The sequence below is a fragment of the Oceanobacillus rekensis genome, from assembly GCF_002153375.1.
Taxonomy (GTDB): domain Bacteria; phylum Bacillota; class Bacilli; order Bacillales; family Amphibacillaceae; genus Oceanobacillus; species Oceanobacillus rekensis.
Window position 1 is genome coordinate 115,344 of the sequence record NZ_MTBQ01000005.1, and the last position, 115,343, is coordinate 230,686.

General features: G+C 38.5%; 101 protein-coding genes, 1 pseudogene and 1 riboswitch (2 of these 103 cut by a window edge). Of the genes and pseudogenes, 58 read left to right on the forward strand and 44 right to left on the reverse strand.

Annotated elements, in window-relative coordinates:
- Both BV906_RS13620 and BV906_RS13625 read left to right on the forward strand, forming a co-directional pair.
- Positions 1–1,115, forward strand: the 3' portion of a protein-coding gene (locus tag BV906_RS13620; RefSeq protein ID WP_087974187.1) for a hypothetical protein. Its footprint begins 967 nt before the window's first position; 1,115 of the gene's 2,082 nt are visible here — the last part of the coding sequence; its start codon lies off the left edge, out of view; its stop codon occupies positions 1,113–1,115.
- Between the two features lie 14 nt (positions 1,116–1,129).
- The gene (locus tag BV906_RS13625) at positions 1,130–1,459 is read left to right on the forward strand and encodes a hypothetical protein (RefSeq protein ID WP_087974188.1); all 330 of its coding nucleotides are present in this window, start codon (positions 1,130–1,132) and stop codon (positions 1,457–1,459) included.
- A 433-nt stretch (positions 1,460–1,892) separates the two neighbouring features.
- On the opposite strand, the gene BV906_RS13630 is transcribed toward BV906_RS13625, so the two are convergent.
- The gene (locus tag BV906_RS13630; protein ID WP_140321998.1) at positions 1,893–2,189 is read right to left on the reverse strand and encodes a lyase family protein; all 297 of its coding nucleotides are present in this window, start codon (positions 2,187–2,189) and stop codon (positions 1,893–1,895) included.
- A gap of 489 nt (positions 2,190–2,678) precedes the next feature.
- On the opposite strand from BV906_RS13630, the gene BV906_RS13640 reads away from it, so the two are divergent.
- Positions 2,679–3,458 carry a TIM barrel protein gene (locus tag BV906_RS13640; protein WP_087974191.1) on the forward strand — a complete coding sequence of 260 codons (780 nt, stop codon included), beginning with the start codon at positions 2,679–2,681 and terminating at the stop codon, positions 3,456–3,458.
- An 87-nt stretch (positions 3,459–3,545) separates the two neighbouring features.
- On the opposite strand, the gene BV906_RS13645 is transcribed toward BV906_RS13640, so the two are convergent.
- Positions 3,546–4,859 carry a DPP IV N-terminal domain-containing protein gene (locus BV906_RS13645; protein ID WP_176330358.1) on the reverse strand — a complete coding sequence of 438 codons (1,314 nt, stop codon included), beginning with the start codon at positions 4,857–4,859 and terminating at the stop codon, positions 3,546–3,548.
- A gap of 117 nt (positions 4,860–4,976) precedes the next feature.
- Here BV906_RS13645 and BV906_RS19535 point away from each other — a divergent pair, with 117 nt between their 5' ends.
- Complete coding sequence (locus BV906_RS19535; protein WP_176330359.1) at positions 4,977–5,153, forward strand: hypothetical protein; 177 nt, start codon at positions 4,977–4,979, stop codon at positions 5,151–5,153.
- A 165-nt stretch (positions 5,154–5,318) separates the two neighbouring features.
- Here BV906_RS19535 and lspA read toward each other — a convergent pair whose 3' ends face one another.
- Together lspA and argH are read right to left on the reverse strand one after the other, a co-directional pair.
- A complete protein-coding gene (gene lspA, locus BV906_RS13650) occupies positions 5,319–5,786 on the reverse strand; it encodes a signal peptidase II (RefSeq protein ID WP_087974193.1) in 468 nt (155 codons plus the stop codon).
- 512 nt (positions 5,787–6,298) lie between these two features.
- Positions 6,299–7,711 (reverse strand): argininosuccinate lyase, encoded by a 1,413-nt coding sequence (argH, locus tag BV906_RS13655; protein ID WP_087974194.1) that lies wholly within the window; start codon positions 7,709–7,711, stop codon positions 6,299–6,301.
- Positions 7,712–7,974: 263 nt separating this feature from the next.
- Between argH and BV906_RS13660 the strand changes: the two genes are divergently transcribed.
- The 4 genes from BV906_RS13660 (at position 7,975) to BV906_RS13675 (ending at position 12,385) form a co-directional block, all read left to right on the forward strand.
- Entirely contained in the window at positions 7,975–9,147 is a 1,173-nt protein-coding gene (locus tag BV906_RS13660; RefSeq protein ID WP_087974195.1) for an ROK family transcriptional regulator, read from the forward strand.
- Positions 9,148–9,207: 60 nt separating this feature from the next.
- Positions 9,208–10,524 (forward strand): sugar ABC transporter substrate-binding protein, encoded by a 1,317-nt coding sequence (locus BV906_RS13665; RefSeq protein WP_087974196.1) that lies wholly within the window; start codon positions 9,208–9,210, stop codon positions 10,522–10,524.
- A 62-nt stretch (positions 10,525–10,586) separates the two neighbouring features.
- Positions 10,587–11,558: a carbohydrate ABC transporter permease gene (locus tag BV906_RS13670; RefSeq protein WP_087974197.1), complete on the forward strand. Its 972-nt coding sequence runs from the start codon at positions 10,587–10,589 to the stop codon at positions 11,556–11,558.
- Positions 11,559–11,575: 17 nt separating this feature from the next.
- Positions 11,576–12,385: a carbohydrate ABC transporter permease gene (locus BV906_RS13675; RefSeq protein WP_087974198.1), complete on the forward strand. Its 810-nt coding sequence runs from the start codon at positions 11,576–11,578 to the stop codon at positions 12,383–12,385.
- A 479-nt stretch (positions 12,386–12,864) separates the two neighbouring features.
- On the opposite strand, the gene BV906_RS13680 is transcribed toward BV906_RS13675, so the two are convergent.
- Entirely contained in the window at positions 12,865–15,372 is a 2,508-nt protein-coding gene (locus tag BV906_RS13680) for a PIG-L family deacetylase (RefSeq protein ID WP_087974199.1), read from the reverse strand.
- A 561-nt stretch (positions 15,373–15,933) separates the two neighbouring features.
- Here BV906_RS13680 and BV906_RS13685 point away from each other — a divergent pair.
- Both BV906_RS13685 and BV906_RS13690 read left to right on the forward strand, forming a co-directional pair.
- Entirely contained in the window at positions 15,934–17,445 is a 1,512-nt protein-coding gene (locus tag BV906_RS13685; protein WP_087974200.1) for a bifunctional metallophosphatase/5'-nucleotidase, read from the forward strand.
- A 606-nt stretch (positions 17,446–18,051) separates the two neighbouring features.
- A complete protein-coding gene (locus BV906_RS13690; RefSeq protein ID WP_087974201.1) occupies positions 18,052–19,011 on the forward strand; it encodes a Gfo/Idh/MocA family protein in 960 nt (319 codons plus the stop codon).
- A gap of 930 nt (positions 19,012–19,941) precedes the next feature.
- Here BV906_RS13690 and cspD (BV906_RS13695) read toward each other — a convergent pair.
- The 7 genes from cspD (BV906_RS13695) to BV906_RS20275 all read right to left on the reverse strand — a co-directional run bounded on the left by cspD (BV906_RS13695) (position 19,942) and on the right by BV906_RS20275 (position 27,513).
- Positions 19,942–20,142: a cold-shock protein CspD gene (gene cspD, locus BV906_RS13695; RefSeq protein WP_087974202.1), complete on the reverse strand. Its 201-nt coding sequence runs from the start codon at positions 20,140–20,142 to the stop codon at positions 19,942–19,944.
- A gap of 223 nt (positions 20,143–20,365) precedes the next feature.
- Positions 20,366–21,658, reverse strand: coding sequence for a TRAP transporter large permease (locus BV906_RS13700; protein ID WP_087974203.1), 1,293 nt, complete (start codon positions 21,656–21,658; stop codon positions 20,366–20,368).
- Positions 21,655–22,110, reverse strand: coding sequence for a TRAP transporter small permease (locus BV906_RS13705; protein ID WP_087974204.1), 456 nt, complete (start codon positions 22,108–22,110; stop codon positions 21,655–21,657). The genes BV906_RS13700 and BV906_RS13705 overlap by 4 nt, the downstream gene beginning before the upstream one ends.
- Before the next feature lie 111 nt (positions 22,111–22,221).
- A complete protein-coding gene (locus BV906_RS13710; RefSeq protein ID WP_087974205.1) occupies positions 22,222–23,259 on the reverse strand; it encodes a TRAP transporter substrate-binding protein in 1,038 nt (345 codons plus the stop codon).
- A gap of 543 nt (positions 23,260–23,802) precedes the next feature.
- Positions 23,803–26,094 (reverse strand): helix-turn-helix domain-containing protein, encoded by a 2,292-nt coding sequence (locus BV906_RS13715; protein ID WP_087974206.1) that lies wholly within the window; start codon positions 26,092–26,094, stop codon positions 23,803–23,805.
- 666 nt (positions 26,095–26,760) lie between these two features.
- The gene (locus BV906_RS13725) at positions 26,761–27,228 is read right to left on the reverse strand and encodes a hypothetical protein (RefSeq protein ID WP_087974208.1); all 468 of its coding nucleotides are present in this window, start codon (positions 27,226–27,228) and stop codon (positions 26,761–26,763) included.
- A 78-nt stretch (positions 27,229–27,306) separates the two neighbouring features.
- Positions 27,307–27,513 carry a MurR/RpiR family transcriptional regulator gene (locus tag BV906_RS20275; RefSeq protein WP_087974209.1) on the reverse strand — a complete coding sequence of 69 codons (207 nt, stop codon included), beginning with the start codon at positions 27,511–27,513 and terminating at the stop codon, positions 27,307–27,309.
- Between the two features lie 223 nt (positions 27,514–27,736).
- Between BV906_RS20275 and gnd the strand changes: the two are divergent.
- Positions 27,737–28,629, forward strand: a pseudogene (gnd, locus tag BV906_RS13735) (phosphogluconate dehydrogenase (NAD(+)-dependent, decarboxylating)); the annotation flags it as partial.
- Between the two features lie 22 nt (positions 28,630–28,651).
- Positions 28,652–29,995 carry a GntP family permease gene (locus BV906_RS13740; RefSeq protein ID WP_087974210.1) on the forward strand — a complete coding sequence of 448 codons (1,344 nt, stop codon included), beginning with the start codon at positions 28,652–28,654 and terminating at the stop codon, positions 29,993–29,995.
- 353 nt (positions 29,996–30,348) lie between these two features.
- On the opposite strand, the gene BV906_RS13745 is transcribed toward BV906_RS13740, so the two are convergent.
- The 5 genes from BV906_RS13745 to BV906_RS13765 all read right to left on the reverse strand — a co-directional run bounded on the left by BV906_RS13745 (position 30,349) and on the right by BV906_RS13765 (position 33,574).
- Positions 30,349–30,954 (reverse strand): class D sortase, encoded by a 606-nt coding sequence (locus tag BV906_RS13745; RefSeq protein ID WP_087974211.1) that lies wholly within the window; start codon positions 30,952–30,954, stop codon positions 30,349–30,351.
- Positions 30,955–31,010: 56 nt separating this feature from the next.
- Positions 31,011–31,484 (reverse strand): excalibur calcium-binding domain-containing protein, encoded by a 474-nt coding sequence (locus tag BV906_RS13750; RefSeq protein WP_087974212.1) that lies wholly within the window; start codon positions 31,482–31,484, stop codon positions 31,011–31,013.
- Between the two features lie 832 nt (positions 31,485–32,316).
- Positions 32,317–32,517: a cold-shock protein CspD gene (cspD, locus tag BV906_RS13755; RefSeq protein ID WP_087974202.1), complete on the reverse strand. Its 201-nt coding sequence runs from the start codon at positions 32,515–32,517 to the stop codon at positions 32,317–32,319.
- A 365-nt stretch (positions 32,518–32,882) separates the two neighbouring features.
- Complete coding sequence (locus BV906_RS13760) at positions 32,883–33,071, reverse strand: hypothetical protein (RefSeq protein WP_087974213.1); 189 nt, start codon at positions 33,069–33,071, stop codon at positions 32,883–32,885.
- Between the two features lie 302 nt (positions 33,072–33,373).
- Positions 33,374–33,574 carry a cold-shock protein gene (locus BV906_RS13765; RefSeq protein ID WP_087974214.1) on the reverse strand — a complete coding sequence of 67 codons (201 nt, stop codon included), beginning with the start codon at positions 33,572–33,574 and terminating at the stop codon, positions 33,374–33,376.
- Between the two features lie 461 nt (positions 33,575–34,035).
- On the opposite strand from BV906_RS13765, the gene BV906_RS13770 reads away from it, so the two are divergent.
- On the forward strand, positions 34,036–34,635 hold the full coding sequence (locus BV906_RS13770) for a dihydrofolate reductase family protein (protein ID WP_087974215.1): 600 nt from the start codon (positions 34,036–34,038) through the stop codon (positions 34,633–34,635).
- 314 nt (positions 34,636–34,949) lie between these two features.
- Here the strand turns inward: BV906_RS13770 and BV906_RS13775 are convergent, their stop codons facing one another.
- Positions 34,950–36,353, reverse strand: coding sequence for a glycerophosphodiester phosphodiesterase family protein (locus tag BV906_RS13775; protein ID WP_087974216.1), 1,404 nt, complete (start codon positions 36,351–36,353; stop codon positions 34,950–34,952).
- 674 nt (positions 36,354–37,027) lie between these two features.
- Here BV906_RS13775 and BV906_RS13780 point away from each other — a divergent pair.
- From BV906_RS13780 to BV906_RS19540, 6 genes are all read left to right on the forward strand, one after another.
- Positions 37,028–38,131 carry an extracellular solute-binding protein gene (locus BV906_RS13780; protein ID WP_087974217.1) on the forward strand — a complete coding sequence of 368 codons (1,104 nt, stop codon included), beginning with the start codon at positions 37,028–37,030 and terminating at the stop codon, positions 38,129–38,131.
- Between the two features lie 138 nt (positions 38,132–38,269).
- Positions 38,270–39,322 carry an ABC transporter ATP-binding protein gene (locus BV906_RS13785; protein ID WP_087974218.1) on the forward strand — a complete coding sequence of 351 codons (1,053 nt, stop codon included), beginning with the start codon at positions 38,270–38,272 and terminating at the stop codon, positions 39,320–39,322.
- The gene (locus tag BV906_RS13790; protein WP_087974219.1) at positions 39,294–41,033 is read left to right on the forward strand and encodes an ABC transporter permease; all 1,740 of its coding nucleotides are present in this window, start codon (positions 39,294–39,296) and stop codon (positions 41,031–41,033) included. Before BV906_RS13785 ends, BV906_RS13790 begins: the two co-directional genes overlap by 29 nt.
- Before the next feature lie 111 nt (positions 41,034–41,144).
- The gene (locus tag BV906_RS13795) at positions 41,145–41,957 is read left to right on the forward strand and encodes a glycerophosphodiester phosphodiesterase family protein (RefSeq protein ID WP_176330360.1); all 813 of its coding nucleotides are present in this window, start codon (positions 41,145–41,147) and stop codon (positions 41,955–41,957) included.
- A gap of 73 nt (positions 41,958–42,030) precedes the next feature.
- The gene (locus BV906_RS13800) at positions 42,031–44,244 is read left to right on the forward strand and encodes an extracellular solute-binding protein (protein ID WP_087974221.1); all 2,214 of its coding nucleotides are present in this window, start codon (positions 42,031–42,033) and stop codon (positions 44,242–44,244) included.
- A 68-nt stretch (positions 44,245–44,312) separates the two neighbouring features.
- Positions 44,313–44,465, forward strand: a complete 153-nt coding sequence (locus tag BV906_RS19540; protein WP_176330361.1) for a hypothetical protein — start codon at positions 44,313–44,315, stop codon at positions 44,463–44,465.
- A 63-nt stretch (positions 44,466–44,528) separates the two neighbouring features.
- Here BV906_RS19540 and BV906_RS13805 read toward each other — a convergent pair whose 3' ends face one another.
- On the reverse strand, positions 44,529–45,653 hold the full coding sequence (locus BV906_RS13805) for a CapA family protein (RefSeq protein ID WP_087974222.1): 1,125 nt from the start codon (positions 45,651–45,653) through the stop codon (positions 44,529–44,531).
- Between the two features lie 1,106 nt (positions 45,654–46,759).
- On the opposite strand from BV906_RS13805, the gene BV906_RS13810 reads away from it, so the two are divergent.
- The gene (locus BV906_RS13810; RefSeq protein WP_087974223.1) at positions 46,760–47,173 is read left to right on the forward strand and encodes a helix-turn-helix domain-containing protein; all 414 of its coding nucleotides are present in this window, start codon (positions 46,760–46,762) and stop codon (positions 47,171–47,173) included.
- 285 nt (positions 47,174–47,458) lie between these two features.
- Positions 47,459–47,542: a putative holin-like toxin gene (locus tag BV906_RS20280; RefSeq protein WP_425435198.1), complete on the forward strand. Its 84-nt coding sequence runs from the start codon at positions 47,459–47,461 to the stop codon at positions 47,540–47,542.
- Positions 47,543–47,917: 375 nt separating this feature from the next.
- On the opposite strand, the gene BV906_RS13815 is transcribed toward BV906_RS20280, so the two are convergent.
- The 5 genes from BV906_RS13815 to BV906_RS13835 all read right to left on the reverse strand — a co-directional run bounded on the left by BV906_RS13815 (position 47,918) and on the right by BV906_RS13835 (position 53,493).
- The gene (locus BV906_RS13815; RefSeq protein ID WP_087974224.1) at positions 47,918–49,093 is read right to left on the reverse strand and encodes an amidohydrolase; all 1,176 of its coding nucleotides are present in this window, start codon (positions 49,091–49,093) and stop codon (positions 47,918–47,920) included.
- Positions 49,090–50,328: a Zn-dependent hydrolase gene (locus BV906_RS13820; RefSeq protein ID WP_087974225.1), complete on the reverse strand. Its 1,239-nt coding sequence runs from the start codon at positions 50,326–50,328 to the stop codon at positions 49,090–49,092. The genes BV906_RS13815 and BV906_RS13820 overlap by 4 nt, the downstream gene beginning before the upstream one ends.
- Positions 50,329–50,447: 119 nt before the next feature.
- Positions 50,448–51,638 (reverse strand): hypothetical protein, encoded by a 1,191-nt coding sequence (locus tag BV906_RS13825; RefSeq protein WP_087974226.1) that lies wholly within the window; start codon positions 51,636–51,638, stop codon positions 50,448–50,450.
- Between the two features lie 454 nt (positions 51,639–52,092).
- Positions 52,093–52,482 carry a YidH family protein gene (locus BV906_RS13830; protein ID WP_087974227.1) on the reverse strand — a complete coding sequence of 130 codons (390 nt, stop codon included), beginning with the start codon at positions 52,480–52,482 and terminating at the stop codon, positions 52,093–52,095.
- Positions 52,483–52,530: 48 nt separating this feature from the next.
- Positions 52,531–53,493, reverse strand: a complete 963-nt coding sequence (locus BV906_RS13835; RefSeq protein ID WP_087974228.1) for a formylglycine-generating enzyme family protein — start codon at positions 53,491–53,493, stop codon at positions 52,531–52,533.
- 179 nt (positions 53,494–53,672) lie between these two features.
- On the opposite strand from BV906_RS13835, the gene BV906_RS13840 reads away from it, so the two are divergent.
- The 3 genes from BV906_RS13840 to BV906_RS13850 all read left to right on the forward strand — a co-directional run bounded on the left by BV906_RS13840 (position 53,673) and on the right by BV906_RS13850 (position 56,444).
- On the forward strand, positions 53,673–55,289 hold the full coding sequence (locus BV906_RS13840) for a sulfatase family protein (RefSeq protein ID WP_087974229.1): 1,617 nt from the start codon (positions 53,673–53,675) through the stop codon (positions 55,287–55,289).
- Between the two features lie 59 nt (positions 55,290–55,348).
- The gene (locus BV906_RS13845; protein ID WP_140322001.1) at positions 55,349–55,816 is read left to right on the forward strand and encodes a hypothetical protein; all 468 of its coding nucleotides are present in this window, start codon (positions 55,349–55,351) and stop codon (positions 55,814–55,816) included.
- A gap of 115 nt (positions 55,817–55,931) precedes the next feature.
- Positions 55,932–56,444, forward strand: a complete 513-nt coding sequence (locus BV906_RS13850) for a GNAT family N-acetyltransferase (protein ID WP_087974231.1) — start codon at positions 55,932–55,934, stop codon at positions 56,442–56,444.
- A gap of 140 nt (positions 56,445–56,584) precedes the next feature.
- Here the strand turns inward: BV906_RS13850 and BV906_RS13855 are convergent, their stop codons facing one another.
- From BV906_RS13855 to BV906_RS13870, 4 genes are all read right to left on the reverse strand, one after another.
- Positions 56,585–56,974, reverse strand: a complete 390-nt coding sequence (locus tag BV906_RS13855) for a thiol-disulfide oxidoreductase DCC family protein (RefSeq protein WP_087974232.1) — start codon at positions 56,972–56,974, stop codon at positions 56,585–56,587.
- Positions 56,975–57,157: 183 nt separating this feature from the next.
- A complete protein-coding gene (locus BV906_RS13860) occupies positions 57,158–58,459 on the reverse strand; it encodes an FtsW/RodA/SpoVE family cell cycle protein (RefSeq protein ID WP_087974233.1) in 1,302 nt (433 codons plus the stop codon).
- The gene (locus BV906_RS13865) at positions 58,456–58,887 is read right to left on the reverse strand and encodes a PadR family transcriptional regulator (protein WP_087974234.1); all 432 of its coding nucleotides are present in this window, start codon (positions 58,885–58,887) and stop codon (positions 58,456–58,458) included. The genes BV906_RS13860 and BV906_RS13865 overlap by 4 nt, the downstream gene beginning before the upstream one ends.
- A gap of 2 nt (positions 58,888–58,889) precedes the next feature.
- Positions 58,890–59,438 carry a sigma-70 family RNA polymerase sigma factor gene (locus BV906_RS13870; protein ID WP_087974235.1) on the reverse strand — a complete coding sequence of 183 codons (549 nt, stop codon included), beginning with the start codon at positions 59,436–59,438 and terminating at the stop codon, positions 58,890–58,892.
- Between the two features lie 243 nt (positions 59,439–59,681).
- Here BV906_RS13870 and BV906_RS20055 point away from each other — a divergent pair, with 243 nt between their 5' ends.
- The 12 genes from BV906_RS20055 to BV906_RS13920 all read left to right on the forward strand — a co-directional run bounded on the left by BV906_RS20055 (position 59,682) and on the right by BV906_RS13920 (position 69,859).
- On the forward strand, positions 59,682–59,804 hold the full coding sequence (locus BV906_RS20055; RefSeq protein WP_281254144.1) for a hypothetical protein: 123 nt from the start codon (positions 59,682–59,684) through the stop codon (positions 59,802–59,804).
- Between the two features lie 509 nt (positions 59,805–60,313).
- Positions 60,314–60,649 (forward strand): ArsR/SmtB family transcription factor, encoded by a 336-nt coding sequence (locus tag BV906_RS13875; protein ID WP_087974236.1) that lies wholly within the window; start codon positions 60,314–60,316, stop codon positions 60,647–60,649.
- A gap of 17 nt (positions 60,650–60,666) precedes the next feature.
- Positions 60,667–61,617, forward strand: coding sequence for a cation diffusion facilitator family transporter (locus BV906_RS13880; RefSeq protein WP_087974237.1), 951 nt, complete (start codon positions 60,667–60,669; stop codon positions 61,615–61,617).
- Positions 61,618–61,846: 229 nt separating this feature from the next.
- Positions 61,847–62,020: a hypothetical protein gene (locus tag BV906_RS19545; RefSeq protein ID WP_176330362.1), complete on the forward strand. Its 174-nt coding sequence runs from the start codon at positions 61,847–61,849 to the stop codon at positions 62,018–62,020.
- A gap of 350 nt (positions 62,021–62,370) precedes the next feature.
- A riboswitch (SAM riboswitch) is annotated at positions 62,371–62,483 on the forward strand.
- Positions 62,484–62,571: 88 nt separating this feature from the next.
- Complete coding sequence (locus BV906_RS13885) at positions 62,572–63,387, forward strand: MetQ/NlpA family ABC transporter substrate-binding protein (protein WP_087974238.1); 816 nt, start codon at positions 62,572–62,574, stop codon at positions 63,385–63,387.
- A gap of 62 nt (positions 63,388–63,449) precedes the next feature.
- Positions 63,450–64,466 (forward strand): methionine ABC transporter ATP-binding protein, encoded by a 1,017-nt coding sequence (locus BV906_RS13890; protein WP_087974239.1) that lies wholly within the window; start codon positions 63,450–63,452, stop codon positions 64,464–64,466.
- A 1-nt stretch (position 64,467) separates the two neighbouring features.
- On the forward strand, positions 64,468–65,130 hold the full coding sequence (locus BV906_RS13895) for a methionine ABC transporter permease (protein ID WP_140322002.1): 663 nt from the start codon (positions 64,468–64,470) through the stop codon (positions 65,128–65,130).
- 92 nt (positions 65,131–65,222) lie between these two features.
- A complete protein-coding gene (locus BV906_RS13900) occupies positions 65,223–65,999 on the forward strand; it encodes an enoyl-CoA hydratase/isomerase family protein (protein WP_087974241.1) in 777 nt (258 codons plus the stop codon).
- A gap of 14 nt (positions 66,000–66,013) precedes the next feature.
- Positions 66,014–67,156 (forward strand): alpha-hydroxy acid oxidase, encoded by a 1,143-nt coding sequence (locus tag BV906_RS13905; protein WP_087974242.1) that lies wholly within the window; start codon positions 66,014–66,016, stop codon positions 67,154–67,156.
- 47 nt (positions 67,157–67,203) lie between these two features.
- Positions 67,204–68,394, forward strand: coding sequence for a CaiB/BaiF CoA transferase family protein (locus BV906_RS13910; RefSeq protein WP_087974243.1), 1,191 nt, complete (start codon positions 67,204–67,206; stop codon positions 68,392–68,394).
- Positions 68,395–68,465: 71 nt separating this feature from the next.
- On the forward strand, positions 68,466–69,032 hold the full coding sequence (locus BV906_RS13915; RefSeq protein ID WP_087974244.1) for a helix-turn-helix domain-containing protein: 567 nt from the start codon (positions 68,466–68,468) through the stop codon (positions 69,030–69,032).
- Positions 68,933–69,859 (forward strand): IS3 family transposase, encoded by a 927-nt coding sequence (locus BV906_RS13920; protein WP_245844151.1) that lies wholly within the window; start codon positions 68,933–68,935, stop codon positions 69,857–69,859. The genes BV906_RS13915 and BV906_RS13920 overlap by 100 nt, the downstream gene beginning before the upstream one ends.
- Positions 69,860–69,993: 134 nt before the next feature.
- Here BV906_RS13920 and BV906_RS13925 read toward each other — a convergent pair whose 3' ends face one another.
- Positions 69,994–70,254: a DUF4282 domain-containing protein gene (locus BV906_RS13925; RefSeq protein ID WP_087974246.1), complete on the reverse strand. Its 261-nt coding sequence runs from the start codon at positions 70,252–70,254 to the stop codon at positions 69,994–69,996.
- 328 nt (positions 70,255–70,582) lie between these two features.
- Here BV906_RS13925 and BV906_RS13930 point away from each other — a divergent pair, with 328 nt between their 5' ends.
- Both BV906_RS13930 and BV906_RS13935 read left to right on the forward strand, forming a co-directional pair.
- Positions 70,583–70,966: a PH domain-containing protein gene (locus BV906_RS13930; RefSeq protein ID WP_087974247.1), complete on the forward strand. Its 384-nt coding sequence runs from the start codon at positions 70,583–70,585 to the stop codon at positions 70,964–70,966.
- 396 nt (positions 70,967–71,362) lie between these two features.
- Positions 71,363–72,535, forward strand: coding sequence for an ROK family transcriptional regulator (locus tag BV906_RS13935; RefSeq protein ID WP_087974248.1), 1,173 nt, complete (start codon positions 71,363–71,365; stop codon positions 72,533–72,535).
- A 72-nt stretch (positions 72,536–72,607) separates the two neighbouring features.
- Here the strand turns inward: BV906_RS13935 and BV906_RS13940 are convergent, their stop codons facing one another.
- The 4 genes from BV906_RS13940 to BV906_RS13955 are packed head-to-tail and all read right to left on the reverse strand — an operon-like array spanning position 72,608 to position 77,312.
- On the reverse strand, positions 72,608–73,645 hold the full coding sequence (locus BV906_RS13940) for an aldose epimerase family protein (RefSeq protein ID WP_087974249.1): 1,038 nt from the start codon (positions 73,643–73,645) through the stop codon (positions 72,608–72,610).
- A gap of 9 nt (positions 73,646–73,654) precedes the next feature.
- The gene (gene galT, locus BV906_RS13945; protein ID WP_087974250.1) at positions 73,655–75,133 is read right to left on the reverse strand and encodes a UDP-glucose--hexose-1-phosphate uridylyltransferase; all 1,479 of its coding nucleotides are present in this window, start codon (positions 75,131–75,133) and stop codon (positions 73,655–73,657) included.
- On the reverse strand, positions 75,130–76,131 hold the full coding sequence (gene galE / locus BV906_RS13950; RefSeq protein WP_087974251.1) for a UDP-glucose 4-epimerase GalE: 1,002 nt from the start codon (positions 76,129–76,131) through the stop codon (positions 75,130–75,132). Before galE ends, galT begins: the two co-directional genes overlap by 4 nt.
- Positions 76,128–77,312: a galactokinase gene (locus BV906_RS13955; protein ID WP_087974252.1), complete on the reverse strand. Its 1,185-nt coding sequence runs from the start codon at positions 77,310–77,312 to the stop codon at positions 76,128–76,130. The genes galE and BV906_RS13955 overlap by 4 nt, the downstream gene beginning before the upstream one ends.
- A 218-nt stretch (positions 77,313–77,530) precedes the next feature.
- Between BV906_RS13955 and lacZ the strand changes: the two genes are divergently transcribed.
- The 7 genes from lacZ (at position 77,531) to BV906_RS13990 (ending at position 89,173) form a co-directional block, all read left to right on the forward strand.
- Complete coding sequence (gene lacZ / locus BV906_RS13960; protein WP_342744393.1) at positions 77,531–80,692, forward strand: beta-galactosidase, LacZ type; 3,162 nt, start codon at positions 77,531–77,533, stop codon at positions 80,690–80,692.
- A gap of 464 nt (positions 80,693–81,156) precedes the next feature.
- Entirely contained in the window at positions 81,157–82,437 is a 1,281-nt protein-coding gene (locus BV906_RS13965; RefSeq protein WP_087974254.1) for an ABC transporter substrate-binding protein, read from the forward strand.
- A gap of 81 nt (positions 82,438–82,518) precedes the next feature.
- The gene (locus tag BV906_RS13970; protein WP_087974255.1) at positions 82,519–83,439 is read left to right on the forward strand and encodes a carbohydrate ABC transporter permease; all 921 of its coding nucleotides are present in this window, start codon (positions 82,519–82,521) and stop codon (positions 83,437–83,439) included.
- Positions 83,436–84,260 carry a carbohydrate ABC transporter permease gene (locus BV906_RS13975; protein WP_087974256.1) on the forward strand — a complete coding sequence of 275 codons (825 nt, stop codon included), beginning with the start codon at positions 83,436–83,438 and terminating at the stop codon, positions 84,258–84,260. Before BV906_RS13970 ends, BV906_RS13975 begins: the two co-directional genes overlap by 4 nt.
- Before the next feature lie 108 nt (positions 84,261–84,368).
- Positions 84,369–86,576 carry an alpha-galactosidase gene (locus BV906_RS13980; RefSeq protein WP_087974257.1) on the forward strand — a complete coding sequence of 736 codons (2,208 nt, stop codon included), beginning with the start codon at positions 84,369–84,371 and terminating at the stop codon, positions 86,574–86,576.
- A 300-nt stretch (positions 86,577–86,876) separates the two neighbouring features.
- Complete coding sequence (locus tag BV906_RS13985) at positions 86,877–88,805, forward strand: fructose-1,6-bisphosphatase (protein WP_087974258.1); 1,929 nt, start codon at positions 86,877–86,879, stop codon at positions 88,803–88,805.
- A gap of 134 nt (positions 88,806–88,939) precedes the next feature.
- Positions 88,940–89,173: a hypothetical protein gene (locus tag BV906_RS13990; RefSeq protein ID WP_087974259.1), complete on the forward strand. Its 234-nt coding sequence runs from the start codon at positions 88,940–88,942 to the stop codon at positions 89,171–89,173.
- A 116-nt stretch (positions 89,174–89,289) separates the two neighbouring features.
- Here the strand turns inward: BV906_RS13990 and qoxD are convergent, their stop codons facing one another.
- Genes qoxD through qoxA form a run of 4 tightly spaced genes read right to left on the reverse strand, consistent with a single transcriptional unit; the run spans position 89,290 to position 93,117 of the window.
- Positions 89,290–89,574, reverse strand: a complete 285-nt coding sequence (qoxD, locus tag BV906_RS13995) for a cytochrome aa3 quinol oxidase subunit IV (protein WP_087974260.1) — start codon at positions 89,572–89,574, stop codon at positions 89,290–89,292.
- A 1-nt stretch (position 89,575) separates the two neighbouring features.
- On the reverse strand, positions 89,576–90,172 hold the full coding sequence (gene qoxC, locus BV906_RS14000; RefSeq protein ID WP_087974261.1) for a cytochrome aa3 quinol oxidase subunit III: 597 nt from the start codon (positions 90,170–90,172) through the stop codon (positions 89,576–89,578).
- Positions 90,169–92,121, reverse strand: coding sequence for a cytochrome aa3 quinol oxidase subunit I (gene qoxB, locus BV906_RS14005; protein WP_087974262.1), 1,953 nt, complete (start codon positions 92,119–92,121; stop codon positions 90,169–90,171). Before qoxB ends, qoxC begins: the two co-directional genes overlap by 4 nt.
- Positions 92,122–92,178: 57 nt before the next feature.
- Complete coding sequence (gene qoxA, locus BV906_RS14010; RefSeq protein WP_087974263.1) at positions 92,179–93,117, reverse strand: cytochrome aa3 quinol oxidase subunit II; 939 nt, start codon at positions 93,115–93,117, stop codon at positions 92,179–92,181.
- A gap of 563 nt (positions 93,118–93,680) precedes the next feature.
- On the opposite strand from qoxA, the gene BV906_RS14015 reads away from it, so the two are divergent.
- The gene (locus tag BV906_RS14015; protein ID WP_087974264.1) at positions 93,681–94,442 is read left to right on the forward strand and encodes a transposase; all 762 of its coding nucleotides are present in this window, start codon (positions 93,681–93,683) and stop codon (positions 94,440–94,442) included.
- 526 nt (positions 94,443–94,968) lie between these two features.
- Positions 94,969–96,156 (forward strand): M24 family metallopeptidase, encoded by a 1,188-nt coding sequence (locus tag BV906_RS14020; RefSeq protein ID WP_087974265.1) that lies wholly within the window; start codon positions 94,969–94,971, stop codon positions 96,154–96,156.
- A gap of 166 nt (positions 96,157–96,322) precedes the next feature.
- Here BV906_RS14020 and BV906_RS14025 read toward each other — a convergent pair whose 3' ends face one another.
- Positions 96,323–97,294 carry a 2-hydroxyacid dehydrogenase gene (locus BV906_RS14025; RefSeq protein ID WP_087974266.1) on the reverse strand — a complete coding sequence of 324 codons (972 nt, stop codon included), beginning with the start codon at positions 97,292–97,294 and terminating at the stop codon, positions 96,323–96,325.
- A 350-nt stretch (positions 97,295–97,644) separates the two neighbouring features.
- Here BV906_RS14025 and BV906_RS14030 point away from each other — a divergent pair, with 350 nt between their 5' ends.
- The 8 genes from BV906_RS14030 to BV906_RS14065 all read left to right on the forward strand — a co-directional run bounded on the left by BV906_RS14030 (position 97,645) and on the right by BV906_RS14065 (position 107,038).
- The gene (locus BV906_RS14030) at positions 97,645–98,295 is read left to right on the forward strand and encodes a GntR family transcriptional regulator (RefSeq protein WP_087974267.1); all 651 of its coding nucleotides are present in this window, start codon (positions 97,645–97,647) and stop codon (positions 98,293–98,295) included.
- A 125-nt stretch (positions 98,296–98,420) separates the two neighbouring features.
- Positions 98,421–99,764 (forward strand): 4-aminobutyrate--2-oxoglutarate transaminase, encoded by a 1,344-nt coding sequence (gene gabT / locus BV906_RS14035; RefSeq protein ID WP_087974268.1) that lies wholly within the window; start codon positions 98,421–98,423, stop codon positions 99,762–99,764.
- Between the two features lie 107 nt (positions 99,765–99,871).
- Positions 99,872–101,302 carry an NAD-dependent succinate-semialdehyde dehydrogenase gene (locus BV906_RS14040; protein WP_176330363.1) on the forward strand — a complete coding sequence of 477 codons (1,431 nt, stop codon included), beginning with the start codon at positions 99,872–99,874 and terminating at the stop codon, positions 101,300–101,302.
- Positions 101,303–101,389: 87 nt separating this feature from the next.
- Positions 101,390–102,598, forward strand: a complete 1,209-nt coding sequence (locus tag BV906_RS14045; RefSeq protein WP_342744394.1) for a M20 metallopeptidase family protein — start codon at positions 101,390–101,392, stop codon at positions 102,596–102,598.
- A 24-nt stretch (positions 102,599–102,622) separates the two neighbouring features.
- Positions 102,623–103,606, forward strand: coding sequence for a pyridoxal-phosphate dependent enzyme (locus BV906_RS14050; protein WP_087974269.1), 984 nt, complete (start codon positions 102,623–102,625; stop codon positions 103,604–103,606).
- A gap of 39 nt (positions 103,607–103,645) precedes the next feature.
- Positions 103,646–104,479, forward strand: a complete 834-nt coding sequence (dat, locus tag BV906_RS14055; RefSeq protein ID WP_342744395.1) for a D-amino-acid transaminase — start codon at positions 103,646–103,648, stop codon at positions 104,477–104,479.
- A 217-nt stretch (positions 104,480–104,696) separates the two neighbouring features.
- Complete coding sequence (gene alr, locus BV906_RS14060; protein WP_087974270.1) at positions 104,697–105,830, forward strand: alanine racemase; 1,134 nt, start codon at positions 104,697–104,699, stop codon at positions 105,828–105,830.
- A gap of 116 nt (positions 105,831–105,946) precedes the next feature.
- Complete coding sequence (locus BV906_RS14065) at positions 105,947–107,038, forward strand: tartrate dehydrogenase (protein WP_087974271.1); 1,092 nt, start codon at positions 105,947–105,949, stop codon at positions 107,036–107,038.
- An 87-nt stretch (positions 107,039–107,125) separates the two neighbouring features.
- Here the strand turns inward: BV906_RS14065 and BV906_RS14070 are convergent, their stop codons facing one another.
- On the reverse strand, positions 107,126–108,181 hold the full coding sequence (locus BV906_RS14070) for an LLM class flavin-dependent oxidoreductase (protein ID WP_087974272.1): 1,056 nt from the start codon (positions 108,179–108,181) through the stop codon (positions 107,126–107,128).
- A gap of 306 nt (positions 108,182–108,487) precedes the next feature.
- On the opposite strand from BV906_RS14070, the gene BV906_RS14075 reads away from it, so the two are divergent.
- The gene (locus tag BV906_RS14075) at positions 108,488–109,120 is read left to right on the forward strand and encodes a LysE family transporter (protein WP_087974273.1); all 633 of its coding nucleotides are present in this window, start codon (positions 108,488–108,490) and stop codon (positions 109,118–109,120) included.
- On the opposite strand, the gene BV906_RS14080 is transcribed toward BV906_RS14075, so the two are convergent.
- Positions 109,117–110,445 carry an amino acid permease gene (locus BV906_RS14080; RefSeq protein WP_087974274.1) on the reverse strand — a complete coding sequence of 443 codons (1,329 nt, stop codon included), beginning with the start codon at positions 110,443–110,445 and terminating at the stop codon, positions 109,117–109,119. The genes BV906_RS14075 and BV906_RS14080 overlap by 4 nt on opposite strands.
- A gap of 372 nt (positions 110,446–110,817) precedes the next feature.
- Here BV906_RS14080 and BV906_RS14085 point away from each other — a divergent pair, with 372 nt between their 5' ends.
- Both BV906_RS14085 and BV906_RS14090 read left to right on the forward strand, forming a co-directional pair.
- Complete coding sequence (locus BV906_RS14085; RefSeq protein WP_245844136.1) at positions 110,818–110,997, forward strand: DUF2187 family protein; 180 nt, start codon at positions 110,818–110,820, stop codon at positions 110,995–110,997.
- Between the two features lie 357 nt (positions 110,998–111,354).
- Complete coding sequence (locus BV906_RS14090) at positions 111,355–111,792, forward strand: CBS domain-containing protein (protein ID WP_087974276.1); 438 nt, start codon at positions 111,355–111,357, stop codon at positions 111,790–111,792.
- A gap of 114 nt (positions 111,793–111,906) precedes the next feature.
- On the opposite strand, the gene BV906_RS14095 is transcribed toward BV906_RS14090, so the two are convergent.
- The 4 genes from BV906_RS14095 to BV906_RS14110 all read right to left on the reverse strand — a co-directional run.
- Entirely contained in the window at positions 111,907–112,194 is a 288-nt protein-coding gene (locus BV906_RS14095; RefSeq protein ID WP_087974277.1) for a PTS sugar transporter subunit IIB, read from the reverse strand.
- The gene (locus BV906_RS14100) at positions 112,191–113,522 is read right to left on the reverse strand and encodes a PTS galactitol transporter subunit IIC (protein ID WP_217896387.1); all 1,332 of its coding nucleotides are present in this window, start codon (positions 113,520–113,522) and stop codon (positions 112,191–112,193) included. Before BV906_RS14100 ends, BV906_RS14095 begins: the two co-directional genes overlap by 4 nt.
- Before the next feature lie 69 nt (positions 113,523–113,591).
- Entirely contained in the window at positions 113,592–114,608 is a 1,017-nt protein-coding gene (locus BV906_RS14105) for a thiazole biosynthesis adenylyltransferase ThiF (RefSeq protein ID WP_087974279.1), read from the reverse strand.
- Positions 114,608–115,343 carry the 3' portion of a thiazole synthase gene (locus tag BV906_RS14110; RefSeq protein ID WP_087974280.1) on the reverse strand. It continues 29 nt past the right edge of the window, so only the last 736 of its 765 coding nucleotides appear in the window; its start codon lies off the right edge, out of view; it ends in the stop codon at positions 114,608–114,610. The genes BV906_RS14105 and BV906_RS14110 overlap by 1 nt, the downstream gene beginning before the upstream one ends.

Below are 115,343 nucleotides of genomic sequence, written 5' to 3' on the forward strand. Positions count from 1 at the left end.
ACAAGGACTCAGACTATGTGACGGTTCAGTTGGAATTAAGGGAGAATTCGATACCGATATCGCATACGAAGACAATGGCAGGGGCAGATACTGAGGAAATGCTCGATGGAATTTCGATTTTAAATCAATTTGTTTCCAAGGAAAATATTAATATAAAGCCCCCTCAGTTACAAAAAATGTTAAAGAATGTTTATATAAAGAAAAAGTACCCACTCGTGCAAGAGGCATCAGTAACAGAACTGTATTCTAGTTGGAGTAGACAGATAAATGATTTTCTTTTATATAACTTATTTGGCCAACTCGTTTTATTGAAAAATGGAATTCGTAAAATTCAAGAAAATACACAGACATCTGATGATACTAAAAACAGACAAATCTTGAATTATATGTATTATACAATCCGAGGTCAGAAAAGACAGTTAGATAGAGTATCCATCCAATTCCCGCAAATGCTATGGAATGAGGAACAAAGATTAATAGATAAATCTGACGAAGAAACTTATGAACAGTTACAAAGGCAATTATTATCGATATCTGGTCAAATGCAACGACATTTTGTAGAAATAGAGATTGCGCTAAATGCATTATCTTTTGCAATTATACCGAAGGAAAAGTTTGATAATACAAAGGCTAAAAAGAAAATGGGTTATATTGGTGCAGGTGCATTAGGTGTTCTAGGCGTAGCAACGGGTGGTATAGCATTAGTAGCAGCCGGAGCATTTACAGCTTTTAATACATACAGTTCTAATGAAAGTCATAAAGATCAAGAACAATATAATGAAGAGAATGAAAGAATAAGAATTGATTTTTATATTAACAAAGCGCTAGATTCCTTTAATCATATAATGGAAACGATGCTTCCTTACTATGTAAATCAAATTAGTAAAGTATACTTTTTGGCTGCAAGACATCAAAGTAAAGGACTAAAAGACCTTACTGAGGTCGATAAGGCAAAAAATAAGATGGCTATATTTAATAGACTCGCTGATTTTTATGTAATGAAGCAACTACCGATGGAGCAAGGGGATTTAACCAATACAGAATCAATTATTCAGTTGTTATTCGAAATACCTGATACAAATGAACGAAAGTTATTGGAACCAATAACTGACTAGGAGGAAAACTATATATGGCTTTTGACAATCCGTTTAGACCAGGGGGATGGGAGCAGACAGATCCATTTTTGGATATGAATGAAAATAACATCCCAGATAAGCAAGATCTATTTACAGATATTGATAGAAATGAAATTGACGACTCAAGTCAAGTATGGATAGATTTAGATAAAAATAATAGGAATGACCGAAACGACGATCCTTTCTTCGATTTGAATCAAAATGACATCCCAGACTCGAATGAATTGTCTTTAGATGTCGATGGAGATGGCATTCCAGATGAACATGATTTACATGTAGATTTAGATGGGAATGGAATTAATGATGGAGGGGTTTCGTTTTAGTGAAGGAAGTAGTTTTACAAAGTTGCTCTGGTTTTGAAAATTCTTATTAAACGAAAGCTTTTCTTTGAATGCTGATGGCTCTCTTGCTATCGAGAAGTGGGACGAGAGTGAGGGACACCGGGCCAGGAACCTTGGTCCATGAGGTTTTAATAGGTTAGACGAATTGCTCGAACCACTCGCTCTATTTAGCCCCCAGTACTTTCAGCTGTAATTGTGGCAAATCGATTGTCTGATGATTAATACAAGTGCCCCGCCGCTTTAGGAGCCTGTGATAGCTTGGCGGCTTGTTTTATTTTTGTTGAGAGTATAAACGTATAGATTAAGGGCGCATGCATATAAAGACTAGCGCCCTCCCATTAAAGAAGCACTCAACTTACATATTCATTCTCTTTAAAACAAATCAAATACGTAAAGCATCTTCATAATCACCTATTCAAACCAACTTTAATTTCCTTCTTTTAATCATTTCCCGTACGACATCTGGATTCGTCCCACCTGTAACACTCCTACTTTCCACAAAATGCTTCGGATCCACAATCGCCTCCCAATCCTTCTCCTCTAACTGAACATACTCCAGCCATTCATTTACAAGGGCTAACGGAACATCATACAATTCCTTACCCGTTTCACTCACCTTTGTTGCAATAATACTCGCTTTCTTGTGCGCTTCTCTAAATGGCACATCATAATTGCGTGCTAGTATATCTGCTAGGTCAGTGATGGTTATCATAAGGGACAAGGGGACAGACACCTTGTCCCGGAATCTTCCCCATCCCTAAGAAAGATGCTAATAGAAATACAGGTGCCTGACCCCCAACGCTTTCAGATAGAGTTAATCTCAGGGAAGAGAAGTATGAGGAAGAATCTCATTTCACGCTTCCTTACGTTGTTTTGTAGGCGGAAGAACGGTCTCTATGAGTGAAATGGGAAATATGAAGCTAGTGTATACAAAGCATAATGTGACGGTGCTCGAAAAGATAATACCAACCCTTTTTAAAAGAGTATTGAATAGGAATGGTGAACAAATTAATGCAGTATGTAATATTGAAAGGGAGAACCTGTTGCAGCTCGGTGTAAGAAATGATCGTATACGTTGTGAGTACCGGCAAAAAAGAAAAATCGAACATTAAATTTTCTTAAAGATTTATTAATTTATAAATTTTCTAGGCATTGCCTTGATATAATGGTAAGGAGATAAACCATATAAGGGAGTCATACTATGGAAAATGTACGGTTGAAGGCTTCGTTAGACCCTTTGCAAATTGAAAATCGTTTACATTATAAGCCGGAAATTATGGAATTACATTTAGTAGAAGAAGATTTGTATCATCCGGAAAAACTCGTGGAAGTCGTACATGCGTTGAGAGCTCAAGGAATTCAAGTTTATTTGCATCACCCGATGAAATATAAGGGGAAGTTTATAGATATTATTAGTTCTAATCAAGAGATTCGGGATTTTTATGATTGGTCTAGTCGGGAGTTGGCAGCTATTTGCGAGCAAGAAGGGATGCAATGTGTCATACACTGTCATTATGCCAATTCGGAAAGTAGTGATTATACGGATTCCCATTCAAGAAAGGAAATGCGACAACGAGTGGAGCAGATACTGAGCATTTCGGAAGACTGTTTCCTCTGGGAGGATACCATTAAAGGGATTTTTTCTGCTGAAAACCCCTACCTATTCTCAGAAATCGTTCAGCCCTTGCAGCTCCAATTAAATATTGATGTCAGTCATGCATTTATTGCACTCCAGGGGGATAATATTCGTTTGCATCAGCATTTGGAAATATTTCATCCCTATACAAGCTACTTCCATCTTGTCGATTCTTTTGGAGAAAGTCATGATTCCTTGCCACTAGGACAAGGAAACATTGATTGGAATATGGTAAAACCCTATGTAGGTAAGAAGGATTTCATCTTTGAAATTGATCTGAAGCATTCAGATTATCTGGACTGTACGCCAATGATGAGAAGTGTGGAGTATTTTAATAAGATTTAGGGGGATATTTCTTATAGAATTTCCCTTCAAGCTTTTTTATTCCCTTGAAAATTCTACTCTATCCCATTCAAACAAATACAAGCTCCACTAATCTACCTTTACGAAAAACTTCAAAACAAATGCATAACCAAAAGAAATTACCGTGCAGCCCAATAAAGCAGTAGCCAGCATGCCAAGTCCAATTCCGTACCATGGATTAACGACAAACGCAACGAAAAAACTAACACTGAATACAATAATGCTCAGAAAGAAACTTACGAGCACTGGAACATAACGTTTCTTTTTCGAATGAAAGATAAATAGATACGTGCTTAATAAGCCTATTAAGACCACATATAGAATAGCCACTGTCCAACCATGTGCCAATGTATCGATTGTTTTCGGCAACCACTGGCTTGATTTTGGAGGGGACATAGCGAGTTCAATCGGATGGATTTCTTCCGTTTCCAGGTCCATGACGTTAAGAGCATGTTCTGCAGGTTCTCCCGGCCAATTCGTATTTTCCAAAAAGGCAATTTGGTTTTGTTCGTGAAAAAACCTCGGTGATACGATGGATGAATCAAGATTTGTCAGTCTTTGATCCTCTCCCTTTTTAAGATCAAGCAAAAATAATTCATATCCAAACAGCGAACTATCCCGTGACTCTTCCGAAACGTACGTGTAAGCAATCTTACTTTCATCAGGTGAATAGCGGAAATGGTAGGATTCATAAGGGAGCCTGTTTGCTTCGGGTGCTGTTTTTTCTAAACCATCATCAAGTGAAAATGCGGTCACTTTTTCTCTGCCCTCATCGAATAAGCTGTAATAAATTTCTTTCCCATCTTGTGAAATAGCCAGGGAATCCATCGTAAAGTAGTCTTGATCGGTTAGTTGGTCCATCTCTCCTGATTGGATATCCACGGAAAATAAATCATAGCCGTCCGTTGCTTCTCCTTCAACCTTATTAAAACTCTCAGCCGGTATTCCTGTGAAAAACACTTCTTTACCTGTGACAGAAAAAACAGCATCCTCCACATGGATGTTTCCTGTTGTTAGGCTTTTCTGCTCCTTGCCATTCTGATCTGCGACGTACAGCGTGTTAACTCTGTCGGGATTTTCACCTAGAAAAAGAATTTGCGAAGCCTCGCTGGAATACTTCGGATGATGTAGCCTTTCCGATGAAGAATCTGTTATTTGCTCTATATCTGTTCCATCTGCATTGGAGCGGTAGATGTTTTCCTTTCCATTCAAATAATAGGAAAAGATATAATGTTCGTCGTCAGGTGAGAGATCAAAGGAGCTCCCCATCCCTGTGAAATACCGGTAAGGATCATCTGCCCGCATCAGGCTAAAAACGATCGATGCTATAAGTAAAAGAAATGTAATCAAAATTAAGGTTATCCATTGCTTTCTCTTTTTCACTTTCTCCATTCCCCCTATGTAAATACCTTTTATAAATATATTCATAGTGTAATCACATTATTGTGAATTGTACATTCTTTTTGGGGTAATTTAACTTATTATTAGGAGGATAAAGTAATGGAGAAAACCAAGAATAACAAAAATTTAATTGATTCTTACTACGTAACTATGGAAGCAAGGATGTTTTTTAAAAGTGAAGAGGATTCAAAGCCGCAATTAGCTTTCAGAGAAGCTAGATATCCTTATACTTATAGACAAGGAAGTGAGAAGAATGGAACCAGAAGTACTTTTTAAAAGGAATACTACATGCATGCATTCAAACCTCATTCACAGTATGTTGATCGAAGAATGGAGAGTTGAAAACCGACTTAGAGTTCATGATGGGCGATGGGTTTAGCTGGTTTAGATTAAAAATTCCCAATCACGAATTTCCTTCTTGCTCAGGTAAAAATTTTCAACTTATTTTAAAACCCACTTTTTACTTTTCAACCAGTCAACTATTACAGACAGGATAAGCAGTAAGATTCCAATCTCAATCGCATGATCAGCTAGATTGAGCACGCCTCCAGAGCGGACAATAAAGTCTGTCACTTGTCCAAACAATAGTCGATCAATGGCATTTCCAATCGCTCCCCCGACTAGAAATCCGAAACTGCTATCAATAAGCAGACCCTTCCAATCCTCTGTTTTGCGAATGTAAAGAACAAAAATCACGAACAGAACAGCTATCACACCGAAAAGCCGTGCATTTCCTGGAAATAATCCTCCTGCCATCCCACTATTCTCAATATGTGTAAATTCCATTCCCAACCACGTAAATCTTTCATTCATATCAATAAAGATTCTAACTAGATTTTTAGAAATTTGATCTATTAGAATAACAATGATAGCAATCGTATAAAATAGCATATAATCCTTCTTTCTCATTTGGGAATCGGACCTTTTATTCTAATTCTCATCCTAACATTAGAGGGATTTTAATTGATAATCAAATTTGAGCTATATGGCAAAACTAATTGCAGTACTGACTGCAAATCAATCTGTGAGTATTGAAGTGATGTCCATATCGATTGGCTAGGTCCTCTAGGCAACAGGTTGTTTGATTACAGGATGTCTATTAGAATGATTCCACTTAGCCGACTTTAAAGGTTACTTTCGATTTGATTGAAATCAATATCATATGTAATGGGAACTGGATCGATTGTTTGATGATATACGTGAAGTATAGGATAGAGGCAAATACTGGGGAGTTGTTTAGTGACGTTTAATAAATTATACCCGTCGACCTGATGGCTTGGCGTGTGGTATTTTTGTGGGAAGTTAAACGAATTAAGGGCGCAATGCTCACATAGAATAGCGCCCTCCCATCATAGGAACACTTATCTTACATTTTCAATCTCTCTAAAACAAAAGAAAAACTTGCGCATCTTCATAATCATCTATTCATCCAGCTTCAATTTCCTCCTCCCAATCATTTCCCGTACCACACCCGGATTCGTCCCACCTGTAATACTTCTACTTTCCACAAAATGCTTCGGATCCACAATCGCCTCCCAATCCTTCTCCTCTAACTGAACATCCTCTAGCCATTCATTTACCAGTATTAATGGGATATCATACAATTCTTTACCCGTTTCACCCACCTTTGTTGCAATAATACTCGCTTTCTTATGCGCTGCCCTAAATGGCACATCATAATTGCGTGCTAGTATATCTGCTAGGTCAGTAATTGTAATCATATTTTCCCGTGCTTGTTGATATGCCCTTGGTTTGTCAAAATCCAATGTAAGAACAACTGCTCTCATTAATCGCAATACCCGTATCGCCTTTTGATAACCTCCATAAATATGTGGTTGCAAGTCATCTTCAGTGTCATTAATATCGCCAAATGGTGTGTTGTGGATCATGTGAACGACGGCCATACCTTCTGCTGCCGCACTGCTAGCTATGGCACGGGAATGTTCAATGGAGACTGGGTTTCTTTTTTGTGGCATGATACTGCTGATCTGAATGTACGCGTTTGAAACTTTAATCAACCCGACTTCTTTGGAAGCCATTCGCAGAAATTCTTGTAGCCATCTTCCCATATTCGTCATGAGGCTTATTAGCGCTTGCGCTGCTTCAATTAAATAATCACCCGCTCCAATTGCATCATATGAATTCTCTATTAAACCATCAAACTCAAGTAGTTCCACCATTCGTTCTCGATTGATAGGAAAACCTGTCGTCGTTATTGCAGCGGCCCCCATTGGAGACTGGTTTACGGTAACATATGCTCGTTTCAACCTTTCAATATCACGACTTAAATTATCGAAAATAGCTACGAGATAATGCCCAAAAGTTGTTGGTTGTGCAGGCTGTGTATGCGTATGTGCTGGCATAATTGATTCGGTATGTTGTTCTGCTTGTAAAAGGATAGCTTTGCTTAACTGTTCTGCGTCTTCAATCGCTTGCTTAATATATTCTCTTATAACGATGCGATACATCGCTTCACCCATATCATTTCTGCTTTTTGCGATATGCATTTTCCCAGCTAACTCTTCACCGATACGTTCCCCAATCCTAGACTCTACCAGAAAAAATAAATCTTCATATTGAGGGGAATATCGTATTTCGTTTTGATCAAGCATTTTCACCTCATGAAGGCCGTCCAAAATCGTTTGGCATTCCACTTGCGTAAGGATTCCTTGCTCTGCTAGCATCGTTGTGTGTGCTTCATGAATTTTGAACATCGCATCGAATAGATACATTTTTTGATCCTCGAATACTGGTTTCAATAGTTCATCAACGTATGTTTTACCAGGAAAATGGACCCCGTCATTTACTTCAAACTCATCTCTAATCAGCTTCATATAAACACCCCTGCATTCGTATTTACTGTAATTAAGTTAGTAAAATTTACTTACTAAACATTGTATAGGAATACTTTTGCTATTGTAAAGTATTATTTATAATAGTGACTCTAATTAAAATAATAAAAATATTAAGTTTGTAACCGTTGACAACGTATAATTTTCATACTATTATAAATTTAATTGATAAGTAAACTTTACTAACTTATTGGCTAAGTTCATAAGGAAAGGAGTGAGGAACAATTACTATCCGTAACGTCCAAATGGATTCAGGTTCAACAAAGCATGTAAATAAACGGAAGGTTTTGCAATACATTCAAAATAAACAAGGCCATTCACGATCCGATATTGCAAAAGCCTTAAAAATTAGTAAACCTACTGTCTCAACTATTGTTGATGAACTATTAGAAGAAGGATGGATCAGGGAAAAGGAAAGTGAAAAAGCAAGTTCATCTGGCGGTAGAAAGCCCTTTCGAATTTCCTTTAATGAGAATGCATCCTATATTGTTGGAATTGACATTGGGGGAACATCTGTTGAAATTGCAGTTTTAAACTTAACAGGGAAGATGATACGTAAAATTGCTTTTGACACACAGAAACATATCGGCAAGGACTTTATCCATACGATTGCTGATCATGTTAATCATCTCTTAAGAGAAAGCGGATTCGAAATAGCACAGATATTAGGAGTCGGAGTTGGTGTTCCTGGGATTACGGATGTGGCTAATGGAATCGTGATTGATGCACCGTCATTAAACTGGAAACATACGCCCTTAAAATCACAGCTGGAAAATCTCCTTCACTGTCCGGTATATATCGATAATGATGTGAACGTTGCAGTATTAGGTGAGTGGTGGAAAGGTGCTGGTGAAACAAATAATAATATGTTAATGATCACACTCGGTACTGGTATTGGATGTGGACTTATCATCAATGGCGATCTATACCGGGGTGCCTCCTATGCGGCTGGAGAGATAGGGTATATGGTGACCGATAAAGATGCGGCACATAAGGAATATGACCAAACTTTCGCTGGGTATGGATTCTTAGACAGCCATGTTGGTGGCCCGTCCATTACAAAAAGAATGCTTCATTACTTAGGTGAAAGTGATAAAGCTTCCGAGAATTGGTCTGCACAGAAAATATTTCAACTGGCAATCGATGGGGATGAAATGGCGTTAAAAGTCATCCATGATTTCCTCTCACACCTTTCCTATGCATTAATCAATGTTATTTCTATAATAAATCCACAACAAGTTGTTCTAGGTGGGGGAATATCAAAATCTATGGGGTCCTTTTTACCATATTTGTCTGCAACAATGAACAAACACTTACCCTTACAAACGGAAGTATCCATCACGACGGTTGAAGATGTCTCTTTAATCGGTGCGGGTTACTTATTATTAAAAGAGCATGATTCTATTTTGAAAGTGTAGTTTTCATCCTGAATTAGAGTGACTTCGGTCCTTTAAAATATTTTTATAGGGGGTTTTTTAATGTATAGAAAGTGGCAATTTATGTTGTTGGGAATTTTATTATTGCTTGTACTCGCTGCATGCTCAGGTGGTGAAGAGGATTCCTCAAGTGACGCAAAAACAGATGAGTCAGAAGGTGCAGATGGTGAAATCACACTTGAGTACTGGCAATACTCTTTTGATTCAAAGGTAACATTGATGGATGAATTGATTGCGGAATTCGAGGAAGCAAATCCTGGGATTAAAGTGGAGCAAACAAATTTCCCATATGATCAATACAACGAACAAGTAGCGGCACAAGTTCCCGCAGGTAGAGGGCCAGATGTTATCAATTTATTTTATGGATGGGTACCAACCTATGTAGATGCTGGTTATTTACAGCCACTACCACAAGATGCCTTTCCACATGATGAAATTGAAAGTGAGTTTTTCCCTTTAGTGGAAGCTACAAAAATGGATGGCGAGTATTGGACCATTCCAACGGCAGTAAGAACACTTGCATTATTCTATAATAAGGATTTATTTGAGGAAGCAGGACTTGATCCAGAATCCCCTCCAACTACATGGGAGGAACTGGAGGATTATGCAGTGCAATTAACAAAAGCCGATGATAGCGGTCGTTTAGAACAATCAGGTATGGCTTGGGAACCTGCACAGCAAGGTCACCAATGGCTTAGAGATGGACTGACAATCCAAGCAGGTGGTCAAGTGTTAAGCGAGGATCGTAAAGATGTCGTTTGGGCGGATGACCCTGCAGGTTTGGAAGCATTTAAATACTGGCTAAGCTTCCCAACCGATCTTGGTACATCGGAACAAGGATTTTATACAGATGATGTAACCGCCTTTGTTACCGAAAAAGCTGCGATGAACATTGATGGGTCATTTCGAATTGGTACATTGCAAAGTGATGCACCTGATTTGAATTATGCCGTTGCACCACTTCCAGGTAAGGATGCACAATCAACTAATTCCTCTTTCTGGACGAATGGAATTACAGCAGGAGTCGAAGGGGAAAAGCTAGAAGCGGCTACGAAGTTTCTAGAGTTTTTAACAAGTGATGATGTGATGGAAAGATGGTTAGACGCGACAGGTGAACTACCAGCAAAAGAAGCAGTAGCAATGCAGGATAAATATGTAAACGATGAGATTTATGGTCCGTTCATTGAATCCTTGCCTTTTGCGAATGCACATTTCTTCGTGGATGAAACAAAAGAGCGTGATCTTGTCATTGACGCTGCAAATAAGGTGTTGATGGAAGGAATGGATCCTGAAGAAGCGTTTAATGAATTAGTGGAGTCCACCCAGGAACTTTATGATGCATATTGGAGTGATAAATAATACTTTTTTAGGGGATCAAGGGTTACTCTACCTTGGTCCTTATCAATTAGGGGAGGTGCAAGATGGAGCAATTTTCTGATTCAAATCATAATCATGACAAAAAACCAGACCGCAAAGAAAAGAAATCATTAACTTCTAAATTTAGAGGTAATCTTAAATATCAAAAATACTTATTTGTGTACACCTGTTTACTACTACCGATTATTTTTTATCTTGGAATTCGTATTTTACCTACTCTATTTACATTCAATGTAGGGTTTAGAGATTGGAATCTTCTCTCTACAGATATACAACCGTTCGTGGGATTTGAAAATTATGTAACGCTGTTCAAGGATGAAGTTTTTATTAAATCGATTTTTAATACATTGATATATATTGTGTTAGGTGTTTCTGGGCAATTATTATTCGGTATCGTTGTTGCATTATTATTGCATAAAATTAATCGATTTGTTGGTTTCTTTAGGGTTATTTATTTCATACCTTATGTAACGAGTATCGTTGCAATCAGCTGGGTCTTTCAGTGGATTTTAATGGGTAATGGAATCATTAATGACGTATTAATAAATTTAGGGCTTCCACCGCAACCCTTTTTGAATTCACCAGATCAAGCAATATACGTTATTATCGGTGCAATGATTTGGCAATCGATCGGTTTTCAAATGATTTTATTTTTGGCTGGTTTAGAAAATATACCAGAAATGCTATATGAAGCGGCCAATATTGATGGTGCTAGCTCATGGCAAAAGTTCTGGCATGTGACATTACCATTGCTGAATCCAACGATTGTATTTTCAGCAGTTATTGGAACGATTACGTTTATTCAGGTATCATTCACGCAAGTAGTCAATATGAGTATGGATGGAAGTGGTGGTCCGCTAGATTCAACTATTTCCGTTGTCGTCTATATTTATCAGCTTGCATTCAGGCAATTTGATATGGGACTAGCTTCCGCTGCTACGGTTATATTATTTCTGTTTATTCTAGCTTTAACTATATTCCAAATGAAAGTTCTAACGAAGAAATTTGATTACTAGCAAAGGAGGTTAGAACAATGAAATTCAGAAAACTGTTGCCATACCTACTCTTAATACTTGGATCTGTCATTATGCTGTTTCCTTTTGTTTGGATGGTTTCTACCTCTTTAAAAGCACCAATGGATATTTTTAACTTAAGTATCATCCCTGAAAATCCTACTTTAGGAAACTATCTTCAGATTTTAGAAGAAAGCATGTTTGTCAGATGGTTCATTAATAGTTTTATCGTTGCTGTTATTACAACAATCAGTGTGCTATTCTTTGATACTCTTGTTGGATATATTATCGCTAAATTTAAGTTTGTTGGCCGTACCGTTATTTTCGTATTAATATTAAGTACATTAATGGTTCCTACCGAAATGCTGATTATTCCATGGTTTATGATGAGTTCAGATTTAGGATGGACCGATACATATTGGGCTGTCTTGTTTCCTGGTTTAATGACTGGTTTCGGGGTGTTTTTAATGAGGCAATTTATGGAGAAAATACCAGACGACCTCTTAAATGCAGCCCGAATTGATGGCATGAATGAGTATGTCATTTTCTTTAAAATAGCTGTACCTCAAGTATGGCCAGCAATATCCGCCCTAGGTATTTTTACATTTTTAAGTAACTGGAATGCTTTCTTATGGCCACTCATTGCCATTGAATCACCTAGTCTACGAACACTGCCAGTAGGTTTATCCTTCTTTTCCTCAGGAGAGGCCGAATCACAATGGCATTTAATTATGACGGGGGCAACGATTTCTGTCATACCAATCATTCTCGTATTTATTCTGCTGCAACGACATATTATAAAGGGGATCACATTGACGGGGATGAAATAGGGACACGGGGACAGGCACCTTGTCCCGTTTATTGGAGTAGTGCAATATAGCGTTGAAGTCGCGCGGTCCCGGGTCGGAGTAGTGCAATAGAGCATTGAAGTCGCGCAGTCCGGGCCTGGAGTGGTGCAATGCAGCATTGAGGTTGCGCAGTCCCGGGCCTGGAGTTGTTCAATGCAGTATTGAAGTCGTGCAGTCCGGGCCTTGAGTTGTGCAATGCAGCATTGAGGTTGCGCAGTCCCGGTCCTGGAGTTGTGCAATGCAGCATTGAGGTTGCGCAGTCCCGGTCCTGGAGTGGTGCAAGAGGGACATGCATCGTGTCCCGAAATATCTTCTTTACGCAGGTTCCTGAGGCGGGAAACTTAGCAGAAAAATAACCCAATAAGGATATATTTACCTTATTGGGTTATTTTTTAATAATTAACTCTTACATATAAACATCCACATCCAGCTTCAGTCCGTAATAGCTTTAAGCTTTTGTTTTAATCATTACTATAACTAATTAAATTGGTGAATATGCGATAAGCGCCAGGGATCTGATTATCAATTTGGCGGTAAAATACTAGATTTGTGTACATATACGTTCCTTCACCATAGTCAGCAAGTAAGATACCACTTGTAAATGGATCTTCGTTCGGATCTTTCATGCTTACGAACGTTTCATAACGATCATCCCAATTCATTGGGAAATAGAGTCCTCTTTCTTGTACCCAATTATCCCAGTCACTGTTTGTAATTTCATTCGGATAGTTAAATAGTTTGTGTCCGGGTTGGAGCACGTTTACATCTGCGGTTTCATCTGTCACACGCCATTGGATAGATGGTCTACCAATTTCTAAGGAATATGGCGCAGTTAAACCTGTATCCCAGTTATCACCAGGCTTATGATATTGCACGACGTAATGTCCACCGTTCTCCACGTAATCAAGTAGTCTTTCATTATTATCTACAAGATCCTGACGTGATAAATATGCTCTTATTCCTGTAACAATGGTATCGTACTGTGATAGATCACCTGTAGAAAGGTCTTCTTCTGTCAGCTTTTCCACATCCATGCCAGCATTTAATAAATAATCTGCCACTTCATCAAAGCCACTTTCGATATACCCTATTTTAAGGTTATCCTCTGTTAATAGTTCAAATGCTATTGTGTTAACTGTTGATGGATACTGGAAGTACGAATCGTTAATATGGTCATAACTGATCTCCTGTACGGTTGTATCAAATAGCTTGCCATTTGATTGGACAACAGCATCAAATGAGAAATCACCTTCATTGATTTCTGCAGGTGGATTGACCTCAAATGTCACTTCTTTCTCCTCAAACTGCTCTTTAAAGGATACCTCGGTCTGTTCCGGATTACTTGTCCATCCATCAGGTAGATTTAGAGAAACAACGCCATCATTCTCACCTTCAGAATAGTTCTTAATGTGAACCGAAACTGGAATATCTGTCTGTACATCAGCGGTATTGATTGTTAGATTCTTAGGTTCTGGAGTTACACTTAATTCTGGTAATACTGCAACGGTATTATCAAAATCAATCAATTTAGTCACTGTAGTACCGTTCTCTTTAAATTCAAGATTACCTTGTAAAACCGGTTCACCATACGGCTCATAGTAATCTGCATCACTTGGTACAGTTATATCAAATGTAACCGTTTTTGACTGATTAGGTTTCAAGTGACCGATATTCTGTGATCCTACTTGATTCCAATTTTCTGGAATCGCAAGAGATGCTTCGATATGCTTTATTTTTTCATTTCCTTCATTCGTCACCTTCATTGTCACTTGGCTTTCTTGCCCTTGTGTTAAAACGTTGGAATCATTCACGGCTGCCACCTTGAGACTGGATGTTACAAAACTTACTTCCTGTAATTGCTCTTCTTTTAATTGAAGTTTATGAAGCAGGTCATTTTTTATATCTTCTTTTATTTTGGATTTTTCGACCATTCTTTCTATCTTCTGTACATTTTTTAATGCCTTTTGAGATAGAGGTAAAATAGCTTCTCTACTTGGATATAAGTCGATGATTTCATCTAATTCTTGTTGTAATTTACCCAATTGTACTTGTACATTTTTTGCAGGTATCATTTCAGCCCATTCATTAAAATCAAATGGTACTCCTGCAAATAATTCATCATTCTCTTCATTGTCATTGGTTTGTTTGATTAATTCTAGGTGGGTTTGTCTAGGTTCAGCAGGAATATCTCTCCCCATTCCCTGACTTTTATGCATATACCTGGATTCTTCCCCAAGTTGTGGATAGGTCATCCCATAGATTGGGTCAAAGTCTCCAATTTCTATCGAAGTGGTTGCTGTTTCTTCCGATTCTGCTGGTAGGTAGAATTTCTTAATTTGCCAAACAGATAATCCTTCTTCTAACTGTTCCGGGAAAACAGAAGGATCTGCTGCATCTTCAAATGCTTGTTCTGATAAAATAGATATTGCTCGATGATGGCCATGCTGACTTTCAACATCGCGAAATGACGGCATTACAATATCAGGTTGGTAGGTTCTGAGAAATCGAATAAAGCGTTCATAGGTTACATCTTCTCCCCAGTTTTCCAAGGTTTCGTCTGGTGATTTAGAAAAACCAAAGTCATAAATAGCATCTGAGGTAGTTTCACTTAAGTGATAGGCTTTTACTCCTGTGATTTTAGCCGCTTCAATCATTTCATTGGAACGGATAATCCCTAACCCATTACCTAATTCTGTCCCTATCTCATTTTGCCCACCTTCACCACGGTTCGCTATTAAACTCGATGTTTTTACACCTAGACCACGAGATAAGTAAGCTAGAAAATCACTGCGCTCATCATCCGGATGCGCCCCAGTATTTAAGAAAGTGACAGTCGTACCAAGCGGCTTAACTACATTCCAAAGTTCAACGTCAGGTTTTTCTTCTCCATTTGCTAGTGCATGAAGAGGGAAAACGGAAACGATAAGTAATAGTGACAACAGTAAATAAAGCGATTTTTTCTTTAACATGACTTAAACCCCTTCCAACGTATAGTTAACAAATACGAACCATCTACCCTCCTTGTCTATTAAGTTAGTTAGCAACATAAACTTACCAACTATTCAGAATATTATATTCATAATAAACAATAGCAGGTGTGGGGGGTGTAGTAAATATTACTAAAGTATCATTTGTGAGGATTTTGTAGGGACAAGGGGACAGGCACCTTGTCCCGTGGAAGCATATTAGAAGTAATTGGCGATAAAGTAAAAATCAATTTAACGTTTGCTGATATGAAGGAAATTGAGCATTCCGAAACACGACACAATATTGAACAAATCTAAATTAATGGGAGTGGAAAGGGAGAAGAAGGTGTTTATTATTATATTGTTCCGAGCGGGTGAAGAAGTCGGAGACACTTAAAGAACACTTGAATATTGAGTAGTTTACGATTAGGTGTTCTTTAACAAGTCAAAAGATATAGTATATTGGTATTGCTATTCTTTACACAAAGTTTGTACATCTTTCATAATCTCTCTATATTAAAAAGCTATACTTGTTTAGAAGATAGAAAAATTGGAGGATTAGAGATGAAAAAAATTGTAATTGTTTTATCATGCGCAGCACTATTTTTATTTACTTTTCTTATACAATCAAGTACTACAGATGCGAAGGCACCAAGAAAAGCAACTATATTATATTTTAATGATGCCCACGAAATTAGCCCAGTTGTAAACGAGTATGGTGACCGTGGTGGTGTCGCTAGACTGAAAACGGTAATCGACCGTGTGAAAAAAGATAATAAACATACTGCTGTTGCTTTTGGTGGTGATTTAGGTGGTGGAACACTTTTTGGTGGGGTATACAAAGGGTTTCCAATTGTAGAAGCTTTTAATAAAATAGGAATTGATATAGCTAATTTTGGTCAGCATGATTTTGATTTCGGTTCTGAGGTGACTGAGGAGTTAGTTACAGCATCGAATTTTCAATGGATTACTTCTAATTTAACAGATACAGAAGGTAATGCATTTGCTAATCTGCCAACCTATCAAATTATCAACCAACGTGGTATTAAAATTGGAATAATCGGCTTAACGGATGACATGTATACGACAACAAATGACGGGAAGGTTATTCAGCAGGATATTATTCCTTCAGCTAAAAAAGCTGTCGAGCAAATCAAGAATACACAAAAGGTTGATGTGATTATTGCATTAACACAGGAATCGCTTGAGAAGGACAAGCAATTACTGGATGCTGTACCGGAAATTGATGCCGTATTTACAGAAGAAAAAGCAGAGGACAGGTCCTTTATTATCGAGCATGGTAACGGCTATATAGTAGCATCACAAGGAAATATCGGTTCGATGATTCGCCTAGATATTACAAAGCATGCGAAGCATATTAAACTCACCCCTACTGTTATTGAAGTCGATCACACCGTTCCGGAAGACCCAGAATTAAAAGCGTTAGCAGACTATTACCAAAACAAGCTGGAAGAAGATTTAGGCCAAACGATTGCGCAATTAGATACACCTTTAGTTTATGGAGATAATCATGAATCAAGATACCTGGAAACCAATATCGGTAACTTTATAGCTGATAGTTATCGCGATCATTTTAACGCGGATATTGGGCTAATGAATGGTGGCGGAATTCGTACAAGTATTCTTGCTGGAGAATTCACTTCACGAGATGCATACGCTATTTTACCTTTTGGCAACAAAGTAGTTCTTGCTAATGTAAAAGGAGAGACAATTCAAGCAGCGTTCGAGAATAGTGTTTCACGTGTAGAAAGTTTAGGCGGAGGATTTTTACAAGTATCGGGAATCCAATATTCCTATAATCCAAGTCTTCCAGTTGGAGCAAGAGTGCAGTCAATTACAATTAACAATGAACCCATTGATTTAGAAAAAGACTATCTCGTTGCCATGCCAAATTATATTGCGGGTGGTGGAGATGGCTATACAATGTTTGCCGATAACGAGACTCTTGTAGACGACACCAATGCTCAAACAGATGCGGAAGTTCTAATCCAATATGCAAGCAAGCTAGGTACTATTAACGCAAGCCTAGAAGAAAGAATACAGGTAATTCAATAAGTCGTAGGGACACGGGGACAGGCACCGCGTCCCGGAATATTTCCATAGTATAGACTGAGTGTTAGAGACACTTGGTCTTTTTTAAATCTAAAGATAATAATGTGAATTAGCCTTCTCAGGTGAAATATTCACCTCTGTAAAATTGTATTTTGCTCACATAATTCCTTTCGTTTATTAGGTTTTAGGATTTTGACATAAGCAACGGTTGTGACTAGTATTAAGTTAAGAGAATAATAGAGGGAATCCGAATCAAGTGACTAGGGGTCAAAGGGCTATAAATTGTTGGGCTTTACGGATATTTCGGTGAAGCATTTGGAATGCAGGTGCCAGCTCCACGACATACAAGAAGGTTTAACTGTAACCCAAACCTAGCTATGCGTTCAGACAGGATACGATGGATGCGATGGACGATCTTTAAAGAACGAACAGAAAAAACCTTGGGCAGAACAGATGCGACAAAAAATTAATGATCTGTAATAATCCGCAATAGCGGGATGCCTACAAAGACATCTCTCTAAAATTAAACGAAAATTAATTATTTTTTATTAAAAAGACTATCTAACACCAGAAAAAACAAATCGTTGTAAAAGAGAGGGAAATCAAACGATGAAATTAGAAAAGGTTCGTTGGGGAATTATCGGATGTGGTGATGTGACAGAAGTGAAGAGTGGACCAGCATTTCAAAAAAGCAAAAATTCAGAGCTAGTCGCCGTGATGCGTAGAAATGGCAAACTTGCAAAGGATTATGCAGAAAGACATGGTGTGCCGAAGTGGTACGATGATGCCGATGCATTAATTAATGATTCGGCAGTAGATGCTGTCTATATTGCAACACCACCAAGTTCTCATAAAGAATATACAATTAAAGTAGCAAAAGCGGGCAAACCAATCTATGTAGAAAAACCGATGGCACTCAATATAGAGGAATGTAATGAAATGATTGCTGCGTGTAAAGAAGCGGGTGTTCCTTTATATGTTGCATACTACCGCCGAGCAATGCCTCGATTTGTGAAGATAAAAGAGTTATTGGATAATCATGCAATCGGAGACGTTCGCTTTGTATCAACGACACAGTATCAAAAACCAATGGAAGACTTAAAGGATTCTTGGAGGGTTAAACCTGAAATATCTGGTGGAGGGCTGTTCTTCGATGTGGGTAGTCATACGTTAGATATCTTAGACTTTCTACTCGGTCCTATTAAGGAAATAAAAGGTTTTACGGCCAACCAAGCAGGAAATTATGAAGTGGAAGATATTGTAACGGGTGCCTATTTATTTGAATCTGGTATCCATGGTATGGGAAATTGGTGTTTTACTGCTTATGACAATGTAGATAAAAATGAAATCATTGGAAGCAAAGGAAAAATAACTTTCTCCACCACAGGAAATGAGCCGGTTGTTTTAACTACGATGGATGGAACAAAGGAATTCGCCTTTGACATACCGCAGCATGTGCATCAACCTCTTGTAGAAACGATTGTGGCTGAATTGACAGGTCAAAGTGATAAGTGCCCAAGTACAGGAGTTTCCGGTGCTAGAACGAATATGGTTATGGAACAGTTTTAGGGGACAAGGGCTGCACCTGTCCCCTTGTTCCCCAGCGCTCAAGTTAGTCCAAATTTTTAGGAGTTTTTTTAAGAATACAGATAATATTGTTATTATAGTAACTACATGAAGCGGATGGGCGGTTGGCACTCCCTGTAAGAAAGGGGGGTGTTATTATGGTGACTTACGAAGCAATGAATATGCTATTTCAATTTGGCATTTTTTTGGTTACAAACATTAACAACAGTTGTAACAGTTATCGCTGTTGTCACCAATAGAAAAAAGAAGTAGCTACCCACCGCTCTGATTAAGTGTAGGGTAATTACTTCTTTTTAAAAAACAACGTATACACTAGTCAGCCGCTCTTCATGCGGCATGTTTGTTGCTTAGGTGGAGTGTTCGTCGCACTCTGCCTTTTTTTATTTTATGCTTTATATAAAAATATTATACCTGATATCGTTAGGATGTTCAACGGGGACAAGGGGACAGACAATGTGTCCCAAGAAATATCCTTCATGCAGGTGCTGTGAGATTATCCCTATAAGGTAGACTCCAGATCAAATGAGGATGTTATGTTTTCCTAAAGGAGTGGTGGGTTGTGTCTAATAACCGTTATACAAAAGAATTCAAGAAGAAATCGCTCAGGATTATGAGAATCAAGCTAAGCTTAGATTTTTATGTATTGCATGGATTTTTGATATCCCTTGAAGAATGCAGGAGCCTGACCCTCGCCGGCTTTTATCTATCTAAAAGAAAAGGTTTGCAGGGGATATAGCCATCAACAAGCCGCAAAAGAAGGAGTCACCTTATATATTTTTTGAAGAAATAATAAGGGAAAAGTGGGAACAGGATCTTTATAAGACCACGTTCCCACTTTTAAATTTCAATACTAAAACTAATTGCAAACTAAAAAAGCTCTTCTCATAAGAGAAGAGCTTTCATAATGTTTACTTACGCTTTTTCAACGTTTGTTGCTTGTGGTCCGCGGTTACCTTCTTCAATTTCAAAAGAAACTGCTTGGCCTTCATCTAATGATTTGAAACCGTCGCCTTGAATTGCTGAGAAATGTACGAATACGTCATCTCCACCTTCAACCTCGATAAAACCGAAACCTTTGTCTGCGTTAAACCATTTTACTGTACCGTTACTCATTAAAAAAACTCCTCTGTGCTTTATAGCACGTTTATTACTTTTTGGTTCAAGATCATAGTTCAAGATGATGATAATCACTAGTAAGTTTTACAAATATCTTGTTTTGCTAAACCGAACATCAATAAGTTAATCTTATTATAACACATAATAGTAATTATTAAAATATTTATAATGATGGATACGAGTGAAGGTTAGTGGGACACGGTGCCTGTCCCCTATGTCCCTACATCAACATCTCTGGCAAGAACATCGTTATCTTCGGAATAAAGGTAATGATAAGTATCGCGATAAGAAACAGGACGTAAAATGGAATCATGCTTTTTGATAGGCTTCCTATTTTTTCTCCTGAGATCGCACTACCGATAAATAATGTCAGACCTACTGGTGGGGTTACAATCCCAAGTCCAAGTGTTAGCATCATAATAATCCCAAAGTGAATGGGGTCAAAACCAATTGACGTGGCGATTGGTAAGAAAATCGGCGTTGCAATTAGAATAATCGCTGCCATATCCATAACCATACCAAGTAGTAAAAGAATAAGAAGAACCAACAACATAATCATAACTCGATTTTCCGTTATACCCATAATCCCCTCGGAAACGAGCTTTGGTATGCGTACATACGTTAACAACCAACCAAATGCATTTGAGGTTGCGATTAAAATCATTACCATGGAAATCGTTCTTAGTGCTTTATCTAAAATCGAACCAAATTGTTTAATCGATATATCTTTGTAAATGAAAAATGTAACGATAAACGCGTATACAGCAGCTATTGCTGCGGATTCTGTTGCGGTGAAGATACCACTGACCACACCAAAGACAATAATCAAAATAGTGATTAATCCCCAGAATGCGCTACCGATTGTTTTCCAATAATGTTTTTTACCAACATTTTCTGCTTTTGGATATTTTCGTTTAACGGAAATAATAAAGGTATAAATCATCAGTATAAGTGCTAATAAAATCCCAGGTACTAAACCTGCCAAGAATAGACCACCAATGGATACACCACCTGCAGCTAATGAATAAATAATCATATTATGACTTGGTGGAATTAAAATGGCTTGTACCGAGCTCGCCATCGTAATCGATGTAGCTGTTTTCGTGTCAAAGCCTTCCTTTTTCATCATTGGAATCAATACAGGACCAAGTGATGCTGTATCAGCCGCTGATGACCCGGAGATTCCACCGAAAAAAGTACTCGTTAAAATGTTTACTTGTCCAAGTCCACCTCTAATTCTGCCGACAAATAATTTTGCAAATCCTATCAATCGATCAGAAATCCCACCGCGACTCATCAATTCACCAGCTAAAATAAAGAAGGGAACTGCGAGCAAGGAAAAGACATTCGCGCCATTGACCATGGATTGTACAATTTGTGTAAGCGGCAATTGCAAGTACATTGCTGTCATAACAGAGGAAATTCCAAGTGCATAGGCGATTGGTATCCTCAGTAGAATCAATAATAAAAAGCTACCTATTAAAATAATCGCACCGATTGCTTCTACACTCATTTTAATTGCCTCCCTTTATAGATGAGCTGGACCATATTCAATAAACCAGAAATCGGGAATATCGCTACAAGCCATGCAGTTTGAATACCGAGTCCAGGCATACTGCTCCCCATACTCAGCATGGTCATTTTTGTTCCTTCAATCACCATAAAAAGAGAAAATAAGAAGAGAACAATGATTGCAAACCAATCGAATATTTTCCGGAATGCTGGGGAAAGAAACTCATCAATCGCATTCAAGCGAATATGTGTATCATCCCTTAAACCTAAGCTTGCACCGAGGAATGTCATCCAGACTAGAAATAACCTTACCAATTCCTCTCCCCAAACTGGGGTATCATTCATGACATAGCGCATAAACACAACATACGTTACAATCAATGTCATCAGTACCAATAAACTATTACAGATCTTTTCGATTACAAGATTAAAATTAGCAAATGTTATTTTCATCCCAACCACCTCCACGAAGTCATGTATGTAAAAATGTTTCTTCTGTAGAACCTAAATAAAAGGAGGAAACAAGGAATGATTTCATCTATCCCTTGTTCCCAAAAACTGAAATTACTCTGTTTCTATAATTCGTTCGATAAGTTCTTCATATCCCGCACCATGTTTTTCATACAATGGCTGAACGGCATCTTGCCAAGCTTGAGGATCGTCGATTTCTGTAATTTCTACACCATTTTCCTCTAGTTCAGCGAGTGCTTCATCATCTGCAATTTGTGCAATTTCTTTTACAAATGATTCGGTTTCTTTACCTGCTTCAAACAATAGCTCCTGATCTGCTTCACTTAGCTCATCCCATGTATTACTGGAAGTTAAGATAAAGTTTGGTGCGAACACATGCTGATTCAGAGTTAATTTATCTGCTACTTCATAAAAAGCATTCGCTAAATATGCTGCTGGTGGGTTCTCAGCACCTTCTACAATTCCTGTTTGCAAAGCACTATATAATTCACTATAAGAGACTGGTGTTGGAGATGCTCCAAGTGCCTCTACAAGATCCACCATGAGTTCATTTTCCTGTACTCTTACTTTAATTCCTTCCATATCTGCTGGTGTTTTCACCACTTTATCTGTAAAGAAGAAATTCCTTGCCCCTTCTTCGACAAACATGACTGTCTGGAAACCAGTATCACTTGAATTAATATCTTCCTTCAGTTCATCCCCGATATCGCTATCAAGTACGTTCCATAAATGTTCGCGACCTTCAAAAATAAATGGTAGAGATAGTACATTCATTTTCTCTATACCAAAGTTTGCAATCACACTTGGGTTTGCTCGCATAAAATCAATCGAACCCATTTGCAATCCTTCCATATTTTCTGTTTCATTTCCAAGCTGTCCTGCTGGATATACATTGATTGAAATTCTTCCATCACTTTTTTCATTTACTATTTCAGCGAACTTTTCAGCAGCATCTGTCATTGGATGCCCTTCAGGATTTACTTCTGCATACTTTAATTCAATGGTTTCCCCTGATGTTTCTCCATCCCCATTTTCTGCATCACTTGTCTCCGAATCACCAGAGCATGCTGCTAATAAGGTAATAACAGATAATAGCATCATTACGATTAATATTTTTTTGTTGTTAAACATATTGCTTCTCCCCTTTTCTTTTTGTGATATTGTTTACGCTTTCAAATGTATAATGGAAGTGCTTTCATGTAAATTAACAATTTACAATTTGAATGAACAGTGCGGTTATTGTTCATCTGGTGTGGAATTTGTTCATCACGCCTTCAACACAGGGATTGCAACGGTTTCATTAATAAAAGACAGGGACAATTAGGTGAAGGGTTCCGTTTTGAGGCTTTTCAAAAACACAACTCAAATGACATTAAATTGACCGTTAAAATGGCAAATAGCAAGGAAATGGTCACTCATAGAGCAGATGAGTGACCGAACAAGGCAAAAATACAAATGAAAGGTGATTCATTAGGCAGATGAGTGACCGAACAAGGAAAAAATACAAATGAAAGGTGACTCATAAGGCAGATGAGTGACCGAACAAGGATATTCGGTGAAAATTAGCCTAATTTAACCAGTAAGCATTGATATAACCGACCAAATGAGGTATGCCAATTCATACGTCATTTGGTCGGTCATTTATATGCTCCACAAAACGGAACCCTTTAACAATTAGTCGCGATCTCGATATTGTCCCGGTGTAATACCTTCATATTTTTTAAACACACGCATGAAACTTTGGATACTATTGAACCCAATTCGAAACCCAATTTCTTTAATTGTCAGTTTGGTACTACTTAATAATTGCTTCGCTTTTTCGATTCGCTTCATATTTAAGTATTCCAAAAAACTTTTTCCAGACGTATCTTTAATAATTTTGCTCGTGTAATTCGTACTCATCCCGATCCAATCGGCAACATCTTGTAAAGCCATATCATGATGGAAATTAGCATCAATATACTCTAGTATTTTTTTTGATGTATCCGGAGATTTAGCACTGTTACGTTTACTAATCTCTTTTTCAACCGAATCCGTAATCATGATGAAAAATTTCTTAATATCATGGAGGGTCTCTTTTTGGTTATAATCGTCATAGATCGTATAATCTGAACCAAACAATTCCTTTATATCAATGTTCTGATCAATCAGCAATTCAATAATGGAACTAATTAATTGCAAAAACAATTGATTAATTTGCTCATATGGAATCGTCCCATTGTCTGTAATATCCTGGAATAGGGCGTCTAATTCTTTCTCAATCCCGGATTTATTTGCTGTTTTCATATTATTGATCAGTTTTTTCACATGATCATTATTATAGTAGTACAACTCATTCGACGTGATTTCAACATCATCCACATTAATAATTTGGTCTTTTCCTTGATAAAATTTATATTCTAATGCACGTATTGATTCCTCATATGATTTTTTAACCTGGAAAATAGTTGGATACGCTCGTCCTAAACCAATCGTAATGGTAAATGGGAAACGATCGGCAACTTTCTTTTGCAAATCTTGCATGAGCTTCACAAGTCGCTCATTCATATCAATCGTATTAATTTCCTCTGGATAATTGATGATAACAGCTATCTTGTCTGTTTCTGTCTCCCCAGACATGGAATGAAAGAGCTGATTAATCGTTTCTTCTATTAAACTTGTAAGCCTACCCTTATGCAAGCTGCTTTCTAATTCATCCCTATTTTGATAGAAACGATTATAATCATCAATTTGTGCCGTTAATACAATATAATATCGCTCGTTAAATTGGATATTTAGTAGATGAAGCTTTTTATCCACTTCCTCGTTGCTGATTTTCTTATTTGTCAGCAAGTTATCCAGCAATTTTTCCTTGATAACCGGCTTTGTTTCGGCAATTACGGTTTCCATATTTTTATTATCACTGATGATATCATGATACACATTATCCAGATAATCGTACTCATCTCTGTATTGTTCCTTATCATACTTCTTCCTTGATCCAGGAACTATTTCGACAAGTTTTTTTATCGGGTTACTTACATACCTTGTCAATAAATACGCCAAACTAATGCTGAATAAAAGAGCAACTAAAATAATGGAAAAGACGATTGTCGTAATTTTACTCACCACACCATTTAAATCATCTATTGATATTTCATAAACGTATTTCCAATTATTCATCATCGACGTAATGTACGTGTATAGCTGCTCTCCTTTATTTGTTTTCTCAACAAAGAAATCCGTATTATTATTAAAAATGGACATCGAAATGTCTTCGTCTTCAATATTTGTGTAGAGCATCTGTCTATTTGGATGTAAAATGACTTCTCCTTCACGATTCATAATATAGAAGAGGCCGTCCGAGTCATTATTCGCTCCAACCATTCGTTTATAAAGCTGATCGGCATTTATATTTACAACGATTGCTCCATTCTTTTCGAAGGAGTTATATGGAAGGTGATGAATAAGTGTCATCGCATTAAAATCATTTCCATAACCATCGGTAATTTCCCTTGTTTCCATTATATGCGTACCAACTAGATCATCATTATAAAACTCCAGCCAATCAGTATCATAGAAATCCGCAACCGCATAGATTTGCTCATTCGAACTTATAATTTTATCTTTTTCAGTAGAATAAACATAGGCTGATATGATAATTTGATTTGAATCTGCCAAATTCCTTAGTCGACGCTGTACATTTGTAACATTTTCCATTTCTTGATTATCTTCAGTAAGCGTTGTCATAATAAAGTCATTTATATCCGAGTTAAATGCCGTTTGCTCCATAACCTCTCGTGTTTCATTAATCATGACATTCATCATATGTTTATATTGATTCAGTAAATCAACCCGAGCATCATGAACATTATTTTTTATGATCGAAGACGCTTGATTGTAAATAACAATATTTGTAGTCAAAATAACCGCACTAAACAAAATAATAAGGATAATAAAATAGCGAAAAAAAACACTCTTAAACAATTACTCTCACCCCCGGTACATAGGAACAGGTTTGTCCCATTAATGGATAGTAACTTTATAATAGCAGATTTTGAGACAAGGGGACAGGCACCGTGTCCCGGAATCCAGGGCTAGTGAGATTATCCCTATAAGGTAGACTCAGATAAAATGAGGGTGTTACGTTGTCCTTAAGGAGTGGTAGATTGTATCTAATACCAGTTATACAAAAGAATTCATGTAGAAATCGCCCAGGATTATGAGAATCATCCTGAGCTAGGATTTCTAAGTATTGCATGGATTTTTTATATTCCTTGAAGAATGCAGGAGCCTGAACCCTCACCGGATTTAATACCTAAGAGAAAGGGGACAGAGTTTGAGGGAAATATGGCCATCAACAAGCCATAAAAGAAGGAAAGTAAACATATATATATTTTCAGAAAAATAATATGGAAAAAGTGGGAACAGGGTCTATATAAGACCATGTTCCCACTTTTTAATTTCAATACTTAGACTGATTGTTAACATTTTTTTGGACTTTGGATCCATTGATGCAAGGCAATGGGGGAGACCTCCATCACGTTCGGCTTTTTTTCAGGCATTATCAGTTTTAATCTTACACTACCAATAGCTATAGAGAATAGATTTAACCATTCGTTAGGGGGGGACAAGGTGCCTGTCCCCGTGTCCCTATCCTCCATTATAGTCCCATAGGATTTTCCAAGAATCTTTTGTGTTTACAACATACACCGCCTGTGAAAAATGGAAATTCCCATATTTCCCTTGATACGATTGGATCACATTGAATATATAAACTTCCTTTAAGGATGGTGAATCCTCCGTCATTTTCCAAATGTCTGCCTTTCCAACATCCTCAATTGCAAATTCAAAGGTTTCCACGCCAAAGTGTCCCATAAAAACATGTGCTCGATCTGTTAAGTAAGCTGTTTTACTCCATCTCTCTTTCATGTAGGGATGGAGTAACCCCCAGGATTCATTAAAAGCAGCCTTCTGTTCATAGCTATAAAACTCATTAACTATATTTTTTGCTTGCTGGCTTGGAGAAAACAATGTCAATTGAAAAACGAAGATTACAAGACACACAACGATGGCAAAAGCAGCGATAAAAAAATATTTTAATTTAGACCGCTTCCTCATGTTTAACTTCCCCTTCGATAAATCGCATATTAAAGAATATGGTAAACCAAGCGACTTTATTAACGTTTCCGCTCTCCGTTATTTAGGGTTAAAAGTGTTATTCAGCGGGAAGGCACGCCAAGCCAATTTTCTTACAAAATCGAAAACAGTGGAAACTGCAATACCTATCTCATCAGCAACCTCATTAATAGTACAATTCACTATCCGCTGTGGCTGGTTTAGAATATAATTTGCAATTTTCTGCTCGGTCTCATTAAACGAATTATAGTTGGAACGAATTTGTATGAGACAATGTTACATCTCTCCTACATCCATATCGACCACCCCTATTTCAAATGGCTATACCTATCATAATATGAAACAGACTAAAGAGAAAAGAGATTTTTAATGCAGATACAAATAAAAAAAGATCCGCGGAAACGGTTGCATAGGAAACAATTTTCAAGTATGATAGTTTTGCAATACAACTTGTATATACTAGTTCTCAATGAATCAGGGGGATATGCCTATGAAACTAGCAATGATAGGGTTAGGTAAAATGGAATTATACTTAACCTATAATTTAATTGATCATGGCCATGGAAGGGTTGGATTTGATTTGTCGGAAACATCGATGTAAATAGCAAAGGAATACGGTGCTTCCACTGTGGATTCTCTTCCAGATGTAATCTATCATCTGGAATCACCAAGAAATCTTTGGATGATGGTTCCTGCCGGAGAGGAAACAGAAAAAGTTATAACTAAATTGATTAGATAGATGCAAGCCGGTGTTATTCTAATCGATGGAGGAAATTCCGACTACATAGGTGTGATTAAACGTGCGCAACAGCCTTAAGAAAAAGGTATCCATTACTTAGGTGTAGATACAAGCGGTGGTATGGAAGGTGCAAGAAATGGAGCATGTAAGATGATAGGTGGAAAAGAGAATGTATTCAAACATGTGGAAAAACTTTTTTCTGACACACGTACTGAAAGCGGTTACCTATAAGCAGGAAATCAGGAAGCGGTCAATTTTTAAAAATGGTTCTCAATGGCATTGAACATGGTATGGTGCAAGCCATTGCGGAAGGGTTCGAAATTCTCGAAAAAAGTGAGTTGGATTATGACTATGAACAGGTGGCAAAGATTTGGAATAATGGTCCGGTTATCCGTCTATGGTTAATGGAATTAATGGAGAGTGTATTTTCAAAGGATGCTCGTCTAGATGAAATAAAAGGTGTCATGCATGCTTCTAGTTAAGGGAATTGGACCGTTGAAACGGCATTGGATTTGCAAGTGGCAGCACCAATCATTGCCTTACCATTAATTATGCGAAATCGTTCTTAGGAGACAGATACATTTAGCAGGAAAGTAGTAGCTGCATTACGCAATCAATTTGGCGGACATGCTGTAGAAAAACAAGACAATCTAGGGGGAAAACATAATGTCATCAACCATGTTGATTTTAATAGCAGTAGCAGGTATTTTTGGTCTATTATATTTAGTCATTCGAACAAAGCTGCATGCATTTGTATCTTTAATGCTAGTCAGTTTACTCGTCGGTATTGCAGCAGGCATGCCGCTTGATGAAGTAATTACATCGGTAGAAAGCGGCATGGGTGGCACATTAGGTTTTGTTGCTATCGTCGTTGGTTTAGGTGCGATGTTTGGGAAAATGCTTGAAGTTTCAGGTGGTGTCGAACGATTAGCACAAACTTTGCTTCAAAAATTTGGAGAAGAGCGCTCCCAGTGGGCTCTAGGGATAGCCGGATTCTTAGTCGCGATACCAGTTTTCTTTGATGTTGGTTTTATTATTTTAGTTCCTATTGTATATGGTTTAGCGAAAAAGACTGGAAAATCTTTATTGTACTATGGTGTTCCATTGTTGGCTGGTTTAGCAGTTACACACAGTTACATTCCGCCAACCCCTGGACCTATTGCCGTAGCTGATCTTATTGGTGCAGAGCTAGGATGGGTTATTCTATTCGGTATTCTTGCCGGTATTCCATCCATGATCATTGCTGGTCCGCTTTTTGGAAAGTATATTGCTAACAAAATACATATAACCGTACCAGATTATATGAATTTTGAAGAAAAAGAATACGACAAAGATTTGCCAGGCTTTAAAATGATTGCAGGAATTATTTTAGTTCCATTAGTACTTATTTTAATCAATACGTTATCTACTGTGATATTTGCAGAAGGCCATATCGTAAGGGAAATCACAACATTTATTGGTAATCCAATTGTGGCGTTGATTATTGCTACATTATTAACGTTTAAGCTATTAGGAACAAGAAGAGGCTATACTAAACAAGAAGTTCAAGATATAGCAACGAAGGCATTGGAACCAGCTGGTATCATTATTTTAGTTACTGGTGCTGGTGGTGTGTTCAAACAGGTATTAATTGATTCTGGTGTTGGGGAGGTTCTTGGTCAAATGATGGCAGGTTCCTCACTACCACCAATCTTACTCGCCTTCCTTATCGCAGCTGTTGTTCGGGTTGCACAAGGATCGGCAACAGTATCCATGGTAACAGCGGCGGGGTTAATCTCACCAGTTATCGACATTTTAGGAATGGAAGGTCCAGTTTTAGGTCTAATCGTTATCGCAATTGCCGCTGGTGCAACCGTTCTATCCCATGTCAACGATTCTGGATTCTGGTTAGTAAACCGATACTTTGGTCTGGATGTAAAAGATACACTAAAAACATGGACAGTTATGGAAACACTTATCGGTCTTGTCGGATTGGGTGTTGCTCTTGGACTTGGATTGTTTATTTCATAGTGAGACAAGGGGACAGACACCTTGTCCCGAAATTTCTATTTGATTGGACCAAGTGTTAGAGACACTTGGTCTTTATTAAAACTAAAAATAATAGGGGAAAAATATCAACAAGCCACAAAAGAAGTAGTAAGCTTATATTTTTTGAAAAATAATATGAGAAAAGTGGGAACAGGGTCTATATAAGACCACGTTCCCACTTTTAAATTTCAATACTAAAACTGATTGTTAACATATTTTTGGACTTTGGATCCATTGATGCAAGGCAATGGGGGAGACCTCCATCTTATGCATGATAAGTTTCCACTCATACACTACCAACAGCTATAGAAAATAGAGTAGATTTAACCATCCAGTTACTCGACCAAAGTAGCCTGTACAATATAACGATCAGGTGCATACCCGATAAAGTCAAATGGATAACACGTCGTCAGTGTCAATGTTGGCTCCTCTTTTTCGACAATAACCGTCCGATCATCTGCATCGGTAATCCAAGTCTCATTGATTTCATATTTAAAGGTTTCACCGTTATAATGCAATTCTAGTGTATCACCTTGACCTAGCTCATCTAGACCGGTAAAGACGGTATCCCGATGACCGGAGAGTACTGTATGACCACCTTCGCGATTTGGAACCGTTGTCCACTCACTCACATACATCCCAATGCCTTGATCGAGGGTACGCTCATCCGCTCCCCAATACGTTGTGAAACGCTTGTCCATAGCCGGAATATCCAGGGCCGCTACCTCTGAGCCTGTTTCTATATCAAAATTGTGTGTTAGTGGATCGACTGTCACTTCACTTACTTCTGGTATATTCTTTTCTGTTACATCAACGGCTGCAGCTTCAACCTTATCCGGTATTTTCTGAACCGACTGTGTCGCCTGAAAATAATTCCAACCGTTATAAGTAACAACAATGAATCCAATTACAAACAAGAGTAGCGATAATTTACGGATCATTGGTCTTTCCTCCTTACATGAGACAAAGGCAGACGATTAGATCGCCTGCCTAAGTTTTACTGACGCTTGCGCAAACCAAGTGCACCAAGTGCCATAGTGCCTAAACCGCCCAGAATACCAAGCGGTAACGCTGTTGCAGTATCTGGCAGCTCGCCGCCCTGTTCCTCAGACGATGTTGATTCATCTGACGTTGCAGCATCATCGGATGATGTAACTTCTTCGGAGGAAGCAGATTCATCGGTTGATGCGTCCTCTGATGCTTCAGCCGATTCATCCGTATTTTCTTCGGATGCATCGTCATTGCTTGAAGCGGTAGAATCTCCATCCGGAAGATTCTCACAAGCAATTCCATCTTTATCTCTATCCAAACCATCCGGATCATTTGTATCCGCATCGAAATGTGCCTGTGCTTCTGGTTGCGTGTCAAAATCGTCGCAGTTCAGATTGTCATTGGCAAAGACCGATGGAGCTGTACCGAACATAAAAAGAACGGAAAGCAAAACTGCTAAAGTTAAACGTGTCCCTTTCATTTTGTTAATCCCTCCTAGTATGTGTTTTAAAAAACAGTAGTTACAAGATGATTCTATTATTTACAAAATCTACCATCTATGTAACTACAATTATTGTAACATACTGAATATTATTATACAAAATTATCTGACAAATGAAGTAAGAAAATGCTTTATTAGCTCATAAATGAACTCTATTTCTCCCAATTTGTCGGAAGGACACGGGGAGAGACACAGGGACAGGCACCGTGTCCCAGAATATTTCCATGGGTGAGGCGGCGAGTGTTAGAGATACTCGGTATTTTTTACCTAAAAAATGAATTATAGCGTAAGTGGCTGGCTCTAAAATACAATTTCCAATTATATAAAATTGAAAATTGCTGACCTAATTCAATTCTATTTTGAGATTTTGGCATTTTGACAAAGGCATTAGGTTTCGATTAACTTATAGCTGTTTTAAGGTAAAAGAAATGATAGGGGAGGACAATGGTGACGACTGTATCTAGTATTGGGTTAAACGGAATAGAGAGATACCCGAGTACATGAGGAGGTGCAATTACTACCGGTGTGGAGGGGTAAGTATTGTTGGGCTTCCGGATGCTGGCAGGTCAATCCCCAATACTTTAATATGCTAAAGCCCACAATTTTGAAGAGTAGAAGGTTCATTAGTTAGTGGTCTATCTTTATTCATAGATGTTGTTTAAGAATATTGCTATTATTATAATCGTAGTTACTCATGTATTGCAGTGGGCGGTTGACCAACCAACGGAAACAAAAAAGGGAACCATTTCACTTAAACAAACTAAAACTAAAAAAGCTCTTCTCATAAGAGAAGAGCTTTCATAATGTTTACTTACGCTTTTTCAACGTTTGTTGCTTGTGGTCCGCGGTTACCTTCTTCAATTTCAAAAGAAACTGCTTGGCCTTCATCTAATGATTTGAAACCGTCGCCTTGAATTGCTGAGAAATGTACGAATACGTCATCTCCACCTTCAACCTCGATAAAACCGAAACCTTTGTCTGCGTTAAACCATTTTACTGTACCGTTACTCATTAAAAAACTCCTCTGTGCTTTATAGCACGTTTATTACTTTTTGGTTCAAGATAATAATTCAAGACGATGATAATCACTAGTAAGTTTTACAAATATCTTGTTTTGCTAAACCGAACATCAATAAGTTAATCTTATTATAACACATAACAACAAAAAAGATACCACTTTTTTAAAAGTATTTATAAAGAGGGATATGATGGGGTGAGACAAAGGGACAGGCACCGTGTCCTGCAGATGCCTGATTCCACCGCTTTATGAAAAACGTTAAAGAATAGAAGTTGAAAATTGATGTTTCAGCTAGCTTTTCAATAACGATCATATAAATCACTTAAATTCTCAACTTTACAAATAAAAAAATGACCAACCTATTTAGGCGAGTCAAGTTCCCGATATGCTTCCTGGTATTTCCCACCTGAAGCAACCTCAGCATGGTACAAGGCCTTAAGCGCATAGCTTTTCTCAAGATCATGTTCTTTCATTATTTTCTTTAACTCTTTTTGTAAATCTTCGTTGGCCATAACTAGTTTTTTCATGTTAGATGTATAATATTTCATCTGCTACGTTAACTCCTTTTTTCGTATCCGATTTTTCAGTAAGTATAGCATTCATACTGTGTACTTGCATTATTTCCTTATAATTGCTTTCACAACCTCTGTGCAATGACTTCATGAGTAAATAATCCTGATAATCTTTTTTAGTGACAGCACCGTTGCATTATTTTTTGTCGCTGTTATTATTTAAATCCATTATTATACAGGGGAAATTCCGTATTAACGGAAACGAAAGGGTATCTTTTCACCTAAACAAATTTAAATAAAAAAGCTCTTCTCATAGGAGAAGAGCTTTTTATGTTTACTTACGCTTTTTCAACGTTAGCTGCTTGTGGTCCGCGGTTACCTTCTTCAATATCAAAAGAAACTGCTTGGCCTTCGTCTAATGATTTGAAACCGTCGCCTTGAATTGCTGAGAAATGTACGAATACGTCTTCTCCACCTTCAACCTCGATAAAACCGAAACCTTTGTCTGCGTTAAACCATTTTACTGTACCGTTACTCATTAAAAAAACTCCTTTGTGCTATATAGCACGTTTATTACTTTTTGGTTCAAGATCATAGTTCAAGATGATGATAATCACTAGTAAGTTTTACAAATATCTTGTTTTGCTAAACCGAACATCAATAAGTTAATCTTATTATAACACATAACAACAAAAAAGATACCACTTTTTAAAAACATTTATAAAGTTAATATGCTACTTTGATTAAAGCCAATGAAATGTAAAACCTCTAATATAATTTTTACCAGAAAATGACGGAATGTTTCCTACTTCATACTTTCTGAATGATCAAAGATAAAATCATATTTTCAGGAATTAACAATGGTATACTTGCCTGGGCAAATTTGAATGGTTTCAATCAAGATAAGTATTTCGCATACAGACCATATCCTTGAATGATAAACTGTGTAAATAAAACGTAGTGGGAAAAAATATCTTTAGGATTAAAGGGAGGAAGAATCATGTCCAATAACGTAAGGCCAAGAAGCGTCATTTTAGATTTAGCAGTTACTTTAGATGGTTTTATTGAAGGGAAAAACGGTGAGGTTGATTGGTGCATCATGGACGCTGAGATGGGTTTTACTAATTTCTTAAATCAAATCGATACTATCTTATATGGAAGAAAGAGCTATGATTTATGGGGACAATTTACTCCGGAAATGGAAGATAATGATACTGAAAAAGTAATGTGGGATTTAGTTCATAGCAAAGAAAAGTATGTGTTTTCCAGAACGCAAAAAGGGACGGACAATAATGCGATATTCATAAATGATAATATTCTTGAAAAGGTAAATGAACTAAAGAATAAGCCCGGTAAAGACATCTGGCTTTATGGTGGATCAAGCCTAATTACAGCTTTCATCCATTTAGGGCTTGTTGATGAATTTAGATTATCTGTTCACCCTGTTATTTTGGGAGAAGGGAAACCGTTGTTTATTGATATAAAAGAGAGGTTGAATTTAAAAATGGTTGATACAAGAACGTTCTCTTCTGGCGTTGTGCAAATGATTTATCATTTGCACAGGGATCAGCCCGCTTCCCAAAATATCTCCTTTGATTAGACTGAGTGTTAGAGACACTCGGTCTTTTTTTGACTTAAAAAGTAACTAAAATGAGTTTAGTGTAATTCGTGGTTGAAAAAATACGATTTTCATTGATGGATGATGTGCTATTGGAGTCAATAAATGACATCATTGATACAGAGCTATCAAGAATAACAGGAATATCTAAGAGTGTTATTCAATGGGCAATCGACGGAAGGGGGGATTTCTCTTTCTACCTGAGAGGATGCAGAGGGAAGACCTACCAAACCTATTGTTGAAGGTGATTTGGGACAAGGTGCCTGTCCCCCTGTCCCATTCAATCACAATAGGGATTATTTCTGTAAATCAAACTGGATATAGTCCAGTTGATGGAAACTAGGTGAAGTGGTATGGATAGCGAAAGTGTGAGTTCCTTTTTCCAGAGATCGATAATCCCACTCTTGGAGTTCAAAAGCGCGGGTATGCGTAGTGTTTTCCACTTCTATCTCCTCGCTAAAGTATCCATCCAATTCTAATCTGATGGTACCTGCTGGTGCGACGGAAGCAGACACGCGTCCTGAGATTTTATACAAACCTGATTTCGGAATGTTCACTTCGTATTTAGCCCATTCTCCCTCCTGGTTTGTCTTTACAACGGTTGCACCATCTCTATCATAGACATCCACCCAGTCTGCATCTGAAGGGTCATTGCGGTTTGGATCAAGATCATAATAACCGACGCCCTGTCCGCCTGGTAGATGGTCCTCAGCCTGAACACGGACGGTTCGATTTCCTTTTTGCGCATCCCAGAACTTCATATTACCTCCGTCGCGCCAGTAATCCAACGCCTCGATATTGTCGGTTTGCAGAATGCTCGCACCAAGGTCCGTTACAGCTTTCCATCCAAGATTTACATCCCGTAGTGATGCCTCATCTGTATATTTCCCGGCAAGGCCATACCACATGACGTTGATAAAAACCCTGCTGTTTTTCTGGATTTGTTGTACTTTCTCCGGTTGAATTTGTGGATCTTTTAAATCATTAAAAACGATCTCATAGGCTACTGGCTGGCGTCCCGGGAATGTGTCTACTGTATCAGCATTGTTATTATTAATAATGTGCATATACAAAATTTCCGGATCCTTTGCCATAAATCCTGCCGCTTCTTCCACATTCGGGCTTCCCTTGAACAATCCTTGATCAACCGTATCTGTTTCGACAAGCACGTCGTACATTTCCTCACGGATATTCCAGCCTTTATCAAGGTTTACGATAGCCCGATCCTTGGCTGCAAGCATAGCTTCCTCTAAAGTGGGAACCGTGTAGTCCGTTAACTTAGCCGTTTTTCCGCCAAGACCTTCTTTTAGGCGGAGTTCTTTAATTTCTTCCAGAGTGAAATCACTAACCTTTCCTGTTCCGTTGGTAGTTCGGTCCACAGTTGAATCATGCATTAAGACAGGTACCCCGTCCGCTGTTAGCATAACATCGATTTCAACGATTTCAGTTCCATCCTCGATCGCCTCATTAACTGATCCCAGCGAGTTTTCGGGGTATTCACGCCACTGTCCACGGTGTGCAGCGATCATAAGGGGAGCATTTTTTCGATGATCTAGCAGTTCGGAATGAAGCTTATCATATGTTTTGCTATCAGTGATAGACGTTTGCGTTTCTGTAGAGGCACTAGCTTGTTGTGTTCCCCCTATAATTGTAATCATAGTTGCTGCCAAACCAATTATAAGTAATTTTTTAATCTTCATTTTTCATTCTCCTTGTGATGAAATAAGTAGGGTTAAATCTTTTAGCCCCCTCTAAATATCCACACGTCTTTTTATTAGTAATTAAACCCTCCAATGCTCATTTTTTTGAACGTGTCAATTTCTGAACAATTACATTATATTTCTTTATACTAAACTATCAATATTATTTACCTAAATTTAACAGAAATTTTACAGAAGAAAGATAAATTCATACGTGTGGGACACAGGGACAGGTACCTCGTCCCAAAATATCACCTTTGATTAGACTAAGTGTTAGAGACACTTGGTCTTTTTTAAATTAAAAAGACCAAAAATGAATTAGTGGATTTGGTGATTGATACAATCTTCATGGATGATGTGCCATTGGAATCAATAAATGGTATCACTGGTACAGAGCTATCAAGAAAATAGGAATATCTATTAGTGTTATTCAGCGGGACGATTAACGGATGGGAATTTCTCTTTCTACCTAAGGGGATGCAGAGGGAAGACCTACTATACCTATTGTTGTAGGTGATTTGGGACAAGGTGCCTGTCCCTCTGTCCTATCTGAATTGTATATTTTTATTTACAATCTTTACACTATTTTAACTATAAAAGTCGAAATTTGTGTGTTAAATTTATATTGCATTAAAAAATTGACACGTTCCAAAAAAACGGGAGGTAGGAGAAATATGATTGTTAAAAAAATATTATTCACAATGCTTGCAGTATTAATGCTAGGAATTATTACTGCTTGTAGCTCAGCAGGATCTGAATCGAAGAATAACGCAGAGGAATCTCAAGAATCAAACGGTGGGGAGCAAATCGCTTCTTCTGATGAAGCTTTAATTGTTTATACCAATTCCGCATCTAACGGTAGAGGTGATTGGTTAAAGGAAAAGGCTGGAGAAGTTGGATTTAATCTTGAAATTGTCGAAATGGGTGGTTCTGATTTATTCAATCGTCTATTAGCAGAGAAGAATAATCCAATCGCAGATGTAACATTTGGAATGTCACAAATGGATTGGCAAACACTAAAACAAGAAGAGGCTTTAGTAGCTTATGAGCCGAGTTGGATAGATGAAATACCTGATGGATCCAGTGATTCAGATAATTTCTATCATCCCATCGCAGAACAACGGATTATTATGCTTTACAACCAAGATACATACGATGAAACAACAGCTCCACAGGATTGGCCGGATCTTTGGGAAAATGAAGAATTTCATGGCTTGTACCATGTTCCTAGCACTTTAAGTGGTGGAACAGATCGTGCGGTGATTTACAATATTTTAACTCGTCATTTAGATGAAAATGGTGAACTTGGTGTATCTGATGAAGGTTGGGCTGCTGTCCAAGCATATATCGAGAACGGATATACCACTCCAGATGGAGAAGACCGCATTGCTAATCTAGCAGATGGTACGATTCCAATTTCCTTTTATTATTCTTCTGGAATTCCAGGAATTGAAGAGGAATTTTCATTTGAAGCAGGCATTGTTTCTCCAGAAATCGGAGTCCCAGCAACTGTTGAACAGGTAGGAATCATGAATCATGGAGATGGTCAGGATTATACATTGGCACATGAATTTATTGATTGGTTTGGATCGGCAGAGATTCAAGGAGAATGGGCAAATAATTTTGGTTCCCTGCCTGTAAATAAATTAGCAGTGGATCAAGCGACTGACCGTATGAAGGAAATTGGACAATCGACATCGGTTCAAGAGATTGATTATGATTTGGTAGGTAAATATATAGATGAATGGGTAGAGAAAATCGAACTGGAAATATACTAATGCAATCTATCGTTCTTTGAAATTTTAAATGGAACTCCCACCAATTGGAGTGGGAGTTCTTATATTTTACTATGGGAAAGTATCCCGCCAAATAAACATCTCTTTAACTTAACTTATATATATTTAGGGGGCAAAACTATGATTGAGTTTAAAAATATTGAAATTAAGTATGATGATTTTATCGCCATTCATCATCTTAATCTTGAAGTGCGTGAAGGTGAATTTTTCACATTATTAGGACCTTCTGGTTGTGGTAAGACAACGACATTACGTACATTAGTAGGCTTTGTAGAGCCGTCTAAGGGAAATATTATTGTGGATGGTGAAGATATTACAAGCACTCCTATTGAACAGCGCCAAATCGGAATGGTATTTCAAAGTTATGCCTTATTCCCTACCATGTCCGTATATGAAAATATTGCATTTGGGCTACGTGTAAAAAAGGAAAAGAAGCAAAAGATAGAAGAAAGAGTAAGAGAGTTAGCGAATGTTGTAGATTTGTCAGATCAACAGTTACAAAAGAATGTATCGGAATTATCAGGTGGGCAGCAGCAGAGGGTTGCGATTGCAAGAGCTTTAGCACAAAAACCAAAAATTTTAGTGCTAGATGAACCGCTCTCTAATTTAGATGCAAAGCTCCGAAAACAACTAAGAAAGGAATTAAAAAAGTTACAAACCGAATTTGGTATTACTTCTATTTATGTCACACATGATCAGGAAGAAGCGCTAACCTTATCTGATCGAATTGCAGTCTTTAATAAAGGGCATGTAGAACAAATCGGAACGCCAGAAGAAATTTACAATCAATCTAAAACAGAGTTTGTATGTAATTTTATCGGGGATGCCAATCATCTATCGAAGGAAATAGTACAAAAAATTGTAGGTGCAACAAATGCTGATTTAGATCCAAACCAAAGTAGCTATATTCGTACGGAAAAGGTGAGTACGGTAAAACCGAAAGACGTAGAAAATGTTGCTAGATTAAAAGGAAAGATTGTTAACAAAGAGTTTTACGGCAACTTTTCTCACTATAAGGTAGTCGTATTAGATTCAGAAATTATATGTTTTGAAAAGGAAGACGGAAGCATGAGGCATGCAATAGGTGATGAAATAACCTTATACATGCATCCTGAACACATTCTTCAATACAAGGAGGATTATGATGAGTCGTCTAAAACCACAGAAGCTTAATCAAAGAAACAAGGCGCATAATCCCAAACGAATCTTATTACCCTTTGTTTATCTGGCAATCGCATGGTTTATTATTGCTTTCTTAATTGTACCGAATATAAATATACTGATGTCAACTTTCCTTAAGGATGGTAGCTTTTCATTCGATTCCATAGAAAAGATCCTAAGCTCAGAGCGAGCAATGGATAGTTTGAAAAATAGTTTTATCTTGGCTTTCTCTTTAGCTATTACCTCAAATATTGTTGGTATTTTTCTAGTATTATGTACCGATTACTTCGATATAAAAGGTGCAAAAATTCTACGTATTGGTTATTCAACGACACTTGTTTTTGGTGGAATTATCTTAGCAAACGGATATTTGTTTATTTATGGAAAAAACGGGTTTATTACAAATGTACTTACTTCCATTTTCCCAAACTTCAACGAGGAATGGTTTATCGGGTACCCTGCCGTCCTGTTTATGATGACATTTGCCTGCACGTCCTTACATATGATTTTTCTAAGAGGGGCACTAAGCAATGTTGATTATCAAACAGTGGAAGCAGCAAAAAATATGGGGGCAAGTCCGTTTTATATTATTCGCAAAATCGTTTTGCCATCCTTGCTTCCTGTTTTATTCACATTAACGATTCTATTATTTCAAACCGGTTTAGGTGCTATGTCCGGGCCTTTAATTGTTGGTGGAGAAAATTTCCAGACGATTAGCCCTATGATTCTGACCTTCTCCCAGCGACCAGCTTCCAGGGATTTGGCGGCTTTATTATCTATTATATTAGGAATAGTACAACTGATTCTATTATTCATGGTGATGAAGGCTGAAAAGAAGACAAATTATATATCCGGATCTAAGGTGAAAATGAAATTGAAAAAGCAAAAAATCAATCATCCAGTAGGAAATGCTATGATGCATATAGTGGCATGGGGATTATTTGTAATTTATACGGTGCCGGTAATTATCGTTTTAATCTTTTCATTTACCGATTCGTATAGTATAAGCACAGGGACACTTTCTCTTAGCAGCTTTACGTTGGAAAATTACCTTTCAATCCTCACTGATTCAGCTAGTTATAGACCATTCCTAACAAGTGTTATTTATGCAGGATTGGCATCGATAATTGTCGTGATTGCTATGCTGTTCATTGCTCGAATGATTCAAAAGTATCGTAATCGATTAACTACTATCATGGAATTATTGTTATATATTCCATGGCTTTTACCAGGATTGTTATTTGCACTAGGATTAATAATAACTTATGATCAACCAACTTGGCTGATGTTTAATAATGTGCTTACAGGAACAACAGTTATTATGTTAATAGCCTATATTATTGTCAATATTCCTTTTACATTAAGGGTAATTAAGTCTGCGTATTATTCTTTTGATGAAAGTTTGGAAGAAGCAGCACGAAATTTAGGAGCAAATGGTTTCTACACTTTTATAAGAGTTATATTGCCAATTGTACTTCCTGCAGCTCTCGCTGTATTTGCTCTTAATTTTAATGGGCATCTATCAGATTATGATTTATCGGTATTTTTATACCATCCACTTTTTCAACCATTAGGAGTGGTTATCTATAGTGCTACCGACGCAAATGCTACGGCTGATGCCAAGGCAATAAGCATGGTTTACTCCGTGATTCTAATGGCAATAAATGCGATTGTCCTTTACTTCGTATACGGAAGAGGGAATAAAATTAATACCGCATTATAAAGTGGAAAAGCGCAGATAGGGAAGTTTTATATTTTCCTATCTGTAAAAAAATGAATTGAAAGTGAGAAAATGATGATTGGAAAACAAGTGTTTCAAAATATAAATCAAGTATTGAATAAAAAATTATTGGAGAAGCCTTTTTTAATCGCTTCTCACCGTGGATCTATTAGTGGCAATATTATTGAGAATACCATTCCCTCCATGATTGCCGCATATCTTTCTGGATCAGATATTGTTGAAATAGATGTAGTAAAATCGACAGACGGCAAGTTCTATTTATTCCATGATGGTAATGAACAGAGATTATTGAGAACGAGTAAAAATATAATCCAGATGAAATCCGAGGAAATAGAATCCTTCCATTACTATAATTATATAGGGAAAAAGATTCGTTATAAAGTGGAGAAATTGGAGGATTTATTACATTCTCTAAAAAAAGACCAGCTTATAAATATTGATCGTACATGGAATGATTGGGAAACATTTTTACCATACCTAGATCAGTTTGGATTAGAGAAGCAAATTTTATTAAAATCACCGGTTAAGGAAAAATTCTTGCAACAATTAGATAATCACTCTGTGAAATATATGTATTTTCCAATTGTGAAAAGTTTAGATGATTTAAAAGTGTTAGAAGCGTATGATCAAATTAATATTGTTGGAGTTGAACTTATCGCAACAAATCGAAAGTCACCACTCTTTCAAAATGAACTTATTGTACAATTGAAGGAGAAAAATTTATTTGTTTTTGCCAATGCCATTCGCTTAGATGATGATACTGTATTGTTCGGTGAATTAGATGATGATAACTCTATTTTAAAGGGTCCTGAACATGGTTGGGGAAAAGCAATTGAAAAAGGTTGCAATGTTCTTCAAACAGATTGGACAGGTCTATTAAATGATTACCGTAATCAACTCATATAAGGTGCCATTGGAATTACTGTGGCAACTCGTTTTATAATACAATTAGAGTATAAGATTAAAGGAGAATACGTTAATGGTAACGATTCTGGATCTTGCAAAGGAAGCTGGTGTTTCTCATGGTACGGTTTCAAACGTACTAAACAGAAAAGGGAATGTCAGTATTGAAAAGATAAAAAAAGTAGAAGCGGCTGCTCAAAAATTGGGATATCAAATGAACTATAAAGCAAAATCATTACGTTCAGGTGAGAGCAAAAATATAGGAATTGTCATCCCAAACTATGAGCAAGAAGAATATATTAATCTATATATCGGTCTGGAGAGAAAATTGCGTCAAAATGGATATCATCCTCAAGTTTATGTAACAAGTGAGAAAAAGGATATTGAGAAGGACATTGTCTCCCAGTTATCCCAAGATACTTCATCGGCAGTTGTTACTGTTTCCTGCCTGGAACAAGCTGATTTCTATTATAGGACTCTAGAAATCCCTGAAGATAGAATTCTATTTGTAAATCGAAAACCAGAACATGCTTCCCATTATGTGTCCTTTCATTTTGAAAGTGCAGGTCGTGAAATTGCGGAAGTAGTGAAAAAAAATAATTATAAACAAATCGGTATTTTATTGACAGATGAAGATAATTTGAATCAAAAAGTCTTCATCCAAGCCTTTAAAAATGAACATCCTTTAGGAAATATTCGTATTTTCTCTACAAGAGTACAGGACATGAATCGAGTTGCATATGAAATTGCTCAAGAATATGATTTTGATTGTTTTATAACAAATAGTAAAGACAAGGCAAAACTCTTACAAAAATCTTACCAATATGGAACGTTTAAGGAAACTCCTCCCATTATCTCTCTTTCGCTCAATCACAATGGAAGAGATGAAGGGATATTGACATATCATCTTAACTATTATGCAATGGGACTGGATCTTGCGCAAAAAATTATAGACTCGATTGAAAATAAAAAAAAGATACAGCCTGAGATAATATATAGGAATGATGGATTTGAACTGGGAGGTTTATATAATCGTAAGGAATTACGTCTGTTACGTATTTTAACGGTGCATTCCCCATCCACCGAAGCATTAAAGAAGATTCTGCCTTATTTTCAAAAATTAACGAATATTAAGGTGCAGCTCGATATCGGTTCATATGAGGAAGTTTCCAATGTATTGATGTCAGAGGAGAAATATAAGAACTATGATTTGATTCGTACGGATATGGCATTATTTCCGTGGTATGCGGAGAGAATATTTCGGCCTATTTATGGGATAAACCCTAATTTAGATAATGTTCTCGACGAGTTATCTGAGAAATCCCGATATTATTATTCAGACGTGAATGAGACTAGCTATATGATTCCGTTTGATCCAAGTGTCCAAATGATGTTCTACCGTAAGGATCTATTTGAAAATCAGCTTATTAAAAGAATGTATTTTAAAGAAACAAAGTCACAACTCGAACCGCCTAAAGATTATGAACAACTTATTCAGATTGCTAAATTTTTTAATGAAGAGGACAAAATGACCGTCGGGGTTGAATTTGGAATTTCCTTAAATACGAAAAATCCTGCAATCATTGCCGCAGAGTTTCTCACTTGCTATTATTCCATCGGAGGTAAGCTGAAATTCAAAAATCAAATAGTTCAATTGGATGCGGATAAAGGGAAAAAGGCAATTAAGTTATACCATGAATTATATAAGCTAGCAAAAAAGGAAGAGGCGAATTGGTGGGAGCAATCCGTAAAATCATTTACGGAAGAAAATACAGCGATGGTTATAGGATTTGTCAATCACTTGACTGTTGTGTCTCAGAGTAAAATTGGTACATCCGTTGGTTATAAGAATGTACCGGGTGATCATCCATTACTTGGGGGAGGAGTAATTGGGTTAGTAAATCAATCAAAAAAAATAGATGAGGCCATTCAGTTTTTAATATGGCTAAATCAAAGGTCTGTTGCTGAAGAGATAACAAAACTAGGTGGTCTATCAGCGAACCAAAAGATAAATGATGAAAAAGATATTCATTATAATTACCCATGGCTAAGACATCTAGACAAAATTGCAGATACAGGAATTAGAGAGAGCAAAACAACTAACGGGCATCCAGTTAATGTGTTATCGGTAGAAAAAAATATTGGGCTTGTTATTAAAAATAATTTTTCAAGATTAAATGAAGCGCAGGACGTATTAAAGGAAATAAATCATGTGCTTGAAAAAAGTGTTGAACAATGGGTTAGGGACACGGGGACAGACACCGCGTCCCAAAATATTTCCTTTGATTAGACTGAGTGTTAGAGGCACTCGGTCTTTTTTTGACTTAAAAAATAACTGAAATGAGTTTAGTGTAATTGGTGGCCGATAAAATACAAGTTTCCATGGATGATGTGCTATTGGAGTCAACAGATGGCATCACTGATACAGAGCTATCAAGGGTAAAGGAAAATCTAAAAGTGTTATTCAGCGGTGCGAGGGAGGAATTATTATTTTTACCTGACAGGATGTAGAGGAAAGAACTACCAAACCTATTGTTGTAGGTGATTCGGGACAGAGTGCCTGTCCCCCTGTCCCTACCCCCCACTTGAAAATACAGCAACATTTTCCTCCAAACTATAATCCTTATAAGCAATATCATTCTCTGGTATGTCATCACTTAGCGTTAATATTTTATTCAGCACACGTTCTGCTTCTGTTCCATCCAATGGTGTTGGTTGGTAGTTATTTCGATTTGTAACGGAAGAAATACTTGTTGGGATAATCTTTATATCCTTTTTATCCGTTAGCTCATCAAAGGCAAAATGAAAGGTTTGCTGAAAAATAAATGTGTCTTTATCATCAGGATTTCGGTTTCCACCAAACATAAAGTTTCCAAGACTATAAACAATATATTTTGATTTATATTCCTCAACCCCTTGTACCACGTGCGGATGGTGACCAAGTACTAAATCTGCGCCTGCATCAATGGCGAACCTCCCCAGAGATTGCTGTGTCGCATTCGGATGATAATGTCGCTCATCACCCCAATGAAAGTTAGTAATGACGATTTGTGCACCTTGTTCTTTTAATGAGGAGATATCTTTTTCAATTTGCTTGCGTACTTCACTTGTATCATTCCATCCGTTATAGCCTAAAGCACCGATTGTTATGTCATTTATTTCTTTTAGAAAAACCTTGTCGTATCCGAACGAATCGATATTATATGTATCAAGATTGGTAACTGTGTCTTGGTACCCCTTATCCAGATAATCAAACGTATGATTGTTAGCGAGATTTACTGCTTCAACACTCGATAAATTTAAAATTTCCGTATAGGAAGGTTTTCCAGCAAAGCGAAACGTTTTCTCAGCTTTATTTTGGCTGTTCGTTAAAGTGGTTTCTAGATTCACAATCGTCAAGTCGTCCTCTTCAAAGATCGGGGCAACATTTTTTCCGAAATGATCAAGGCCTGATTGGTCTACTTCATGATGAAATGTACCATGGTATCCAAAGCTATCATCACTGCCTATCGTCACATCTCCTGCAGCACTTATCGTTAACGTGTTTTCATAATTAATTACGTCATCAACAATAGTAGCAAAATAATCTAAGTTAAGCGGGCCCGGTGTGCTAGCTGCCTGTATCTCTAGTTGTTGATCCGGTTGGTGAGATAAAAGAAAGGTAAGGTAAAGTAATAAAGGAACAGTCAGTTTTGCCATCTTTTCAACTCCATTAATTATTGTTTCATTCTCATTTCTAGGATACGTTTTACATCATGTGTTTAGAATGATTATATAATTATAGCAAAATTAGAATATTCATTTATGGGTAATCGTACGACAAATACTTACAAAAGTCGCGGGACATGGGGACACGGGACATGGGGACAGACACTGTGTCCCGAAATATTTCCGTGGACGAGACTAAGTGTTAGTGACACTTTGTATTTTCTTGCCTTAAAATACAAAAGTTAATTATTGCTTTCATATTATGTATTTGATTTATTACCTAACAATTGCTTTCAAAACCTCTGTTCAATCCTACATACGGAATACAAGTGCCTGCCCCACTGCATTGAAATGTTATAGTAGCAAAAAACTAAAAGGAGTGAAAGGTGTGTCGCTATAGACAGCTATCAGGGACGGGATAACAGAAAAATATCTAAAGAGTGTTATTCAGCGAGTTAATTGAAGGAGCGAAAATTTCTTTTCTACCTGATGGTAAGAGGAGGAGACCCACCAAGCCAATTAATGTAGATGTATTTGGGACAAGGCGCCAGACACCGCGTCCCGAAATACTTTCATGGACGAGACAAAGTATTAGTGATACTTGGTCTTTTTTTACCCCAAAAATATAAAAGTGAATTATAGCAATCATATTATGTCATTGCATTATTGCCTGATAATTGCTATCACAACCTCTGTCCGATCACCTACATATGGAATACAAGTGCCTGGCCAGCTGCATTGAAATGTTATATTAGAATAACTATAAGGAATAAAAAACAGTAGTATCTAAGGAGTGTTATTCAGCAGGTTAATTGACGGAGCGGAAATTTCTTTTCTACCTGATAGGATATAGAGGAAGGACCCACCAAGCCAAATATTGTAGATGTATTTGGGACAAGGTGTCTGTCCCCGTGTCCCTTTAGCATAGTTAAACAAAGTCCTTCATATATTAAAATGGATTTATCCTTTTCTTCCCTTGTCCAGTATGTCTTCAACATATTCCTTTAAATCATCATTATGTTTATGAAACATAGGATACAACTCCTTTAAAGCCTTTAGTTATTGAATATCATGTACGTGAAAAGAGGTTCTTATACATGAAAATAGAAATTGAAATGAAGGATGAAACGTATGAAAAGATAAAAAATGTGGTCGACTGGATTAATTTAGATAATTCGATTCGCGGAAAAAGTGATACCCCAGAAGCCAAGATAGAGGATTTTATAAAAGGCGCAACCATTTCGAAATTAATGGATGTAGAAACATTGGCCCCTTTATTAAATTCTGTGGGAATGGAAAGTTTAGAAATAAAAAATCGGTTTAAAGACATTGCTAAGGAAAAGAAAATGAAACAAGTTGATATTTGTAATAAAACGGGACTTAAAAAGGCGAATCTTAGTTTGATCTTTAATAATGAAAAAACGTTAAGAGCGGACACATTTTTTGCTATTTGGCTGATATTAGGTTGTCCACCTATTCATGAGTGTTTATATATTGAAAAAGCCGAATGAAATTATAGATATTTTTAGACAAAACGAGTGAAAAACTCGTTTTTTTTTTATTTTTTGGAATAGTACAAGTCACTACCGCCATACGTTTAACTAAACTAAATAAAATAAGGTGAAAGTTTCTAATGGTTAAACTTCAAGTCGGGCTTTTATTGTAGAAACAAATCTTTTTCAACAAATGATAATTTTATCCGTCAGCCCCAATAAAAAGGAAGGGATCCATCCAGGACTAGAAGGAAAGCAGAACCCATCACTATATTCCTTTTAGAATGAAAGGGGGTGTTGCCAATGACAGTATACGAGACAGTATATCTGATGGTTTCTTTCGGAATGCTAATCGTATCCATCCTGTCATTTCACAATAAAAAATAACCACCCTAAGCCTGGTCAGCTAATTGTAGGTGGTTATCTTATCACTTGAATAAGTGATTCGGCCCCTTAAAGGGCTATCGCGCTTTTCCCGTTAGTGTATCCGCACTAGCGGTCATTTACATAGTATGTGGTAGTTCCTTCTTTTATGAACGGGGACACAGGCACCTTGGCCGAGAAGGTTGTACACAGCTCCCACCGCTTTAATTTGGTAAAGAAAGCGAATGCGCCAACCCCCATAGCCATCGAAATACCACCCATTTGGTAATGGTTTCTTGTCAGTTCTATTAAACCAAATGGGTGGTATCCTTTTTTGAACCATTATATAATTTAAATATCAGTTTGGATTCTTAGTATCCCTTGACCTATCCCGCTATCTCACTTATTCAAATAAGCCCAAGCATATTGTGCGTATAATTCCGCACCAGTTTTAAGTGCATCCTCATCGATATTGAATCTTCCGTGATGGTGTGCCCATTCTGTATCTTTTTCTGGATTTCCACTACCGACTAATGCAAAGCTTCCGGGTGCTTGATCTAGGAAGAAACTAAAATCTTCTGCCCCCATGGTAGGCTGTTGGTCATAGACGGCGTCTTCACCAAAGGCTTCTTGTGCAATCTGCTGAACGAGGTGGGCACTGTTTGTTTCATTAATTACTGCATCGGTTCCTCTTGTATATGTTACTTTAGCTTTTGCTCCATAAAGACTCGCAACTGTATTCGCATAGTGCTCTAACTCTCTTTCTACATGATCTCTCGTTTTACTATCAAAGGTACGAACGGTACCTTCAATGAGCGCATTTTCTGCAATCACATTAAATCTTGTCCCGACAATCATTTTCCCAATCGTAAGCACTGCTGGCTCAAGCGGATCAATGGTTCTAGATACGACCGATTGCACATTCATGACGAAGGAAGAAGCAACGACTGCTGCATCAATCGTATCTTGTGGTATTGCGCCATGACCTCCTCTACCTGTAAACTCTATTTTGAAAATATCTGCTGCAGCGAATGCTGGACCTGGATTACACACGATCTTATTTGTTGGGGTTTGTGACCAAATATGAATACCGAATACATTATCAACCCCGTCCATTGCACCTTGTTTAACCATCTCTTTGGCACCTTGTGCTACTTCTTCAGCCGGTTGGAATATAAGCCTGACAGTTCCAGGAATTTCATCTTTCACTTGATGTAAGGCCTTTGCCGCAAATAGAAGCATGGAAGTGTGGGCATCATGTCCACACGCATGCATTTTCCCTTCGAATTTAGAAGTGTAGGCCAAATCTTTATTTATTTCCTGAACAAATAATGCGTCCATATCGCCGCGAAGTGCAACCGTTCCACCTGGTTTAGCCCCTTTAATTTCTGCAATTACGCCGGTAGGATTTGTTCTTCGATAGGCGATACCTAGTTGATCTAATTGTTCACAAATAAATGCAGTCGTATTTTCTTCTTCCCAAGATAGTTCTGGTTCACTGTGTAATTTTCTGCGTGTAGCGATTAATTCTTCTTCATGTTCGGTAATATATGCTTTGATTGCTTCGTTGATCATCCAATTTCCGCCTCCGTTAATTTTTTTGCTGTTTCAAATAATATGTCTACCCCTTGAGCTAAATGTTCTAGATCAGACCATTCCTCTGGACAATGGCTTAATCCGTCTTTACTTGGTATAAAGATAAGCCCGGCTTCTGTGAAATCTGAAAAGATCATTGCATCATGACCAGCACCGCTTTGCATCGGAATATAAGAAATCCCTAGTTTTTCAGTGGATTCTTTAAATGAAGAACGGACCTCTTTACTTAATTCTTTCGGTTGCATATATAAATGCTGGTGGATGGAAGTATGAATCCCATTTTTTTGATGAGATGCAATGAGTGTTTTTGCTTTTTGCATCACCCGCCTGATCGATGCTTCTTCACCAGAGCGAAGATCAATCGTAAAGACTACTTTTTGTGGAATAACATTCGCGCCATTTGGATATACGGCAAACTTACCAGTTGTAATGACTGTACCATTCGATTCATCTTGTACTAGATTTGGCAATTCGGAAACAAGGCTTGACGCTGTAATTAATGCATCTGACCGGCGATCCATTGGTGTTGTACCAGCATGTCCTGCTTTTCCTTCTACTGTCACTTCGAGCTGTGTCAATCCGACAATAGTATCGACAACACCGATTGAAATATTTTCTTCTTCTAAAATCGGACCTTGTTCAATGTGTAATTCTAAAAATGCTTTCATCGTTTTTTGTTCACGATGTTTAGGGAGTGTTGGATCGAGTCCCGCCTGTTGCATTGCTTCAGTAACAGAGATTCCATCCTTATCACGAATCGTATGGAAATCCTCCTCATCAATCAATCCATTCATCCCACGGGAACCCATTAAACCTTCACCAAAACGAGAACCTTCCTCCTCGATCATTGCGATCACTTCTAATGGATATGCCGGTTTGATTTGCTGTTCCTGGAATAAAGCTGCAACTTCAAGCCCTGCGATCACACCCGCTGGCCCGTCAAAATTGCCGCCATGTGGGACGCTGTCAAAATGAGAACCAACCAGAACGCTAGGAGCATTTTCGATCGTGCCTTCCAACTTTCCAAAAATATTACCAAGACCATCTTCTCTTACTGTTAAACCATATTGTTCCATCTTTTCTTTAATATACGTACGCGTTTTCACGTCTTCGGGACTATAGGAATATCGTGTCATTCCTTCATTTGGTGTTGCGGTAAACTTACTAAATGTTTTAAAATGATGCTTGATTCTCTCTTTATTTGCCAACTCCATCACGTCTCCTCCATATTAAAAAGCTTATAGCCGGGCTTAGAAAATGGAAAAAATCGAGTAAGTGTACTTACCCGATTCATCCCTAAATCCGCAGAGCAGATCTTAATTCTAATCTATCCTTACTGCAAGAATGTGACAAAGGTTCCTGCAAGGATAACAGATACAATGGTTACCGTAATAAATCCACCGACTAACATTGGTGGCAGCATATGACTTAGCAGTGCTGCTCTCTCTTTTTCATCACTTGTCATCGATTCTACCACTTCATTCGTAATAATATAATCGGCTGGGAATCCATATAATGCTGTTAGGGATACAGCATATGCCATTTCTTTACTAACTTTTAAGACCTTGCCCATAATCCAGGAGAAAATATACATTCCGATCATACCTATCACAATCGTACCTATTAATAAACTTAGAATTTCAAGCAACATACTTGGGGTAGCATCTTTTAATCCATCAAAAATAAATAGCAGTAAAACCAATATCGTAAAGCCAAATCCATTTGCTTTTTCAAGAACGCGCGGTTCTAAAAAGCCAATACTTGCAGCAATAACACCAAATAGTAAACAAAGCACGTATGGATGAATCGTTACGATTGGTTCCACTAACACGGAAGCGAGATAGGCCAAATAGGCAACGACGGATAATCTAAAGAACTTAAAGAAATTAGTGTTGTATTTTTCAGGTAATTTTTCAAATAGTTTTAGCTTACGTTCCTCAGCAGCTTCAGGCTCCACGGCCCCCGCTTCAACTGTTATTTCGCCATTACGAAATTTCTGCAGGTAATTTTTCCCTTCTCTTTTTAACATGATTGAAGTTAAAGGGTAACCAACGAACCCTTGCACAACATAAATGACGATAGCAAAAACAGATAAACTGGTAAGTCCTGCTACCTGAGCCCCCTCAGACATAATGAGTGCCGATACAATACCACCTACCAAAGGAGGAACGGCGACAATCATTGCTTCAAAACCAAATATCATGGTTCCAATAGTAAGTAATAATACAGCTGCCCCAGAAATACCGGCCAGTGCAATTAAAATGGTTTTCCATTGTTTTTTTAATTCTTTCAATGAAAGCATGGTACCCATATTTGTAATGAGCAAGAAAATCGCCATCGTCACCACTACAGGTGGAATACCAGCAATTTCCACAATATCTCTTGGGAAGAACGTCCAATACCCAATGATGAAAAGAACTGCACTAACAAATACGGATGGTATCCAAGCTTTCGTACGTATGGACACTGCATCTCCTATAAATAAAATAGCAGTTAATAATACTAGAGCTAACATCTGAGACATTTATCATACCTTCTTTCTACAAAATTCGACATTTTTCTAAAAACATAAGGATTATTATAAACAGTTTCCTTACAGAATTCAATGACAATTTAAGGGACATGGGTAAGGGACTAGGGGACAGGCACCGCGTCCCGAAATAATTCCGTGGATGAGACTGTGTTAGAGTACTTAATTTATACTATGTATTTGTATTATGGCTTTATAATTGCTTTCATAACCTGTCCGATTACGTGAAGGGACATGGGGACAGGCACTTTGTCCCAGATTAATTCATGATAGAGATGAAGTGTTAGTGATAAAAGGGGTGAAAGGTGCTTCTCGACAGCTATTAGGAATATATAAAGGATGTTATTCAGCGGGTTAAATGACGGAGGGGGATGCCTTTCTTCCTGATAGGAGGGAGGGAAGATTACTATTGTAGACGCTTTAGGGACAAGGTGCCTGTCCCCCTGTCCTACATAACCATAAATTGGATTAAAATATAAGCAATAGCGATCAGAATCACAATTAGTAAAACGAGTGAACCCCATATGACGAAGAAATAGGAAGATTGAAAGTTTTGCGCTTGGATTTGTTTTCGCTTCCTTAAATATTGAACAGCCGCAGTTATAATCAGACCAATACCAAACACGCCGGATAGGATACTAATCAGAACCGCCAGAAGATCACTTACCCGATGACTTTGCCCGATGGTTAAATGATAACTGATGGTTAAAAAACCAATTCCTATGATTGCTAATGCTGTCCGTATCCAAGCTAAATACGTGCGCTCATTAGCCAAGTGCTGCTGGGCAACTCTCAGTTGATTTTCTTCTTTTTCCTTATTCCAAATTTTACCTGCCATAGATTCCAAACCACCTAAATAAGAAGTTATTTCATACAAACAAAATCATCAATATGTATCTTTATCCGTTACACAGCGAAATCCGGTATTTCCTGTTGAACTGTCTGGTGTATTGGATGACCTTGCTGCGACCCGGTAACGATTACAGTATGAATCATGACAAAGATATGATCCTCCGCGAATCACCCTGCTCATTCCGAGTTTCGGACCCTTTGGATTATCATTGCTGCCTTTTTGGTCAGGCTGGTCAGTAAACCAGTCCATACACCACTCCCATACATTTCCGGCTGTATTATAAAGTCCGTACCTATTCGGAGGAAATGACTTTGCTGGAGCTGTACCGAGATAGCCGTCTTCTGCCGTATTCATTATTGGGAAATCACCTTGCCAAATATTGCAAACATGTTTCCCTTCCGGCATGAATTCATCTCCCCACGGGTAGCGCTTTTGTTCCAAACCACCACGGGCAGCATATTCCCATTCCGCTTCAGTTGGAAGCCGTTTGCCTGCCCATTTACAGTATGCAGCTGCATCATTCCATGACACATGTACAACCGGATGATCCATTCTGTCTTCAATCGACGAATCCGGGCCTTCCGGGTGATTCCATGCTGCCCCTTCCACAACGACCCACCATGGAGTTCCAGCGACAGTCTGGGTCACAAGCTGCATCGCTGTTTCCGATAAAAATAAATGAAATACAAATGACCAGCCAAATTTTTCAGCATCTGTGACATAGCCTGTATCCTTGATAAACGTTTTAAATTCTGCATTTGTTACTGCATATGTATCCAAATAAAAGGAATCGACAGTCACATCGCGAATTGGCCCTTCGCCATCTGCCGGAAAACCGTCCAGGTCCTCGGTACCCATTTTAAACGTTCCGCCCGGGATAAAAATCATTTTAGCTCTTTCTATCTTTTTCGCTGCTTGCGTAATTTCTGTAACCTCTGATTGATTTGAGTTATTTATCTGCAGGCGACTGGCACTGCAACATGATTTCTTTACCATTTACCGTCGCTCCCATTCTTTTCCCTTCTATTTTTCCCGATAAACAAATGGAATAATCCTATTTTTTACTTTTACCTAATCAAGATGCAACGGTAACAGGAAATTGCATTGTTCAGCAACAGAACGGGTAAACTTATTAGATAGATTAATTTTCGCAAACAATCATGAGGAGGACAAAGATGGCGAATAAAAAACCGAACGTCGTAATCATTTTTGCTGATGACTTAGGATATGGAGATGTTTCCTGTTTTAATCCGGAGTCCAAAATTAAAACAAAAAACATGGATAAATTAGCTGAAGTTGGAATGCGTTTTACAGATACACATGCCACTTCGGCCTTATGTACCCCGTCCCGGTACGGATTGCTAACGGGGCGTTATAATTGGCGTTCCAGCTTGAAGAGCTATGTCGTGCCAGGGGATTCCATGCTATTAATTGAAGAAAACCGCAAGACGATTGCCCATTTACTAAAAGATAACGGCTATAATACCGCTGCTATCGGAAAATGGCACTTAGGCTTGAAATGGCAGCTGAAGGATCACTTTGATTATGAAAAATTTGGGTTGAATCCAGATGAGATTCCTGGGAAAGAAACACGATTTGGCCGCGATGGTATTTTTGATATTTCGGTAGGGAGAATGGACTTTGAAGGGTTGGATATTGATTATTCCAAACCTATCACATTTGGTCCAAATCAATTGGGATTTGACTATTTTTATGGAACACCCGCATCGCTTGACCAGCCACCATTTGTCTATATTGAAAATGACCGTGTGGTAGAGGAGGCGACAGAAGTAACTGGAACAGCAATGCTTGACCGAACGGGAGTAACCGACCAGACAGAATGGCAAAATGGCGTTGCCGCACCGAACTTTGTGCACAGAGAAGTTCCGGATAATATGCAGAAAAAAGCATTAGAGGTTATCGATAGATTTACAGAAGACGACAAGCCATTTTTCTTATATTATCCAAACCACTTGGTGCATGGTCCACTGATACCTAATGAGCAATTCGAAGGGAAATCAGGCATTGGCCCATACGGCGACTTCGTACTTCAGCTGGATCATTATGTTGGTGAAATAGTCGATAAACTGAAGGAAAAAGGTATTTTCGAGGATACTATTTTTATTCTTTCCAGTGATAACGGGGCATCAGGCGTAGCTGATTTCGAAGGGTTAAAGAAACATGGACATAACCCAAGCTATATTTTCAAAGGAATCAAAGGAGATATTTGGGAAGGTGGACACCGGGAACCAACGATTATTTCCTACCCACCAATGATACAAGGGGGAACAGCCTCCAACCATATGATCAGTCAGTCTGACATCTATCGCAGTATTGCAGAAATCATCGGTGCAAAAATTACCGACGATACAGCAGAGGACTCCATTTCCAATATTCCATTATGGCAAGGAAAGAATGAATCTGTACGCGAAGATATTGTCCATTCTTCCGCCAATGGAGGATTTTCAATTCGCCGGGGCGACTGGAAGCTGGAACTTGTCTACAATGGGGGCGGATTAGCAGACTCCCGTAAAGGGGCAGAAGGTCAAATGTTTCAACCTGCAGAATTATATGATTTGAAAGAAGACATAAGTGAAACGAATAATCTCATTCATGAGCACCCAGAGCTTGTGAAAAGCCTCAAAGAGTCATTGAAAGAATACATTGTTAAAGGCCGATCCACTCCAGGGGAGCCACAGGAAAACAACCGGAATAACCCATCAGGAGAATGGCCGCAGATTAGATGGATGGACGGATATGAGGAGTATATTGCGAGGTTTAAGTATGATTGATGCGGGACATGGGTGCGGTATGGGACATGGGGACAGGCACCGTGTCCCGGAATATCTCTATGGCTGAAGTGGCGCAATCCCGGGCCGTAGTTGTGCCATACAGCATTGAAGTAGCGCAGTCCCGGCCTGGATTTGTGCAATGCAGCATTGAAGTAGCGCAGTCCCGGCCCAAAGTTGTGCAATACAGCATTGAAGTAGCGCGATCCCGGCCCGTAGTTGTGCAATACAGCATTGAAGTAGCGCAGTCCCGGCCCAAAGTGGTGCAAAACAGCATTGAAGTAGCGCAGTCCCGGGCCGGAGTTGTGCAAAACAGCATTGAAGTAGCGCAGTCCCGGCCCGGAGTTGTGCAATACAGCATTGAAGTAGCGCAGTCCCAGCCCGGAGTGGTGCAATACAGCATTGAAGTAGCGCAGTCCCGGCCTGGAGTTGTGCAAAACAGCATTGAAGTAGCGCAGTCCCGACCCGTAGTTGTGCAATACAGCATTGAAGTTGCACAGGCCCGGCCCGGAGTTGTGCAATACAGCTAGGACACTTGGTCTTTTCTACCCACTATGAGTTAATCGCCTTCACACAGCTTATTGGTGAAATTATTTAAAATATTTGATATTATTAAATAATCCAGTAAGACAAGGAGCAAAACGAATGAAGGATAAATTACAATTACGACCACTTGAGAAAGAAGACTTGGAATTCGTTTATAAAATGAGAACGAATCCTGATGTGATGGATTATTGGTTTGAGGAACCTTATACAACGATGGAAAAACTAATGAAATCTTATGAGGCCGGACAAGACAGTGACACACAGAGACAATTCATTCTTTATCATTACAAAGAAAAAGTTGGTTATCTTGGCCTTTTCGGTATTGATAACCGTCACCGAAATGCAGAATTCGCGATCATGATTGCTCCTTCCCAACAAGGTAAAGGTTATGCGACCGATGCAACAAGACTGATTGTCGAGTATGGATTCAATCAATTGAATTTGCACAAATTATTCTTGTATGTTGTTAAACACAATGAAAAGGCAGTTCATATTTATCAAAAAGTCGGATTCCAAATAGAAGGAGAGCTGAAAAAGCATTTCTTTGTGGATGGCGACTATCATAACGCGTTGTTTATGAGTTTGTTTCGGGAGGATTATGTGATTGAGTAATAAAAGAGGGGCTGGTCAAAAAATGATATTGGATCATTCCTCGGTATTTTTATCTCTCGAAATCTCATTAAATCATAATTTCGATGCTTTTTATTAATTTCCTCATTGCACCAGTTACATTAAGGACATTCCCTCTCATATTATAAAAACCGTTTTCTTTCTTCCCGTAAAGGTAACGTACAGCTTTCTTTTTTGCCAAACCATTTATATCTATTGTTAGCTATAAGTTCATAAAAGAAGTCTCGGATCTTTTTTGGAATGACAAGGAGGATATATGGTATCTTCCATGCTCCTTTCAAATTTTTGCAGATTCGAAGGGCTGCCGATGATTTAAAATAGTAAGTGTCATCTTCAATAAGAACCATACTGTCTATGTCCTCTGGAATATGATGCTTATTAAATAATTCCATTCCGATATCACTTTGTAACGAAGCGAATTTAAAGTGGCCTTTTGGGTCTCTTTTGATGATGAATTGAACACTTTTGTCACAAAAATTACAATCTCCATCAAATAAAATGATTCTTTCCATTCCAATCCCACCTTTCTATTAGTATACCATCTCCATTATAACTTCTCTTTTTTTCAGTACTATTATATGTTAGATAATTTGGATAGGCTTAAGTAAAAACCAGCCTGTATCATAATCTAATCTAAGATACAGGCTTTCCATTTTAATATATTTTTTATTAGAGCGTTTGGATAAGACACTATATTAGCTTACGATGGTAGGATCAACAATATCCTTTCTTCGGTAGACGTTCAGAATAAGGCCTAAGATTGCAGAGTAAACGAGCAACATGCTTCCTCCATAACTAATAAACGGCAGGGGTACTACCATGGTTGGGGCCATGCCAACCCCCATTAGAATGTTCCAGCAGGTGGGAATAATAAATAATGCAGCCCCTCCGATTGCTAATAATCTGCCGAATAAATCCTTTGTTTTAAACGCATTTAACGAAATCCGCAAAATAAATACAAACAGTAGGATACAAAGGATAATTCCGAAAGCCCAGCCTAGAGAATAGACGAGAAATGGGAATACAAAATCTGTATGTGCCTCAGGAAGCTTTAGATCATTGTAAAGTCCCTTGCCGAACCACCCGGCCTGTAAAAGGATATCCTTCACTAGAATATATATATATCCTGCTCCATTTGGGTCCGTATCTGGATTTGCAAATGCCATAAGTCTATCAAAGAAATTGCTATTACGGGAGTTAAGAAGCATCGCACTAATAAAACTGATACCTATCAGCAAATTACCCATGGCTACTTTAATGGCTAATTTTTTATGAACATGTGAAAAAACATACATCGTTACTACGCATAAAAAGTAAATGATCGTAAACATAAATTGTGGAAGCATGATGTAGAGAAGGACTGGTGTCCAAAACAGGAAAAATAGCATTCCTTGTTTTTTCCATCCCTTAAACGCATTCATTTTGGCAAAAATCCCAGCCCACGCTATGAAAAATAAAAATAAGGATATGGCTGTAACATCAATCGTCATACCTCCAAAAGAGACCCATCTTTTTGCTCCGTTAACCTCAATGCCAGCTAAATGAGCTATAAAAAATAGGATGATGCCACCTCCATAAAAATACATCCACAAATTTTTTAATTTCCTGTAATCAAAGAAAAGAAAACCTACTAGAACAAGAATAGCAAGGATGATCCAGACGACTTGTCTTCCTAGAAAAGAGAAATTAGGTATGGAAACACCGCCAACCAGTGGAAGGAAACTAATACCTATAAGGATGACAAATAAAATAATAAGGAGCCAATCCATTTTCGGTTTATGAAGATGGTTTAAGTTTTTACCAATGGTAAAGGGATTTCCCATTTCCTGCAATGCCTTTTCATCTGCATCCTCTTTAGATAATCCTCTCTTCTGGAAGGATTGGCTTAATTCTACCATATGATGACTAAGCTCTTTTTTGATCATACCGTGAGCTTCCTTGGATTTCACTTTAGAGATCACTTTACTTAAATACTCCTCAAATGTAGAAGAACTCATAAAGAAGCCTCCTCGATTAAGTTTTTTAGCAATGCACTTTGTTGAGGTCCTCTATGTTTGCAAGCAACGACATATTTCTTTCCTTTCGTAGTTAGGGAGTAGTATTTCCTATCATCGCTCCACGTTGAAGTAAGGATTTTCTTATTTTCAAGTAGATGTAAAAGCGTATAAAGCTGGCCTTCATTGCTTTCGAAACTACGTTCATTTTTTCGGAAAAGTTGGGTGGAAATATCATATCCATGCTTTGATGCATCTTGCAGCGAATCTAATATACTAATTAGGGTCTCTTCTTTCCAAGAATGGAGCTCGGGATGAGATTGTTTGCTTCGAATTGTTTCTTTTACTGCGTTTTTTCTCTCCTCGGAAAAGGAAAAACCTTCAAAGTCTTTTTTCATCGAATGCTTCAGGTTATCGAATGGATCGTCCATGGTTATACCTCCTTTTTCATCTGGTTCTTTAATAATTCCCTGGCACGTTTTAATCTCGTTTTTATTGTATTAATATTTACAGCTGTAATCCTGCTTATAGTTGCTAAAGAAAGCTCCTCATAGTAATGCAAAAAAACAACTTCCCTGTACTTTACTGGTAAGTTCATAACAGCATTCGTTAAACTGTTTGCAATATTTTTAGAGATGAATTCCTCATCAATCATTTTTGATTTGGACGGAATATAATCAGAAATTCTTTCACTAACAATTATTTTGCGATAATGCCAACTACGCAAGTAATCTTTACAATGATTAATAGCAATTCGATAAACCCACGTTTTTATGGATGATTGATGATTAAACTGATCTAGTTTTTCATAGCACTTAATAAATATCTCTTGCGTTAAATCCTCTGCTGTCGTTTGGTTTCTTACGTAAGTAAAGACAAGATGCAGGACATCATCGCTATAGTCATCCATTAATTGGCCAATAATTTGTTCCGTATTTTCTATATTAGTAACATTTATTGTTATTTCCCCCTGTTCAGCCATCTAAGTTTCACCTCTTTCTACATATTAGACGAAGCAAGCATCATGGTGGTTTGAAAAAATTAAAAATCATTAGATATTTCTTTGCGTATGCAGGAATATCCTGAAAAGGCTGGCCCTTGTCCTTTCTTTGGATTCTTGCCGAATTATGGTCGATTGAAATCTATGGGAATCCGACATTTTCTGTTATTATAAGATGTGAATCAGATAGGTTTGTCTTGTTATCATAAAAAGGAGGTACGAACTATGTCAAAATTGACGATGGTTGCAAAACTGCTGAACAATCGCAAAGTGAAAAAAGCGATTATAGAAAAAGGTGTACCGATGATCAAGAAGGAAATTGAAAAGAGGAAGAATAGATCGAAGTAAGGCGATTGCATGTTGTTGCGGTTGTCTTTTTTACCTATGCATTATGCCTCATGATTGCTTGCACAACCCCCTGTTCCTTCAGCTTACTGGTGAAATTATATAAAAAATCCAGTAAGTTGTATAAGCTTCCTCAAACCAATCATCCATCACATCAGGGTTCGTTCCCACATAAATTTCCCGAAACAAACTCATAAATAACGCGTTAGCATAGCTTCCATCCACAAAGAAAAGCTTTCTATTATAAGAACTGTTTACTTTCTTCTGGTGAAGGTAACCTACAATTTTTCATTTGTTCCAATCGGATTTATATCTATTTTTCCCTATAAGTTCATAAAGGAAGTCACGGATGGTTTTTGGGATAACTAGGAAGACATAAGGCATCCTCCAACTCCTAAAAAGGATAAGGATGACTTCGTATTCTTCATTGACATTAAATGTAGCATGTAATAACCTATATATGAACATATGGTCATATATTAGCATATACATATTGTAAAGGAGTAAAAATGATGAGTGAAGAACAGAAACATGAAAAGATGTCTAATGAAGAAATGCAGGACTTGGATGAGGAGACGTTATTTGTTGTCTCGCAAACGTTCAAAGCATTGAGCGACCCAACTAGAATTCGCATTTTGAATTTATTATGTACAGGTGAGCATTCCGTCAATGACATTGCGGAGACATTAAATTTAGGCCAATCGAGTGTCTCCCATCAATTACGTTTTTTAAAAAATTTAAGATTAGTTAAATATAGAAGAGCAGGGACAACGATGTATTATTCGGAAGATGACGAACACATCATGAATTTATTAAAGCAGGCTATTGAGCATGCTTCACATCATTAATTTAGGGGGATTCTAAAATGGGACATGATCATGGACATGACCATACACATGGCGCAAATAAAAAGACGCTAATGATCAGTTTTATTATTATTACAGCTTATATGATTATAGAAGCAATTGGAGGGTTTATGACCAACAGTCTTGCGTTATTATCTGATGCAGGACATATGTTAAGTGATGCCATATCACTTGGGATTGCATTATTGGCTTTTACACTTGGGGCAAAGGCCGCCAATCATAGTAAAACATTTGGGTATAAGCGATTTGAGATATTAGCAGCGGTTCTTAACGGGATAACACTTATTTTAGTTGCATTATACATTTTTTACGAAGCAATTGGGCGTTTTCAAAATCCTCCTGAAGTAGCTTCAACTGGAATGTTAATCATTGCTTCAATCGGTTTATTAGTCAATATTATTGTTGCGTGGATTATGATGCGTGGTGGGGATGTGGAAGAGAACTTGAATATGCGTGGAGCATACTTGCATGTCATTAGCGATATGCTTGGTTCCGTGGGTGCCATTATTGCTGCACTACTTATCATATTCTTCGGATGGGGCTTTGCAGATCCACTTGCAAGCGTTATTGTTGCGGCACTCGTATTACGCAGCGGCTACTATGTTACAAAATCTGGGCTTCATATCCTGATGGAAGGGACACCACAAAATGTAGATGTGGACAGTGTGATTCAAACAATTAAAAATGTAAATGGTATTCAAAACGTTCACGACTTGCACATTTGGTCAATTACAAGTGGGTTAAATGCACTTTCCTGCCATGCAGTTGTAGCTGATCAAGTGTCCATTGCAGAAAGTGAACAATTGCTTCGTCAAATCGAACATGATCTTGGACACGAAAACATTCACCATATGACGATTCAATTGGAAACGTCTGCTCATCTCCATGATGATTCCATTTTGTGTAATGTGGAAGCAGAACCATCTGGACACCATCATCACCATCACTGATGAAGGAACACGGGGACAGGCACCGCGTCCCGAAATATCTTCTTGACTTCGACTGCGTGTAATTATTAAGCAGCTAATTGGCTGGTGTGGATGCGGTGTTGAACCGGGTTCATTCCCGCCAATTTTTGCTTTTGGGACAAGGTGCCTGTCCCGATGTTATAAAGTAAAGATAGCTTTATATCAAAAATATATTATAATAGAAGTATGACGTACGATAAGGAGATAACACATGTCCAACGAAAAAAAGCTTAGTACGAGAGAAATAGTACAGCAGCAGCTGGAACGAAAAAAACAAGCACAAGCAAATAATAAAAATACCAAAAATGGCTATGGTTCAGCAAAGCATATGCAAAGCCAACTCGCAAAGAAAACGAGTACTACTCGCCGTAAAATGGGAAGTTAATGACTGATAGGGACGCGGGGACAGACACCGCGTCCCAAAATATTTCCATAGCTAAGACCAAGTGTTAGATACACTTGGTCTTTTTTTACCCAAAAAACACAAAAGTGAACGGTGGGACCCGGGACAGGCACCACATCCCAAAATTATCTCTCTACCTATATAATATAAAAGTAATAGTTACCAAGCCAATTGGTATAGATATATCTGGGACAAGGTGCCTGTCCCCATGTCCCTACCTACCTATGTCCCTAATTTGAATTATGCAAACAATCCTACTTGCGAATAAATTAAGTCTTGACTGGATGGTTATAATGGGTTAGTTTATATAAATAGAATTTAATAGTACATATCTCTTATCAAGAGTAGCTGAGGGACAGGCCCTATAAAAGCTCGGCAACCTTTTATGTTAAAGCATAGAAAGGTGCTAATTCCTGCAAAACGTTAATGTTTTGAAAGATGAGAGAGGACTTCTGTAATGATTACAATCCTCTCTTTCTTTTTAAAGAGAGGCTATTTTATTTATATAAAACTATACAACAGGAGGAAACAAAATGAAGAATTTAGGAATTATTTTATCGATTATTTTATTAGCTGGAGTACTTGTTGCTTGTGGTGATGATGATTCTACTAGCACACTTAATGAGGATAAGATAGTGGTTGGTGTTACTGCTGGCCCACATGAACAAATTGTAGAAGTTGCTGCTGAGGTTGCTGCTGAAAACGGGCTTGAAGTTGAGGTAAAAGTATTCTCTGACTATGTCTTACCAAATACTGCTTTATCTGAGGGAGATTTGGATTTAAACAGCTATCAGCATGGACCATTCTTAGATCAATTTAATGAAGACCATGGTACAGATTTAGTTCCTGTTGGTAATACGATTCTTAACCCAATGGGTGTTTATTCAGAAACATACGAAAGCATAGACGATCTACCTGATGGAGCAACTTTCGGTCTGCCAAATGATCCAACAAACGGTGGACGCGCACTATTTATTTTAGAAGAAGCAGGTATGATTACATTGGAAGAAGGCAAGGAAGAGACTGCTTCCATCTATGATGTTGTAGATAATCCGAAGAACTTAGAATTTATTGAACTAGATGCTGCACAAATTCCACATCAACTTAGTGAAGTTGACGCAGCAGCAATTAATACGAATTTTGCTTTAGGAGCGGGAATTAACCCGAAAGAGGATTCTATTTTATTAGAATCAACCAACTCTCCATATGTAAACTTTATCGTCGTACGTGCTGAAAATGAAAATGACCCCGTCGTTGAAAAATTCGTTCAAGCATATCAATCCGATAAAGTAAAAGCATTTATTGAAGAAGAGTTTCAAGGTTCTGTTATACCAAGCTGGGATGAATAAGTAAACAAAGAATGTTGCGACAATTGGAGCAACATTCTTTTTCAGGAAGGAATGTAGGTTAAATGATCAAATTAGAAGGCATCACGAAAACATTCCCATCTAAGAATGGGAATGTAACAGCTGTAAATAATGTTAACCTTCATGTGAAAAAGGGAGAAATCCACGGTGTTATTGGCTATAGTGGTGCAGGGAAAAGTACATTAATTAGACTTGTCAATTTACTAGAAAAACCGACAAGTGGAAGCGTGTCGATTAAGGGAACTGAATTGACATCACTAACACCAGAAAAGCTACGCCAGACCCGACAAAAGATGGGCATGATTTTTCAACACTTTAACCTAATGAAAACGGCAACCGTTTATGACAATATTGCAACTCCGTTAAAGCTTCTCGGTTATGATAAACATGAAGTGAAAAAACGTGTTGAAAAGTATCTAAAGATTGTTGATTTATTCGAAAAGCAAAAAAGCTATCCCTCCGAACTATCTGGTGGGCAAAAGCAACGGGTAGCAATTGCTAGAGCATTATCGCAAGAACCAGAGATTCTGCTAAGCGACGAAGCAACAAGTGCGCTCGATCCGGAAACAACAAATTCAATCCTCGACCTACTCTTGAAAATTAATGAAGAGCTCGGGATAACAATTTTACTTATTACTCATGAAATGAATGTTATACAGAAAATTTGTGATTACGTGTACGTGCTTGAAAATGGTGAAATCATCGAAGAAAGCTCAAGTATAGAATTGTTCACAAATCCTCGTAAACAAACGACGAAGAAATTTTTAGATACCATTTCCCAACGTAAATTATCAGCATCACTGATTTCCCAATTAAAGCTCAATGGTACGGTAACAAGACTTACATTTATTGGCGAAAACACAGGCCAACCATTGCTTGCTCAAGTAAGTCAGAAATTTGGCGTAGAACCAAATATTCTAACTGCAAATATTATGGAGTTGAAAAATGGCATCGTTGGAAACTTAGTCATTCACCTCGTTGGTGAAGCAGAACAAATTAATGCGTCCTTACAATTCCTGAACAATCAAGGTGTGACAACAGTAGAAGTGGAGGGTGAGTAAAATGGAAGCATTTATTCAAGATTGGTTACCTATTATCGGACAATCCGTCATCGAAACATTCCAGATGGTAATTATTTCACTGTTTTTCGCGATATTAATTGGTGTCCCATTAGGAATTCTCATCGTCCTTACACGCCCCGGTCAAGCGATGGCAAATAAAGTGGTCTACCAGCTGCTCAATTTATTCATAAATATTGTCCGCTCGATTCCATTTATTATTCTATTGTTCTTTATTTTACCATTCACCAAGTTTTTAGTTGGAACAACGATTGGAGTCCAGGGCGTTATCGTTCCACTCGTTATTTATACAGCACCATATATTGCTAGATTACTAGAAACCTCCTTACTAGAGGTGGATAGTGGAGTAATTGAAGCTTATAAAGCAATGGGGATTAAAACAAGACAAATTATTTGGAATGTGATGCTTAGAGAGGCACGTCCATCCATTATTTTAGGTTTAACCATTGCAACTGTCAGCCTAATCGGTGCTACTGCAATGGCAGGCCTCGTTGGAGCAGGTGGACTCGGAGATCTTGCATATCGTTTCGGACATTTACGATATGAAGTGGATGTTATGTACGCTACTGTATTTATTCTAATTGTACTCGTTCAAGGAATTCAATCCCTTGGCAACAGACTCGCTGCACGTTTAAAAAAGGATTAATAATCTATATTCAAAAAGGCGGATGAAAAGGACTGCATCAGTCTTTTTCACCGGCCCTTTTGAACAACCTTTAATTGGAGGTATTAAAACATATGTCTAAACAACTTTATATTGAACGGGATGGTGCGATTGCATCCATCATCATTAACCGTCCTGAAAAAAAGAACTGTTTCTCACTTGCTATGTTTCAAAGATTAGAAGAATTACTGGATGAACTCAAAAAGGATAACTCTATCAAGCTCCTTATTGTTCGTGGTGTAGATGAAACTTCTTTCTCTGCAGGGGCAGACATAACGGAGTTTCTCGAAGTGCGATTACATGCAGAAAAGGCAAAAGCTTATAACGATTTTGCACTCGGAGCAATCGAAAAGCTATACCGTTTTCCTCGTCCGACCATTGCGATGATCCAAACACTGGCAATCGGTGGTGGCCTTGAGCTAGCAAATTCTTGTGACTTTCGATTTGCTACGACAGGTAGTAAATTAGGTATCACTTCTGCAAACATCGGCATTGTTTATAATCTATCAAGTACGAAACGACTATATAACTTAATCGGAGCTTCTAAGGCAAAGGAATTACTATATACAGCAAAGCTAATTACCGCAGAAGAAGGGCAAGACATTGGCTTAATTGATTATGTATGTACACCGGAGGAAATTGAGGGGGAAGTAAACACATTGGCTCAGCGTATACTTAAGAAATCTCCGGTAGCTAACTCCGGGATTAAACAAGTCATTCAATCGATTGTCGATGGAGATAATGAAGAAACCGATGCTATTTCAAACGTCATTCTGGAATCATATAGCTCTGACGATTATATGGAAGGTATCCAAGCTTTCATAGAGAAAAGAAAGCCGAAATTCTTATAAAGGGGTGAACCGTGATGACATCAATAAAGAAAAGTGATTCATTTATCGATCGTCTCGTTTCATCTGAGTCATTCCCTTTTAGTGCAGAGGAATTAGAAGCAGCAGCCAAAGAAAAGATATCTACTGAAGCATTCGGTTATACCCGTTCGGGAGCTGGTGGTGAGGAAACATTAAGAAAGAACATCACTTCTTTTGAAAAATACGCTATCGTTCCAAAATATTTAAACGATGTGTCTGTTGCGGATACAAGCATAGAATTATTTGGCCATACATATGCACATCCGTTTCTACTCGCGCCTGTTGGAATGCTGAAAATCACGCACGAGGATGCTGAAATTGCTGTCTCAAAGGCAGCTGCAACATACGATGTGCCATTTATTCAAAGCACGGTGTCCAGCTACTCCATCGAGGAAGTAGCTGCAGCTTCTGGCAAAAGTCCAAAGTGGTTTCAACTCTACTGGTCCAATAATGAAAACATATCGTACAGTATGGTAAAAAGAGCGGAAGAAGCAGGTTATGAAGCGATTGTCTTAACGATAGATACTTTTATGTTTGGTTGGCGAGAAGAAGATATGCGAAATCGCTTCTCCCCGCTAAGAGAAGGTTATGGAAAGGCAAATTATATTACGGATAATGTCTTTTTATCTACCCTAGCACATGATGATCATGAGTCGGTTATTCAAGAGATATTGCAAAATATTTACCATCCCACGCTTAATTGGAAGCATGTAGCTGAGCTGAAAAAGCGAACATCCCTACCAATTTTATTAAAGGGAGTCTTACATCCAGCAGATGCTAGAGTTGCAATGGAAAGTGGTGTCGATGGAATTATCGTTTCCAATCATGGTGGTCGTCAGCTGGATGGGGTTATTTCCAGTATTGATGCGCTCTCAAGCATTGCAGAAGAAGTTGGCGGAGCAATTCCTGTCTTGCTTGATAGCGGAATTCGCCGCGGAGCAGATGTCGTGAAAGCACTCGCCTTAGGTGCAGATGCTGTATTATATGGAAGACCATATGTATATGGGCTAGCAATTGATGGACAAACTGGTGTAGAAAAAGTACTATCAAATTTTATTCAAGAAACAAAGATTTCCCTCGCACTTTCTGGTGCATCCAGTGTGAAGGCAGCTCGAAATATACAAGTGGTAAAGCAATAATTTTACACAACAGGTATTTGACAAAATTTAGTTAAGGAGTGTACATCATGGAACAGGCATTAAAAGGCATGAAAGTAGTTGATTTATCTCAGGTTTTAGCAGGACCATACTGCACAATGGTCTTAGGTGATATGGGTGCAGATGTTATTAAAATAGAGAAATATCCAATCGGCGATGACACAAGGTCAATGGGGCCATATATCGATGAAGAAAGCTATATGTACATGATGGTTAACCGAAATAAAAGAGGCATGTGTCTCAATTTGAAAAATGAAGCAGGTTTAAATGTTTTATATGACCTCATCAAAGATGCCGATGTCTTTGTAGAAAACTATCGACCAGGTACAACGAAAAAGCTTGGCATTGATTATGACACGTTAAAAGAAATCAATCCTAACCTTATCTATTGTTCCATCTCTGGCTACGGCCAAACCGGACCATATCATAAAAAGGGCGGATTTGATATTATGGCTCAAGGCCTTTCTGGTATGATCGATATGACTGGTGATAAAGAAGGTAAACCTGCCAAAGTTGGAATTGCTATTCATGATATTGCTGCAGCAGAAACCGCCATTCAATCGATACTCACTGCCTACATCCATCGCCTTAAAGGTGGAAAAGGGCAATACATTGACATTTCACTCGTCGACTCTGGGCTAGCATGGACAGTTTGGGAGGCCGCTGCATACTTCGGTGAAGGTGAAGTTGCAAGTCGTAACGGAACGGCACACCGGGTCTCTGCGCCATATCAAGGTTTTAAAACGAAAGATGGCTTTATCCTAATCGGAGCAGGGAACCAGAAGCTATGGGAAAATTTATGTCGCTATGTTCTTAAGAAGCCGGAATGGATCCAGGAGCAACGCTTTTTAACAAACAGCATACGGGCAAAAAACGTGGCAGAGCTTGAAGCAGAAATGGAGCAAGTACTGACAATCGAATCAAGTAATTACTGGCTTGACCTATTAGATACACACGGTATTCCATCTGGTCCAATCTTATCCTATGATCAAACGTTAAATAACGAACAGATTAAATCGCGTAACATGATCTTAGATTACGAACATCCCGTTGGCGGTTCCATGAAGACGCTCGGATTCCCTGCTAAATTTTCCGAAACACCTGGAAGACTAGCAAAGCCTGCACCACTTCTCGGACAGCATAACAAAGAAGTCTTAACAGAACTCGGATACACAACTGAAACGATTGAACAACTAGTTGATGACGCAATACTAAGGTAGGGACAAGGGGACAGGCACCTGTGGTGCACCCCAAAAGTTGGAGTTAGAATCTAACTTTTGGGGTGTTTATTGTGGTCAAAAAATATAGTGATAGTTTAAAGCTAAAGGTAGTAAGAGATTACCAAGAAGGATATCTAGGATTTAGACGTGTAGCCAAGAAACATGGTATACAGTCAAAATCCCAAGTTGAAAGATGGGTAAAATTATATGAGAAGTTTGGTGAGGAAGGAATAATAAGTAAGAAAAATAAAGAAACTTATTCTGTTCATTTTAAGCTGGATGTATTAAGCTTTATAAAGAGAACAGGTTCTTCAGAGACGGAAGCAGCCCTTCATTTTGGGCTGAAACACCCCACGCTGATAGCTTCATGGAAGAAAGCTTTTCGTGAGGGTGGTGCTGAAGCCCTGGACAGATCGAAAGGACGGTCTCCCATGTCTGATACATCTAAGAATAGAAAAAACAAGCAAATAGAAGGAAAAAACATGACAGACAAACAAAAATTAGAAAGAGAAAACGAGCTTCTTCGTTTAGAGGTAGAATACTTAAAAAAGTTGCGAGCTTTTCAGATGGATCCGGAAGGTTATCTCGAAAAGCACAGGCAGCGTTATCACTCGAACTCAAAGAAAAATTCCGATTAAAAGATGTTTTACACGTAGTCGGTATTCCTGAATCCTCTTACCATTATCATATAAAAATGATGAAGAAGGAAAACCCAGATCAGGTACTAGAAGAACTTATCCAATCAATTTATGATGAAAACGATAGAAATTATGGTTACCGTCGTATTTACCTAGCCTTGAGAAACAAAAAATATAAAGTGAATCATAAGAAGGTTCAACGAATCATGAAGAAATTAGGACTCCAAGGCAATAAGTTCTGGAGAAAAACACGCAAGTATAATTCTTACAAAGGTACCGTTGGAAAGGTTACAAAAAACCTTATTAATCGCCGATTTTATACAAATGTTTCCTATCAAAAATTAACAACAGATATCACAGAATTTAAGTGTGCTGGGGGAGCAAAGTTATATTTAAATCCAATTATGGATATGTTTAATGGTGAAATTCTTTCGTTTGGGATAAGTAAACGTCCAAATTTAGAACTTGTGATGGAACCCTTAAAGGAAGCTATAGAAATAGTAAAAGACTCAACGTACAGAACAACGATTCATTCGGATCAAGGATGGCATTATCAACATAAAAAGTGGGTAAAAACACTTAAAAAAAATAGAGTTTTTCAAAGTATGTCCAGAAAAGGAAACTGTTTAGATAATTCACCAATCGAGAACTTTTTTGGTTTACTAAAACAGGAGATGTATCATGGAGAGGCCTTGTGTTCTTTTGAAGTATTAAAAAACAAGATTGAGAGATATATAGATTATTTTAATAACAAACGTATCAAGCAAAAATTGGCGGGAATGAGCCCGGTTCAATACCGCATTCACACCAGCCAATTAGCTGCTTAATATAAACTCTAACTTTTGGGGGTCACATCAACCGCGTCCCAGAATATTTTTATGGTTTAGAGACTGAGTGTTAGATACACTTGGTCTTTTTTTTATGCCCGGCATGTCTCGGGACAGGTGCCCTTGTCCCTCTATTATTGTTTCAAGTTATCCACTTTTTTATTTAAATCGGTCAATGATTCATGAATTTTGAAGAATATAATTAATAGTTCACAATAAACACGTGTAATTAGCGGTCCAACAATAATAGTAATGAGTCCTAAGATTACGGCAAATCCACCGTCAAGCATGATAATTAATCCTGATAACACGGAAAATGCAACACCTATCCAAAATAAAACTTTAATGAGCGTGGGTGTTAACATTTTATCAAAACTGACAAATTCTTTAAACATGCAAGTCCCTCCCTTAAATATGAATATGTATAAATGCTTCTTTCAAAATATCTTTTGCAACGCTAAATTTTTGCTAGCCACCTTTCTATTTCGTTTCAATTATCATAACATTTTTTTGGGAATTAATGGTAGAAATTAACTATCCTATGCTACACAAAAACCCTAAACTTATGAGGGACACGGGGACAGGCACGCGTTCCGAAATACATCCTTGGATTTAGAATGAGAGGACAGACCTCCATCTTTCCCGATATTTGGTAAAATGGAAGTGGCTAAAAACAAAATTCGAGTTATTTTTCATGCTAATAAATAATAAGGGAGTGATTGAATGGCAAATATTAGTCCAAACAAGGTATTTAATTTTTACAATGAAGTCCCCCTATCAGATTCGGTGGAAAAATTTATATCGGAAAAAGAATCTGTGGAATTTTGTATAAAAACACTGCGGGACATAGCGGTTTTTACGGATAAAAGAATTTTAATTGCGGATAAACAGGGGATTACAGGCAAGAAGGTAGAGTATTATTCCATACCTTTTAAAAGTATCGTTACCTACTCAATTGAGACGGCAGGAAGACTGGATTTAGATTCAGAGATTAAACTGACGCTGTCTGGTGGCTTAACGATCGAATTAAAATTTATGAAGGACAAGAATATGAATGAACTGTTATTAAAAACGTATGATTTAATTAATGAATTTATTATTGAATAGTAGTGGAAGGCTTTAGATGACGGAAGAGGGACGCGTGGGGGAAGGACATAGGGACAGGCACCATGTCCCAAAATAGCTTCATGAAAAAGACTAAGTGTTAGATACACTTGGTCTTTTTTTACTTAAGAAATACAAAAATGAATATTATATTATTTCCTTATAATTACTTACATAATCTCTATCTATCAGGAATATCTAAAGAGTGTTATTCAACTGGTTAATTGGCGGAGGGTTTCTTTCCTTACTACCTGATATGATTTAGAGGGGCAGACCCACTAAGCCAATTGTTTTGATTTTTTTGGGACGCGGTGCCTGTCCCCCGCGTCCCTACTTAGTTAATTTAACTAATTATGTTATACTAAGTGTAACGAATTAAAGTGAAGGCGGAGGAATATCATGCAACGTGGCTCATTTCAATTAATGAAATCAGTAAATAAAACAAATGTTTTAAATAAGATTCGAACTTCAGAACCGATTTCCCGAGCTCAAATTGCAAAGGATACAAAGCTGACCCCTCCAACTGTCAGCAGTATCGTTAAGGAGCTAATTAATCAGGGACTTGTAAGAGAAAGTGAACTTGGTGTATCTAAGGGTGGACGAAAACCGACAATGCTGCTTATCAATAGTAATGCTTTTTATGTTATTGGAGTAGATGCAGGGCCGGAAACAGTGGAATGTATTCTTGCTGATTTATCGGGTGAAATCTATGAAAGAACATCCAGTAAGCTTAAAAATTCAATTTCAAATGATGAGTTTATTACGATTTTAAAAGAAAATATATATAGATTATTACAGTTTTCTGCAACAAACCAAGACAAGATTATTGGGGTTGGTGTGGCCATGCATGGTGTGGTGGATGTCGATTCAGGTACATCTCTTATTGCACCAAACCTAAACTTAAAAAACATTCCCATCAAAGCAGAACTGGAGCAGGAATTTAACCTCACGATAAAGGTTGAAAATGATGCTCGAGCAATGGCACTGGGAGAGTCTTGGTTTGGCGGTCATGGGGATTTAGATAGTATGGTTGCTGTCAATATTGGACGTGGTGTCGGTTCTGGTATGGTCATCAGTGGGAAGCTGTATCATGGTGCACAGGATATCGCTGGTGAGATAGGACATATGACAATTGATATCAATGGTGGAATTTGTGAGTGTGGAAATCGAGGTTGCTTACAAACCTTCGTAAGTGGAGATGCAATTGCCAAGCAAGCCAGTAAAAAAATCGAGGATGAAGCAATCTCTCGAGCATTAACAGGAAAGAAAGTGTATGAATACGCCCAAAATGGGGATAAGGTTTGTATTGATATTTTGCAGGAGACAGGGATGGTTATCGGTATCGGGTTAACAAATTTAATACATTTAATTAACCCAAGCAAAATAGTATTGGGTGGTGGGGTGTTGAAAAGTGAGAAGTTCATTTTACCTGTCATTAAACAAACAATACAGGAGCGAGCACTTACACCTCAAGCAAAAGAGACAGAAGTAGCGGTTTCGACCCTTGGTGATGATGCAACCCTATTAGGTGCGGTCTCACTATTATTAGTAGAGTTATTTGATGATGTTTAAAAAGTGCCAGAGCACCTCTTCATTAGAAAAGCTGAACACGATTATGATGTGTTCAGCTTTGTTTTTTTAAGACTATTCTTCTACATCAAACGAAAACAACGTTTGCTTGCTATAGTCTTCTTCGGGTTTTAATATAATACTAGATAATCCATCATGATGTAGTGATGCTGGGGATCCTTGGGTTTCAAAACAGACACCGAGATGTTTTCTAGATATTCCTTCCGTCAATGGGATTCCTTCTTCTAAATCATTTGCCGTATACATAATCATTCCAGGTTGATTCGTTTTCACGGTCAATCTGCGGCCATTCTCCGTATCCCTTAGTAATACACTGTTTTCTTTTTTATGGTCAAAAATAAAATAGTGATCATAACCCCCCAGTACGACATGATTCTTTTCGGAGTGGCGCTGTAACCCTTCACCAAGTACACGACCATCACGAAAATCAAATAGAGTCCCAGTGCTGTCTACTAATCTGCCAGTTGGAATTAGCTCTTGATCAAGCTCGACGAATTTCCTGCTATCGATTGCTAGATGATGCTCCTCTATCGTATTTTTTAAATTACCGCTTAAATTAAAATACGAATGATTTGTCAAGGTAAGTGGCGTTGCTTTATCGGTACTTGCAGCGTAATCAATGGTGAGCTGATTATAATTATTAAGCGTGTACGTAACTGTAACTTTTACGTTTCCTGGATAATTTCCTTCGCCATCTGCGCTTTGGTGGGTGAGCTTCAATCCAACGGTATCTTCCGTTTGGAATGGCGCCGTATGCCAGATAACTTGATGAAACCCGTGCGATCCTCCGTGTAGATGATTCCTACCGTCATTCGTTTCCAAATGATACGCCTCGCCATCAAGTACAAATGAAGCGCCCGCAATTCTCCCGGCAACACGTCCAATTAAGGCACCAAAATAATTGGGGTTCTGCTCATAATTTTGATAATTTTTGTAGCCAATTACAACGTTTTCCAAATTTCCGTTTCGATCGGGGACCATTATTTTTGTAATGATCCCACCGTAATTAAGAATACTAACAGCCATACCTTGGTCATTCGTCAGCATGTATTCATTCCATTTCCCTGAAATATCTTTTTCCTTTATCTTCATCATCCGCACCTACTTATTTATTTTCTCAATAAACCGTTCAAAAGCAGCCCGCTCTTTAAATACGCCAGCATCTTCAAGTACTTTTACGAACTTTTTCCCAAGCTCTTCCTGTAAAATCGTATCCACTTGTTTTGGGTCTGTAACCGTTCCATATTTTTGTTTCATCCACTCTGCCCACGCTAGATGATGTGTTTCTATAGCACTGGGGTCATCCATTAAGTACTTTTTAATATCTGCTAGTTCATCTTTCAGTCTAGGGGGCAACACAGCGAGTCCCATTACCTCAATCAACCCGATATTTTCCTTTTTTATATGATGTACATCCTCATGTGGATGGAAGATTCCTTGTGGATGCTCCTCTGATGTACGATTATTCCGCAATACGAGATCTAACTCAAAGACACCATCACGGTTTCTGGCAATTGGCGTGATTGTGTTATGCGGTGTTTGATCAGTAAAGGCAATGATGTTTGAGTGTTCATCTGAATAACGTTTCCAAGTTTGTAAAATATGATCTGCAGCAGTAGTGATTGAATCGATTGTATTCCCTTTTAGACGGATAACGGAAAGTGGCCATTTTAATACAGTTGCATCAATTTCAGGGTAACTGCTTAATGAAAATGAAAATGCTTGCTCGGCATTTGCCATCGCAAATTCATATCTCCCTGCCTGATAATGATCGTGGCTTAATATCGAGCCGCCAACAATCGGTAGGTCTGCATTTGATCCAATCATATAGTGCGGGAATTTCTCTGTGAAAGTTAGTAGTCTTGCAAATGTGTGTTTATCAATTTTCATATTACGATGGTTTTCTGCCAGCAAAATACTGTGCTCATTGTAATAGACGTATGGTGAATATTGAAGGTACCAGTTTTCATCTAAGAGTGGAACCTTAATAATGCGGTGATTAGATCTTGCCGGGTAACCGGTTCGGCCTGCATAGCCTTCATTTTCAATGCATAACAAACAGTTAGGGTAGTTTCCCGTTTGCTTCATTTCTCGTTCCCGCTTAATTTGTTCTGGGTCCTTTTCTGGCTTTGATAGATTAATGGTAATATCCATTTGGCCATATGCAGTATCTGCTTTGAAAGAAATATTTTTCCTGATTCGATTCAATTGAATATAGTTACTGTTTTTACTGAGATTATAAAAATAGTCTGTTGCTGCAACGGGCGATTGTTTATATTTCTTGTTAAACGTAGCTTCTACAACCGATGGCCTTGCAACGAAGCAATTCATTATATTTGCTGATAGAATTTCTTTATCATCGAAAACATCATCAATGACATGATAAGCAATGGCATAGTCGATGATTTTTTCAAGTATATTCGGAATAGAGTCAGCTGTACTAGAATCAACGTTATCCGGAAATGACTCCAAATGTAATAGATTCATAACTTGATTTTGAACATAAATGGTATCTTTTGGCTCAATCAGTTTTACTTCTATTCCTTGTTGGATTAGCCCGGCAATGTTTTCGTAAATCACTTTTTCACAACCTTCCCGTAACCACTTGGATGAGCTACATGCCATCTCCAAGCATCCTGTATGATTTGATCAATGGAAGTACGTTCTGGTTTCCATCCCAGTACTTGTTTTGCCTTTTCTGAGCTTGCAATTAAGATACTAGGATCGCCTGCACGTCGATCTCCGATTGTTACGGGAATTTCTTTGCCAGTTACGGTTCTAGCGGCCGCAATCATTTCTTTTACAGAAAATCCTTGACTGCTTCCCAGGTTGAAAATATCACTTTTACCATTTTCTAATAAATAATCAAGTGCCAGGATATGTGCGCTAATAAGATCTTCCACATGGACATAATCACGAATGCATGTGCCGTCTGGTGTGTCATAATCTTCGCCAAAAATAGTGATATGGGGACGCTGACCAAGTGCTGTTTGTAATATAATTGGAACTAAATGAGACTCTGGCCGATGATCCTCACCGATTTCAGCAGTTTCTCTTGCGCCGGCAACATTGAAATAGCGTAATGATACAAACCTCACATCATGAGCTTGTGCGGTCCATTTCATCAGTTTTTCCATCGTTAGCTTTGTTTCGCCATAGGCGCTGGTTGGATTGGTTGGCAGGTTTTCTGTGATTGGAACAGACTCCGGCTCTCCATATGTTGCGGCAGACGATGAGAACACAATACATTTCACATGATGTTCAACCATTACTTGCAGCAAAACCTGTGTTCCATAAACATTATTATCAAAGTATTGGAGAGGTTTATCCATTGATTCTCCAACAAGAGAGTTTGCAGCAAAATGAATAACCGCTGCTATCGATTCTTTTTCAAATACTGTGCGGAGGAATTCCTTATTTCGAATATCCCCTTGGTAAAACACTGCTTCTGGATGTATGGATTCTCTATGGCCGGTCTCAAGGTTATCGACAACTACGACATCTTTCCCCTGATCCATTAACTGGTATACGGCATGTGATCCAATGTAACCCGCTCCACCTAGAACTAAAATACTCATTGCACTGCCCCCTCTAAAATTTCCTTTGCTCCATCTCCAATTGCAGCCATGTAGAAAGTTGCATCGTACCCGACTTTATCGCGATAGATTGCATTGACATTGTTCTTAAATTCCTCCATCTTATCTTTTCCAACGATTGCAATCGCACAGCCTCCGAACCCTGCACCGGTCATCCGTGCGCCTAGCACTCCTTTTTGTTCCCAGGCAGCTTGCACAACAGTATCGAGTTCAAAACCGGTAACTTCATAATTACTCTTTAGTGAAATATGAGATTCATTCATCAATTTCCCAAAAGCCTGAAGATCTGATTGTTGCAGTTTATTTAGAGCCTCGAGTGTTCGAGCGTTTTCATAGACGACATGTTTGGCACGTTTCTGATTGATGTTATCCGAAATAAGATGTTTATACTTCTCAAAGTCTTCTATCGTTAATTCACCAAGACTTTCGATTTTACATTCCTTTTGCAATTCTAGAAGTGCAAGCTCACATTGGGCACGCCGTTCATTATAATTAGATCCTGCTAATGTACGCTGTTTGTTCGTATTAATAATCACCACAGCGTGTTCCTTTAGTTCCAGTGGTGCATACTCGTATTCCAATGTTTGACAGTTTAATAGAATCGCGTGATCTCTTTTGCCCATTGCGATTGCAAATTGATCCATGATTCCACTATTAACACCGATGTATTCGTTTTCAATCCTTTGACCGAGCTGAATCAACTTCATACGATCAATGCTTAAATTGTACAGTCCTTCCAAAAGCACACCAGTTGCCATTTCAATCGAGGCAGAAGAAGATAGACCAGCTCCATTTGGAATGTTTCCATAAAATAAAATGTCAGCACCATGGGTAATTTCATATTCAGCGTTTTTTAAGTAGAGTAGCATTCCCTTAGGGTAGTTCGACCAATTGTCTGCTTTATTGTAGGATAAATCAGCTAGGTTACATTCTATGATTCCTTGATTTTGGAAATTGATAGAGTGGAGTCGCAGCTTTTGGTCATCTCGTTTTATTCCTAGGGCGTATGTACCGTAAGAAATGGAAGCAGGGAAAACATGGCCTCCATTATAGTCTGTATGTTCGCCGATTAGGTTAATTCTCCCTGGCGCAAAGAAGGTCCTTGGTGTTTGGGTCGTGTTGAAGATTCTTTGGAATTCTTGAATTAAATTTAGTGAAATCATCATCATAACCTCCTTATTCGAATTTGATAATTAATTACTGTTGCTAAAACGGAGTTAATTAGGTATTATATTAATTAAGTTAATTAATTAAGTTTAGTCTACTATTTTTTTAAAAGATATGCAACAGGAGTAAATAGCGGGAATGAGATTTTAATTTATATATTTGCCCTATTTGAAAGCGTTTAAGAGGAAAAATAATTAATTGGGAGGATCCTATATTGTCTAATAAAGATTATGAATTATTGTCAGTCTTAGAGAAAAACCGCCTTAAAGAACGATCTTATTTTATGTCCTATAAGAACCGAGCTGAGGCTCTAAGTTATGAACGAGGATTTGCAAATGGTTTCTTATTATTAAATGGACAATGGAAATTTAACTATGCTGAAGCACCTGAATTAGCAAATGAAGAATTTTATAAAAAAGAATTTGATGTAAGTGAGTGGGAAGATTTGCAGGTACCATCCAATTGGCAAATGAACGGGTATGGAAAACCACATTATACGAATGTTCAATATCCATTCCCTGTGGATCCTCCTCATATTCCTTCTGAGAATCCAACCGGGTCATACCGAAGAGATTTTAACATAGCAAAAGAGATGCTTGATGAATCTATCATTTTACGTTTTGAAGGGGTAGATAGTGCTTTTCATATATGGATGAATGGCGAATTCGTTGGCTACAGCACTGGAAGTCGATTAGCATCTGAATTTGATATCACTTCTTATGTAACAGAGGGGAAAAATACAATCGCAGTACGTGTATATCAATGGTCTGTTGGGAGTTATATCGAGGATCAGGATATGTGGTGGTTGAGCGGGATGTTCAGAGATGTTTACGTAATCACAAAGCCACAAGTCCATGTCAATGACTTTTTCGTAAAAACAATGCTTGATGAAAACTATGATCATGCTGTTTTAAATGTACAGTCCCTGATTAAGACGCGTGGAAATACTAGTGAAAGATATAGTCTCGAATATCAGTTGCTGGATAATCGATATAAAGAAGTGAAGACTGCAAAGCAAGAATTAACTTTTAATGGTGAGAAAGATCATGAGCAATCCATAAGCATGGATATAACTTCTCCCCTTAAATGGACAGCTGAAACCCCTTATCTCTATCACTTACTCATTACATTGAAGGATGAAACTGGTGAAATAGTGGAAGCCATCCCTTCGAAGATGGGATTCAGACAAGTTGAATTGAAAGATGGCCTCATTCAGATAAATGGTGTACCGATTATGTTTAAAGGGGTCAACCGTCACGAACATCATCCGGATTTAGGAAGAGCGGTACCAATCGATTGGATGGAAAAAGATATTCAATTAATGAAGCAGCATAATATTAATGCAGTTCGTACGGCGCATTATCCAGATGATCCACGGTTTTACGATCTTTGTAACGAATATGGATTATATGTGATTGATGAAACAGATATTGAATGTCATGGATTCACACGTATTGGTGATCCACATCAATTGAGTGAAGATCCAGATTGGAAGGATGCATATATCGATCGTATGAAACGAATGGTAGAAAGAGACAAGAACCATCCTTCTATCATTATCTGGTCTTTAGGAAATGAATCAGGGTTTGGTCAGAATCATTTGGATATGGCTAAGTGGGCGAAACAATATGATCCAACAAGATTAATCCATTATGAAGGGGAAACCCGCTTTATTATGGAGGAATCAAATCATAATCCGGAAGTGTTAAACAATGCTGCGGACATGTTCTCGACAATGTATACTTCCGTAGAAATCATGGAACGATTAGGCGCAAGAAAAGATTTAAAACAACCGCATATCCTTTGTGAATTTGCCCATGCGATGGGAAATGGACCTGGCGGGTTTAAGGAGTATTTCGAAACTTTTTACAAACACAAACGGTTGCAAGGCGGTTTCGTTTGGGAATGGATGGATCATGGAATCCGTCAAACAACGTCGGATGGGGAGGACTATTTTGCCTATGGAGGCGACTTTAGCGAAATACCCCACGACTCCAATTTCGTTATTGATGGAATGGTAATGCCTGATCGTACGCCATCACCTGCATTATTAGAATATAAGAAAGTCATTGAGCCAGTTAAGATGACAGATGTAGATTTAAAAAATGGAACGATTCGAATTACAAATCAATACGATTTTCGTAATTTAAGTCATTTATCAAGTTCTTGGTCCCTTGTAGCAGATGGGGAAATTATCGACTCTGGATCACTGGATATTACCGATATTAAAGCTGGTGAAGCAAAAGAAGTAGAAATTCCATTCACAGTTCCACCATTCATGAAGGATAAAACGGATTATTGGCTAACGATTCAACTCTATCAGAATGAAGATACGAAATGGGCAAAAGCAGGACACGAAGTTGCTTGGGAACAGTTCCTATTGCCAGTTGTGCAAAGTGACAAGGTAGAGTCTGCTTCTCCAGCAACTATCAACGGGCCTCTAGTTGTGAAATCACAAGACAATCAATACTTAATGGTTACCGGTGATACGTTCCAAATGATGTTTAATAAAATTTCCGGTGTTATCGATTCTTGGAAATATAATGGAGAAGAGATAATGGAAAAAGGTCCTACCCTAAACTTTTGGCGTGCGACAACGGATAATGATCAGTTAGGTTCTGAAGAATTCAGTTCACCTGTAGAGGAAAAGAATTGGAAAGAGCAAGGAATTCATATGATGCAGCAACGAATAAAAGATATAAACTATGAATCTTCTAAAGGAAGAGATGTTGTCACGGTTACGGTTGATGGAAAAGTGTCACCTCCTGGATTTAGCTGGGGATTCGATACAATTATTACGTACAAAATATTTAATGATGGTACTGTTACGATTGCTGTTTCAGGTAAAAAGATTGGGGAATCCTCTGAAACTTTACCACGAATCGGTTTGCAAATGAACCTAGCCAAACAATTTGATCAGGTGGACTGGTATGGTCGTGGTCCTGGTGAATCCTACGCCGACAGTAAGCAGGCAAATCGCTTTGGTGTTTGGTCAAAAACAGTTAACGAACTGTTTACGCCATATGTAGTTCCACAGGAAAATGGAAATCGCACAGATGTTACGTGGGCATCCTTAACGAATAATAGTGGAGTGGGCTTGTTTTTAGCAGGTGATGATTTTAATTTTAGTGCGCATCATTACACGACTGAAAACCTGCAGGAAGCTCGTCATACGTATGATTTAGTGAAGCAGGATTATATTGTATTAAATATGGATCATAAGCAACAAGGGATAGGTTCTGCAAGCTGTGGACAAGGCGTAATGGAAAAATATCAATTAAAAAATGATGATTTTTATTTCTCAGCTACATTCAAGGGCTACTCGAAAAATGAGTTTTCTCCAAATAAGTTATATAAACGTATGAGTAGAATTTGAATCTCTTCATAGGCTCACTATTAGAAGAAGCAAAGGCTTACGTTTAGTTCAAGAAGTTTTGTTCATAAGCATCGGACATTTCAAGTGTGTAAAATCATGCTTGAAGGTCTTTTGCTTATGTGCTGCTTCTAAATATTCATTTTTTCATTACTGACAGGGGACTTTTATATTTTGTTAAGATTGAAGTAGGAATCTATAGAAAAAATTGTCGAAACAATGAAAATAGATGGCTATCTGTCATTGACAAGTAGAGAATTAACGTATAATATAACTATTAATTAAATTAATTAACTAACTATATTATGCGGAATTAATTTAATAGAATACGAGATTGTTACTAAGTTATGAAGGTGCACCAAAAATAATTAAAACAATTTATTTTTAAATCTTTATGAAAGCGCATTAATGTTTGATAATTTTAATTTTACGTTTATAAATTAATCAAAATCTGAGGAGGGAATGAAATGAGAAGAAAAACACTGTTGCTACTTAGCTTCGTTGCAATCCTTTTTGTAACAGCATGTTCGAGCAGTTCTACAAGCAATGGGAAAGGTTTAGAGGAATTAACTGTTTGGGCTTGGGATCCCAGTTTTAATATTAAGGCATTGGAAATGGCTGAAGAGGAATATAAAGCGGAACACCCTGATTTTAAACTGAATATTATCGAGAATGCACAGGACGATATCATTCAAAAGCTAAATACGACTCTAAGTTCAGGATCTACAAAAGGATTACCCAATATCGTTTTGATTGAAGATTATCGCGCAAAAAGTTTTCTTGAAGCCTATCCAGGTTCCTTTTATGAACTGACAGATAAGTTTGATACAAGTGATTTCATACCATATAAGATAGCTGCTACAAGTATTGAAGATAAAAATTACGCAATTCCTTTTGATACTGGTTCAACCGGGCTATATGTGCGAACAGATTTATTAGAGCAAGCTGGATACACGGTCGAAGATTTACAAAATATTGATTGGAATCAGTACATTGAAATCGGTAAGGATGTAAAAGAAGCTACTGGTAAGAAACTGATTACGAATAACCATAATGACCTCGGAATACTTCGAATCATGATGCAGTCTAGTGGAACGTGGTATACAGAAGAAGATGGTGTTACAACAAATATAGCTAATAATGAAGCGTTAAAGATTGCTTTTAAAGTTTATAAAGATCTAGTAGATGAAGATTTAATGAATGTGCATTCTGATTGGAGCCAACAAATACAAGCACTTAACAGCGGAAAAGTGGCATCTATACCAATTGGTAATTGGATTACGCCATCCATTAAAGCAGAAGAATCACAAACAGGTGATTGGGCAGTTGCCCCAATACCGAGTCTTCCAGGTATGGAGGAATCTGTACATGCTTCCAACCTTGGTGGAGCTTCCTGGTATGTCCTAAATATTGAAGGCAAGGAAGAAGCTGTTGATTTCTTAACTACTACATTCAGTTCAAATGTTGATTTCTATCAAGAGCTCGTTTCTGAAGTAGGTGCAATAGGTACATACATCCCTGGAACAGAAGGGAAAGCATACAAAGCAAAAGATGACTATTTTGGTGGGCAAGCAATTTATGAAGATTTTACAAATTGGTCAAAAGAGATTCCAGAAGTAAATTATGGCATGAATACGTATGCGATTGAAGACATCATCATTGTTGCCATGCAAAAATATCTGCAGGGCGGAGATCTCGATACGATCCTAGAAACTGCCCAGGAACAAGCCGAGAAGCAGATTAGATAAGTAAGCTGGCTTGAGTTCATTGCACACCGTCAAAAATGATTTGTTGTTGTTTATTTAGTTTTTTATAAAGGAGTGAGCCACATGGAAACTACTAATATAAATAAGAGTGTTAAACAAAGGAGAGGGAAATCTAAATTCAAGCCTAAAAAAGGCCTCAGTGGCTGGATATTCATTCTAATATCCGTTATATTGATTTTTCTTTTCTATTTTTATCCTATGTTACAAGCCTTATTATTATCATTTCAATCAGGTCCGGGTGTGAATCTGGAGTTTGCAGGATTTGAAAATTATATTCGTTTATTTTCCGATTCCACCTTTCTAACGGCAGTTTTTAACACATTTATCTTTTTCTTGATTCAAGTACCATTAATGATTGTTCTTGGTTTAATTTTCTCAGTGATGCTAAATAATAAAAAATTGAAATTCAAAGGATTATTTCGAACAGCTATATTTTTACCAGCTGTTACATCTCTCGTAGCTTATTCCGTTATTTTTAAATACTTATTTAGCAATGATGGGATTGTTAATATGATTCTAATGAACTTCTCTATCATATCGGATCCCATTTTATGGCTATCAAATCCGTTTTGGGCAAAGGTATTAATTATACTAGCTATCACTTGGCGTTGGGTAGGTTATAATATGATTTTCTACCTTTCTGCTCTCCAAAACGTAGATGAATCAATCTATGAAGCGGCTAGAATCGATGGAGCATCGGCCTTTCAACAGTTCACCAAAATTACCATTCCGATGTTAAAACCAATCATTTTATTTACTTCCATTACTTCTACTATTGGTACGTTGCAGTTATTTGATGAACCAATGAATATTACTAGTGGTGGACCGGGTAATGCAACTTTGACCATTTCTCAATATATCTATAATTTATCTTTTCGATATACACCAGACTTTGGATATGCAGCAGCGGTTTCGTTCGCAATTGTTGCGATGATAGTATTCTTCTCTATCATTCAATTTAAACTAGCAGGTGATAAAAAATGATTAAACTAAAACAAGGATTTATATATGCGTTCTTAACCATTGTTTCTATCATATCTATTTTTCCGTTTTTCTTTATGCTAGTAAGTGCTACTAATAAGTCGATTGATGTAACTCGTGGCAGTCTTCTCCCGGGTGCACATTTGATTGAAAATATAAAAAGTCTATTAGCAACCGTGGATATTGGCCAAGCAATGCTGAATTCGGGAGTCATTGCTATTGTTACTACTGTGCTGTCATTGGTGATCGCATCACTCGCAGGGTATGGGTTTGAAATCTATCAAAGTAAAGCAAAGGATATTGTATTTAATATTTTGCTTCTTTCCATGATGATTCCTTTTGCGGTTTTAATGGTTCCTTTATTCAGGATGTTTGGAAGTATTTCTCAAGTAGCTCCTGCAATAGGAATTGATACCTTGCCAGCAGCGATTATACCTACGCTTACAACTGCTTTTCTAATATTTTTCTTTAGGCAAAATACAAAATTGTTTCCAAGAGCATTATTAGAAGCAGGAAGAATAGATGGTCTTTCAGAGTTGGGGCTTTTCTTCAGAATTTACATTCCAACGATGAAAACGACGTATGCTGCTGCTGCGATTATTACATTTATGAGTAGTTGGAATAACTATCTATGGCCACTCGTTATTTTGCAATCGCCTGAAAATCAAACGATACCATTGCTGATTTCCAACCTTGGATCGAGTTATTCACCTGATTATGGTGTTATTATGCTAGCCATTGTCATTGCGACATTACCAACGGCATTAATATTCTTCTTCCTGCAAAAATATTTTGTAGCAGGTATGTTAGGATCCGTTAAATAAAAGCATTCCATTTACTCGAGATTCTGGTAAATCCGATTCTCGAGTATTTGAACGTTTCGAAGAGTATTTAAATATGTTAAGTATAGTTTTACGGAGGTGTTATGACACATGATAATTTATAATGCATCAACAAAGGAATTTCATTTGCAGACACAATATAGCAGTTATATCTTTACTGTACTAAAGAACAATCAACTGGGTCATTTATATTATGGGAAGAAAGTCCAACACCGTGAAAGTTTTCAACATTTAATGACGGAAAGACAGAGGTCGAATACGAGTTATGTATATGAGGGGGACGAGCGTTTTTCATTGGAGATTTTAAAACAAGAATATCCTTCTCATGGAACGACAGATTACCGAGAACCGGCATTTCAGATTCTTCAAGAAAATGGAAGCAGAATAACCAACTTTGAATATAAAAGTCATGACATTTACCGGGGCAAAAAGCGCCTAGATGGACTGCCAGCAACCTATGTTGAAAGTGAAGTTGAGGCAGATACACTAGAAATTATATTATATGATGCATTGATTGATGTGGAAATGGTTCTTTCCTATTCCGTTTTTGAAAAATTTAATGCAATCACTCGAGCCGTGAAATTTAGGAACTATGGAAAAGAAGATATTAATCTAACTCGCGCTTTAAGTATAAATGTAGATTTCTTTGATGCTGATTTTGAAATGATTCATCTTTCTGGTGCATGGGCAAGAGAAAGATATATGAAATCAAGAAAGTTGGAACAGGGAATTCAAAGCATTACAAGTACGAGAGGAGCAAGTAGTCCCCATCAAAACCCATTCCTTGCATTAAAGCGTCCGACTACTACAGAAAATCAGGGTGAAGTTTATGGATTTAGCTTGGTGTATAGTGGGAATTTCCTAGCGCAAGTAGAAGTGGACCATTATGATGTTGCTCGTGTAAGCATGGGGATTAACCCGTTTGATTTTAATTGGTTGCTGGAGAGTGGGGAAAGCTTTCAAACACCTGAAGTAGTCATGGTTTATTCTGATGATGGCCTGAATGGGCTGAGCCATACTTACCATGAATTATATCGCAAGCGGCTAGCTCGGGGAAAGTGGAGGGACCGTGTTCGACCGGTTCTGATTAATAATTGGGAAGGTACATATTTTGATTTTGATGAAGAGAAAATACTGGATATGGCAAAGGAATCAAAGGATATAGGAGTAGAATTGTTTGTTCTCGATGACGGTTGGTTCGGAAAAAGAGATGATGATACTTCTTCCCTCGGAGATTGGTTTGTAGATAAACGTAAATTGCCTCATGGGATTACTGGTCTTGCAGAAAAGATTAAGGAGCTAGGGTTAGAATTTGGGCTTTGGTTTGAACCGGAAATGGTCTCCAGATTAAGTCAATTATATGAAGCACATCCCGACTGGATCATCCATGTGGCCGAAAGAAATCGTTCACACGGCAGAAATCAATATGTTTTAGATTTTTCCAGGGAAGAAGTGGTAAACCATATTTATGAGATGATGAAAAAAATATTATCTGATGCATCTATCTCCTATGTGAAATGGGATATGAATCGTTATATGACTGAAATTGGCTCGTTAAAATTACCTGCAAACAAGCAAAGAGAAGTTGCTCATCGCTATATTCTTGGAGTTTATAACTTATATGAAAGATTAACAACTGAATTTCCAGATGTTTTATTTGAATCCTGTGCAAGTGGTGGAGGGCGTTTTGACCCTGGAATGCTGTATTATACACCACAAGTCTGGACGAGCGATGACACAGATGCAGTTGAACGACTGAAAATTCAATACGGTACCTCTTTAATCTATCCGATTAGCTCGATTGGCGCGCATGTATCAGCCGTACCAAATCATCAAGTTGGTAGATTATCCAGCCTGGATACAAGGGCAAATGTTGCTTATTTTGGTGTTTTTGGATATGAGCTGGATATAACGACATTGAATGCTCAAGAAAAAGAAATCGTAAAAAGACAAATTGGATTTTATAAGGATAATCGAAATTTACTAATTAATGGAATATTTTATCGAATAGAAAGTCCATTTGAAAACGATGGAAATGTAACGAGTTGGATGGTTGTTTCTAAAAATCAGGAAGAAGCTCTTGTTGGTCGCTATCAGGTGCTTTCTCTAGCAAACGCGGGATTAAAACGCTTATTATTAAAAGGATTGAATGCTGATTTTGAATATCAAATCGAGGGATTAGATGGAACTTTCTATGGTGACGAGCTTATGCATGCTGGGTTACAGATTGATCTCTTTCCTGGTGAAGATTGGTCAACTGACTTTTCATCTCGAGTTTTTAAATTGGAGCGGAAATAGATGGACAGAGGGGATAGGTTCCTTGTCCCAAGTTTATATGTAAATGATTTGACAAAACCCAGATAAACAATTTGTGATTATGGTTAAATTTCAACCACTGTTTTGTTCCCAAGTGCTTCATTATCCAAAGACCTTGAAATGGAATTAACTTTAAATAATTTGGGACAAGGTGCCTGTCCCTCTGTCCTGAATTAAATATTGAGAATTCTGAGACTAGCGATACATTTCTGCTAGTCTTTTTGGTATAGTAAAGACAATAGACTTTTATTTACATAAAAATTGAAAAGGGGATGGGTAATTATGAAGGAGAAATACTTAGATTTATTGGCACAAAAATATGATACAGAAGAAAAAGTAGTTACGGAGATTATTAATCTTGAAGCCATCCTTGATTTGCCCAAAGGTACAGAGCATTTTGTTAGTGACTTGCATGGGGAGTATCAGGCATTTCAACATGTGTTAAGAAATGGTTCGGGTAAAGTAAAGGAGAAAATCCGCGACATTTTTAAGCAGGAACTATCGGAAGAACAAATTAATGAATTCGCGGCATTGGTGTATTATCCGGAAGAAAAGCTACAATTAATTCGGGACAGATTCAACAATAATGAGGAATTAAACGAATGGTATGAAACGATCATTGATAAGATGATACAACTCATTTCCTATGCCTCATCCAAATATACACGGGCCAAATTACGAAAAGCATTACCGAAGCAATTTGTATATGTTATCGAAGAGTTATTATATAAAAATAATGAATTCACAAACAAAAAGCATTACTATTCTACAATTGTCCAAAAGGTGATTTCCCTTGGTCAGGCAGATAAACTCATCATCGGGCTATCTTATACGACACAACAATTGGTTGTTGACCATCTGCATGTAGTGGGGGATATTTACGACCGGGGACCAGAACCAGATAAAATTATGGAAGCGCTTATCAATTATCATTCCGTTGATATTCAGTGGGGAAATCATGATGTATTGTGGATTGGTGCCTTCTCGGGATCAAAGGTTTGTCTAGCTAATATTATTCGTATTTGTGCGCGTTATGATAATTTGGATATTATTGAGGATGTGTATGGTATTAATCTCAGACCATTACTGAATCTTGCGGAGAAATATTATGGGGACAATCCAGTGTTCAGACCAAAGAGGCCATCTGACAAGCTATCCGAGCAGGAACTATTGCAAATCACAAAAATACATCAAGCGATCGCGATGATTCAATTTAAACTGGAAATGCCAATCATCAAGCGACGTCCATACTTTAATATGTCCAGCAGGCTTTTGCTTGAAAAGGTAGATTATGACAATAGTGAAATAACGATTCAAGGCAAAACATATCAATTAGATAACACCTGCTTTGCAACGGTTAATCCAGAACAACCCGATCAATTACTAGAGGAAGAGAAACAAGTGATGGACAAACTATTATTTTCTGTCCAGCATTCCGAAAAGCTAGCAAGACATATGGACTTCTTGATGAAAAAGGGTACGCTCTATTTGAGATATAATGGAAATCTATTAATACATGGCTGTATCCCAGTAGATGAAAAAGGAAATATGGAAAAGATGGTAATTGAAAATAAAACCTATGCAGGCCGTGAATTATTTGATGTTTTCGAAAGTTATTTACGTCAAGCATTCAGAAACCCGGAAGAAACGGATGATCTTGCGACAGATATGGTCTGGTATTTATGGACTGGAGAATACTCTTCGCTCTTTGGTAAAAGGGAAATGACGACATTCGAAAGATATTTTATTAAAGATAAGGAAACACATAAAGAGGGAAAGAATCCATATTATTATTTACGAGAAAAAGAGGAAGTTTGCCGTAATATTTTAGAAGAGTTTGATCTTGACCCAGATCAGGGCCATATCATCAATGGTCATACACCAGTGAAAGAGATTGACGGAGAGAATCCGATCAAAGCAAATGGGAAAATGATTGTCATTGATGGTGGTTTTTCTAAAGCCTATCAATCCACAACGGGCATTGCTGGATATACATTATTATATAACTCGTTCGGAATGCAATTGGTTGCCCATCAGCATTTTAGTTCGAAGGAAGATATTTTACGAAATGGAAATGATGTATTGTCGGTCAGACGGTTAGTAGATGAAGAGTTAGAGAGAAAAAAGGTTTTAGAAACGAATGTTGGAGCGAAGTTATTACAAGAGATTAATATGTTGAATGGCTTGATGAAATATCGATATATGAAATAAAAATAATAGTTACCAACCCATTTACGGACCTTGTTGCATTTGTCAATTAAATTCATAGATTTTCGTTAAATAGACATATTTATTTGACAAGTTTGTGAACATATTGAATAATGTAAAGAAAGGGGATGTTTGGGATGGAAATGAACGCAAAGTTATTGAAAGCAACTTCTTCTATTTGTGCAACATTATTGGCAATCGGTACAGCACTATTTCTTTATGGGTTTTTTGGAAGCGGTTCCTCTGAGATAACCGCCATTGGAATCGGTACTGTAATGGGTGCAACCTTTATCTTCATCATGGGGATTTTCCTTGTAGCTACAGAGGAGACGATTGATGAGGGGAAAAACCGAAAGAGACAGTTATTATAATGATAAAGAGACTGTTCATCTGGGATGGGCATTCTCTTTTGGTTTACAAGTCAACTCTATATCTATGCAAAAAAAGGTCTGGTTCATCATAGTGAACCAGACCTTTTCTATGTTTCCTAGAAATAACCCCAGACCATTGCAAGCAGGGAACCAAATACGGTTGCCAGTGCAATAAAAACTCCATAATACAGGGTTGTATAGATTGTCTTGCTATCTTCACCTTCACCTGCATGCATGAATATGATCAGCTGTACGCCGGCTTGTACGAATGCTGTGATAAGCAGAATTGTAATGCCAAGCTCGAATGACATATCCAGGAAGTAAACACTGAGTGCGATCACTGTTAGCAGCAATGAAAATATAAAGCCATTGACTTGTTTCATTGGAAATAATTCTCTCATGCTACATCATTCCTTTCAGGTAAATAAAGCTGAAAATGAAGATCCACATGACGTCAAGGAAATGCCAGTATAGCGAGAATATAAATGATTTATTCGCTGTTTGAGGTGTCAATCCCTGTTTTTTAATTTGCAGGAAGATGAATAGTCCCCAGAATAAACCGAACGCTACGTGTGCTCCATGTGTTCCAAGAGTCGTGAGCAGCATGCCGGTAAATGCGCTCGTTTGTAGTGTTGCTCCGACATGATAATAATGAATGAACTCATATATCTCAACACTTAGGAAACCAGCACCTAAGACTAATGTTACAGCAAGGAATCCAAGCATTGCTTTCGTACGACCTAAGCGCATCGCATTGACGGCTAGGCCAATGGTGAAACTACTTGTTAATAGCAAGATTGTTTCGATTAAAACCGGTGTAATTTCAAAGATCTCTGCACCAGCTGGTCCGCTTCCTGTACGATTTTCATAGATAAAATAGGAAGTGAACAATGTTGCGAAAAGCATAATTTCGCACCCAAGGAAAATCCAGAAGCCTAATATATTCAGGCGATTTTGTTCGGTGCTGTATTCAAGAGGTTGTGTGGAATTTACATTCATTTATTCGCACCTCCAAATTTATCTTCTGTTTCTTTAATTTCTTCTACGGAAATATAGCGTCCATCGTCTTTTTCGAAGGAGCGGTAACCCATAAAACCGAAGATTGCTATAGCCGAAAGAATTACTCCAGCCCAGATATTAAAGATAAACGAGAAACCAAAGACAAAGAACAGACCAGCCACCATAATTGGCCATCCGGTGTTGTTTGGCATATGGATTTTTTCTATCTTATCCCTAAATATTTGGTGACCACGTTTCTTCTGATCCCAAAGTGCTTCAGATGAAATAACATGCGGTGTTACAGCAAAGTTATATTCTGGAACCGGGTTATGTGTAGCCCATTCCAGTGAACGACCGCCGTTCCATGGGTCGTCTCCAATATTTCTTGGTGATTTTCGGAAACTGTAATAGATATTGTAAACAAGAACTGCAAAGCCGATTGCCATTAAGCCAGCTCCAAAGAAGGATAGCATGTTCAATGGTCCAAATCCAGTTGATTCAGAGTACGTGTACATCCGGCGTGCTTGACCATCCAACCCTGTAATATACATTGGGAAGAAGGAGAAACAGAAACCGACTGTGATGAACCAGAATGCCCATTTACCAATTTTCTCATTCAGCATAAAGCCGAACATTTTTGGCCACCAGTAGATTAATCCGGCAATCATTGCAAAGACAACACCAGGAATAATAACATTATGGAAGTGGGCTACAAGGAACATTGTATTATGATACTGGTAATCCGCACTTGCGATTCCAAGCATTACCCCTGTAACTCCACCGATAGTGAAAAGTGGAATAAATGCGATGGAATACATCATTGGTGTCGTAAACCTGATTTTCCCTTTCCACATGGTGAGCAGCCAATTAAATATTTTTATTCCGGTCGGAACGGCAATTGCCATCGTAGTGACTGAGAATATACTGTTCGTTAATGCTCCCTGTCCCATCGTAAAGAAGTGATGCAGCCATACGAGGAAGGACAGAAGCGAGATAAGTACCATGGAGGCAACCATCGATTTATATCCATACAGATTACGCTCGGAGAACGTCGAAATAATTTGACTGTAAATACCAAATGCCGGCAGAATCAAAATGTAAACCTCTGGATGACCCCAGATCCAAAACAGGTTGGCCCACATCATATCCATACCGCCGTCTGTTGTTGCAAAGAAGAATGTTCCTAACTGACGGTCGAATGTACCCATTAAAAGAGCGATTGTCAGTACAGGAAAAGCGAAAACGATAATGACGTTCGTGATTAGTCCTGACCAGACAAACATAGGCATCTTCATTAGGGTCATACCTGGTGCTCTCATTTTCAAAATCGTTACGATAAAGTTAATCCCTGTCATCAGTGTACCGATACCCGAGATCTGCAGTGCCCAGTTGTAATAGTTTACACCAACCGAAGGGCTGAACTCATTGTTTGCAAGCGGATAGTAGTTGGTCCAACCTGCGTCAGGTGACCCACCGATAACAAATGAGATATTAAATAACATGGCACCAGCAAAATATAACCAGAAGCTCAGTGCATTCAGTCTTGGGAATGCGACATCTCTTGCTCCAATTTGCAATGGAATAACAAAGTTCATTAATCCGATAATAAATGCCATTGCCATGAAGATGATCATGACAACGCCATGTGTTGTAAATACTTCATTATAATGCTGTGCATCGAGAAACGCATTCTCAGGTACAGCTGTTTGCAAACGCATCATGACTGCATCTGCGCCGCCTCGGAAAAGCATGAGCAGGGCAGATATGATATACATGATACCGATACGTTTATGGTCTGTTGTTGTTAACCATTCACTCCATAGATAGCCCCATTTTTTAAAGTAAGTGATACCAACAGCGATTGCGATTGTTACAAGAGCAATTGCAACCATGGAGGCATAGATCATTGGACTTGGATGGGGAATGGCGAACCGTTCAAAAAATTCCATATCTAGTTAGCTCCTTTCGAGAGTTTGTTCGTTTATATTACAAAATATATTTTTCGTTTAATGGTTACTGTGATCAGTTTCTTCACTCTCGGAATGCTCATCATGTGAGTTTCCATCTGAATCTGATTCGGTATCATTTTCTTTCGGTGCACCGTGATCATGCCCGCCATTTTCGCCTTCAGGTGCCGGTTTGAAATCTTGGTGTGTTCCAGTGAATGTCATTAGACCAAGATGGCCGGGCTCCAATAGCTCAGTGAATTTTTCCTCTGTGAGCGGATCGGCAGTTTCATGGATTTCTTCTATCCAAGTATCGAATTCATCATGTGGCATTGCGGTAACATTAAATGTATTTTCCGCAAAACCTTCACCATTAAAGTTTGCATTTCTACCGACATATTCACCAGGTTCCTCGGCCACGACATTTAGTGTATTGACCATGTCAGCCATGGCGTATTTCTGTCCGGCTAGCTGTGGAATCCAAAAACTACTAATTGTACCGTGAGAATAAAGTCTGAATTCGATTGCTTGGTTGGTAGGAATAAATAGGTAGTTAACCGTTTCTATATCTTGTTCCGGATAACTGAAATGCCATTTCCAGTTCGATGAAGAAGCGTAAATAACTAATGGTTCCTGCTCTTCATATCCTTCAGGTGTACCTTCGACCGCGTAAGTTGACATGACCGATACGACGGAAAGAAAAGCTACAATAAGAATAGGAATACCTACAATAATTCCTTCCACAATTGGATTGCCTTCAATATGTGGTGGTTCATAATCAACGGGCTGTTTGGAAGCACGATATTTTACAAGCATATTGACTAACATAGCAATTACGACAATAACAATGACTGCCATTGTAATAATCGATATCCAAATAACATTGGCAGTTGTTTCAGCCTGGGGACCTTTAGGGTCTAAAACGAGTAAAGGTTCACAACCTGCTAAAACTGTGGCAATAGTAATCATGAATGTTAAAACAATCCATTTAAACTTCATCTATATACCCCTTTCTATTAATCTTGTAATTTATTTATTTATTTAGCAGTAATAAAATGCTCATAATTTAACATAATATTATTCGGAAACCAAAAAAACAATACTTTGATAAATCCTTCACAAAATGTTCACGAAGATATGTAGATTTCAGGACAAGGGGACAGGCACCTCGTCCCGGGCTGAGACGGGGGGACATGAGACGGGGGGACAGACACCATGTCCCACTTTTTTTATGGCTTATACGGAATGTTAGAGACACTTGGTATTTTTTCGTAAAAAATCTCCAAAATTGAATTTTGATGCATTTGAAAGCCCTTAAAATTCAATTTTCCCCTATACATAATTGAATTTTACTCACTTATATCCATTTGATTTTTGAATTTTGGAGTTTTGACAAAGGTTTGAGATTTCTATTAACTTATACTTATCAAAGTAAATGAAATGATAGGGACTTTGGCAACGGTTCTGGCTAGTGTCGAGGTGAAGAAATAGAGGATACTCGAGTACAAATAGATTACATAAAAAGAATGCACTAAAATATTCCACTACGAGGTGATTTGCAGATGCCAAGAGGACCAAGAAGGAAAAGCGGCAGCGGTATCTATCATATTATGGTGAGAGGTATTAATAGACAAACCATTTTTGAGGATGATGAGGACAAGAAGAGATTTCTAGAAACATTAAAAAAGTACAAAGAGATATGTAATTACCAGATTTATGGTTACTGTTTAATGGATAATCATGTTCATTTGTTATTAAGAGAGACGGATGAAAGCATTTCGGAAGCTATCAAGCGAATTAGTTCCAGCTATGTATATTGGTATAATATGAAATATGAGCGCTCTGGGCATTTATTCCAAGGAAGATTCAAAGGGGAAAATGTCGAAAATGCTGCATATTTTCTAACCGTTCTTCGTTACATACATCAAAACCCAGTTAAAGCAGGTTTAGCAAATAACACATTTGCAACAAAATGGACGAGTATAACCGAATATACCCAACAAGTTCATATGGTAGATATTGATTTCGGGCTTGATTTATTTTCTACAGATAGAAATAAAGCGAAGAGATTGTATATTGAATATATGCAGCAACCTAATGATGATCAATGTCTAGAAGATACATTCATAGATAAAAAATCGGATGATGAAATAAGGGAAATTCTTTTTCAATTAGGAATTCCAAACAAAAGCATTCTACAGAAAATGAACAGAAAAAATAGAAATGATATATTAGCAAAACTGAAGGCGATGAACGGTATATCACTGAGACAACTGTCAAGGATAACTGGAATATCTAAGAGTGTGATTCATCGGGTTGATTGATGTGAGGGGGGATATTCCTTCTGCCTTGATAGATACAGAGAGGGAAGACTCACGGACCAATTGTTGTGATGTATTAGGGACAGAGTGCCTGTCCCTAAGTCCCGCGGTCACTCATTAAGATTATGAAGTCCCGAAAGCAGTGGGAGAAATCTCGTTCGGTCACTCATTAAGGTTATGAAGTCCCGAAAGCAGTGGGAGAAATCTCGTTCGGTCACTCATTAAGGTTATGAAGTCCCGAAAGCAGTGGGAGAAATCTCGTTCGGTCACTCATTAAGGTTATGAAGTCCCGAACACAGTGGGAGATTCCTCGTTCGGTCACTGGACCAACATACTTGTCCTTCTGTACAAATTATTGTGATGTATTCGGGACAGAGTGCCTGTCCCCCCTGTCCCGTTTTAAAGTCTGCGGAATATAATGTGTATAATACAATGTCGTCAATCGGCATAATTTAAAGTAAGATGGGATTTAAAGTAAGCGCTTTCCTTAGCGCGTTACTTAATTGAGTACGAGAGGAAGGGATGCTATATGTTAGCGTTTCCTAAACAAGAGTTTCAAGAGAGACTGAAAAAAACAAAACAAAGAATGGCGTCTGAGGGTATTGATGTGTTGTTAGTGACAGACCCAGCAAATATGAACTATTTGAGCGGGTATGATGCGTGGTCCTTTTATGTACACCAGTTACTCGTTGTTATAATTGATGAGGAACAGCCATACTGGATTGGTCGGGGGCTTGATGCGAATGCTGCCAGGTATACAACTTGGTTGGATGAAGCGCATATTTACCCCTATCCAGATAACTATGTTCATTCGACAGTGAGACATCCAATGGACTTTGTTTGTGACTTTTTGAAAGGGAATAAACGAGATAAAACAACCATTGCTGTGGAACTTGATGCTTACTATTTTACGGCTCAATGCTATATTCGGCTAACGCAAGGGTTAAAAAATGCTTCATTTAAAGATGGTACCAATATGGTTAATTGGATTCGTATCATTAAATCGGATCAAGAAATTGACTATATTAAAAAGGCTGCCAAAATTTCTGAAAAGGCAATGCAAGTAGCATTCGATACTTTAAATAATGGTGTCAGGGAATGTGATGTCGCAGCGAGTATATCGCATGCACAAATAAGTGGAATGGATGAATATGGTGGTGACTATCCATCCATCGTACCACTATTACCAACAGGTAAAAAAACCTCTGCATGTCATTTGACGTGGACAGATGAAACGTTTAAGGAAGGGAATCCGATTATTATTGAATTGGCCGGTTGTCATAAGCGTTATCATTCTCCACTCGCACGTACTGCTGTAATCGGCATGCCAAATGAAGAAATACAACGATTAAGTGAGGTTGTTATTGAAGGATTAAACACGGCGTTGGATGTAGTTAAACCTGGCATTACTTGTGAAGCAGTTGAATTAGCCTGGAGAAAATCGATTGAAAAAAATAGTTTGAAGAAGGAATCTCGTATTGGTTATTCTACCGGTCTGAACTATCCACCAGACTGGGGTGAGCATACGGCTAGTTTAAGGCCGGGTGATCGTACGGTATTGGAACCGAATATGGTTTTCCATATGATTCCTACAATTGATTTGGGGCATGTTGGGATGGAAATCAGTGAATCATTTCGCGTGACGGAAACGGGCTGTGAAGTGCTTGCCAATTTTCCAAGAGAGCTGTTCGTTAAACCAAATATCCGGCTTGCATAAATTGGAGCGTGCAGGAGAGAAGAGGGAGAGAATCCCTCTCTGCATACATAGTTTCCAAGTGTTGGAGAGTTTACTAGTTGCAAGTTATCACGGAAGTAGACGGACTGCCATATTTAAACGATAAAATAGCCGTATCACAATTCGTGTTACGGCTAAAAAGATTATTTTATAGAGGTTGTGTGACTAGATTCGGTGGTTTCTGTCCATTTAACCCCGCTTCCAGATTGTATGCAGCAAGCTCCGACATTTTGAGTTCGGTCTCATGTGTGGAAGAACCGATGTGTGGTGTTGTAACAACATTCTTCATATGTAATAGGGCATTATGTCGCTCAATCGGTTCCTTTTCAAAAACATCTAATCCAGCTGCAGCAATCTGACCGCCTTTTAAAGCGTCGATTAAATCCTGTTCGACGATTGTTTTCCCCCGTGATCCGTTAACGAAAATTGCCGTTTTTTTCATTAACTGAAATTCACGTTTACCTATAAGTCCCACGGTTTCCGACGTCAGTGGCGTAATGAGACAAACAAAATCGGATTTGGCCAAAAGTTCATCAAGTGTACAATAGGTCGCATCAAATTTGTCCTCGACATCTGGCTTTTGGCTTCTGCTATGGTACAAAATTTCCATATCAAATCCGAAATGTGCACGCTTAGCGATTGCTTGACCGATGCGTCCCATACCTATAATACCTAATTTTTTATGATGAACATCCATGCCGAAGTATTCAGGTTCAATCGATTCCGTTATCCATCCACCACTTTTAACCAATTGATCCAATTCCGGGATTCGCCTTGCGGTTGCGATAAGAATCCCAAATACTGTGTCTGCCACCGTATCTGTAAGTACATCCGGTGTGTTTGTAGCCATAATGTTTCTTTTGGTTAGTTCTTCCATGTCCAGATTGTTGTAACCGACAGAGACGTTACTTATAATTTTCAAATGTGGTGCATGGTCTAATAGTTTTTTGTCAACGGGAAGTTCCAATCCAATAATGCCTTCCACTTCGCTTAATTTTTTCAAAAAATCCAGGTCATTTTGTGTATCGATATTCTTAAAAAATGTCACATCGTACTTTTTTTGTAATGCTTCCAATACAGGCTTCTCGACACGGTTATATGCAATGACTTTTTTCTTCATTTAATTCCTCCATTCTGAATAAAGTAAGTAAAGTAACTACCCCTAAAATAGATACAATAGTTGCAAAAGTCAATATAAGAGGATATTCAAAAATTCCGGTAAAAATGACGCTTCGAATTTCGCACGAATGCTTGTTTTCCGGTACTCACGTATTAATTGCATACGTTCCGTTCCTCAAAGCTACGCAGCCTCGAACTTCTCGGTCCTTTTTATCCTCCCTTTTGAACAACGCATTATAAATATAAAATTCAGAAAAGTTAAAATGTAGATTGACATTCAGAATAATCTGATTTATTATAAAGCTAGGTAATGTCGACAATCGACATGAAACAAGGAAGGATGTTCTGTAGATGGATATAGACAGTTTCATCGTTCAAGAACCACTAAGTCAGCTTATTGCGGATCGGCTAAAGAGAAAAATTTGGAATAAAGAGATTGCGTTTGGCGAGCGGTTACTTGAAAGTGATCTGGCGGAAGCATTCGATGTAAGCAGGAGCACGATTAGAGAAGCATTTAAGATTCTTGGAATGGAAGGATTAGTAATCAGCAAAGCACGAAAAGGTACATATGTAGCAAACCTCACGGAACAAGACGTGGCTGAAATTATTGAACTCAGAACATTAATCGAAACGCATGCTTTCACACATGCAATACCACGCTTAGAGAGTAAGCAATTTGAGGATCTGGAAGAGATTACGGAAAAAATGCGGGAGAAAGTTTTAGAAAAAAACTGGAATGACCTGTTTGATCTTGATATGCAATTTCATTCCTATGTTGTTAGATATAGTAATAATTCACGAATTATTAAAATATATGATTCCCTTCAAGTTCAAATCAGAACATTCCTCATGAACCTCGATCAATTATATTCCAGTCATCAATCATTTTATGATGAACATAGAGAATTACTCAATGCCTTGATTTCAAAAGATGTGCAATTAATTAATGAAAAAGTGGAGACTCATATTAAGTATGTGGAGGCAAAATCAGTTGGGGTTTAGAACAAAAGCATATGCAAGCCTAATGCGGGGTATCCAGTCCACCCGCATTGACTATAGATGTACTCACTTTATGGAAAATACGCTTAGATCTAACAGAGTATAACCGAAAAGAGGAGGCTTCATCAATGAGTAAAAAATTTGCTTACGTTCAAACCGAATTACCTGGTCCAAAGGCTAAAGTATTGCTGGACCGGAGACATGATGTTGTGCCACAAGGGGTAGGTTACGGGATTCCGACTTTTGTTGATAGTGCAAAAGGTGCATTGCTGGAAGATGTGGATGGCAATCGTTTTATCGATTTTGCAGGGGCAATTGGAACAATCAATGTTGGGCATAGTCACGATACGGTTGTAAGTGCTTTACATGACCAGGTTGATCGCTATATTCATACAGGTTTTAATGTGATGATGTACGATTCGTACATCGAACTCGCTGAAAAAATAGCAGCACTTGCTCCAGGTCATTTTAAAAAGAAAGTCATGTTTTTGAACAGTGGTGCTGAGGCTGTTGAGAATGCAGTGAAAATAGCTCGTAAATATACGAATCGTCAAGCAATCGTTTCATTCTCCGGTGGGTTCCATGGACGTACGTTAATGGGAATGTCATTAACAGGTAAGGTGCGCCCATTTAAATATGAATACGGACCATTTGCACCGGAAATTTACCGTGCACCGTTTCCTTATGCATATCGCCGTCCGGAATCGATGAATGAAGACGCATATACGAAGCATATGCTAAAAGAAGTGGAGAATTTTTTCATAAGTGAGGTTGACCCGAGCCTTGTGGCGGCTTTCATTATGGAACCCGTTCAAGGAGAGAGTGGTTTTATTATACCGGATAAAGCATTTGTGCAAGGGGTATACGAACTTTGTAAACAGCATGGCATCTTGTTTATTGCAGATGAGATCCAAACTGGTTTTGGTCGTACAGGGAAATACTTTGCCATGGAGCATTATGGGGTGGAGCCTGATCTTATTGCTATTTCGAAATCAATGGCTGCGGGATTGCCAATTAGTGGTGTGATCGGTCGGGAAGAAGTGATGGATACAGCGAAACCAGGTGAATTGGGTGGTACGTATTGTGGCAGTCCACTTGGGTGTCGGGCGGGAATTGCAGTTCTGGATATCATGGAAAAAGAAAAGCTGAATGAACGTGCTGCAATCATTGGTGAAAAAGTAATGGATCGATTTAAAAAGATGTACGATCGATTTGATGTGATTGGTGATTACCGGGGACTTGGTGCAATGTGTGCATTAGAGTTCGTGGAAGATAGAGAGAGTAAAACACCAGCAAAGGAATTGAGCAATCACATACTAAAAGAGGCACATCAACGTGGACTGATTACATTAAAAGCAGGTGTGCATGACAATGTTATTCGCCTACTAATGCCACTCGTAATTACAGATGAGCAGTTGAGTGAAGGATTGGCAATTTTAGAAGAATCAATAGAGGCTGTACTTGGCAGTTAAGAAAGTATAAATAACTTCTTACTGCATAAATGCGGGCTCCTGAGCATACGCCTAAAGGCTTGGCGAGAGCCTTAGTTTTCTAATCACAGATCGGAGTGAATCTGGAAATGAATAACTATTTAATGCATATTCATGGGGAGTGGGTTGGAGAAGAGCTTGATACATTAAGTGTCACTAACCCAGCTAATGGCGGTCAGGTAGGAACCGTACCGAATGGAGGAAAGGCAGAAGCCGAAAAAGCGATTGCTGCTGCGCACGTTGCTTTTGAGCCATGGTCAAGGCTTACCGCTTATGAACGAGCAGAATATTTGAAGCGGTGGCATCAGCTCCTATTGGATAACGAAGAAGAGCTCGCACAACTCATGACATTAGAAATGGGGAAGCCAATCCATGAATCAAGAGGAGAAGTGAAGTACGCTGCTTCTTTTATCGAATGGTTTGCTGAGGAAGGAAAACGTATTTACGGGGAGACGATCCCAACACATGTGAGTGGTAAGCGACTGCAAGTTTGGAAGAAACCTGTTGGTGTTGTAGCGGCAATCACACCATGGAATTTCCCTGCTGCCATGTTGACACGAAAGATGGGGCCAGCGCTTGCTGCCGGTTGTACGGTTGTGGTGAAACCTTCCAGTGAAAGCCCGTTAACCGCTATTAAATTAATGGAGTTATGTGAAAAGGCCGGTTTTCCAAAAGGTGTTGTTAACTTAGTCACAGGATCTTCAACGAAAATAGCGAAGGAAATTATGGAAAATGAAAAGGTTCGTAAAATTACATTTACTGGTTCAACGGAAGTGGGGAAAATTCTCATTCGGCAAAGTGCTGATCAAGTGAAGCGGTTGTCATTGGAACTTGGTGGGCATGCTCCACTAATCGTTTTAGACGATGCGAATGTTGATGTAGCAGTTAAAGCTGTCATGGCTTCTAAATTCAGAAATGCTGGTCAAACATGTATCTGTGCCAACCGGATTTACGTTCAATCAGGTGTGTATGATCAATTTGTGAAGAAGTTTGCCAACGCAGTGGAGAAATTAAAAGTTGGTAATGGTGTTGATGAATCCGTCGATATCGGCCCATTAATTAATAAGGCAGGTTTGGATAAGGTAGAACGTCATGTACGGGATGCTGTAACGAAAGGAGGAACCGTTGTAACAGGTGGTAAACCGATTACGAATGATGGAGGCGTTTTCTTTCAACCAACCGTAATCAAGGATGTCGATCAAACGATGGTTATGATGCAGGAGGAAACGTTTGGTCCTGTTGCACCTATTCAAAAAGTAGAATCAGAGGAAGAGGCGATTAAGCTAGCTAATGATACGCCATATGGTCTGGCTGCATATGTTTTCACAGAGAATGTTGCACGTGGCACCCGTGTAATCGAACAGCTACAATACGGAATTGTTGGCTGGAATGACGGCGCTCCATCTGCTGCACAGGTTCCTTTCGGAGGAATGAAGCAAAGTGGGATTGGGAGAGAAGGCGGACATGAGGGGATCGACGCTTTTGTGGAGTCACAGTACGTTTCAATTGGAATGGAATAAGGTGAGCTAAAAATTAAAGGGCATCTTATTAGTAAAGGAAGGGGTTGGTTTTATCTAGCTCCTTTCTTTTTAGAAGGGGGATTCTTTGTGAGTAATAAACTTCATCTTCAGGCAGAAAAAATGTCTTCACAGCTGATTGAGTGGCGGCGCAGACTACATATGTATCCAGAGTTGAGCTTTCAGGAGATAGAGACATCCCAGTTTGTTGCACAGATGTTAGAAAAAATACCTGGAATGAAGGTGGAAAGAGGGGTAGGATATCCGACAGCGATTGTCGGCACGCTCTCATCTGGTTCAGGGGCAACAATCGCTATTCGAGCTGATATGGATGCCCTACCCATTCAGGAGGAAAATGATCATAATTTTAGGTCAAAGCATGAAGGTGTGATGCATGCTTGTGGTCATGATGCACATACAGCGATTGCCTTAGGTGCGGCCACATTGCTTGGTGAATGTTTACAAAATGGAGAACTTCAAGGGACGATAAAATTCTTGTTCCAACCAGCTGAGGAAATGGCAGATGAACATGGATCAACTGGTGCACCCTATATGATCCAAGCTGGAGCTTTAGAAAATGTCGATTATGTGCTTGCCCTTCATATGAGTCCGGAAAATATACTTGGTGAGGTGAAGGTACATGACGGCTACAGCATGGCCAATGTGGATGTTTTTGAAGCTAGCATTGTAGGGACTGGAGGACATGGAGCCTACCCGCAGCTCGGAACTGATCCCATTTGGATGCTTGGGCCGGTGTTACAGGCATTACACGGCATTGTTGCGCGTAAAGTATCCCCGCTGGAACCAGCAGTCATTAGCATTGGCAGTGTTCAAGGTGGATCAGCCAGTAATGTGATTCCATCTGAAATTCACTTGAAGGGAACGATACGCAGCTACCATCCGGATGTCCGCAATCTGTTGCACACAGAATTGGAAAAGGCCTTTTCTGTGGTGCAAGCTTTAGAAGGGGATTATCAATTAAAAATAACGGGTGAGGATCCTGCTTTAAACAATGATCCGGTAGTTAATCAGTACATTAAAGACAGTATTAAATCTATTTATCCTCATTTTAAAGTATTAAATACACCCTTTGGTTTAGGTGGAGAAGATTTTGCACATATGACAAAAGTCGTTCCAGGTGCCATGTTCTTCCTTGGCAGTAAAGTTTCTGATGGCAAAAATAGAGATCTCCATACACCGTATTTTGATATCGATGAACGTGTCTTACCAGTTGGAGTAACAATTATGGTTGATGTGGCGAAGCGATTTTTAAGTAGTTTTGCACCTGATTCGGAGTGATTTTACTGTATGAGGGGGGAGTGGATGGTAGAACAACCTGTTGGATTGCGGGATATTTGGAAAGCCCGAAAGCGAATAGCATCCGTTGTAAAGAAGTCCCCGTTAGTATATTCGCCTGAGCTGTCAGAAATGCTTGAGACATCTGTTTACTTGAAACTGGAAAATCTTAATGTGAGTGGTTCTTTTAAAATCAGAGGTGCAACGAATAAAATCCTAAGTTTAACTTCTGATGAACAAAAACGTGGTATAACAACATTTTCTACTGGGAATTTTGGATTGAGTGTTGCTTATCTTGCTAAACAATTAGGGATAAAGGCGATTATTTGTATATCAAACCGAGTACCAAAAGCAAAAGTGGATGCACTGAAACAAATAGGGGCACAGGTAGAGGTGTATGGTGAAACACAGGATGATGCCCAGCAGCGTAGTTATCAGTTGGAAAGGGAACTTGGTCTAACTGTCATTCATCCATTTGATGATCCATATATCATTGCTGGCCAAGGTACAATTGGGCTAGAGATATTGGATGATTTACCTGAAGTCGATACTGTCATTGGAGGATTATCTGGTGGGGGATTACTTTCAGGTTTAGGTGTTGCATTAAAGTCAACAGATCCAGCTATTCAACTTATCGGGGTGTCGACATTAATGGGTGCAACCATGTATGAGAGTATCAGGGAAGGCAAACCAGTTAAAATAGAAGAAAAGGATACGTTAGCAGATAGTTTACTAGGAGGAATTGGTTTAAATAATCGATACACGTTTGAGATGGTGCAAAATTTTGCCGACCACATTGCCTTAGTAAATGAAGTGGAAATTGCTCGTGGGATGTCATTTATGCTTGATAAACATCATATGGTAATCGAAGGTGCGGCTGCGGCTGGAATCGGGGCGATTTTAAATAAGAAAATCCAACTAGGTTCCCATGTTGTAGCTGTTATTAGCGGTTCCAGTGTGAATACGTCCGTAATCATTGATATAGCGAATCAGTATCGTTCACAAGCTTAAATTAGTCAGAATGAAAGGGGCGATTTGATAGTGTCTAAGATGTTATGGAATGACCAAATTGTGGAGCGGCGAGATTGTATCAATATAGAAGACCGAGGCTATCAATTTGGTGACGGGATCTATGAAGTGATCGGTGTCTATGATGGTAAACCCTTACTGCTCACAGAACATATGGAGCGTTTAGAAAGAAGTGCCCGGGAAGTTCAACTGACCTTACCAAGTTCGATATCTAACTTAAAAAACAGATTAGAAGATTTGGTTAGCCTTAATGAACTAGAAGAAGGAATTATTTATATGCAAGTATCAAGAGGTGCAGCACCAAGATGGCATGAATTTCCAGCTGATGATATCTCCCCAGTGACAATCGCCTATACAAGACCTGAGGAGCGCATGACGACGATCGAGAATCAAGGTGCGACTGCAATACTTACGGAGGATATCCGCTGGTTGCGATGTGATATTAAAACACTGAACCTGCTTCCAAATGTGCTGGCAAAGCAGAAAGCTGTTGAACATCAAGCGATAGAGGCAATTCTTCACCGCGGTGAAACAGTAACAGAAGCAAGTGCATCGAATGTATTTATTGTTAAAGATGGTGAATTGTATACCCATCCAGCAAATAATTTTATTTTAAACGGCATTACAAGGAAAAAGGTACTGCAAATTTGCAAAGAGTCAGCTTTAAAATTGCATGAAGAAACATATACAGTTACTGACTTACTAGAGGCGGATGAAGTTTTTATAACAGCAACCAAATTGGATGTTATTCCTATTTTAAAAGTTGATGAACATACAATCGGAACAGGTTCCCCGGGGAAGGTGACGAAAAAAATAGTGAAGGCGTTTCGAGCACTCTATGAACAGGAAGTTTAATATGGATAGTTGCGTTTTATCCCACCTAAACGGGCAATAAGACCCCTACTTCAAGATTTCAAGGGGACGAAGAAAGATAAGTGGGGGATCACCTGCCCGTAAAGGTCCGATTCTGTTCAAGGGCCTTTAGGTCATACCCTTGCGGTACTAACATTCAGTGGGGGAGGAAGGGAACCCCTACTGAATGAAGTTTCACTTTACCTGAGGGGGCGGTATTTTGCTTCATTCATTAAATATACCATCAAACAGCCCTACGATTGCAGAGATCGATCTTACTGCTTTTAATTACAATGTAAGGCGTATAAAGAAGGGTTTAAAAAACAGCATGCTGCTTGCCGTCGTGAAGACGAACGCCTATGGGCATGGGATTGTGCCAATAAGCCGGGAAGCTATAAGGGCAGGTGCAGAATGGCTTGGTGTAACAACGGTTGAAGAAGGGGTTTTGCTCCGTAAAAGTGGTATCACAGCGCCAATCCTCTTACTAAGTTCGATCACAAGTGAGCAGGTTACAGATAGTGTGACATACAATTTGACAGCTTCTATTTCGACAGAACGATTTGCATATGCCATCAGTAACGAAGCTTTAATGCAAAATCGTATCGCAAATGTACATTTGAAACTAGACACTGGACTTCATCGGTTCGGTATTGGTCCACATCAGGTGATCGACTTTTGTAAGTCATGCTATCATCTACCAGGTTTAAATTGGGAGGGCATTTACACACATTTTTCCAGTGCGGATGAGGGAGATTGGGTGACAACTGAAAGCCAATTTAACTTATTTAAGAATACAGTAGCAACGCTAAAGCAGCACGGGTTTATTTTTCCAATCCGTCATGTTGGTGGGTCTACGATTGCTATAGAAAGAGCGGATATGCATTTGGATATGGTGAGGCCTGGAGTCGCATTATTCGGGTATCATCCAGCACTTCGGCAAAGAAAAGACATGACATTAAAAAGGGTAATGAAGCTAAAATCCAAACTTATTCACGTTCGCTCACTTCCTCCAAACACTCCGGTTGGCTATGGCGGTGGCTATATTACGACTTCGACTGAAAAAATTGCTATAGTACCGATCGGGCATGGCGATGGCTACAAACGTTCCTTATCAACGAAAGGTGAAATGCTTGTAAATGGAAAAAGAGCCAAAATTGTTGGCACCATTTCACTGGATCAGACCTTAATTAATGTTACAACTATTCCAAACGCAAGTATTGGGGATGAAGTTGTTCTGATTGGTACCCAGGGGGAAGAAGAAATTTCAACTCGTGAAGTAGCAGAATGGATGGATAGTATTGTAGATGAAGTCGTGGCAAGTTTAATGGAACGGATTCAGAGGGTGTATGTTTAGTACTTAAAGATATTGTTCAAAAAGTTACCAAATGATAAGCGTCGAATTGAGTCGCCCACTTGCTTCTAATTTGGCACCTTTTTGAACACAAGCTTAAAGCAGATGTGGGGGAGACGATGAAAACATTCAATATTGCGCTATTACCAGGAGATGGGATTGGACCGGAAGTTGTGGCAGAAGGTGTGAAAGTGTTGAAGGCAATTGAAAAAATAGATGATTCGATTTCTTTTACATTTACAGAATTTCCATGGGGATGCACGTATTATCTGGAACATGGAAAGATGCTGCCAGATGATGGAATAGAAACACTGCAGCAATTTGATGCTATTTATTTAGGAGCTGTTGGCTACCCAGGAGTGCCTGATCATATCTCGTTATGGGATCTTCTTTTACAGATCAGAAAGCAGTTTGATCAATATGTCAATTTACGTCCAGTTCAACTATTAAATCAATCCTTGACCCCATTAAAAGGCAAAACGGAGAAGGATATCGATTTCCTTGTGATTCGTGAAAACAGTGAAGGTGAATATGCTGGGGCAGGGGATTGGTTGTTTAAAGGAAAGCCAGAAGAAGTAGTTTTGCAGACGGGTGTGTTTTCGAGAAAAGGTACGGAACGAATCATTCGTTATGCCTTTGAAGAAGCACGGAAATGCAATAAAACGTTAACAAGTATTAGTAAAGGGAATGCCTTGAACTATTCGATGGTTTTCTGGGATCAGGTTTTCGAAGAAGTAAGTAAGGACTATCCAGATGTACAGACCTATTCGTATCTTGTTGATGCAGCAAGTTTATATTTCGTTACAGATCCTGAACGATTTGAGATTGTTGTCACATCCAATCTTTTTGGTGATATATTGACAGACATTGGTGCGGCAATCACCGGCGGGTTAGGTCTGGCAACAGGTGCAAATGTGAATCCGGAAAAGAAATTCCCATCGATGTTTGAGCCTGTCCACGGATCCGCACCAACTATAGCAGGCAAAGGCATCGCAAATCCAATCGCAGCCATTTGGTCCGTTAGTCAAATGTTGGACTTTTTTGGAGAAGAGGCATGGGGAGAGGTTGTGCTTACAACCATTAAAGAAATGCTGAAAGAACCGAAACATCTTACAGCCGATTTAGGAGGGGACTCCTCCACAGAAGAAGTGGGAAATCGGTTTGTCGAAAAGATGAGGGACGAAGGGGACAGACACCGCGTCCCAACATAGTATTGAGTAATCAGAATCTAATGACAAAAAATCGACGCGCAAAATAATCCACAACTTTTCTATAAAGTTGTGGATTATTATTATGATTTATTTAATCTCTGTTTCTTCCCATTTTGCAACTTCAGCACGAACAATAGGTGCTACTTCTGTTCCTAATAATTCAATGGATTTCATGACGTCTTCATGTGGCATGGAGCCAACTGGGACGTGTAGCATAAACCTTGTAATGCCGACGTTTTTTCGTAAAAAGATAATTTTTTCCGCTACTGTTTTAACATCTCCTGTGTACAGAGCTCCTTCGAGGCTGCGTGCATGATCAAAGGACGAGCGGGTGTATGGACCCCAGCCACGTTCTTTTCCAAGCACATTCATTGCTGCAGCAGTCGGAGGGAAGAATTTTTCTACCGCTTCTTCCGTACTTTTTGCAACAAATCCATGGGAATGGGAGGCAACCGTCAATTTGGATGGATCGTGTCCATTTCGTTTTGCGGTACGCTTATACAATTCAACAAGCGGGGCGAACTGAAGTGGGCTTCCGCCAATGATTGCGAGCACAAGCGGTAGTCCGAGCACCCCGGCCCTTGCGACTGATTCGGGTGTCCCTCCACTGGCAATCCAGACAGGCAGCGAATCCTGCTCGGGTCTAGGGTATACGCCGCGCTCATCGATGCTCGGGCGATGCTTCCCCTTCCAGGTGACGATTTCCGACTTACATATATTTAATAATAAATCCAATTTTTCCTCATATAGCTCATGATAGTCTTGGAGGTCGTAACCGAATAATGGAAATGATTCAATAAACGAACCGCGTCCTGCCATAATCTCTGCCCGACCATTTGAAATCGCATCAACGGTTGAGAAATCCTGAAAAACGCGTACCGGATCATCAGAAGATAAAACAGTCACAGCACTTGTTAATCGGATTCGTTTCGTTTTTGACGCAGCACCAGCAAGGATTACCGCCGGTGCTGAAGAAGCATAGTCTTTCCTATGATGCTCCCCGACCCCGAATACATCTAATCCAACCTGATCCGCCAATACAATTTCGTCTACTACCTCACGAATTCGTTCAGCATGACTAGTTACTTTACCTGTATCTACATGTGGTGTTGTTTCTACAAATGTAGTAATACCAATTTCCATATTTGGCCCCTCCTAAGTGAAACACATATTCATTAATTTTCTTTTATCATAGGGGATGGGGGATAGTTTTAGCAAATAAAAGAACTGGACTATTACTATGGATAGAGCCTGTTATGACAACTTTCCGGATGCCTATGGATACAGCCAAATTTAGTAATTCGGATAACGAAGGAAGGCATGGCAAACCAATGACTGTAGAGGCATTTGGGACAGTGTGCCTGTCCCTCTGTTCCATATTTTAGTTGTACAAGCACTCCTTTGTGAATATGTATAGATATAAGTATTTAGATTGAGGGAGTGTTTATGATGGGTATCTTTTTTAGTTATATTCTTTTAGGGTTATCACTTGCAGCACCAATTGGTCCGGTAAATGCAGCTCAATTGGATCGGGGAATTAAGGGCGGTTTTTTCCCTGCGTGGTTTGTGGGGCTGGGGGCTGTTGCTGCGGATGCGTTTTATATGTTAATTGTCTATATGGGGGTTGTCCATGTCCTGGATACTCCATTCGTAAAAACATTCTTATGGTTATTTGGAGGTTTTGTTTTAATTTATACGGGAATCGAAAGCATGATTAGTGCCAAGGAAATAAAAAATGCTAGTAATGAAAGGTATGTGGAGCCTTTATATAAATCATTTTTTGCTGGATTCATTATGTCAATCACCAATCCATTAACGATCCTGTTTTGGTTAGGTATTTATGGTTCCGTGCTCGCAAATGCAGCATCCAGTTATGGAACCCAAACCTTGATTATTTATAGTTGTGCGATCTTTATTGGTTTATTGACGTGGGACTTTTTCATGGCAGCAGTTTCAAGTAGCTTCCGGAAATTACTTAACGAACGCATTCTTACGGGCATCGCAGTCATTTCCGGTTTGGCACTCATTGGGTTTGGGCTTTTCTTTGGATGGCAGGGGATCTTATTGTTATTCCATCATTAATGGCCCTTCGCTTCTTTTTTCCATCTTTTGTTCATAAAAAAGGCAAAAATCCCGATTAGACCGACAATTCCTAGACTAATAAAAAGGCCCGTTCGATTTGTTTTATCGATCAATGTACCGCTAATACCTGCAAGCAGGAATATGATCCCAACGTAGTATTTGATTCGGCCCTTTATTTTTTCCTTTTGTAACTTTCTGGCGGAAAGAATAATAAATAGCCAATTGTAAAGAAGCATTAAGCCGGCACCTGTTGTTACATAGGTATATATTTTTTCCGGAAGTACGAGAGACATTACGATAGAACCGGCAATTCCGATAATAAGTAAACCTAAGGTAGGAACGGGTACAGCCAGTTTTCCCTCTTTTGCAAAAAAGGAAGGGGCATCTTCGTCCTGGGCTAATGAAACGAGAATCGTCGTTACGCCATAGAAGGACCCAACCATCGTGGAGAAACCGGCAACTATCAAAGCACCATTGAAAATATGTGGGACAAATCCTAAATCAAAGTCGGCAAGCGCAACGATAAATGGACTTTCATCCGTATTAAACACATCCCATGGCACTAAAAGTAATGCCAAAGCCAATGCGATCGTATAAATCGTGACAAGCGATAAAATCATTACTTTGCCGGATTTCGGGGCTTCTTTCGGTTGCTTTAATTCAACTGCCATCAGGCCCATAACCTCGATGCCTCCGAATGCATAGAAGGCAAAAATCAAACTTGCCCAAAACCCCGTGAATCCTGTAGGAAAGAGCTCGCCCATGCTACTGGGGATATGTAACTTTTCTACCCCATCAAACAAACCAAAAACAAATGCTCCAGCTATGACGATAAACATGATGATTGCAGCAAGCTTTATCACGGCAAATATATTTTCAATACTCGTTAATTTCTTTGCACCAACCAATAAAACAAAAAGACCGAGGATCGCATATCCAATTGCAAATAACCATAATGGGATATTCGGAAACCAAAAGCGTGAAAAAATAGACAGTGCGGTAAGCTGACTCCCCATAATTAATATCTCTGCAAACCAATACATCCATCCAATACTAAACCCGGCCCAGCGTCCATAAGCTTGTTTGGCATAGGTGCGGAATGCTCCCTTTTCAGGATGGCTTGCCGTTAATTTGGCTAACGAATCGAAAACAATATAGGTAGCGATTCCAGCCAAAACGAATGCTATTACAATAGACGGCCCGCCTTGTCCGATACCGATACTGGAACCTAAAAAGAAGCCAGTACCAATCGTACAACCAACCCCAAATAAAGATAATTGCCACCACTTCATATTTTTCTTCTCTTCTTTTTTCGACTCTACCATGTTGATCCTCCTCATACACATACACAAGATATAATCCCCTATATTTTAAAAAAATTTCGTTCTATTTTCTGATTAGTACAAGGAGGAATATATAAGCAAAGGTTTATGTAAGTTAAACTGTTGTGTGTGATTTTAAAAGGAGCTATTTTGGGATGCATTCGATGCGTTAACAATACAAAAACCAAACTAAAGCATCAGAAATTGTAAAGAAATTATAATCTCTTCTTTAAACTGCCTTCATATTTCTAAGTTAATATTGAATTATAATCCTAAAACAGGAGAAATTAAATATGATGTTTTCAAGTTGGATGTTAAATTTAAAAATAAAAAATAATATCCAACATATACTTAATGAAAAAGGTGGGACATACATTGGAAATAGCTAATGTTGCAGGAATCGGTGATGAGATATCATTTAAGTCTGGTGTAAAGGGAATTGTCGAAAAGATTTATCAGAATTCAGTGATGGTATCGGTTACTGAAAATACTACCGAACTGAAATTTGAAGGGAATAAGACAGTTATTGGACATAAAAATTATGAGATTATCTGATACATTGAATTGGCGCCTTCCTAATACAGGAAGACGCTTTTTTATCTGGGAAGGCGCACTAAACCAATTACTGTAGAGGTTGTTCGGGACAATGTTCCTGTCCCACCAAACGATCGGCAGCACCACTCAAACGGTCGCCGCGCTTCCCCAGACGGTCGCCAGCACGCTTCAAACGGTCGCCGCGCCCTTCAGACGGTCGCTAGCACACCTCAAACGGTCGCCAGCGCACCTCAAACGGTCACCGTGCCACCCAGACGGTCCTCACCGCCCCTCAATCTAACAAGGCGAAACTTACCACGAATAAAACTGCCCGTATTCCCCATCCTATAAAGGAGAAATATAATTGGAGGTAATATCATGGCACAGTATTTAAGAGATATCATGACAGCAAATGTTCTTAAGGTTAACGACACGCAAACAGTAAAGGAAGCTGCAGCATTAATGAGCCAGTATAATATCGGAGCGATTCCAGTAGTAAATAGCAGTGGACAAATGACTGGAATTGTAACAGATCGTGATATTACCCTCCGTACGACAGCACAAGGACAAGATGCAAATACACCGATTTCTCAAGTCATGACTGCACAGCAAATTGTTCAAGGAACACCTGATATGGATGTTCATCAAGCGGCAACTTTAATGGCACAGCAGCAAGTTAGACGTTTGCCGGTAATAGAGAATAACCAAATAGTAGGAATGGTTGCATTAGGTGATTTAGCCGTTCAAAATCAATATGCAAATGAGGCAGAACAGGCATTACAAAGTATTTCAACCCCATCCGCACCTCAACAATAATAAGGGAGATACCTAAAAGAGGTAGTAGCACAGACCAGGACCATGGTTTGTGCTACTACCTTTTTTGTTTAGCTTTTCAATTGTTAGAAGCCCTAAATAAATTGCATAAAAAAGTCATTGCATATGAATTCTATTTTTAATGTTATCAAAAACTTCTTCAGATCCATTACCTATTAACAAAGGAACCCCATCAATCACTTTCTCCTTTAAATCGTCTGGAACAATTGTCGCGGAGACTATAAAGTCATAATCCTGTTGTACATGGAATGCTTCACTGACTTTTCCTTGATGCAGTTCTACATGGTCAAGAAGGTTTTCGTTTTTTAACCATTCCGTTAATCTCGCCATGATGATCGTAGATGTAGCAATCCCTGTCGCGCAAATGACTAACACTTTTTTCATGTTTGTTTTCCGTCCTTTTTCATTTTATTTACATAAACTAAACCGGCTAATGCACCTAAACCAATCGCACCAATCCCATACCAGCTTAATAATTTCCCTAGTCCTGCGAATAAGGCAGTTGTCCAAACAGCACCGTCAACAAGGGAAGAAACGCTGGAATTATTTCCTATATCGAAGTCTGAAGCTAGAGCCATTTCTGTAAACACGGGGGCTAGCCATGTAGCTATATACAAACCAACACTAATGTAAATGCTTGCAGCAATGATTGTGCGGACGATGTTTCCTTTAAATACAGGTACCATTAAACAGATTAAGAATGGGATTGTTGCTAGGTCACCGAATGGCAAAACACCATTTCCTGGTAAAATGACTGCTAGAAATAACGTAACTGGTATCATGACTAAGGAAGCGGATAAAACAGCGGGATGACCTACTGATAGCGCACTGTCCATCCCAATATAGAGCTCTCTGTCTGGATACTTTTCCTTCATTTTATTACTAGCAGCTTCTGAAATAGGTGTTAGTCCTTCCATTAATAAGGCAACCATTTTCGGCATTAAAAATAAGACGGCAGCAGTCTGTATCGATAATTGCAATATATCTTGGATGTTGTAGCCTGCAACGAAACCGATTAGCAAGCCAAGCAATGCACCTAAGACGATCGTATGTCCGAAGATTCCGAAACGTTTTTGTATAGAATCTGGGTCTGCTTTTAGCTTATTAAATCCTGGAATCTTGTCAAAAACAGCATTTAATGGCTTCGCTAAAAAATAGGATGGTGCGGATGCGGCATGTGGAAAGGTTATTTGTTTTAATCCAAAAAATGATTGCATATCTTTAGCTAAAATATCACCCATTAGGAGCACCACTATAGCGTGTACCGCGGTTGTAAACAGACCTAATGCGAAATCATTTGTCAACGCATAAATAAGAGATCCTGTAAAAGCAATATGCCAATAATTCCAAATATCAACATTTACTGTTTTCGTTAATCCGAATGCTAATAATAAAAGGTTAATTCCAATTCCTATCGGTATAGCAAGACTTCCAAGTGCATTGCCATAGGAAATAGCTGCTGCAGCTGGCCAGCCAACATCAATTGTTTGTAAGTTTAAACCGAAATGATCGACCATCGAATGTGCTGCTGGTCCTAAACTCGTCGTCAATAAGTTTAAGATGAGATTCAATCCTACAAAACCAACACCGACAATCAATCCCGAATACAATGCTTTTCCTGGACTTATCCTAAGCAGTATTGCGAAAATAAAAATAATTATTGGGAGCATCACACTCGCTCCCAAATCGACAAACCATTGTAAAACTTCCAACATATAGCCCTCCAGACTAGTTTCTATTCTATTTAAATACTCTATTTAGAGGGCGCCCCACAGCTCAACTCATCCGAAATACCGGTAATATAATGATTTTGCTTCGGTCACATCACTTGTTCCATGCACAAGTACCCGTCCATCATGAAACATGACCAAACGATGCGGTTCGCTCGTAAAGGATAATAGAAATGAATTTTGTTCGACTTTTCCTGTATTGGAGAGGCGTGCCGCGATCGTTTGCAAGTCTCGCTTTCCTGCTGACGTTGGTCTAATCTGTACTGTATCTCTCCCACATAGTACGGCAGTCTTTGTTTGACTTTCATAGCTTAAATGCGGATATGTCGGTGCTTCGCCACAGGACAGGCAGCTTGTATTTTTGAACGTACTGACATCAATGGAAGCTTGCTGATTAGTCCAAAGATCAAACGAAATTAATCGCTTTCTTAATGCTTCCTGGTTATCGGTCAATATTTTTAAAGCCTCTGCGGATTGATGGGCAACAACCATTTGAACAACGGGGCTGATAACACCTGCCGTATCACAAGTCATCCCGCCCATTGGCACTTGCTGCAATAAGCAATGCAAACAGGGCGTTTCATTTGGAAGAATCGTATAACTGATACCATAGCTTGCAACGACAGCACCGTATATCCATGGGATGCGATATTTTTGCGATATGTCATTGATGATAAGTCGAATATCGAAATTATCTGTTGCATCAATAATCAAATCGACGCCGTCAATGAGCTGACCCATCTCCAATGGGGTGACATCGATAATTTTTGCTTCAATTTGCACATCCTGGTTAATTTCCTCTAATCGGCTTTTTGCTGCAATGACTTTGGGCATGCGATTATTTGCATCGCTCTCTGTGTATAGCTGTTGACGCTGCAAGTTGCTCCATTCGACGTAATCTCGGTCAACGATAGTTATTTTCCCAACACCAGAACGAACAAGAATCTCCGCGTTCCCTGTACCAAGTGCACCTGCACCAATCATCAGGACATGCTTCTCAGCTAATTTTTCCTGTCCTTCTTGACCGATGGGCGAAAATAATATTTGTCTGGAATAACGATCATTCATTAGATGCTAATCCCTTCTGTTGGGCTGCTCGCGGTTGCATAGCGTTTTTTCGGAATGCGTCCTGCTTCATAGCCGAGTCGACCTGCCTCTACAGCAAGTTTCATCGCTTCAGCCATTTTGACAGGGTCAAGGGATGCGGAAACAGCTGTATTTAAAAGGACTCCGTCAGCCCCAAGCTCCATTGCAAAGGCCGCGTCTTTTGGAGAACCTATTCCTGCATCAACAATGACAGGCACATTTGCTTGTTCAATAATAAAGCTTAAGTTAAGCGGATTAATTATCCCTTGTCCGGACCCAATCGGTGAGGCACCAGGCATGATCGCATGGGCACCTAACTCTTCCAGTTTTCGTGCTAAAACGACATCATCAGAAGTATAGGGAAGGACGATGAATCCTTCTTTCAGCAATTCTTCCGTTGCCCGCAGTGTTTCTACAGGATCTGGCAGCAAGGTTTTATCACAGCCGATTATTTCGACCTTCACCATGTCACAAAGCCCGGAAGCTTTAGCTAGCTTAGCAGTTCGAACCGCTTCCTCAGCTGTTTTTGCACCAGCTGTATTGGGCAAAAGATCATAATTTTTCAAGTCGATTTTTTCCAAGAAATTTGGTTGGGATGATTCAAAAATGTCCATCCGACGCACCGAAAAGGTTAGAATATTTGTTTCTGATACTTCAACCGCTTCTTTCTGGATAGCAAAGCTCGGGTATTTCCCAGTTCCTAAAAATAAACGGGAA

Coding starts and splice junctions, on each gene's coding strand:
- BV906_RS13625 (WP_087974188.1), top strand. CDS start 1,130: ATGGCTTTTGACAATCCGTTTAGACCAGGGGGATGGGAGCAGACAGAT.
- BV906_RS13630 (WP_140321998.1), bottom strand. CDS start 2,189: ATGATAACCATCACTGACCTAGCAGATATACTAGCACGCAATTATGAT.
- BV906_RS13640 (WP_087974191.1), top strand. CDS start 2,679: ATGGAAAATGTACGGTTGAAGGCTTCGTTAGACCCTTTGCAAATTGAA.
- BV906_RS19535 (WP_176330359.1), top strand. CDS start 4,977: ATGGAGAAAACCAAGAATAACAAAAATTTAATTGATTCTTACTACGTA.
- lspA (WP_087974193.1), bottom strand. CDS start 5,786: ATGAGAAAGAAGGATTATATGCTATTTTATACGATTGCTATCATTGTT.
- argH (WP_087974194.1), bottom strand. CDS start 7,711: ATGAAGCTGATTAGAGATGAGTTTGAAGTAAATGACGGGGTCCATTTT.
- BV906_RS13660 (WP_087974195.1), top strand. CDS start 7,975: ATGGATTCAGGTTCAACAAAGCATGTAAATAAACGGAAGGTTTTGCAA.
- BV906_RS13665 (WP_087974196.1), top strand. CDS start 9,208: ATGTATAGAAAGTGGCAATTTATGTTGTTGGGAATTTTATTATTGCTT.
- BV906_RS13670 (WP_087974197.1), top strand. CDS start 10,587: ATGGAGCAATTTTCTGATTCAAATCATAATCATGACAAAAAACCAGAC.
- BV906_RS13675 (WP_087974198.1), top strand. CDS start 11,576: ATGAAATTCAGAAAACTGTTGCCATACCTACTCTTAATACTTGGATCT.
- BV906_RS13680 (WP_087974199.1), bottom strand. CDS start 15,372: ATGTTAAAGAAAAAATCGCTTTATTTACTGTTGTCACTATTACTTATC.
- BV906_RS13685 (WP_087974200.1), top strand. CDS start 15,934: ATGAAAAAAATTGTAATTGTTTTATCATGCGCAGCACTATTTTTATTT.
- BV906_RS13690 (WP_087974201.1), top strand. CDS start 18,052: ATGAAATTAGAAAAGGTTCGTTGGGGAATTATCGGATGTGGTGATGTG.
- cspD (WP_087974202.1), bottom strand. CDS start 20,142: ATGAGTAACGGTACAGTAAAATGGTTTAACGCAGACAAAGGTTTCGGT.
- BV906_RS13700 (WP_087974203.1), bottom strand. CDS start 21,658: ATGAGTGTAGAAGCAATCGGTGCGATTATTTTAATAGGTAGCTTTTTA.
- BV906_RS13705 (WP_087974204.1), bottom strand. CDS start 22,110: ATGAAAATAACATTTGCTAATTTTAATCTTGTAATCGAAAAGATCTGT.
- BV906_RS13710 (WP_087974205.1), bottom strand. CDS start 23,259: ATGTTTAACAACAAAAAAATATTAATCGTAATGATGCTATTATCTGTT.
- BV906_RS13725 (WP_087974208.1), bottom strand. CDS start 27,228: ATGAGGAAGCGGTCTAAATTAAAATATTTTTTTATCGCTGCTTTTGCC.
- BV906_RS13740 (WP_087974210.1), top strand. CDS start 28,652: ATGTCATCAACCATGTTGATTTTAATAGCAGTAGCAGGTATTTTTGGT.
- BV906_RS13745 (WP_087974211.1), bottom strand. CDS start 30,954: ATGATCCGTAAATTATCGCTACTCTTGTTTGTAATTGGATTCATTGTT.
- BV906_RS13750 (WP_087974212.1), bottom strand. CDS start 31,484: ATGAAAGGGACACGTTTAACTTTAGCAGTTTTGCTTTCCGTTCTTTTT.
- cspD (WP_087974202.1), bottom strand. CDS start 32,517: ATGAGTAACGGTACAGTAAAATGGTTTAACGCAGACAAAGGTTTCGGT.
- BV906_RS13760 (WP_087974213.1), bottom strand. CDS start 33,071: ATGAAATATTATACATCTAACATGAAAAAACTAGTTATGGCCAACGAA.
- BV906_RS13765 (WP_087974214.1), bottom strand. CDS start 33,574: ATGAGTAACGGTACAGTAAAATGGTTTAACGCAGACAAAGGTTTCGGT.
- BV906_RS13770 (WP_087974215.1), top strand. CDS start 34,036: ATGTCCAATAACGTAAGGCCAAGAAGCGTCATTTTAGATTTAGCAGTT.
- BV906_RS13775 (WP_087974216.1), bottom strand. CDS start 36,353: ATGAAGATTAAAAAATTACTTATAATTGGTTTGGCAGCAACTATGATT.
- BV906_RS13780 (WP_087974217.1), top strand. CDS start 37,028: ATGATTGTTAAAAAAATATTATTCACAATGCTTGCAGTATTAATGCTA.
- BV906_RS13785 (WP_087974218.1), top strand. CDS start 38,270: ATGATTGAGTTTAAAAATATTGAAATTAAGTATGATGATTTTATCGCC.
- BV906_RS13790 (WP_087974219.1), top strand. CDS start 39,294: ATGAGTCGTCTAAAACCACAGAAGCTTAATCAAAGAAACAAGGCGCAT.
- BV906_RS13800 (WP_087974221.1), top strand. CDS start 42,031: ATGGTAACGATTCTGGATCTTGCAAAGGAAGCTGGTGTTTCTCATGGT.
- BV906_RS13805 (WP_087974222.1), bottom strand. CDS start 45,653: ATGGCAAAACTGACTGTTCCTTTATTACTTTACCTTACCTTTCTTTTA.
- BV906_RS13810 (WP_087974223.1), top strand. CDS start 46,760: ATGAAAATAGAAATTGAAATGAAGGATGAAACGTATGAAAAGATAAAA.
- BV906_RS20280 (WP_425435198.1), top strand. CDS start 47,459: ATGACAGTATACGAGACAGTATATCTGATGGTTTCTTTCGGAATGCTA.
- BV906_RS13815 (WP_087974224.1), bottom strand. CDS start 49,093: ATGATCAACGAAGCAATCAAAGCATATATTACCGAACATGAAGAAGAA.
- BV906_RS13820 (WP_087974225.1), bottom strand. CDS start 50,328: ATGGAGTTGGCAAATAAAGAGAGAATCAAGCATCATTTTAAAACATTT.
- BV906_RS13825 (WP_087974226.1), bottom strand. CDS start 51,638: ATGTCTCAGATGTTAGCTCTAGTATTATTAACTGCTATTTTATTTATA.
- BV906_RS13830 (WP_087974227.1), bottom strand. CDS start 52,482: ATGGCAGGTAAAATTTGGAATAAGGAAAAAGAAGAAAATCAACTGAGA.
- BV906_RS13835 (WP_087974228.1), bottom strand. CDS start 53,493: ATGGTAAAGAAATCATGTTGCAGTGCCAGTCGCCTGCAGATAAATAAC.
- BV906_RS13840 (WP_087974229.1), top strand. CDS start 53,673: ATGGCGAATAAAAAACCGAACGTCGTAATCATTTTTGCTGATGACTTA.
- BV906_RS13845 (WP_140322001.1), top strand. CDS start 55,349: ATGGCTGAAGTGGCGCAATCCCGGGCCGTAGTTGTGCCATACAGCATT.
- BV906_RS13850 (WP_087974231.1), top strand. CDS start 55,932: ATGAAGGATAAATTACAATTACGACCACTTGAGAAAGAAGACTTGGAA.
- BV906_RS13855 (WP_087974232.1), bottom strand. CDS start 56,974: ATGGAAAGAATCATTTTATTTGATGGAGATTGTAATTTTTGTGACAAA.
- BV906_RS13860 (WP_087974233.1), bottom strand. CDS start 58,459: ATGAGTTCTTCTACATTTGAGGAGTATTTAAGTAAAGTGATCTCTAAA.
- BV906_RS13865 (WP_087974234.1), bottom strand. CDS start 58,887: ATGGACGATCCATTCGATAACCTGAAGCATTCGATGAAAAAAGACTTT.
- BV906_RS13870 (WP_087974235.1), bottom strand. CDS start 59,438: ATGGCTGAACAGGGGGAAATAACAATAAATGTTACTAATATAGAAAAT.
- BV906_RS20055 (WP_281254144.1), top strand. CDS start 59,682: ATGTCAAAATTGACGATGGTTGCAAAACTGCTGAACAATCGCAAAGTG.
- BV906_RS13875 (WP_087974236.1), top strand. CDS start 60,314: ATGAGTGAAGAACAGAAACATGAAAAGATGTCTAATGAAGAAATGCAG.
- BV906_RS13880 (WP_087974237.1), top strand. CDS start 60,667: ATGGGACATGATCATGGACATGACCATACACATGGCGCAAATAAAAAG.
- BV906_RS19545 (WP_176330362.1), top strand. CDS start 61,847: ATGTCCAACGAAAAAAAGCTTAGTACGAGAGAAATAGTACAGCAGCAG.
- BV906_RS13885 (WP_087974238.1), top strand. CDS start 62,572: ATGAAGAATTTAGGAATTATTTTATCGATTATTTTATTAGCTGGAGTA.
- BV906_RS13890 (WP_087974239.1), top strand. CDS start 63,450: ATGATCAAATTAGAAGGCATCACGAAAACATTCCCATCTAAGAATGGG.
- BV906_RS13895 (WP_140322002.1), top strand. CDS start 64,468: ATGGAAGCATTTATTCAAGATTGGTTACCTATTATCGGACAATCCGTC.
- BV906_RS13900 (WP_087974241.1), top strand. CDS start 65,223: ATGTCTAAACAACTTTATATTGAACGGGATGGTGCGATTGCATCCATC.
- BV906_RS13905 (WP_087974242.1), top strand. CDS start 66,014: ATGACATCAATAAAGAAAAGTGATTCATTTATCGATCGTCTCGTTTCA.
- BV906_RS13910 (WP_087974243.1), top strand. CDS start 67,204: ATGGAACAGGCATTAAAAGGCATGAAAGTAGTTGATTTATCTCAGGTT.
- BV906_RS13925 (WP_087974246.1), bottom strand. CDS start 70,254: ATGTTTAAAGAATTTGTCAGTTTTGATAAAATGTTAACACCCACGCTC.
- BV906_RS13930 (WP_087974247.1), top strand. CDS start 70,583: ATGGCAAATATTAGTCCAAACAAGGTATTTAATTTTTACAATGAAGTC.
- BV906_RS13935 (WP_087974248.1), top strand. CDS start 71,363: ATGCAACGTGGCTCATTTCAATTAATGAAATCAGTAAATAAAACAAAT.
- BV906_RS13940 (WP_087974249.1), bottom strand. CDS start 73,645: ATGAAGATAAAGGAAAAAGATATTTCAGGGAAATGGAATGAATACATG.
- galE (WP_087974251.1), bottom strand. CDS start 76,131: ATGAGTATTTTAGTTCTAGGTGGAGCGGGTTACATTGGATCACATGCC.
- BV906_RS13955 (WP_087974252.1), bottom strand. CDS start 77,312: ATGATTTCACTAAATTTAATTCAAGAATTCCAAAGAATCTTCAACACG.
- BV906_RS13965 (WP_087974254.1), top strand. CDS start 81,157: ATGAGAAGAAAAACACTGTTGCTACTTAGCTTCGTTGCAATCCTTTTT.
- BV906_RS13970 (WP_087974255.1), top strand. CDS start 82,519: ATGGAAACTACTAATATAAATAAGAGTGTTAAACAAAGGAGAGGGAAA.
- BV906_RS13975 (WP_087974256.1), top strand. CDS start 83,436: ATGATTAAACTAAAACAAGGATTTATATATGCGTTCTTAACCATTGTT.
- BV906_RS13980 (WP_087974257.1), top strand. CDS start 84,369: ATGATAATTTATAATGCATCAACAAAGGAATTTCATTTGCAGACACAA.
- BV906_RS13985 (WP_087974258.1), top strand. CDS start 86,877: ATGAAGGAGAAATACTTAGATTTATTGGCACAAAAATATGATACAGAA.
- BV906_RS13990 (WP_087974259.1), top strand. CDS start 88,940: ATGGAAATGAACGCAAAGTTATTGAAAGCAACTTCTTCTATTTGTGCA.
- qoxD (WP_087974260.1), bottom strand. CDS start 89,574: ATGAGAGAATTATTTCCAATGAAACAAGTCAATGGCTTTATATTTTCA.
- qoxC (WP_087974261.1), bottom strand. CDS start 90,172: ATGAATGTAAATTCCACACAACCTCTTGAATACAGCACCGAACAAAAT.
- qoxB (WP_087974262.1), bottom strand. CDS start 92,121: ATGGAATTTTTTGAACGGTTCGCCATTCCCCATCCAAGTCCAATGATC.
- qoxA (WP_087974263.1), bottom strand. CDS start 93,117: ATGAAGTTTAAATGGATTGTTTTAACATTCATGATTACTATTGCCACA.
- BV906_RS14015 (WP_087974264.1), top strand. CDS start 93,681: ATGCCAAGAGGACCAAGAAGGAAAAGCGGCAGCGGTATCTATCATATT.
- BV906_RS14020 (WP_087974265.1), top strand. CDS start 94,969: ATGTTAGCGTTTCCTAAACAAGAGTTTCAAGAGAGACTGAAAAAAACA.
- BV906_RS14025 (WP_087974266.1), bottom strand. CDS start 97,294: ATGAAGAAAAAAGTCATTGCATATAACCGTGTCGAGAAGCCTGTATTG.
- BV906_RS14030 (WP_087974267.1), top strand. CDS start 97,645: ATGGATATAGACAGTTTCATCGTTCAAGAACCACTAAGTCAGCTTATT.
- gabT (WP_087974268.1), top strand. CDS start 98,421: ATGAGTAAAAAATTTGCTTACGTTCAAACCGAATTACCTGGTCCAAAG.
- BV906_RS14040 (WP_176330363.1), top strand. CDS start 99,872: ATGAATAACTATTTAATGCATATTCATGGGGAGTGGGTTGGAGAAGAG.
- BV906_RS14050 (WP_087974269.1), top strand. CDS start 102,623: ATGGTAGAACAACCTGTTGGATTGCGGGATATTTGGAAAGCCCGAAAG.
- dat (WP_342744395.1), top strand. CDS start 103,646: ATGTTATGGAATGACCAAATTGTGGAGCGGCGAGATTGTATCAATATA.
- BV906_RS14065 (WP_087974271.1), top strand. CDS start 105,947: ATGAAAACATTCAATATTGCGCTATTACCAGGAGATGGGATTGGACCG.
- BV906_RS14070 (WP_087974272.1), bottom strand. CDS start 108,181: ATGGAAATTGGTATTACTACATTTGTAGAAACAACACCACATGTAGAT.
- BV906_RS14075 (WP_087974273.1), top strand. CDS start 108,488: ATGGGTATCTTTTTTAGTTATATTCTTTTAGGGTTATCACTTGCAGCA.
- BV906_RS14080 (WP_087974274.1), bottom strand. CDS start 110,445: ATGGTAGAGTCGAAAAAAGAAGAGAAGAAAAATATGAAGTGGTGGCAA.
- BV906_RS14090 (WP_087974276.1), top strand. CDS start 111,355: ATGGCACAGTATTTAAGAGATATCATGACAGCAAATGTTCTTAAGGTT.
- BV906_RS14095 (WP_087974277.1), bottom strand. CDS start 112,194: ATGAAAAAAGTGTTAGTCATTTGCGCGACAGGGATTGCTACATCTACG.
- BV906_RS14105 (WP_087974279.1), bottom strand. CDS start 114,608: ATGAATGATCGTTATTCCAGACAAATATTATTTTCGCCCATCGGTCAA.